This window comes from Rhizobium sp. BK619 (assembly GCF_014195245.1).
GTDB classification, from domain to species: domain Bacteria; phylum Pseudomonadota; class Alphaproteobacteria; order Rhizobiales; family Rhizobiaceae; genus Rhizobium; species Rhizobium acidisoli.
This window is the reverse complement of the sequence record NZ_JACIBH010000001.1, coordinates 56,879-169,978: the sequence shown is the minus strand read 5'-3', so window position 1 is coordinate 169,978 and position 113,100 is coordinate 56,879. Positions and strand designations below refer to the sequence as shown.

Here is a 113,100-nt window from a genome sequence, read left to right as displayed (position 1 = left end):
TTGAAGACGAAAACAGAAAAAACAGACGCCAATGACGGCCAGAACGGTCGGCACATACATAATTCAAACGCAAACCCCATATCTGAACTTGAACCAAGCTTCGAACCGAAGCAGGGGGAAAAGCCGGAGCAAGAAGCGCGTCCGTGGCGGGAGCCGCCAAAATCCTTCCCGCTTGCCATGGTGCTGCAGGCCTGCCCGGAGATCGTCGCTTATGGGCCGGGCGGCGGGATCGGCAGCTGGCGGGATCTGATGGCCGCGGCCGTCATAGTCCGTTCGACGCTGGGCGTCAGCCCGAGCGCCTATCAGCTAGCCTGCGATGTGATGGGGCCGGAAAACGCCGCGACGGTGATCGCCTGCATCCTGGAAAGGGGCGGCCATATCAACTCGGCCGGCGGCTATCTGCGCGACCTCACACGGCGGGCCGAGCGTGGCGAGTTCTCGCTTGGGCCCATGCTGATGGCGCTGATGCGGGCAAATGGTCCGGCAGCAAGGAAAACCGGATGAACGGCGATAAAAAAGTTTCGCGCCAGCTGCGCCAGCTAGAAGATATGCGGAGCGTCGCTCAGCCGTCTCGACCGCTTCCTTCCCCGACCATTTTGTTGAAATGCGCCGTTAACCATGTCATAGATGGCGGAAGGAAACGTCTCCTTTGCTTCCATTTGTGAAAAACCGTAAAGCTTAACAATGCGCTACGAAATCGATGCTGCGATGCTTCAAACCCTGCTTCCATCCTTTGCGGCAGCAGAGGATGCGCTGGCACGGCTGGATGAGCGGGTGGTGCGTTCGCCGGTCGGCGAGGGGTTCGCCGAACGCAGTCATTTCTTCGATGCCGCCGGTGCGCTGTGGGTGGCCGGCGAACTCGTGCATGTCGAGGATCTGGTTTTGCACGATGCGCATATGGACAGCCGGGCGCCGAGCCACGAGCTGACGATCGCCCATTCCGTGCTGCGGGCCCGCCGGCGCATCTGGACCGGCGAACCCGCCTGGGCGCTCGGAGCTTCGGGGCTTGCGACGCTGACGGCGACGCTCGGGGAAGGGGAGGGGACGGCGACTGAAGTAAAGAGCCCCGCGGTTCCGGCCGAGACCGACGAAGAGGGCGGGGATGAGGGCGGGCCGCTGGCTGCCGAGATGGCCGAGATCGATGCATTGCTTGCCCGCTCGCAGAAGCTGCTCGACATCCATACAGGCAAGGTGCCGGCAAGCGAGACGGCGGCCGCTGCCCCGGCAAGACGCAGTGACGATCCTCTCGGCCTGCTGCGGGATGACGAATGGGACGAGGAACAGCGGCTTGCCGAGTGGCGCGGCCTATTGCCATTGGCCGACAGCCTGCCGCCGGTTCTCGGCGCGATCATTCTTTTCGAAGCCTGGGAAAGGATCGAGCCATTGCGGCGTCAGCACTGGCTCGGCGGTCTTCTGGTTGCAGGGCATCTGCGCGCCCGCGGCAAGGTCGCCTCGCATCTCTTTTCTTTTTACGGCGGGCTGAAGCTGGTGCGCCACGAACGTCGCCGGGCGCGCGACCGGGCGACGCGGCTGCAGGCCTTCCTTGAGGCGATGCACCTGGGGGCTGCCGCCGGACTGAAGGAACTCGACCGGTTGTCGCTCGCACGCACGCAGATGGAGCTGCGCTTTCGCGGCCGCCGCTCGAATAGCAGCCTGCCAGACCTTGCCGATTTCATCCTGTCGCGGCCGATGGTCTCGGCGGCGATGATTGCCCGCCATCTGCGCATTACGCCGCGCGGGGCGCTGAACCTTGTCAACGAGATCGGCATTCGTGAAATCACCGGGCGCGGTCGCTACCGCGCCTGGGGCATCATCTGAAACGAAAATGGCCGGGTTGTCGACCCGGCCATCTCCTTTTAAGTGAGCACCCGATCCGCCATCCTGTCATAGACTGCAGACCAGGCGCTCTTGCGCTTCCATTGCCCCCAGAAGCGCAGTCCCTATTCCCGCTCGCCGGTGAAGTTGAGCAGAAGCTGGAAGATGTTGACGAAGTTCAGGTAGAGCGAGAGCGCACCGAAGACGGCAAGCTTCTGGTTCGATTCCTGATCGTAGTTTTCCGAGTACTGTTCCTTGATGTTCTGCGTGTCGTAGGCGGTGAGGCCGACGAAGACGACGATACCGATCACCGAGACGGCGAACTGCAGCGCCGACGAACCGAGAAAGATGTTGACGATGCTGGCGATGATAACGCCGATGAGACCCATCATCAGGAACGAGCCCATGCGCGACAGGTCACGCTTCGTCACATAGCCGTAAAGGCTGGTCGCGCCGAACATCGTGGCGGTGATGAAGAAGGTCCGCGCGATGCTCATCCCGGTGAAGACCAGGAAGACGGAGGCAAGTGACAGACCCATCACGGCGCAGAAGGCCCAGAAGGTGATTTGCGCGGTGCCGGCCGACATCGTCTGGATGCGGAACGAGAAGAAGAAGACGAAGGCGAGCGGCGCCAGCATCACCACCCACTTCAGCGGTGAGCCGAAGATCGGCACGTAGAGGGCGGGCGTCGAGCCGACGACGAAGGCGACGAGGCCGGTGATGACGAGGCCGAGAGCCATGTAATTGTAGACGCGCAGCATGTGCTGGCGCAGGCCTTCGTCGAAGACGGCCTGGGTGCCGGCGACGGCGCCGTAGCGGGAATTGATCGGGTTCATGCTGATCTCCTCGGTTTGAACTAATAGAGCGAACGGGCGAGCCGTTCGGCCGCCTGATCGAGATTGAGGCCGCTTTCGTCGGCGATCAGCGCATAGGCGACCTCGCCGATCTGCCAATAGGCGGCTTCGGCCTTCTCAAGTGCGAGATGGCTGACCGGCTTGACCTCGAAGGCGCCCGGGCGGACGGCGAAAAGCGATAGCCGCTTTCCATCCGATTGCTCGATCGCCATCTCGACGCTCGGGCCGAATTCGGATGGGAAGATCTGCACGTCGGCGACCTTCCAGGCCTTCGGCAGTTCCGGCATCACGATGGCGGTAGCGGCGCGAATATCGTCAGCGCTGTAGGTGGCCGGCGTCTGCGGAGGCATCGATTGGCGCAGGGCCGCGGTCTGATAGGCGCGGACAGCGTCCTCGACATAGGCGGGTGCCGGCACCGATGCCGATACCTCGGTTGCCGAGAAAGCGCCGAAGGAATTATGCGCCACCCAGCCGGCGGTCACCAGAATGCCGACGGCGGCAATGCGCTGCATGGAATGGAAGATGCGGCCGTAGGAAAGGCCACGTTCCAGCCGGCGGGCCGCATCGCGGGTCTCCGGGCGGCCGAAGGCGCTTTCGCCGGCCAGCGCCAGGCGCAGCTCGCCCTTGACGCTGAGGTCGGCCATGACCTTTGCGGCAATCGCCGGGTGGTCGGAGAGATAGGATTCCACCTGGATGCGGCGGGCGACATCGAGTTCGCCATCGACATAGGCGTCGAGATCGGCATCGAGGATCGGATCAATTGCTTTCATTGCCGTCTCCTCCGATCAGTCTCAGATGCGACTTGCGCGGTGTCTTCTCCTCGAATGCGCGCAATTGCGCGCGGGCGCGGGAGATGCGCGACATCAGCGTGCCTATCGGAATGCCGAGCGCATTGGCGGCTTCCTGGTAGGAAAGGTCTTCGATCGCAACGAGATGCAGCGCCTCGCGCTGTTCCTCCGGCAGGTCGAAAAAGGCGTCGCGCACCTGCTGCAGGCGCACGGCATGTTCCTGGCCGGCCGGTAGCGACTGCTCGGCCTCGACAGCCGCCTCGTCGTGACGGCGCGTCAGCGACCGGTTCTGGCGCAGACGGTCGATATGAGCATTGTGCAGGATGGAGAGCAGCCAGGTGCGCAGATTGCCGCCGCTGCGGAAGCTCTTTTTCTTCTCGAGCGCGCGCACCAGCGCGTCGTGCACCAGATCCTCCGCCTCGTCCGAATTGCGCACCAGCGAGCGAGCATAGCGCCTCAACGCTGCAAGCTGTCCGATGACGTCGAAGGGGCGTTCTTTGCGTTCCATGATTGAGTATACGCAAGCGCGGCCGATTTTATTCCCGGCGCACCTAAAAAAATCATGCGGGCCGAAGATGCCGTCGCCGCGCCTCAAATCCGCGATTGTTTATGACAACTACATGACAGATCATGACGCCGCTGATTTGAGGGGAAAATAAAGAATGAAAGATAAGAAGCGGGTCTACGAAGCTCTCGTAGACGGCGCCATGGAAGGGCTGACGGATCAGGCGCTCTATGATTTTGTCAAGGCGCGTTGTCCAAACGCCACCAGCAAGAAAATCGTCCGGGCCTCGCTTCTCGCCCTGATTGATCCTCATCTGCGAGACCGCAATATCCTCGACGTGATCTACGCGCTTGCGATCAAACATCGGCTGGATGACGGCGAGGGAGAGCGAACTCCATCCGCGCTGGCAGCCAATCAGAATATGCCGCAGCTTTCCTGAGCGCGCGTCTGCGTCTCCCGACCTACTCAGCCGCCGTCCGAAAGTCCTTCGAGGATTGGACAGTCCGGCCTGTCATTGCCGTGACAGGCATGCACGAGATGTTCGAGCGTGCGCCGCAGTTCCGAGAGCTCGCGGATCTTGCGGTCGATCTCGGCAAGTTTGGTCTCGGCGATATCCTTGACGTCGGCGCTTGCCCGGCTTTTGTCCTCGTAGAGCGCCAGCAACTGGCGGCATTCCTCGACGGAAAAGCCGAGACCGCGCGAGCGCTGCAGGAAGCGCAGCTTGTGAACGTCGGTCGCGGCATAGTCGCGGTAGCCGTTTCCGCCCCTTTCGGGGCGGATCAGGCCGATATCCTCGTAATAGCGGATGGTCTTTGAAGGCAGGCCTGAGCGTTCCGATGCTTCGCCGATATTCATCATCACCTCCTATAATCTTGCAAAGCGCAGTCTCAGCGCATTTGAAATCACCGAGACGGATGAGAGGCTCATCGCCGCCGCCGCGATCATCGGCGACAGCAGCAGCCCGAAGATCGGATAGAGCACGCCGGCTGCGACCGGCACGCCGAGTGCGTTGTAGCCGAAGGCGAAGCCGAGATTCTGGCGGATGTTGCGCATCGTCGCCTCCGCCAGCCGCCGCGCCCTGACGATGCCGGTGAGATCGCCCTTCACCAGGGTAATCCCGGCGCTTTCCATCGCCACATCGGCGCCGGTGCCCATGGCGATGCCGACATCGGCAGCAGCGAGCGCCGGCGCGTCGTTGACGCCGTCTCCGGCCATGGCGATGACGGCGCCCTTGGCGCGCAGTTCGTCGATCAGCGCGCTCTTGCCCTCCGGCAGCATGTCGGCGCGGACCTCGTCGATCCCCAGGCTTTTTGCCACGGCCCGCGCCGTGCGCTCGTTATCGCCGGTTGCCATGATGATCTTCAGGCCGCTGGCGTGCAGCGCCTTGATGGCGGCTTCAGTGGTCGGCTTGATCCGGTCGGCAACGGCGACGAGACCGGCAAGGGCGCTGTCGACCACCACGAACATCACCGTCTTGCCATCGCCGCGCAGGGCTTCGGTCTTCTCGGCAAGCGCCGAGGGATCGATGCCGAGATCGGCGAGCATCGCCGCATTGCCGAGCGCCACCATCGTGTCGCCGGCAAGGCCCTGAACACCCTTGCCGGTCCTTGCCTCGAAGCCGGTGACCTCGACGAAGGCGATGCCGCGCGCCTCGGCGCCGGAGACGATCGCTTCAGCCAGCGGATGTTCGGAGCCGCGCTCCAGGCTGGCCGCCAGCGACAGCAACCGGTTTTCGTCGGTTCCACCGAAGGCGACGATGTCGGTAAGCTTCGGCTTTCCCTCGGTCAGCGTGCCGGTTTTGTCGACGATCAGCGTATCGACCTTGGAGAAAAGCTCCAGTGCTTCGGCGTCCTTGATCAGCACGCCTTCTCCAGCGCCGCGCCCCGTCGCGATCATGATCGACATCGGTGTGGCAAGACCGAGTGCGCAGGGGCAGGCGATGATCAGAACGGCGACGGCGGCCAGCAGCGCATTGGCAAGGCTCGGCTCCGGGCCGACCGCTGCCCAGACGATGAAGGCAAGGATGGCCGCGGCGACGACCGCCGGCACGAAGAAGGCCGACGCCCGGTCGACTGCGCCCTGGATCGGCGCCCGCGAGCGCTGCGCCTTGGCGACCATGTCGACGATGCGCGACAGCACCGTGTCGGCGCCGACCTTCTCGGCCGACATCACGAGCGAACCGTTCTTGTTGATCGTGCCGCCGGTCAGTCCGTCGCCTTTCGATTTCTCCAGAGGCAGAGGCTCGCCTGTAATCATCGATTCATCGACGGTCGACTGGCCCTCGAGGACGGAACCATCCACCGGCACACGCTCGCCCGGGCGCACCCGCAGCCGGTCGCCGGTCTCAATCTCGTCCACCGGCACGTCACTCTCGCTGCCATCTGCACCAATGCGGCGCGCCGTCTTCGGCGCGAGATCGAGCAGAGCGCGGATCGCCGAACCGGTGCGCTCGCGTGCCTTCAATTCCAGCACCTGGCCGACGAAAACGAGAGCGACGATGACGGCGGCCGCCTCGAAATAGACGGGAACGGCCGCGCCGTGACCGCGGAAACTCATCGGGAAGATGCCCGGCGCAAGCGTTGCGACGAGGCTGTAGACATAGGCGGTGCCGACGCCAAGACCGATCAGCGTCCACATATTCGGGCTGCGGTTGACGACAGATGCCCAGGCGCGGCGGAAGAAGGGCAGGGCCGCCCACAGCACAACCGGCGTTGCCAACAGCAGTTCGATATAGGTTGCCTGCGGCTCGCCGATCATCTCCCGCAGAGGCAGGCCGAGCATCGGTCCCATGCCAAGCGCCAGCAGCGGCAGAGCCAGGATGGCGCTGACCCAAAGCCGTCTGGTGAAGTCGACAAGTTCCGGGTTCGGGCCTTCGTCATCAGGCGGAACGCCCATCGGCTCCAGCGCCATGCCGCATTTCGGGCAGTCGCCAGGCCGGTCGCTGACGACTTCCGGATGCATCGGGCAGGTATAGAGCGTGCCCTTCGGCGCCGGCTTTGCCGCCGGGCGGTTGCCGTCGCGATAGGCCGAGGGATCGGCTTCGAATTTTGTCTGGCAGCCGGCCGAACAGAAATAGAATTTCTCGCCATCGACTTTCAGAAAATGTTTCGCCGTCGAGCGATCGACAGTCATGCCGCAGACCGGATCCTTTGCCGTCAGGTAATCCTGCGGCGCAGCCGCAAACTTCGTCCGGCAGCCTTCCGAGCAGAAATGATAGAGGCGGCCGTCATGATCGAGCGAAGGCTTGCCGGCCTCCGGATCCACGGTCATGCCGCAGACCGGATCACGGGTTATGACGCCTGCAGCCTTTTCCCGGCCATGCCCACAACAGCTGTGACCGTCGCTATTGATGTGGCCGTGATGGTGATCGTGGTCGTGTTTGGTATTCATGACTATCTCCTATGCCCTGGGGGCAGTTGGAGATGCTTATCCACCTTCCAGCAACTGGAAGGTCAAGCGCTAATTTTGACAAGGCCGATTTTTCGAACCCGTCGCTCTCTCGCCCGATCCCTAGATCGGGCTGATCAACCCGACTGGCTGGCTGCCGAGCAGGGTGGCGACCGCAATGCTGCCGCCGGGTTCGATCGTCTTGCCGGTCACCAGATCCGCCTTCAGCCCGTGAAGAGGGGAGGGGACGGCGATCGCCGTATCCTCCCAGAATTCCGGGCCGGCAAAGAGCACGCCGGGGTCGAGCCAGCCGAACATCAGCCGGGGTGCGGCGACGATCGCAAAATTGTCCTTGTGCACCCGGGCAAAGGCCAGCACGTGCTCGCGCCGGCTGCCCGTGACCTTTAGCGGCAGATAGTCGCCTTTGGCAAAGAGCGCCGGGTTCCGCTGGCGCAGCTGCAGACCGATCGCGACGATGCGCTGCTTCAACGCGGCCGCCTGAAGCTTGGCGATCGGTCCGGCTTCAGCGAGCCACGCGGCGAGCCGTTCATGATCGGCCGGCCGGCGGTTGTCCGGATCAACGAGACTGAAATCGAAACCCTCTGAGCCTTGGTAGATGTCGGGAATGCCGGGCGCCGTCAGCTTGAGGATCGTCTGCGACAGGCTGTTGAGGTAACCGGCGGCGATGAAGGGCTGCAGCGCCCTTTCGAAATCCTCGAGGAAGGCATCGTTCTCGGGTGAAACCAGCGCCGCCGCATAGGCCTTCACCGCGTCTTCATAAGCGGCATCTTGTTCGACCCAGCCGGTGTGAAGTTTCGCCTCGCGCACCGCCTTGACCGCGTAATCGGTGAAGCGCTCGTGAAGTTCTTCCGTTCGCCCTCGGCCGAAATCTTCCGTCCAGATGCCGGCCAGCGCCTGATAGAGCATCCATTCGACATTCGGCTCCGGCGCTGCTCCATCCGGCAGCTCCGTCAGCCATGGCCGGTTCATCTCACGCCAGCGCGCTACCGCCTGCGCGAAAACATCCGCTCCCTCGCTCAGCGCATAGAGCCTGGCGCGCGCATCCTCGCCGCGTTTGGTGTCATGGGTGGCGCTTGCCGACAGCCCGTCCGGCTGCAGCCGTGCCCGCTCGGCCATGCGGCGATGAAAACCCTCCGGGCCATCGGGCGCCTTGCCTGGTTCACCGCCGACTTCGTTTGCGGCAAGCAGCCTGTTGTAGCGATAGAACAGCGTATCCTCAGTTGCTTTCGCCATCACCGGCCCGCTCAATTGCTGAAAGCGGATGCGGAACTCGTGGGCGGCATCCCCTTCGATCTTGCCTTCGAGAAGCCTCAGCACGTGATCGAGCGCACGCCGATCATCGAGCCGGGCCGTGGCTTGCGATGCCGTTGTGGCAAGGACGGCTGAATCCTGCCAGGCGAGCGGACCGCCGTCGCCATAAGTTCGGTAGACGGGGAAGGCGATCAGCAATTCGCTAAGCGCCGTGGCGATCTCGTCTGTATTGATCTCGGGAAAGATCCCTGCGGCGATCGCTGCCAGTCTGCCGGTCTCGCCGGCGAAGTTGCGCTCGACCATCAGCCGCTTGGCAAGCCGCCGGCCTTCCTCGAGATCGCCGGTCTCGCCGGCGAGGCTACGATAGGCATCGTCCAAGCGGCGCAGGCCGCTGCCATCGACGAAGAGTTCGCTGAGTGCAGCGATGAATTCATATCCCGTGGTGCCCGAGACCGGCCAGCTCTCCGGCAGCGCTTCGCCGGCCCCGAGGATCTTTTCCACGACGATATAGGTGTCCGGCCCAACCGCGTCCCTCAGCCGGTCGAGATAGGCCTTGGGTTCGGCGAGCCCGTCGACATGGTCGATGCGCAGGCCCTGGACCTTGCCATGGCGCACTAGCTCGATCGTCAGCCGGTGCAGGTCCTCGAATACGAAGGGATTTTCGACGCAGGTTCCCACAAGCCCGGTGACCTCGAAAAATCGACGATAACTCAGATGCTGCGCCGCTTCCTTCCAATGGGTCAGCCGCCAGTGCTGTGCCTCATGCAGGCTTTTGACGAAGTCGCGATCGGCCGAGATGTCCTCGAGCTTTTGCATGAGCACGGCGCGATCACCGCGCTCGAAGAGGATGTCGCGCATGGTGCGGGCAAAGTCCTCGCCGGAGGTTGCGGCCGCAGCCTCCGCCATTCTCGTTGTCACTGGATCGTTGAGCCGGTTTGCGATCGCGCCGTAACTGCTGGGGTTGAGCGGCAGCAGCGTGTCGAAATAGGCGAGGGCGAAATTGCCATGCGTTTCGTCGAGCACAATGCGCAGCTCGCCGGCAGCAAGTGCCGCCTCGAAATCCTGGCCGAGCTGCGGCAGGGTCAGCGGTTCGCTCCAGTCGATGTCGAAGTGGCCGGCAAAGGGGCTTTGTTGGCCGAATGCCAGCACGTCGCGCCACCAGCCGTTTTCCGGCGAGGCGGCCATGTGGTTCGGAACAATATCGAGGATGAGGCCCATGCCCGCCGCGGCGAGGCTTTCCGTCAGCCGCTCGAACCCCGCCCGGCCGCCGAGCGCCGGATCGATGTCGTTGGCGTCGGTGACGTCATAGCCGTGGGTCGAGCCGCTGACGGCGGTGAAGATCGGCGACGCGTAGAGGTGGCTGATGCCGAGCGTCTTGAGGTAGGGAATAAGGCCGCACGCACGATCGAAGGTCATGCCGTTGCGGAATTGTATCCGGTAGGTCGCGGTCGGAAGTGTCATGAGGCCGTCTGACGTTGGAGGGAGACCCTTTCCAACGGTTGTACCGGGGTTTGGTTCCCTTACAGCGCCGCGCGTCTTTTGAGACGCGCAAAGCACGATGCGCTAGTCGATGAAAACGCCCACGCTTGCGGCGCGTCCGGCCGAGTCGATAACGGTCAGTTTCGAGTAACCGCCGCCATCCGGCAGCCACTGCTGCGTGCGCCGGCGCGAGAGATCGGGCAGCGGCTTGCCGTTGGCAAGCCAGCGGAAGGGAGCGCGGCCGCCCTGCAGCTTCAGCATCAGCGGCGACAGGTCGCCTGCGCCGGCGCCGAGATCGATATGGGCACCCTCGGGCGGATAGACGATTTGGGGCGCGGGCTCGCGGCCGGAGGCGACGAGCAGGCCGCTGGCATTCAGCGCAAACCGCCGCTGGCTGATCGGCAGCTCGGACTGGGCGATGCGCACGGCGCCGGCCGGCGGGCGGGGCAACGGCGTCGTGGCGATGCCGGATTTGGCGAAACCTTCAAACAGGATGGGGGCGGCGGTACCATAGCCGGTCAAACCAGGCACGGCGCTGTTATCCGGCCGTCCGACCCAGACGCCGAGCACATAACGCCCGTCATAGCCGACCGACCAGGCGTCGCGATAGCCGTAGCTCGTGCCGGTCTTGTAGGCGATGCCGCGCTGCGGCGCGCCGGCGGGGGGAATGACGCCGGAGAGAATATCGGCGACGTTCCAGACCGCCACCGGCTCCAAAAGCGGTTCGCCGTCGAGTTTGCCCGGTTCACCGGTGATGCCGTCGCCGAGCCTTGCCGGCTGGCCGCGATTGGCGAGCGCCGTATAGAGCTGCACCAGGTCCTTCAGAGTGATGCCGACGCCGCCAAGACCGATCGCCAGCCCCGGCGTTTCGTTCGGCGGCAAAGCCGGGCGCACTTCGGCGCGGCGGAAGCGCACCAGTAGCCGCGACGGCCCGACGGCGTCGAGCAGTTTGACCGCCGGCACGTTCAGCGACAGCTGCAATGCCTCGCGCACGGTGACATCGCCCTGATAGCTCATGTCGAAATTGCGCGGCCGGTAACCGAAGAAATCGGCCGGCCGATCCTCGATGATCGTCTCCTGGGAGACGAGACCCTGCTCGAAGGCGAGCCCGTAGATGAAGGGCTTCAGCGTCGAGCCGGGCGAGCGGTTGACGCGCGTCATGTCGATCCAGCCGGAGCGGCTGGCGTCGAAATAATCGGCCGAGCCGACCTCGCCGACGATCGCGCCCGTCTGGGCATCCGCCATCACCATGGCGAGCGAAAGCTTCGGCCCGAGTTTCATCGCCGCCGCCCGGGCGACCGCCTCCAACCCCTGCTGCACCTGCTTCTTCAAGGTCGTCTGGTGTTTGAGGACCGAAGGCTCCTTGCGCAGAGCCGCTTCGCCGACATGGGCGGCCAGTGCCGGCAATTGCATGCGCCGCGGCGGGATGGCGACAACCTCAGCCCGCGCTGCCTCGCCGTCGCCGACGGCCTCCGCCACGGCGACGCGCTCGAGCACGCGCTTGCGCGCCTCCTGCGCCGCCTGGAGATTGCGGTCCGGCCGGCGCCGTTCCGGCAATTGCGGCAGAGCGACGAGCAGGGCGGCCTCGGCGACCGTCAGGCGCCGCGGCTCCTTGCCGAAATAGGCAAGGCTTGCGGCGCGCACGCCTTCGAGATTGCCGCCATAGGGCGCATGAGTGAGATAGAGGTCGAGGATCTGCTCCTTCGACAGCCGCCGCTCGATCTGCACGGCACGCGCCAGCTGCAGCAGTTTTGCCGAAAGCGAACGTCCGGCGCGCGGCTCGATCAGCCGCGCCACCTGCATCGACAGCGTCGAGGCGCCGGAAACGATGCGGCCGTTGCGGATGAATTGCAGGCTCGCGCGCCCGAGCGCCCAGGCGTCGACGCCGCCGTGATCGTAGAAGCGCTGGTCTTCATAGGCGATCAGCATGCGCAGGAATTGCGGATCGACGTCGGCAACCGTGGTCTTCAGCCGCCAGCGGCCTTCCGAGGTCGCGAAGGCGCGCAGCAATTGGCCGTCGGCATCGAGCACCTCGGCGGAGACCAAATCCGCTTTATCGAGTGGTGGCGGAAAGGCCTTGTCGGCGGCGTCGAGCGCGAAAAGGGCCGCGCCGGCAAGAAGGATGCCGGCGGCGGACCCGATCGCGATCTTGCGCCACAGTCTCATTGTTGCGCTGCCACGACCTCCATCTTGCCGGTCGCGGTACGGGCCGAAAGCTCCGGCCGGTACATGTCCTCGACGCTGGCGGCCGGATGGTCGTAGGTGCCGGGGGTGACGGCGCGCACGACATAGGCGACGTTGAATTCGCGCTCGTCGCCCTGGGCGCGGTTGAAGGCGGCGACGAAGCGGTCGTAGCGGAATTCGGTATGGGCGGCCGCTATCTCGCCGATCCAGTCGAAATTCGTCATCTGGGCGCTGTCGACCAGGTTCGGATTGTCGATCTCGAAACCGGCCGGCAGAAGGTCGGTGACGACGATACGCGACGGCCAGTCGTTGGTCTCGCGCACATGGATGACGACGACGTAGCGTTCGTTCTGCTTGGCTTCGCTGACATTCGCTTCTTCGCCGTCGAGCGTGTAATAGCTGCGCTCGACAGTGAAGCCGTCGCCGCCGGCCGGCAGGGGCACGGTCGGGGCGGCAACGGTGGTGACGACAGCCGAGACGGCGTCGCTCGTCTGGTTGGTCAGCGTCAGCGGATGATCGGCGAGCGCATCGCCGCTCATACGGGCCATATAGGCGCCGGTATGGGCCGCGCCGTTGACATCGACCTTCAACCCGTCATCGCCGCCCTGAATGGCGCGAGCGGCAAGCAGCATCCAGGTCTCTTCCTGAGTGCTCTTGTATTTGCTGCGACCCCATTCCTTGGCGACGGCCTTGGCAAGATCCGGGATGACGGGCGGCACCGGCCGGCTTTCCGCAGCGAGCGCCAGGATCGCCGCGCCATCGCGCAGGATCGTGCCGTAGTCGGTGCGCGACAGATTCACCCGCGACACCATCGATTGCTGCGACATCTGCAGCGCGTCGACGAAGATGTTCTTCGAACGCTGGGCATCGCCATAGAGCGCCAGTGCGGCGGCGATATGCGCCTTGGCAAGCGGCGTCGGGAAGTCGTTGATCATCGTATCGGCATAATAACGCAGATCGCTGATCGCCGCCTTCTTGTTGCGGGCGAGCACATAGATGGCATAGGCGATCTGATCGCCCTGGCCCTTGATGTCGGTGGTGTAGGAGAGGGTATTCTGCAGGTTTTCGAGCGCCTGCACGAAGGCCTTTTCCGGCACGTCATATTTCATTTCGCGGGCCCGCGTCAGGAAATCGGTGACGTAGCTATCGAGCCAGACGTCGCCTGAATCCGGTCCCCAGAGGCCAAAGCTGCCAGCCGAGGCCTGGTAGGAGAGCACGCGGTAGATCGCGTCCTGCACGCGCTTGTGCACGTCGTCGTCATTTTCGATGCCCGCCTGCTTCGCCACTTCGGCGAGATAGAGCAGCGGCAGCGCCCGGCTGGTGGTCTGCTCGGCGCAGCCGAGGGGATAGCGATCGAGCGTCATCAGCAGGGCAGGAATGTCGAAGGCGGCCGAACGGGTGACGTTGACGCTGATCGAGGCGCCAGGCAGCACGCTGTCGGCAAGCAGGTTCTTGTCGACGGTGAGCTTGGCCCCGGGCTTCAGCGCCAGCACCCTGCGTTCGGTGATCGGCAGGGATGACGGGCGCACCGGCACGTCGACGGTCTGGTCGAGCGAAAGGCCGGAGGCGTCGGAAAGGTTGATCGAGACGCTGCCGGCGCCCGGCTGTTTGCCGATGAGCGACAGCGTCAGCTCGGATTTCGCCCCGGCTTCGAGACGGATCGTCTGGGCGGCGGAGGCTTGGTCGATGCCGACCGCATCATTGCCGGTCAGCCGCAGCTTGTAGTCGCCGGCCGGCGCATCGGTGTTGGCGATGTCGAGGCGCAGATTGGCCTTGTCGCCGGGGGCGAGGAATTTCGGCAGGCTTGCGGTGACAACGACGGGATCGCGGATGATGACATCCTTGACGCCGTGGCCGACACCGGTCTTCGACCATGCCACCGCCATGACACGCGCCGTGCCGTTGAATTGCGGGATGTCGAAGGAGACATTGGCCTTGCCTTCGGCGTCGAGCTTCACCGGCCCGGAGAAGAAGGCGACGAGCTTCTGCGTCGGCGGGCTTGCCTGCAGCGCAATGGCGCCGCCGTCGCCGCCGGTCCGAAGCTTGCCGGTTGTACCCAGCGAGCCGTCGATCAGCCGGCCATAGAGGTCGCGGATTTCAAGGCCGAGCTGGCGTTGGCCGAAATACCAGTCCTCCGGGTTCGGCGGTTCGTAGCGCGTCAGGTTGAGAATGCCGACATCGACGGCGGCAACCGTCACATAGGCATCCTCATTGGCGCCGGCGCCGGCAACCTGCAGGCCGATGTTGAGCGGTCCGCGCGGCAGCATCTTTTCGGGCGTGTCGAGCTTGACCTGCAGCGCCCGCTGCTCGGGATCGACCTTCAGCCATTTGATGCCGATCGAACGCATGGGCATGTGACTGTCCTGGGCATCGCCGGGGCGGAAGAGCGTCGCGGTCACATAAGCGCCGGCACCCCAGTCCGCGGTGACGGGGATGTCGACTTCGCCGCCGGTTTCTCCCATCGTCGCATTTTGCACGGCAACCAGTTTTTCGGTTCCGGCCATGACCATCAGCTCGCCGCCATAGCGCGAGGTGACTTTCAGCTTGGCGGTGTCGCCGACCTTGTAGCTGTCCTTGTCGAGGGCGATTTCCAGCCCGTCCGGTGTTTCGGTCGAGGTGGAGGCCACGAACCAGCCGGCGTCGAATTCGACGCTGGAGGTCGGGCCGTCGGCATCCGGGCTTTCCACTTCGAGGCGATAGCGGCCCCATTTCACCGGCACGGAGATCTTGCCGCCGTCCGCCGTCGCGTCGACGCTGCCATTGGCGATTTGCTCGGCGGTATAGACTGGCTCGTATTTCCACGCCGTTCCCTCGCGATACCATTGGTATTCGCGGTTGAGGCTGTAGAATTTCCAGCGCAGGCCTTTGGCCTCCTGCTTCTCGCCCTCGGCATTGACGCCGATCACCGTGAAGTTGGCGATCGAATTCTCGGGTAGATCGCCGGAAAATTCCGGCTTGATTCCGATCGAAGCGCGATCATTCTTCACCGGCAGGGTGAGCGAGCGTTCGATGGCGCGGCCGCCGGCCTCCTGCATGCTGATGTAGACGGTGGCGTTGAGCAGCTGGGTCGTTGCCGGCAGGTCGCCGACGGTGAGATCGGTCGAGGCTTCGCCGTTCTCGTCGAGTTCCGGCAGGCCGTCGATCGGCAGGCGCGAATCCTCGCTCGCCTCCTCGTCGGCAAGCCCGAAGAGGAAGCCCTTATAGGCGGCGCTCTCGCGCGTGGGCTTGACGACGACATTGCCCTCGAGCGTCAGGCCGGCGGCCGGGGCGCCATAGAGATATTTGCCGGAAACATTGATCGTGGCCGGCGTATCCGGGCCGATTTCCTTGGCCTCGGTCGTGATTTCCATGTCGGTGCGATCCGGCACGAAATCGTCGACCAGGAAGCTCTTGGTGGCGATCGCGCTGCCCTTGGGATCGGTATAGATGTTCATCGTCCAGGTGCCGCGCATGGCGTTTTCCTGGGTCGGGAAATCGATGCTGTAACCGCCGAGATTGCTGGTCTGGCTGACAATCCGCCGATCTTCGACCCCGTCGGGACGGCTGAAGATGAAGGTGAGCGGCAGGTTCTCGATGGCGTTGCCGTCGGTGTCGCGGGCGAGCGCCTGGGCATGCACCGTTTCGCCGGCGCGGTAGATGCCGCGTTCGGTGAAGGTGAGCACATCGATCGCGCCGGGTGCGGCGCGGCCGGTGACGCCGCGGTCGGAGAGGTCGAAGCCGGCCCGCGTCATGTCGAGGAAGACGTAGTCCGACGCGCCGTTCTTGGCGGTAATGACGGCGGGCGTCAGCGCCGCCGTGCCGCGGATCAGGCCGGCGGTGAAGGTGGCGCGGCCGTTTTCGTCTGTGGTCGCGGTGCCGAGCACCTCATTGTTCTTGGCAAGCAGCTGCAGCTCGACGCCCGATATCGGCTTTGCCGAGGCGAGCGAACGGGTAAAGACATTGAGGCCATCGGTGCCGGCATAGGTGGTGACGCCGATATCGGAGACGAGGAACCATTGCGTCGCCTGCGAATCCCATTCCTGCGTCGGGCCGTTCGGGCCGGTTGCAGTCATGACATAGATGCCCGGCTTGCGCTCGGGCAGCGCCTCGTCGACCGGAAAACTGGTGACGATGTCCTTGTTGAGCTCGTTGGCGATGTCGATCGAACCCTGCCAGACGAGTTCGCCGTTCTGATCCTCGATGTTCTGGGCGCTGTAGCCGTCGAGCTGGCTCAGGAACTGCGAATTGGTCAGGAGCGGGGCGATGGCGCGATCGCCGATGCGGTAGAGCTTGAGGTTGGCCGAGGCCAGGTTGACCGAGACGATCGGAATGCCGCGGCGCGCCGTCGAGGGCAGCACGAAGCTGTCGCCGGTGAAGCGCACCATCTGGCTGCGGTCCTTGATATAGACATCGATGCTGACGGGGGCATCGAGCGCCTCGTCGACGGATGACGGCAGGCCAGTGCGGAATGCGATCTTGTAGGTCTCGCCATGGGTCAGCCCCTCGACGCAGATCTGCTTGTCCTTGGTTTCGAGCGCCTTGGGGGCGGCGCCGTTCAGCGTCACGAAGGGCGTGTAGTCGGTGGTCTTGACGAGCGCCTCGGAGAAGGTGACGCAGGCGCGCGGCGTGGCGCTGTCGGCATCGACCGTGTGTTCGGTGATGCGGAAGCCTTGCGTCGATTTCAGCTGCAGATAGGCTGTCTGCACATCGTCGGAGGCAACCAGCGCCAGGCTCGCCTTGTAGGCGTCGAGCGCCGGGCGGTAATTGGCGTTGCGGTCCAGGGCGTCGGCGAGGACGGCGAGCGCCTCGGCGCGCTTGGGCTTGGTGCGCGTCAGCTCGTAGCCGTTCAGGGCGTCGAGCACGGCCTGGCCGCTCGTACCGCTCTCGGCGGTGCCGAGCGAAGCTGCGGCGCGGGCGGTTTCGAGCCAGAGATCGGCGTCGTCAGGGGTGATCGACAGCGCGCCATGGAAGGACTTGAGCGCGTCGGCCAGATTGTTGGCGGTGAGGTCGATGCGGGCGTTGGCCGTCAGGCTGTCGGCGCCCTGGCCCTGCTGGTCGTCGGTCAGCTCGAGATTGTCCTTGAAGTCGCGGGCCTGCTGGATCAGGTCGTTGGTCAGGAAGGTCAGGCGCGGCGCGGCGCCGAGATCCGGCTCCTGCTTGCCTGATGTCTCGACGATCTTGCCGGCGATGGCGCCGGGGAAGGCGTTCATCGTCTTGAAGTCCGACTTCAGGAAACACCATTTCACCTTGGGATTGTAGGTGAAGGCCTTGCAGCTCTTGTCGCCGATGCAGGAAGTCTTGCACTGATCGAGCGATACGTTCTGCTCGGTGCGAAGATCGAAGCCGAAGAAATCGGCGTCCTTGATCGTCTGGATGTCGCGCTTGGTATCCGCAGCGGCTGCGGGAAAGCTGATGGCGATCGTGGAAAAAAATGCGATTGTCGCGGAAGCGAAAAACGAGCGCGCGGACATAGGTTCCCCCCAAGGATACAGGCGATGCAGGCTCTGACCGGCCGGCACTCTCCTCACTCTACGGGAAATTGTCAATCTCACTCGCGCGCTGTTTCAACTTCGCACAGGCGCTTTCGTCCGGCTGTCACATCGACGTGAGTGATCGCCTTGTGATTTGCGGATTCGAAAGGAATAGGCAAGGATTTGGACGATCGCAGGGAGTAGCGCAATGTCCATGTCTCACCGCCGCCGGAGCCTTGCCGGGCTCCTGGCCGCTATGATTTTCTCAATCGCTGCGGGTGCCGCAAGCGCGGCTGAAGATGCTGTCGTCATCCCCCCGCCTGATGTCGACGAGGCTGCCGGACCGGGCACCGAGACCGCCATTTTCGCCGGCGGCTGTTTCTGGGGTGTCCAAGGCGTTTTCCAGCACGTCAAGGGCGTCAAGAGCGCCGTCTCCGGTTATGCCGGCGGTAAGGCCGGAACAGCGCAGTATGAAACCGTCAGCACCGGTTCGACAGGTCACGCCGAATCCGTCCAGGTGACGTTCGATCCGAGCAAGGTCAGCTACGGCAAGCTGCTGCAGATCTTCTTCTCGGTGGCGCACAACCCGACGCAGCTGAATTTCCAGGGGCCGGACCAGGGAACGCAGTACCGCTCTGCGCTGTTCGTCGCCGGTCCCGAGCAGCGCAAGGTCGCCGAGCACTTTATCGGCCAGCTGGACAAGGCCCATGTCTTCGCCCAGCCGATCGTCACCAAAGTGTCCGACACCAGCGGCTTTTATCCGGCCGAAGCCTATCATCAGGATTTCCTGACGCTCAATCCGACCTATCCCTATATCGTCTACAACGACCTGCCGAAGATCGAGAATCTCAAGTCGCTGTTCCCCGCCGATTACCGCAGCGAGCCGGTCCTCGTCAGGAAAGGCTCTAAGGGCTGATAACCGTCAGGGCATGATGTCGATGGGCGTATGATCGGGGACGCGGGCCCAGATATCGCGCATTTCCGCATTGGTGACGGCAATACAGCCATCGGTCCAATCCCATAGCCGATGGGCTTGCCGGAACAGGCCCCAGCCATTGGGAAGCCCGTGGATCATGATGTTGCCGCCGGGCGAAAAGCCCCCAGCTGCGGCATTGCGCTGGTCGTCGGGGCTCGGATAGGAAATGTGCAGGCTGAGATGCGCCATCGACTTCGGATTGCGCCAGTCGATTTCATAGTGCCCTTCCGGTGTTTTTTCGTCGCCTTCCCGTTGCTTGGGGCCGCCGTCGGCAGCCTGCCCAAGGGAAATCCGATAGGTCGAGATCGGAACATCCCCTTTGAGAAGGACCATGCGGCGTTCGGATTTATAAACGCGGATGAGATCGGCCTGTTGCGCGAGCGGCGCATCCGGGGGCGGAGAGCCCGAGCCGATCCTGGCCATCAATTTCGTATAGGCAAACAGGCTGACGATCACGATGGCCAGCGCGACAAGCTTTTTTCTCAACGTGATCCTCGATTTCGGGCCAATGGAATAATCATATCGTGTCATCGCGCCATCATCCAGACGTGCGCTGAGATTGAGAAGAATCCGCCGCAGTTTTTCTTCGTCGGCTTTTTTGTTAAGAATTTATCAATGTTAACAACATCTTAAATCTGAAAAACAGCGTTCCACCGCGGAACATATCGTCAAGTTGCCCGTTACGACAAGGAGTTCCGAGCAGGGACAGCTGCCGGAGCGCATGCCTCTTTCGAAGTATCTGCGTAACAAGGGGACGTATCATGGCCACAAATGTCGTGCGGCGCTGGCAACGAGATGATCTCATGAAACAGAGAGTATTGATCGTCGAAGATGAATTCCTGATCGCCCTGGATCTCGGGGCGACCGTCGAAGGCATGGGGATGCAAGTGGCAGGCCTTGCAAGCGATCGCAACGAGGCGTTACGGCTGGCGCCGCTTGCCGATATCGCCTTCGTCGACGTCAATCTCGCCGACGGCCCGACCGGGCCGGAGATCGGCCGGCGGCTGGCGCAAGAGCACGGCATTGCGGTGGTCTTCATGACCGGGAATCCGGAGGTTGTCGCCGATGGCGTCAAGGGCGCGGTCGGCGTGGTGCAGAAGCCGGTCATGCCTTCTGTCGTTAAGCAGCTGGTGAATTATCTTGCCGCACGCCGTGTCGGCATGTTCGCGGTCGTGCCGTCGCAGATGACGGTCTTTGCCTGATCAGCCGGCTATGGCTGCAAGCTCCGGCGGTCGGCCGGCAATATCCGCTGCCGGTCTGCCATAGGCCTTGAGAAACGTGCGGACGGCATTGCGTGCCGCCTTATCAAGCTCTTCATCGCTGGGTGTTTCGCCGAAAAGCGTCATCATCTCCAGGTCGGCATTGGCAAGCGCCACGAACTGCCGGGCGGCGACGTCGAAATCGTCGATGACGAGCGCGCCCTTATGAGCGAGCCGCGCGAGAAGCGCGGAAAGGGCATTGGTCAGCTTGCCGGGGCCCTGCTGACGCCAGCTTTCGAACAGGTGCGGATAGCGCTCACCTTCCGTCTGCACCAGCTTGCGCAGGAATTTTCCGTCGTGATTGCAGATGCAGTTCTTGTTGAGACGCACGGCAAAGGCCGTCAGCCCGTCCTCCAGATCGTCTGACTTCTCAGGGAAGCTCGACAGCACGGAGAACAGCATGGCATTGGCGCGGGTCATGACGTCCTCGACGACGGCGACGAACAGCGTCTCTTTTTCGCGGTAGTGATTGTAGATTGTCTGGCGGGAGACGCAGGCGACGGCGGCGATCTCGTCGATGCTGGCGCCGGCAAAACCCTGGCGGCAGAAGACGTCGGCGGCGGCATCGAGGATCGACATGCGCTTGGCGCACTGTCCGCGCTGCGTATGCCCTCCCATCCGGACTGCCGGTGTCATGCGATCTTTCATGATAGCGAAGATAAGGCGTCTTGACGTTTTAGACAATGGCGTCTAGTTTACATCAGTGTCCAAATTTATTGACACGTCTGCTTCCCGCTGAAGATATGAGCTCCCAACTTCGTCTTCCGCGCGAACGATCATTATTACCTCCCTTAAGAGCCATGCGGCGGAGCGACCGTCCGATGCTTCCGCTGCGCTTTTATGAAAGATCACCCTTATGACGGCTTCCTTCTTTCGCATGGCCCTCATTCTCGGCCTTCTCTCGGCCATCGGGCCTTTCGCCATCGACATGTATCTTCCCGCGCTGCCCTCGATCGGCCAGGACCTGCATGCCGATAACAACGTCACCCAGCTGACACTTCTCGCTTTCTTCATCTCCTTTGCGCTTGCTCAGCTCGTCTACGGGCCGCTATCGGATATGTGGGGCCGCAAGCTGCCGCTCTATCTCGGCATCGGCGTCTTCGCCGTCGCCTCGATCGGCTGCGCGCTCTCGACCAATATCGAAACGCTGATCGCCTTCCGTTTCGTCCAGGGCATCGGCGGTGCCGCCGGGATGGTCATCCCGCGCGCCATCGTCCGCGACATGCATACCGGCGTGCAGGCGGCGCGGCTGATGTCGCTGCTGATGCTGGTGTTCTCGATCTCACCGATCCTGGCGCCGCTGACCGGCAGCGCTGTCATCGAATTCTATGGCTGGCGCGGGGTGTTCTGGGCCGTGACGATTGCCGCCTTCATCGGTCTTGTCCTGCTCGCCACCCAGCTTGAGGAAACCCGGCCGGCCAAGGAGCGCAGCGGCAGCGGCCTCCAGAGCGCCATGGCGGCCTACCGGCTGCTGCTTTCCGACCGCAATTTCCTGACGCTGACCTTCATCGGCGGCCTCGGCATTTCGAGCTTCCTCGTCTATCTCGCCAACTCGCCCTTCGTGCTGATCCAGCATTATGGGCTGACGCCGACCGAATACAGCTTCGCCTTCTCGATCAACGCCGTCTCCTTCTTCGCGGTGTCGCAGGCGACCGGCTGGCTCGGCGAGCGTTTCGGCCTGGTGCGCGTGATGCGGATTGCGGTCAGCGCCTTTGCGCTTGCCATGGTCGTCATGGCCGTGGTGATGGCCTCCGGCTTCAACCAGCTGCCCGTCATGGCGAGCTTCCTGTTCATCGGCTACGGCTTCCTCGGCCTCGTCATTCCGACGAGCGCGGTGCTGGCGCTCGAGGATCACGGCGCCATCGCCGGCACCGCCTCGTCGCTGATGGGCACGCTGCATTTCGTCATCGCCGCCGTCGCCATGGTAATATCGAGCCTGTTCTTCGACGGCACCGCGGTTCCGATGGCCGCCGGCATCGCGCTCTGCGCCTTCCTAGCCTTCGTGCTGACCCAGGCCACGATCGGCCGCCGCGCCCTCGCTGCTGCCGAATAGTCAATGACAGGCCGCACCCATCCCTTGGGTGCGGCCACTAATCAGGGTTGCGATACCGCAGAAAATACCTCGCGCGATTGAATATTGGCGGCCAGCGCTATTTAAGCCATGACGCAACATGATCATTCCGGAGAATACGCATGGTCAATGAGAAGCGGCTGATCTCGAAAATCACCTGGAAGCTGATGCCGTTTCTCGGCATCCTTTATCTGATCGCCTATATCGACCGGCAGAATGTCAGTTTCGCCAAGCTGCAGATGGTCGATGCGCTGGGCATGAGCGAATATGCCTACGGCCTGGGCGCTTCACTGTTCTTCATCGGTTATTTCCTTTTCGAGGTGCCGAGCAATCTATTCCTCGACAGGCTCGGCGCCCGCATCTGGTTCGCCCGCATCCTGATCTCCTGGGGCATCGTCACCGTCGCGCTCGCTTTCACGCAGAATGCGACGATGTTCTATATCCTGCGCTTCCTGCTCGGCGTCTGCGAAGCCGGCTTCTTTCCGGGCGTGCTTTATTTGCTGACGCTGTGGTTTCCCTCGGTCTATCGCGGCAGGATGGTCGGGCTGTTCATGATCTTCAGCGCCATCGCCAATGCCGTCGGCGCACCGCTCGGCGGCGTGCTGCTCGATCTCGACGGCCTCTACGGCTTTGCCGGCTGGGAATGGGTTTTCCTGGCGACCGGCATTCCCGCCATCATCGCCGGCATTGTCACCTTCTTCTATCTTCCCGGCCGGCCGGAAAATGCGAGCTTCCTGACCGGTGAGGAAAAGGGCTGGCTCGAACGCCGGCTCGCCGCGGAAAATGCCGGCATGGGCGAACATGCCGGAAACGGCTTCAAGGCGCTGATCGACCCGCGCGTCCTGCTGATGGCGCTCTGCTATGTCGCCTTTCCGCTGTCGGCCTACGGGCTGAGTTATTGGCTGCCGACCATCGTCAAGGCCTTCGGCGTCAGCAACACGGTCAACGGCTTCCTCAACATCATTCCCTGGCTGCTGGTGGCGGTGGCGCTCTATGCCGTTCCGGCCATGGCCGACAAGGCGCAATCGAAGACGCCCTATATCGTCATTCCCGCCTTCATCGGCGCCGCCTGCCTGCTGCTCTCGGCGCTGATCGCGAACCACGCGCTGCAATTCGCTTTCCTCTGCGTCGCCGCAGCCGGGATCTTCGCGCCGCAGCCGGTGTTCTGGAGCTTGCCTTCGCGTTTCCTGAAAGGTGCAGGGGCCGCGGCCGGTCTTGCCGCCATCAATTCGGTCGGCAATCTCGGCGGTTTCGTCGCCCAGAACGTGGTGCCCTGGATCAAGGATCAGAGCGGCAGCACGATCGCGCCGATGTTCTTCCTCGCCGCCTGCCTTGCCGCCGGCGCCCTCTTGGTCTTCTTCGTCACGCGTCAGCTGTCGAGCCGGGAGCCGCCCGCGGCGCCGAGCCGGGTATGAGCGAGCCGCTTCAATCGGTCAGGGTGAAAGCATCGCTTTCGCCGGGAACGAGTTCCAGCGGCCAGATCCGGTTGCGGGCGCCCTGCGGATAGTGCTCGGCATAGGCCGGCATGCTGGCCAGCAGGGTTTCGCCGAGCTGGGCGCCGAGATCGCGCAGCGACATGCGGAAAGAGGTCAGCGACGGCTGCAGGAAATGCGTGCGCGGCTCCTCGCGGAAACCGACGACGGCGAGGTCGCGGCCGGGCACGATGCTGGCTTCGGCCAGCCGGCGGTAAAGCCCGATCGCCATCAGCTCGTGGATCAGGATGATCGCGGTCGGCCGATCCTCGATCATCAGCAGTTCGTGGCCGGCCTGATAGCCGCCCTGTTCGCTCGACTTGACGCGGATGACGAGGGCGGGATCGAAGGCAATGTCATGGCGTTTCAGCGCCTGACGGTAACTGTCGAGGAAGATGTAGCCGAGGTTTATGTCGGAGGAGGGAGCGGCGACCGCGATCCGCCGATGGCCCTTTGCCACCAGCCGGTCGACGCCGCGGGCCGCCACGCCCTCGAAATCGAGATCCATCCAGGTATAACTGCCGCCCGACGCGCTACGCCCGAGTGCCACGAAGGGAATGCGGGCCTTTTCCAAAAGCTCGATGCGCCGGTCGGTGCGCCGGGTCGCCGAGATGATCAGCGCGTCGACAAGCCGGCGCGCCACCATGCGCTTCAGATATTCGTGCGGATCCTCGTCATCGGGGCAGGGCAGCATGACCAGATCGAGCTTGTGGCGGGAAAAGACGCTCTGCAGCCCGTCAGTAACGCCGAGGAAGAAGTCGTCGCTGTTTTCGACCGTCTCGCGGCTGACCTCGAGCATCAGCCCGATGACGTTGGTCATGCCCTGGCGAAGGCTGCGACCCGACTGGTTGGCGACATAACCGAGCTCTTCGGCAGCAGCGAGCACGCGCCGGCGCGTTTCGTCATTGACGTCGGGCTTGCCGTTCAGCGCCCGGGACACGGTCCCGATCGAAATGTCGAGATGCTCGGCGAGCTGGCGAATTCCCTTCATCTCCGACGATTTTCCTCCCGATCGGATCGCATTTTCCTTTCTTGCCACAGGATGGCGCCTGCGAAAAGTCAAGGGAGGGATTATGGCCTGAAGCTCTGGCGGATGACCAGTTCCGGAATGACGCGTTCGGAAGCCGGCGGAGCGTCCGAGTTTACAAGCCGCCGCTCCATCAGCGCGACGGCGCGTTGCGCCATAACTAGCGGGTCCTGGCGGAAGGTGGTGAGCTGGTAGCTCAGCCAGGCGGATTCCGGAACGTCGTCGAAGCCGATGATGGCGAGATCTTCCGGAATGCGCAGCCGCGCTTCCTGGCGCGCGACATCCTTCAATCCGAAGGCGATCAAGTCGTTGGCGCAGAAGACGGCGTCGGGCTTTATTTTTTCTGAGAACAGCGCGCGGCCGGCGGTGACGCCGCCCTGATAATCGGAATCGTCGCCGCGTGCGACAACGACGGATGCGCCGAGCGATTCGGCCGCCGACAGGAAGGCGCTTTCGCGTTCGAGGATCGCAGGCGTTCCCGAGTTGGAGCCGATCACCGCCAGCCGCCGCCTGCCGCCTTCGTAAAAGGCCTTCGCCGCCCTGCGCGAGGCTTCGGAATTGCCGGCGTGCACATGGTCGGCGTCGGGCTCCGAACGGCCGATGACGACGAGCGGCTGACCGTTTCGCTGTGCGAGTTCGAGGAAACTTGCCGGCGGCGAGCCGGAGAGGATGATGATCGCCTCGGCGCGGTGGCCGATCAGGATCTTCTGGGCGGCAAGAAGCTCCTCTTCCGTCTGGCCTGTGTTGACGAGGATCGGAATGCTGCCGCGGCGGATCAGCGATTTGGCAAGGGCTGCGGCAAGATGCGCGCGAAAACCCACTTCCGGTCGCGTCGCGACAATGCCGACGAGGCGGCTCTGATTGGCAAGCACGCCGCGCGCCAGATCATTGACGTGATAGCCGAGTTCTTCGGCCGCCCGCAGCACCTTTTCCCGCGTGGCCGGGGCAACGCTTGCGCCCGGCGTGAAGGTGCGCGACACGGCGGAGCGCGAAACGCCCGCCCGTTGCGCCACCTGCTCGGCGCTGACAAAACGCATGCGCTCTTTTTTCCGCATTTTGCCGTCGTTCACGGGACCATCATTCATTGGTTCTCAGCTATTGCTCGTCTCTGACAGTGGCATGACAGGCGGTGGGGCGGGCGGAGTATTTTTGCAGAGAAAAGCCGAGGCTGCGGAAGGCAGCCTCGGCCGATGGATAAAAGCAGCGGCGATGAGATCACGCTGCCAAAGCTTCAGTGTTTACTCGCAGACCCGCACGGTTTCGGCGTGGTAGCCGCCGTCATAGCGGTTGCGGACGTCGCGGTCCTCGTACCAGCATCTAGGCTGCGGTTCGACATAGCGCGGGCTCTCCACATAACGCGGGCCTTCATCGACGTAGCGAGGGCTGCCATTGGCAAGCGCGCCGCCAATCAGGCCGCCGACAACACCTGCGGCGACGCCGCCGGCGATGATGCGGCCGGTATTGTTGTGGTGGTGATGGTCACGCGCGGCAGCGGGCTGAATAGCCGATCCCACAAGGGCCGTCGCGATCAACAGGCTGCTGATAATGCTCTTCATAATGTTCTCCTCAGTGGTACCGGCCCCCGATTAAGAGGAAAATGCGGCAGCAAGGCGTTGGTTCGTTCAATCTTTGCAACATGCGTTAATGCATGTCATCCGCCTTTGGTCATAGAGTCTTTGCTGGTTAGATTGAAGCATTCTGCCGGGGCAGGTTTTCATCAGGGCAGAGGCGATTGGCGAAAATACCCCTTGGTAAGTCCGAGCCGATCGCCTCTGATCCTGGCTAGAGATGCCCGGCTCTTCGAGTTGGCTGAAACGGGCCGGCTAATCGACCGGCCGGCTTAGCCGTAGAACTGGGCTACGACGCTCCGGCCGGTCGACCATCCAGCTCCGTTTGAGCCAACAGAATCTTCAGCCTAACCAGGAAGGCTCTAGGTCGCCGATTGCGTTGCCGTCGTTTCTTCCAGCACGTCTTCGGGAATATCGTCGAAGGAGGCGTAGTTGAGGTTATAGAGCCTGGAATAGAGCTTGCCGTTCTTCATCAATTGCCGGTGGTCGCCGCTTTCGATGATCTCGCCGTTCTGCAGCACGATGATGCGGTCGGCTTCGCGGATGGTCGCCAGGCGATGGGCGATGACGAGGCCGGTGCGGTTTTCGAGCAGCTTCACCAGCGCCTTCTGGATCAGCATCTCGGTATAGCTGTCGATATTGGCGGTCGCCTCGTCGAGCACCAGGATCTTGGCATCCGCTACCAGCGCGCGGGCAAAACTCAAAAGCTGGCGCTGGCCGAGCGAGAGATTGCCGCCGCGTTCGCCGAGAACGCTGTCGTAACCATCGGGCAGGCGCATCACGAATTCATGGGCGCCGACCGCCTTGGCCGCCTCGATCACCTGTTCACGCGTCGCCTCCGCCTTGTGGTAGCGGATGTTTTCGAAGACGGTGCCGGTGAAGAGGAAGGGCTCCTGCAGCACCATGGCGATCTGCGCGCCGAGCGAATCCTGCGTCAGCTCGCGCACATCGTGGCCGCCGACCAGCACCTGGCCCTGCTGCACGTCGTAGAAGCGGTGGATCAGCGACATGCAGCTCGATTTGCCGGAGCCTGTCGGACCCACAAGCGCCACCGTCTCGCCAGGATTGACCTTGAAGCTCACATGTTTCAGCACCGGATGTTTCGGATTGTAGCCGAAGACGACGTCCTTGAATTCGACCGAGCCGTCCATGTCGCGAGACAGGGCTTTGGCGTCGGGCGCGTCCTTGATGTCGACGGGCACGTCGAGCACCTCGGTCAGCCGCTGGCCGGAAGCCATGGCGCGCTGCATCACCGAATATTGCAAGGTGAGCGAACGGATCGGGTCGAAGAAGCGCTGGATGTAGAACAGGAAGGCGACAAGCACGCCGACATCGAGGGCCTGGTTCAGAACGCGGGCGCCGCCGACGACGATGACGAGCGCCATCGCCACACCGGTCAGGCTGTCGACGATCGGCACCATCACCTGGGCATAACGGGCCGCCGTCAGATGCGTCCTGAGGTTCGCATGCGCCTTGTCGTCGTAAAGCGTGAAGTTGACGCCCTGCCGATCCATGCTCTGGACGGCGCGGACCCCGTGGATAGCTTCGGCAAGCGCACCGTTGGCCACCGAATTGGTCTCGTGCGCGGCCATGAAGGATTTGCGGGCGAGCGGCAGCCAGAACAGCCGGACGATGAACAGCACCGGCAGCACCGAGAGCGTCAGCAGCCCCAGCTTGAAATCGAGATAGAGCATGACGAAGACGATGCCGAAGAGCAGCACGATGTCGCCGACCGAGAGAACCGAGGTTTCGAGGAATTCCTGCATCGAGTTGACGTCGCCCTGCAGGCGCGACATTAGCCGTCCGACCTCGGTTTTGTCCATGAACGAGAGCGAGACGCGCTGGAGATGCGAAAACATCGCCCTGCGGATATCGAAGAGCACGTCTTCCGCCACACCGCCGACCAGCGTCTCCTGCGCGTAGCTTGCCGCATAGTTGATAAGGATGGCGATGGCGAAGGCGGCGATCGACCAGATCAGCGCCGAAGGGCTGCCGCCCGGCGACATGCCGTGATCGATGGCGTAACGGATGATCAGCGGGATCAGCAACTGCATCATCGTGAAGGTCAGGACGGCGACGACCGACCAGGCGACCTGGCGGCGATAGGGGTGAACGAAAGCCCAGATGCGCTTGACGATATTGCCGTCGAAGGCCTTGCCGAACATCTCCTCCTCGACGCGATGCGAACCGACGACTGCCCGCGGCGGGCGGCGTCCATCCTCGCGAACGTCGGGACGCTCGGTTTCCAGTTCCTCGGCCATCGTCGTTCCTCCTGCGGCCATCGCATCGGGTGGCTCGCACATCAATTGCCTGTCCTCTTCTCCCCAGCGGGGAGAAGGTGCCCGAAGGGCGGATGAGGGGGCCACACGGCACGCCCTCATTTGTCCTTCGCTATCGCGCCTCGCCCCTCATCGCCTCGCTTTGCTCGGCACTTCTCCCCGATGGGGAGAAGAGGAAGTCACGCGCTCAACACTTCGTCGCCAGGCCGCACCTGCAGGTCGTAGAGCGCCTTGTAGCGCCCGCCGAGCGCCAGCAGCGCCGCATGCGTTCCGCGCTCGACGATCCGGCCGTCTTCGACGAACAGGATCTGATCGGCATGCATCAGTGAACTCAGGCGGTGGGCGACGATGATCGTGACGCGGTCGGCGGCATAGCGGCGCATGGCGCTGCGGATGCGCTGCTCGGTGGCTGCGTCGATCGCCGCCGTCGAATCGTCGAACACCATCACCGCCGGCTTCAGCATCAGCGCGCGGGCGATCGAAAGACGCTGGCGCTGGCCGCCGGATAGCGAAACGCCGCGCTCGCCGACGACGGTGTCGTAGCCGGTGGGCAGGCCGAGCACGTAATTGTGCAGCTGGGCGCTCTCGCTGGCGCGCTCGATGCGGCCTTCCTTCGCCCAGGGGTCGCCATAGGCGATGTTGTTTTCGATCGTCGTGGTGAACAGGAAGGAATCCTGCTGGACGACGGCAACCGCCCGGCGCAGCGATTGCAGCGTCGCCTTGCGGATGTCCTGGCCGTCGATGGTGATCTTGCCGCCGCTAACGTCATAGAAGCGCGGGATCAGATGGGCGATGGTCGACTTGCCGCTGCCCGGAGGCCCGACGATGCCGATCGTCTGGCCGCGCCTGGCTTCGAAGGAGACATCATGGAGCACCGTGCGCTTTTCCGAGCCGGGATAGGCGAAGCTGACATTCTCGAAGCGCAGCACTCCGCCGGTCACCGCCAATTCCCTGGCATCCGGCTCATCCTTGATCGCGATGTCGAGGTCGAGCAGGTTGAAGAGGCGTGAGCCGCAGGTGGAAGCGCGGGCGAAAGCATTGACCATCAGGCCGAGCTGGCGCACCGGCATCTGCAAGATGGTCATGAAGGTCAGGAAGGAGGCGAGCGTGCCGACGGTGATCTCGCCCGACATTACCTTGCCGCCGCCGACGAAGAGCACCAGGCCCATCGCCGCGAAGAAGGAAAAGGTCATGGCGCTGGTATTGGTCACACGGATGCCGACGCGCTGATGGGCGAGCGCCAGTGCGTTTTTCGATGCCGCCTCGAATTTCGACATTTCGTGGTCCTGCGCGGCAAAGGCGCGCACGACGCGGATGCCGCCGAGATTTTCCTCCATGATGCGGGTCAGCACCGACAGCCGCTCCTGCAGGTCGAGCCAGGTGGCGCGCAGCCTGAGCTGCGTCACCGAGGAGCGCCAGCCGACGAAGGGCACGAAGGAGAGCGCCAGCAGGCCGAGCACCATGTCGGTCGACAGCAGCATATAGGCGCCGATGCCGATCAGGATCGACAGCAGGATCATCCGGACGAGCGCCGTGGAAAAATACATGCGCACGCCTTCGAGATCAAGCAGGCCGATGGTGATCAGATCGCCGGAATGCACGGTGTCATGGAAGCTGAAGGAGAGGCGTTGGATCTTCTCGTAGCAGGCCAGCCGCAATTCGTAGCCGATGTGATGGCCGACGGCTTCGCTGTAATAGTTCTGGACCATGGTGAAGAGGCCGCGCAGCACGCTGGCGCCGAGCAGGAGCAGCGCCGTGGTCAGCAGCGCGTCCTGTGCCGCCTGGCCGGCCGCGCCGCCGCTCATCGCCATCTGCGTGTGGTCGACCGCCTGGCCGAGAAGCCGGGGGATCATCAGCTGGAAGGTGGAAGCAACCAGCGTGGCGCCGATCGCAAAGCCCGATTGCCAGGGGTGACGGAAGGCCATCATGGTGATGCGCACCAATGTGAAGAGGCCTCGGCCCCAGCCTGCCGCAGTTGCAAGCGCCATCGAAGCCGAAGGCTTCGTCGCGCGTATTAACGCATCGCTGCTCACGGTATTTTTTCCAATAGATGTGTGATCGGACGCTGGCCCGAAAAGACGGCAAATCCATGAAAGGATTGATAGCACCGTTACTTTTGCCGATTCCATTTGAGCGTTCAAGTAAAGAATTCACCAACTGGTTATTTTTACGTGAGGTCCCCTCGTATCCCCATGGGAACAATCGGCGCGCGGGTGGGTTGCGGCAGACAACCCCCGTCAGGCAATCATTTCCGGAGAGAGACCATGCCGCTGAAAGCCCTCGCTCTCAATGCAACTTTGAAATCAAGTGATGCCAAGGAGCCGTCTTCGACCGACCGGATGATCGGTCTCATCGACAAGGCGCTGTCGGCCCATGACGTCAAGACGGAGGTGCTCCGGCTTGCCGATTTCAACGTCAAGCCGGGCGTCACATCGGACGAGGGCAAAGGCGATGACTGGCCGAATATTCGCGCCAAAGTGCTCGCCGCCGATATCCTGATCATGGCGACACCGATCTGGCTCGGCCAGCCCTCCAGCGTCTGCAAGCGGGCGCTGGAGCGCATGGATGCTTTCCTTGACGAGACCGACGATCAAGGCCGCATGGTCTCTTATGGCAGGGTCGCGGCGGTCGCCGTCGTCGGCAACGAGGATGGCGCCCATCATGTGTCGGCCGAGATCTACCAGGCGCTGAACGACGTCGGCTTCACGATCCCGGCCAATGCCGTCGCCTACTGGGTCGGCGAAGCGATGGGCTCCACCAATTTCGTCGATCTCGACAAGGTCCCGAAAGTGGTGACCAAAGCCGTCGACATGCTGGCCCGCAACACTGTGCATCTGGCCGCCCTTCTGAAGGCGAAGCAATATCCGGGCGAGGACGGCTGAAGCCGAACAGACGTCTCGCTACTTCTAAAACCTATTATCATTCAACAGCTTGAATTGCCTTTGCAAGAAAGCTCTTGCCATACGGGCGATTTGGCGCTTTGATACACGACTAGTTTAATAGACTATAGAGCGAGCGTTATTGCTCCGCTCGGGCACTTTCGAGGCCTCCGGCCCGAACCTCGATCCTGCGGCAGATGTTCATGAACGGCCGCTTGAACCTCATCAACGCGTACCCGCTTTTATGCGTTGAAACCTTGATCGACACACGTGCGGATGAAGCCGCAAAGGAGTTGCGATGACGGTTCAGGGACTTTTTTCCGCCAGAGCCAGTGCGGCGGCGCAAATATCAGCCGTGCCGCGTATTGCAATCGTCGGCCGGGGCTTTTCCGGCATGATGGCGGCCATAGCCTTGATGAAGACGCTGCGCGCGCCTTTCCATTTGCAGCTGTTCGATCCGAATTCGTCGGTCAGCGGCGGGCAGGCGCTGGCCTCGGCTCGGGCCTCGACGATCCTCAACACCCGCGTACGCGATCTCTCGGTCTCGGCCGGCGATAATGACGATTTCAACGACTGGCTCTGCAGCAATGCCGACTTCCGCGCCGCCGTGCCGGCCGCTATCCCCGGTTTCCGGCAGATCTTCGTGCCAAAGGAAATCTTCAGCGATTATGTCTACCAGCGCTTCTCGGAAGCGCTTGCCGCGCGCCGCGACATTACCGTCCAGGTCTGCAACGATCCGGTCGTGGCAATCCGCAGGAGCCATGGCAACCGCTTCCTGCTCGAAAGCGCCAATCCTGCCAATCCGCTGTTCGATACGGTGATCCTTGCCACCGGCTACGGGTTGAGCGATCCCGATGCCGGCGAGCGGCAGGCTTCGCCGGTCAGGGCCCAGCGCCTTGTGGCAAGGCCGCATGCGGTGCTGCTCGGCAGCGGCATCCGCGTCGTCGACCAGTTGCTGCAGCTGCGCGATTCCGGTTATGCCGGCCAGGTGACGATCATTTCCCGCCGCGGCTTCCTGCCCCAGAGCCATACGCCGAATTCTGCCGATCCGGTATTTCCGGCCGAAGCGCTGCCCGACAGCCTTCCCGACATCGTCCGCTTCATTCGCCAGGCCTGTCGCGAGGCTGAGGAAGAGGGCCGAAGCTGGCAATCGGTGATGAACGGCCTGAGAAAACATGCCCGTTCGCTCTGGCGCTCGCTGCCGGCCCCCGACAAACATCAGTTCAACCGCCATTTGCGGGCAATCTACGACAGCCATCGCAACCGCCTGCCGGAGGCGATGCATCTACGCCTGACACGCGAGCTTGCCGAAGGCCGCACGGTGCTGCGCCGTGGGCGTGCCGGCCGCCGGGGCCTGAGCGGCCTGTTTTTCACGCCGGCCGGTTCCTCCGCCGAGGAGATCATCCAAGCCGAGCGCATCATCGATTGCCGCTGTCAGGCGCCGGATCTTTCGGCGCCCCTGATCCAGAGCCTGTTTTCCGCGGGCCTTGCCATGCCGGACGAGCTCTCGCTCGGGCTGGCGGTGAATGCGCGCGGCGAGCCCTTCCTCGAGGACGGCTCGGCGGTCGCTGGACTTTTTGCAATCGGTCCGCTTGGGCTTGGCAGCCTGCCTGATATTGATCTCGTGCCCGAAATCGTCTCGCAGGCCTATGCCGCTGCCGAGCGGGTCGGCGAGCGGTTCTATCCGCAGGTCAAGGCCGTCTGAAAGTTGAGGCCGCTTCGGAACCATCCGGCCGCCGCCGCGTTATCATGCGCTGGTGACTAAGAGGGGCTGATGGAATCGCTGAATCGACAAGACCCGTCTCTTAACGACGAGGGACGTTTTCGCCTTTTGGTCGATGCCATCACCGACTACGCCATCTACATGCTCAGCCCCGAAGGCATCATCACCAGCTGGAATACCGGCGCTCAACGTTTCAAAGGTTACAAGCCTTCCGAAATTCTCGGCCAGCATTTTTCCCGTTTCTATCTCGAGGAGGACCGCGCCGCGAGAACTCCGGAGCGCGCGCTCGCGACCGCGAAGGAGCAAGGCCGGTTCGAGGGGGAGGGCTGGCGCCAGCGCAAGGATGGCAGCCGCTTCTGGGCCCATGTGATCATCGATCCCATCCGCCATCCCTCCGGCGAACTCATCGGTTTTGCCAAGATCACCCGTGATCTGACCGAACGCCGGGCTGCTGAAAACGCGATCCGCCAGAGCGAGGAACAGTTCCGCCGGCTTGTCCAGGGCGTCTCCGACTATGCGATTTACATGCTCGATCCCAGCGGCAATGTCAGCAGCTGGAATTTCGGCGCCGAACGGATCAAGGGTTACCGGCCCGATGAAATCATCGGCCGGCATTTCTCGACCTTCTATACCCTAGAGGACCGTGCCGCCGGCATGCCGCAGACTGCACTCGGCATCGCCCGCGCCGAAGGCCGGTTCGAGAGGGAAGGCTGGCGCGTGCGCAAGGACGGCACCCGTTTCTGGGCCAGCGTCGTCATCGACGCCATACGCGGCGATGACGGCCAGGTTATCGGTTTTGCAAAGATCACCCGCGATATCACCGAGAAGATGGAGACCCAGCGGGCGTTGGAGCAGGCACGCGAAGAGCTGTTCCAGTCGCAGAAGATGGAGGCGATTGGTCAGTTGACCGGCGGTATCGCCCATGATTTCAACAATCTGCTGATGGCCGTGCTCGGCAGTCTCGAAATCCTGAAGAAACGCATGCCGCATGATCGGTCGCTGACATCGCTTGTCGACAATGCCATGCAGGGTGCCCAGCGCGGCGCGGCGTTGACGCAGCGCATGCTGGCTTTTTCCCGCCGGCAGGAACTGCATATGGAGCCGATCGACGTCTCCGGCCTGGTGCGCGGGATGATGGATATGCTGAGCCGTTCGCTCGGCCCCCTTACCAGGATCGAGACCTCTTTCCCCATCCGGCTGCCGACGATCCTGACCGATCCGAACCAGCTGGAGATGGCGATCCTCAATCTCGTCGTCAACGCCCGCGACGCCATGCCGTCCGGCGGCCGGATCCTGCTTCGCGCTGCCGAGGAATCAGTGCCATCGGGCAAGGGTCCGCTGCCGTCCGGCCGTTATGTCCGCATTGCGGTTATCGATGAAGGCGAGGGCATGGATGCAAAGACGATGGAGCAGGCAATTACGCCGTTCTTCACCACCAAGGGTGTCGGCAAGGGCACCGGTCTCGGCCTTTCCATGGTGCAGGGTCTTGCCTCCCAGTCCGGAGGCCGCCTCATGCTGAAGAGCCGCCTCGGCGAAGGCACGACGGCTGAATTGTGGTTCCCGGTCGTCACGCTCGAGCAGGTGGCCGAGGTCACCGCCGACCCGCCGCAACGCGCGGAAAATACGCCGCGCGGGCTGCGCATCGTCGCCGTCGACGACGATGGTTTGGTCCTGATGAATACGACGCTGATGTTGGAGGATCTCGGTCACACTGTGTTCGAGGCGATGGCAGGTCCGGAGGCGCTCGAGATCATGCGCAGGCAGCCGGTCGATCTGGTCATTTGCGACCATGCCATGCCGCGCATGACCGGTGCCGAGCTTGCCGAAGTGATCCGCGAGGAATGGCCGGAGATGCCGATCATTCTCGCAACCGGTTACGCCGAGCTGCCCGAAGGCACCCAGATCGCCAATCTGCCCCGCCTCGGCAAGCCGTTCTCGCAGGCGCAGCTCGCTGACGCGATCAGCCGGGTCGCCTCTTAAAGAGCACGATCGCCCGCCTATGCGCGACGCTTCTCATCGCCATTATCCCCGTCGCGATCGGTTCCCTCCCGGATTTCTGGCGGCGTCAGAACTTGCCGTTCGACCGGGGTGACTGACGGCGCGCCGCTCAGCAGGCGCTTTTCGGTCTCTTGCAGGTCAAGGATCGCCTGTTCGATCCGCCCAGCCGGAATTTTGCGTGCGGTGACACGCCACCGGTGATGCTGCCACAGCCCGACAAGCAGACGTCGGCTCGGGACTTCTATCGTCTCATGCAGGAACCATGCGCCCCCCACCGCGACGACAAGCGCGACCACGATCAACGCCGGTTCCGGCATCAGAGTTTCGAAACTCCGATGCACCAGGAACATGATCGGCACGTGGAACAGATAGAGCGAGAAGCTGATCGTCCCTAGAAACCGCATAGGTGCGGCTGCCAGGACATGGGCTGCGAGGGGAGGTTGTCGTGCAACGAGCGCGACGATGATCGCTGCGGCTAACGCGCTTTGCAGGCTCCAGAATTCGGGGGAAAAACCAGGCACGAGATGCCTGTATGTGAAGAACGCCGCCAGAAGAAAGAGCGTTAAAATTCCGGTGAGGGCGGATGGCGTCCATTTATCCCCGTAGGAATGCATCTTCCCGGCCAGTGCGCCGAAAAGAAAATAGGGGAGCTTGGAAAGGAGCATGATTCCAGGGCCCGGCAATTCGAGCAGACCATCGACGACGACCACCACCGCAAAGCCGCCGATCATCCCGCTGTAGCGGTGCGGGCGGGCCAGGCAAAGCCACAGGATCGGGAAGAGCAGATAGAATTGAATTTCGGGTGGAATTGACCAGAAAACGCCACTCGAGCCCAGAAGAAAGACATGGCGTACAAAGTCGGTAGCGCCGGTGATCGGCTGAACGAAGTCTAGATTCTGCATGCCGGACAGCATCGCCACAAGCAGAACGGCAGCCAGATAAACCGGATAGATGCGGGCAAAGCGGCTGACCAGAAAGTCCAGGACGTTTTCCTTGGTCACCGGCCGCGAACCGTAGAGATGGGCCATCAGAAAGCCGCTGAGGGCAAAAAACAAGCCGACGGCTTCGCTGCCCATAGTCGTCAAATGCGCGGATGCTGATGGAAAGATAAGTCCGACATGCGCCAGAACGACCAGCAGCGCGGCGATACCGCGCAGGCCATCGAGACTGGGAATGTAATCCGGCCGGGTCATGGGCAGCTTTTATATGTTCTGTTCCGGTAAGCAGTATCGGACATCGCTTTACACGGTGTTAATCCGGGTTGCGCTCAAGCCTTGGCGCAACCGCTTGCCGAACCGGCCTATACCCGGCGGCCTCTTCCGATCTCGCCGCGAAAAATGAAGACCAGCAAGGCCAGCGCCATCGCCGCCAGCCCGTACCAGGTGATCGCATAGACGAGATGGTTGTTGGGGAAATGGATGATCGTCAGGCCGCCCACAGGCAGGCCGCTCGGATTGGCAGCAGCGTCGGCATCGATGAAATAGGGGGCGACCGCACCGACGCTGCGCTTTTGCGCGATCGCCGCGACATCGCGCGAATACCATCGGTCGGCAGCGGCGTCGTTGGATTGCAGCAGCGATCCCTTCGGCTCGGTCATCCGCATGAGGCCGGTAATCTCGACCGGGCCTGACAATTCGCCCGCGCGGCGCGTGGCCGGATCGCGTTTGTCGATCGGCACGAAGCCGCGATTGACGAGAATCGCCGTGCCGTCGGCAAGGGTCAGCGGCGTCATCACCCAATAACCCGGGCCGAGCGTCGTGGAGGCATAGACCAGCGTCTCCTTGTCGTTTGCCAACGTCCCGGTAACACGCACCCGCCGATATTCGTCATCGGCGGCATTGACCTTATCCCAATCGGCCTGCCTCGGCGCCGGAATCGGTGCCGCATGCACACGCTGGTCGACGCGGGCGATGAGGTCTCGCTTCCAGGCGAGCCGCTGTACCTGCCAGGTACCGAGCGCTGCGAGGGCTGCGGCAAGCAGCACCAGGCAGACGCAGAAGAACGCCCGTTTTGCCTGGGAAGGCCGTCTTTCCGATGTGTCCGAAGGAGCCGCGCTCATGGGCTGAACCGATGCAGGCGGCACTGCCGCCGGCGCTTCGTGATCATCACGGCATGTTCTTCATCATCTCGGGGCTCATCGGCATCATGTTGGTGTTGAGATGATGCATGACCCAGAGGGAACCGGAGAGCGCGATGGCCACGATGATGATGGTGAAGATCAGCGCCATCATCGTCCAGCCGCCCTCGCTGCGCGGGTTCATATGCAGGAAGAAGACCATATGGACGACGATCTGGATGGCGCCGATGCCCATCACCAGCACCGCTGTCACCAGCGGGCTCGCGAACACGCCAGCCATGACGAGCCAGAAGGGAATGGCAGTCAGGACGACGGAGAGCGCGAAGCCCGTCATATAGCTGCGGAAGGTGCCGTGGCCGGCCTGATGGCCGTGGCTGTGGCCGTGATGGGCCTCGTGGGCATCCTCATGTGCGGGTGCTTGCGAACTCATCCGAGAACTCCCAGGAGATAGACGAAGGAAAAGACGCCGATCCAGACGACGTCGAGGAAGTGCCAGAACATCGACAGGCACATCAGGCGGCGGCGGTTGGCTTCGACCAGCCCGTGCATCGACACCTGCACCATCAGCGTGATCAGCCAGATGATGCCGAAGGTGACGTGCAGCCCGTGCGTGCCGACCAGGGTGAAGAAGGAGGACAGGAAGGCGCTGCGCGTCGGCCCGGCGCCTTCGTGGATCAGGTGGATGAACTCGTAGAGCTCGAGCCCGATGAAGGCCGCGCCGAAGAGGCCGGTGACGGCAAGCCAGAACAGCGTTTCCGCCTTGGCGTTCCGCTCCATCTGCAGCATCGCAAAGCCGTAGGTTATCGAGGAGAGCAGAAGCATCGAGGTGTTGAGGGCGACGATCGGCAGATCGAAGAGATCGGCCGGCGAGGGGCCTGCGGCATAATTGCGGCCGAGCACGCCGTGGGTGGCAAACAGCACCGCAAAAATCAGGCAGTCGCTCATCAGGTAGAGCCAGAAGCCGAGATTGGTGCTGTTCTCCGGATGATGGTCTTCCGTCAGGTAGAATTCAGGCTTTTCGGCCGTGTCGATGGTTTGATCGCTCATGGTCATTACACCTGCTCGGCAAGCAGCGCGGTGCGCTTGCCTTCCGTTTCGGTCACCTCTTCGGCGGGGATGTGGAAATCGCGTCGGTAGTTGAAGGTATGGCCAATCGCCACGACCAGCAGACCGACGAAGGAGACGACGACAAGCCACCACATGTACCAGATCAGGCCGAAGGCGAGCGCGACGCTGATGGCCGAGAGGATGGCGCCGGTGCCGGTATTCTTCGGCATATGGATCGGCTTGAAGCCTCCGAGCGGGCGCTCGTAGCCGCGGTTCTTCATGTCGTACCAGCTGTCATGGTCGTGCACGACAGGCGTGAAGGCGAAGTTGTAGTCCGGCGGCGGCGAGGCGGTCGACCATTCGAGCGTCCGGCCGTCCCAGGGATCGCCGCTGTCGTCGCGCAGTTCCTCGCGCTTCATGAAGCTGACGACGATCTGGATCAGGAAGGCGGCGATACCCAGCGCGATCAGGCCGACGCCGAAGGCGGCGATGATGAACCAAATCTGCAGCGACGGGTCCTCAAACTGGCTCATGCGGCGGGTGACGCCCATCAGGCCGAGCACATAGAGCGGCATGAAGGCGAACCAGAAGCCGATTTGCCAGAACCAGAAACTCAGCTTGCCCCAGAAGGGATCGAGCTTGAAGCCGAAGGCCTTCGGGAACCAGTAGTTCACGCCGGCAAACATGCCGAACAGAACGCCGCCGATGATGACGTTATGGAAGTGGGCGATGAGGAACAGCGAATTGTGCAGCACGAAGTCGGCCGGCGGCACGGCGAGCATGACACCGGTCATGCCGCCGATGACGAAGGTCACCATGAAGCCGACCGTCCACAGCATCGGCACCTCAAAGCGGATGCGGCCGCGATACATGGTGAAGAGCCAGTTGAAGATCTTCGCGCCCGTAGGGATCGAGATGATCATCGTGGTGATGCCGAAGAAGGAGTTGACGGAGGCACCCGAGCCCATCGTGAAGAAGTGGTGCAGCCAGACGATATAGGACAGGATCATGATCACGCAGGTCGCGTAGACCATGGACGCGTAGCCGAAGAGGCGTTTGCCGGAGAAGGTGGCGACGACTTCCGAGAAGATGCCGAAGGCCGGCAGCACCAGGATGTAGACCTCCGGATGGCCCCAGATCCAGATGAGGTTGATGTACATCATCGGGTTGCCGCCAAGGTCATTGGTGAAGAAGTTCGTTCCGGCATAGCGGTCGAGCGACAACAGGGCGAGCGTGGCGGTCAGGATCGGGAAGGAGGCGACGATCAGCACGTTGGTGCAAAGCGCCGTCCAGGTGAAGACCGGCATCTTCATGAAGGTCATGCCCGGTGCCCGCATCTTGACGATGGTGGCGATCAGGTTGATGCCCGAAAGCGTCGTTCCGACACCGGCCACCTGCAGGCCCCAGATATAATAATCCACCCCGACGCCAGGGCTGTAGGCGGCACCCGACAGCGGCGGGTAGGCGAGCCAGCCGGTCTGGGCGAATTCGCCGATGAACAGCGACAGCATGATGATAATCGCGCCCGCGGTGGTCATCCAGAAGGAGAAATTGTTGAGGAAGGGGAAGGAGACGTCGCGCGCGCCGATCTGCAGCGGCACGACGAAGTTCATCAGGCCGGTGACGAAGGGCATCGCCACGAAGAAGATCATGATGACGCCGTGGGCGGTGAACACCTGGTCGTAATGGTGCGGCGGCAGGTAGCCCTCCGACCCGTTGAAGGCGATCGCCTGCTGGATGCGCATCAGGATGGCGTCGGAGAAGCCGCGCAACAGCATGATGACGGCGAGGATCACATACATGATGCCGATCTTCTTGTGATCGACGCTGCAGATCCAGTCGTTCCAGAGCGGCCCCCAGAACTTGAAATAGGTGATGAGGCCGAGCACCGCGATGGCGCCGATGACGACGCCGATGAAGGTCACGACCAGGATCGGCTCGTGATAAGGGATGGCATCGAGGGTCAACCGGCCGAAGACGAACTTCAGGAGGTCAGGATTGGAAAACATGGAACAACCCGTTCATTATGTCTTGCGACGCAAAGCGCCAGGTTAATTGTTGTTGTTGAGCTGCGCCGGCGCAGGATCGGCGCCGTTGTTCATGCCGGGCATGGAATGGCCGTCATGCTGCATGTCCGTGCCGGGCGTGCTGTCCATGCCGGGCATGTCGTGCTGCATGCTGCTGCCATCGCTTGACTTGGCCGGTTCGCTGCGCGCCGGAGCACCCGTTGCCGGCACGGTGGCGGCAGGCGCCACGATGCCTTCGTCGGCATGGCGGTTGTCATATTGCAGCTTGTCGCGATTCTCAGCACTTTCCTTGCCACCGCCGCCCGTCATGTCGATGTGCATCATCTCGTTCATGCACATCTTGCCTGGTGTGGCGCACATGTTGAGGATGGCGTCGTAGAGATCGGCATCGGCGCCGGCATAATAGCGCACCGGCTCCTTCTCGCTCGGCTTTTCGAGCTTCAGATAGGCGTCGCGGTTGAGCATGGTGCCCTGCTGTTTGACCTTGGCCACCCAGGCGTCGAAGCCTTCGCGGGTGAGGCCGTGGAACTTGAAGCGCATATGCGAGAAGCCCGAGCCGCTGTAATTGGCGGAGAAGCCCTCATACTCGCCCTCTTTGTTGATGACGGCGTGCAGCTTGGTCTCCATGCCCGGCATGGCGTAGATCTGGCCGGCAAGGGCGGGGATATAGAAGGAGTTCATCACCGAGGAGGAGGTGATCTTGAAATTGATCGGCATGTCCACGGGCGCGGCGAGCTCGTTGACGGTGGCGATGCCGAGTTCGGGATAGAAGAACAGCCACTTCCAGTCGAGCGCCACGACCTCAACGGTCAGCGGCTTGGTATCGGCGGGGATGGCGCGCGCCGCATCGAGGCGGTCGAGCGGGCGGTAGGGATCGAGCTTATGGGTGGAAATCCAGGTGACGGCCCCGAGCGCGATGATGATCGCCAGCGGTGCCGCCCAGATGACGATTTCGAGGCGGGTCGAATGGTGCCATTCCGGCGCATAGGTTGCGGCCGTGTTGGAGTGGCGGTAGCGCCAGGCAAAGAGCAGCGTCAGGAAGATCACCGGGATGATGATCAGCAGCATCAGCACCGTCGAGATGACGATGAGATCGCGCTGTTGCACGGCGATGTCGCCGGACGGCGCCATGACCACCATGTTGCATCCTGCCAGGAAAAGCAGCGGCAAGACGGATAGAAGGCGGGAAAACCTCATGAGTTTTGGCACGTCTCTAAGCTCTTGTTGTTTCGTTTGTTCCGCGACTAAAGCACTGAACCAGATCGCGACATGAGGTGTTTGGTCGCAGTGCAGCAAGCATGCCGCACTGCGGCGTAAATGCTGTTGTCCTATAGCGTTGAAATCCTGAGGGAATCCAGAAGGATTTTTTCGCCAGCGCATGTTTTAGTCCAATATATCCGCAAGAGCCGGCCAGGCCAGCATTTGCAGGGGAAATCCCCGTCCGGATCACGCAAATTTTTCCCATCCACGCTTCATTTGCGCCGCGATGATAAACTATTTCAGTCTTACGGACTTGATAAGCCTGCGGGTTTGATCAAGATCACGCTTGGGGCGCCTTGCCGGAGGTGCCTTAACGAGGAGGCGTTTATGGCAACAACATCGCATTACGGACCGTCGTCGTCGTCGCTGGAACGCGACGCGCGGCGTATTCACGACGACAAACCGGTTTCGCCAGGCAGCATCGCCATCGGCGTGGTCATCGGCCGCATGTCGGAATTCTTCGATTTCTTCGTCTACGGCCTCGCCTCCGTCCTGGTCTTTCCACAGCTGGTCTTCCCCTTTGCGCCCGACCGGCTGACCGGCACGCTCTATTCCTTCGCCATCTTCTCGCTCGCCTTCCTCGCTCGCCCGGTCGGCTCCGTCGTCTTCATGACGATCGACCGCATGTATGGACGCGGCACCAAGCTGACCATCGCGCTTTTCCTGCTCGGCGGCTCGACGGCCTCGATCGCCTTCCTGCCGGGTTACGAGGAGATCGGCGTCTGGTCGATCGCGCTCTTGGCGCTCTTCCGTCTCGGCCAGGGTTTTGCGCTCGGCGGCGCCTGGGACGGGCTAGCCTCGCTGCTGGCGCTCAATGCGCCGGCCAATCACCGCGGCTGGTATGCGATGATCCCGCAGCTCGGCGCGCCGATCGGCTTTGCCCTGGCAAGCACGCTGTTTGGTTATTTCGTCGCCAATCTTTCCAGCGAGGATTTCCTCTCCTGGGGCTGGCGTTATCCGTTCTTCGTCGCCTTCGCGATCAACGTCGTGGCGCTGTTTGCGCGTCTGCGGCTGGTCATGACCAAGGAATTCGGCACGCTGCTCGAACAGCACGAGCTGGAAGCCGCACCGATCCTCGACGTTCTGCGCGTTCACGGCCGCGACATCCTGATCGGCGCCTTCGTGCCGCTCGCCAGTTTCGCCATGTTCCACCTCGTCACCATCTTCCCGCTCGGCTGGATGAGCCTTTACGGCAACCAGCCGATCGGCGCCTTCATGGTGGTGCAGGTTGTCGGCGCCATGGTCGGCATCGTCGCTATCGTCGCGTCGGGCCTGATCGCCGACCGCATCGGCCGGCGCGCCCAGCTTGCCATCTGCGCCGTCATCATCGCCGTCTTCAGCTTCGTCGGCCCGATCCTGATCGCGTCGGGCAATAGCGGTCATGACGCCTTCGTCATCGTCGGCTTCGGCGTGCTCGGCCTGTCCTTCGGCCAAGCGACCGGCTCGATCTCGTCGCGCTTCGGGCGCGGCTATCGCTACACGGGTGCCGCCTTCACCTCGGACCTCGCCTGGCTGATCGGCGCCGGCTTCGCGCCGCTGGTAGCGCTTAGCCTCTCCAGCCGCTTCGGCCTGACCTTCGTCGGCTACTACCTGCTCTCCGGCGCCATCTGCACGCTGGCCGCGCTCGCCTTCAGCAGGGCGCTGGAACAGCGCGAATAGGCGGGCTGGAGACGCCCCAGCCCTCATCCGCCTGCCGGCACCTTCTTCCCGCTTGCAGGGGCGAAGGGACTACGCCGCGACCCCTCCGTCCCTCGCGGAAGTCTCGTGTAGCACGTCCCTCACCCCGTTTACGGGGAGAGGGTTAGGGTGAGGGGCAGCCATCGATGTCGATCAGATTGCCGTGACCAATTATTGAATGCATTGCAATCTATAATTAATTGCATAGGATATCCGCCATTAGCGAGGATATGCCATGACCGCGGAAACCATCGATCATTCGACCCTTGCCCGTCTTGTCGATGCAGGAGCGGTCGAGGCCGCGCATGTCGTCGGCAAAACCGGCGGCTGGTCGGTCGTCATTCGTTACGGCAAATCAGAGCGTCCGCTCGCCGCCCAACGCAGCCGGCAGGTGAGGGTGTTCAAACGCATGGATACCCTGGTTTCCTATCTCAAGGATGTCGGCATCTCACAGTTCGATGTCGATGCAGCCGATTACGTTTCCGAGACGGTATCGCGGCCGGATCGGGCCGCCGCTCTGCGCCGGACCCATGAGGCGGCGGAATACGACAAGTGGTTCCGCGAACAGGTCAAGGAAGCAATCCGCGAAGCCGATGATCCGAATGCGGTCTGGATCCCGCACGAAGTCGTCGAGGAAGAGATGGCGCGGGAACGGGCGGAACTGCTGGCGCGGCTTAAGGGCGGGGCCAAGTGAAGCTTCTCTGGAGCGCGAAAGCTGCATCCGATCGCAAAAGAGCAATTCAGTTTATCGCCGACAAGAATGTCGGCGCTGCGATAGGCCAGCTTGATGAAATCGAGCGTCAGACTGATTTGCTCATCGATCAGCCGGAGATCGGCCGGCCAGGACGAATCGATGGAACGCGCGAGCTGGTCATTTCACGCACATCTTTGATCGTGATCTATCGTGTCCGCCAAAAACCCAAACAGGTGGAAATTTTGCGCCTGGTCCACGGTGCGCAAAAATGGCCACCGAAATCTTGATCTAAAATCTTACTGCGCCATCTGCGGCTGCTTTGCCGCGCGGGCCGCGGTCAGTTCCGCGGTGGTGTGGTTCAGGCGGTCGGCCAGCACCCGCATGATTTCCACAGCCATCTCCGGAAAGTCGCTGAGCAGCTTCAGGAAGTGTTCCTTGCTGATGCGCAGCACCTCGAGCGGCGAGGTGGCGCGAACGGTTGCCGTGCGCGAGACATCGCAGAGGATGGCGATTTCGCCGACGATGGAGTTGAGTTCGACATCGGCGACCTTGATCTCGCCGGCGGGCGAGGAGACGATGATATCGGCGGTGCCGGAGAGAATGACATAGGCGGCGTCGCCGACATCGCCCTGATGGAAGAGGTTCTGTCCGGCCTTATAGGTCATGCGGTCGGAGGTGAAGGCCAAAAGCTTGAGCTTGGCTGGCGCGATCCTCGAAAAGATCGGCACCCGGCGCAGCATTTCCACTTCGTCTCTCAACAGCATGAGCGTTTCAATCCCCTGACGCAGGGTTCTTGGAACCTGGCGCCTTCAATTCCTGGCGTCCCCCCGGGAACGCCGACCATCGCCGCCCCTATAGAATATTACGATAACAGTTCCTTGAACATCCCGTTTTTCTCGGAAAGTTCGGGATAGTTTCCTGCCTCGGCCAAGCCGCCGCGGTCGAAGAGCAGGATCCGGTCGAACATCTCGGCAAGGCGCGCATTGGAGAGCACCCAGATGATTGACGGCCGCTGGCCTTCTTCGTGCAGGTCCTGGACGATGTTGCGGGTGATCTGGTCCTGAACGCGCTGGTCGAGCGCCGATAGCGGCCGGTTGAAGATGAAATAGTCCGAGCGTTTCAGCAGCGCACGCGCCAGGTTCAGCTTCTGCCGCTGCACCATGGTCAGCCGCTTGCCGCCGGAGCCGACGTCGAATTCCAGCCCGATCGCCAGGACATCGTCATAAAGATCGAGCGCGTCGAAAAGTTCGCCCATGATGGCGCGGATGCGGTCGGAGGCGTCGGCCTGCTGGTAGGCGATGCGACCGAAGAGCACATTGTCCATCAGGCTTGCCGACGGGGTAAAACGCTCGGCGTCGTAGCGCTCGATCAGTTCGCCGAGATCGGCCGGGATATGCTCGTGGAACTGCTTGCGGGCGCTGACGATCTTGTCCATCAACTCGTCGGTCAGCAGGCCGAAGCGGTGCCGCGGCTCGATATAGGCAAAACTTAAGCGGATGATGGCCGAACGCTCCTCGGGCGTCGCATCCTCGAAGCGGCGGCTTTGCAGCTTCTGCAGCAGCGCCTGATAGGTCGGGATGTCGTCGGCCGTCATGAAGGTCAGCTGCTGGAAGAACGGATGGTCCGGCGGCAGGTCGTGGAAGAGTTCGACGGCATTCTCGGCGATCTCAAGGCCCATGGCGTAGAGGTCGGTGCTCAAGCCCGTCTCGCGGAACAGCTGCTGGAAATAGGGATGGGCGGCAAGCCGGCGATTGGTCATCAGCGGCCGCTTCATCGTGCCGAAGAGCAGATTTTCGCCGACCGTTGCCTGGGCGTTATAGGCGTCGAAATCGAATGGCACGACGATGCCGTCGAGCCCTTCGTCGCGCAGCCGGTCTCTGAGCGAGGCGCGCAGTGCAACGACATGGTCGCTGACGGCGACATGCACGTCAGTGTTGACGGTCGAGCGCAGCGCCAGATCGAGGATATCCTGCGAGATCAGCACGGCATCGAGCACCGGCCGGATGGCTTTCAGCAAATCCTCCGGCCCGCTGGCGCCGGCTGCCTGGTAATCCACCCAGTCGCTGTTGAGATCGAGCGTCGGATTGCCGGCCTTCACCGCCTCGACGGAGTGCCATTTATATTCGAGCGCTTCCTTCTCGTCGTAGACAGGATCGGTCATCGGCGCGTGCTTGAGGCCGTAGAGCAGATTGCTGGCGAGCGTGCCATGAAAGAAAAAGGTATCGGCCGAGGCATAGGAAATGCGCCGGCCGGTGATCGATTCCGGCAGGTCCAGCAGGTCGCGTCCGTCGATGGTGATGCGGCCGGAATCGGGCCAGACCATGCGGCCGAGCGCTTCGGCGAAGGCTTCCGCACCGCTGCCGTTCGGGCCGACGATCGCCACCGTCTCGTTCGGCTTGATCTCGACGGAGACGTGGTCGACGAGACGAGCGCCGCTGTCGTCGGAAAGCGAGAGATTGGTGATGACGAGCGCGCTGGTCAGCGCGCCGACAGGGGCGGTGGCGAGTTCCTGGATGCGGCTATCGATCAGCGGCTCGACGTTGAACTGCTCGTAGACCTGCTGGTATTTCACCTGCACGTCCTGGCGCATCTGGTCCCAGTCGATCAGTTCCTTCAGCGGCCCGGGCAGATCTTTATAGGCTGATATGACGGCGACAAGCTGGCCGATATCGAGCCGGCCCTGCAGCGCCAGATAGCCGCCGATCGCGTAGAACAGGAAGGGCGTCACCTGGGCGAGGAAGTTGTTGATGAACTTCACCAGGAACTTCCACTGGTAAAGGTCGTAGCGGATCGAAAAGATCCGGCCGAGCCGCGAGGCGATGTCGGCGCGCTCGAGGTTGGACGTGTCGTTGCCGTGGATCGTGCCGATGCCGTCGACGATTTCGCCGACACGGCCGGAAAGTTCGCGTGCCGTCAGCTGCCGCTGGCGGCCAAGATCCAGCAGCCGCTTGCGCATGCGGGGAATGACGATGGCCTGGACGCCGACGATGCCGGCGGCAATCATGCCGAGCCAGAAATTCTGGACGATGATGAAGGCGAGCGCGGTGATCGCCTGGCCGCCGAGAAGGGCAGGCGAGACGAAGGCGTCGCCGGTGAAGCCGCCCATCGGCTCCACCTCGTCCTTGATCATCGTGGCGATCTCGGCCGATTTCACCCGCTTGAAGTGGATGGGCGGAAAACGCAGCACCCGGTCGATCAGTTCGAAGCGGATACGGCGCAGCATGCGCTCGCCGAGCCGGCCCTTATAGGTGTTGATATAGAACTTGAAGAGACCGTTCAGCACCACCAGCGCCAGAAACACCAGGCTGAGGGCCATCAGCATCTGGAAGCGGTTGAGCTGCAAGCCTTGAAAGAATTCGACATGGCCGATCAGCGGAATGTCGTAGGCGATGTGCATGAAGGTCTGCCTTGCGCCGGGACCTTCGAAACCATCGCCCTGGATCGGTCCGTTGACGATCTGCTTCGGCAGGTCGAAGGACAGGAAATAGGGCACCATCGAGGCGGCGACGACAGCCAGAATCCACAGCTGCTGCAGCCGCGTGTTCTTCCAGATGTAGCGGGCGAGGCTTTTTTCCATGGCTAACCGTCAGCGTGCTGGGAAATTCCGGGGGCCGGGATGGGGAGCAATTCTGAGAACAGGACCATGCAGCCGGACCGCCGATATCGCAATGAAAACAAGGCGAAGAGACCGGCTGCAGAAAGGCCGATTCTCGCCGGAACTTTGCTTATATCACAGGAATTTTGGATTGCAGCGCCATGCGTCTGAAAAGACGCGAAAAGGGCATCGCAACACTTGGAATTGCTGGATAATTTTATCCTTGAATCGATTTCGATTGACGGGATATGCAGCGGCAGGCGGCTCGGCCATCATCCGGAGATCGGCGCTGCGGGCAAAAGAAACCCCCGGAAAAATCCGGGGGCTCGTCGTTGAAGATCTCGAGAGGGGTCGCGCTCAAGCGGCGACCGCTCGCGGCGCGGCGTTCGGATAGGAGCAGCTCATCGCTTCCGCGATCATATCGGCGTCCTCATCGCTGATGCCGAACAGGCCGAAGCGAAGCTGGTAGCCCCAATTGGGGCCGACCCGTGTGAAGGAAAGCCGGTCGAGCAGAGGCCGGATCGGCGTTTCCTCTGCCGACTGCCAATCGACATCGCGCCGCCAGGGCCTGAAACCGCTTTCCATCTCCACCTGGTAAGGCGCGCCGTCGCGTGCCGCGCCGATCGCGGTGAAGGCCTGCAGGCGGTCTTTGCCGCCAAAGACGACGGTGGGCGAGTAGTAGATCACGCGATCCTCGGGCGTGATCCGCCTGAGGGGTGATGCCTTGCCGTGACAGACCTGCATGAAGCCGGCTTGACGGCCGATGCGGACATGCTCTGCGGAAGCGACGGCGATCCAGGCTTTCGCCATGGCTCAAGCCTCCTCGGTCACGGTGTAGACGCGCAGGCGATGCCCATCGGGATCGGCGGCGACGAAGCTTCGGCCGAAATCTAGATCGGTTGGCGCCATGAGGATGTTTGCGCCTTTGGCCTGCCAATCGGCATGGGTCGCATCGACCATGTCTGATGTCGCGACCTTAAAGCCGATGTCGCAGCCGCCGCCCGCTGCTGCCGGCGCCGGCTCCACGCCCGCTCTGCCCCAGAGACCGAGCCCCAGGCCGGAAGGCAGGATGAACATGGCGAAGGTCGCGCTCGCCTCCACCGGCTCCTTGCCGAGCAGGCTGGTGTAGAAGCGGGCGCTCGTCGGGGCGTCGGTCACGTAGAGAAGAATGCTGTTGCTGGCGGTCATAAGGATCTCCTGTTGTTCGTTGGACAGCAGAAGCTTATGACCAGACACTGCCAAATTCTGGCAGTATCATACGTCGCGATGCGATATTCCCTGCATCTCCCGCCATTGTTTCAGCAGCGCCTGCCGGCGCTTCGGATACCGAGCGTCGAGCACCTGCGCATGCACGATTCGATCCGTGCGAAACGAGCGGAAATCCTGGCGGAGTTCGCACCAGCCAAGGAGGAGGCGCACCTGGTCGAAAAAAGCAAGCGCGAACGGCCACACCACACGCTCCGACGCCACGCCGGCTCCGTCGCTATAGGAGATCAAAAGCTTGCGTTCGGTGCGGATCGCCTTGCGCAGGAGCGCCGGATCGACCTGGTCGACAGGGAGTTTGACGCCAGGCCCCACCAGGAGGGCGGATGCATCCAGCGCGTCGCGCAATTCGGGCGGCAGCACGGCGGCAATCCGCGCCAGCGCATTTCGCGCCGCATCGCGCAAGTGATCGTCCCCTCTGTCCGCCACCCACCGGGAGCCGAGGACAAGCGCTTCGATCTCCTCCGGCGGAAACATCAGCGGCGGCAGGAGAAATCCGGGTTTCAAGATATAACCGACACCCGGTTCGCCCTCGATCGCCGCGCCCTGGGCCTGAAGGCTGGCGATATCCCGATAGAGGGTGCGGATACTGACGCCTATCTCGTCGGCCAGCACCCCGCCACTTACCGGCCGACGGTGGCGGCGCAATACCTGGAGGAGGTCGAGGAGGCGTTCGGAGCGGGACATGCGGCAACTTATACAGGCTTGCTGCTGCCAGATAGTGGCAGCATGGGCGGCTTTGCCGAAGCCGTTGGTTACCCACCTGTGCTCATCGATATCCTCAAAGCTTCGAATCGCCGGCAATGATGGAGCGAATGATGCCGGCGGTTTTCTCAGCCCCGTCGAGATCGAGCGAGACTGGCCCGGTGCGCGGCGTGGCGAGTGCCTTTTCGACGGCTTCCTTCACATGGCCCGGCGTCAGTCCCGTTTCCGGCAGAATGTCGGCGAGACCAAGCGCCTGCAGCCGCTCGGCGCGCACCGTCTGTTCGGTTTCGCCGCCGGCGACGAAGGGGATGAGGACTGCCCGGCATTCGGTGCGCAGCAGGTCGCCGACCGTGTTGTAGCCTGCCTGGGAGATCGAAACCTTGGCGCCGCGCAGCAGCGAGGGGAAATCCCTGCGGAAGCGGACCAGCGTCACGTTTGGCGCCGCATCCTCAGACAGTGCAGCGAAATCGGCTTCCGGCAGGTTCGGGCCTGCTATCAGCAGCCAGCGAAGATTGCCGGGCAGGAGGGCCGCCGCCTCTTTTGCGGCGCCGACCAGCGCCGCCCCGACCGCGCCGCCGCCTGCCGATGCGATAATGTCGAAGGTTTCGGTCGGTTCCGGTGCCGGCGGCGCTGCGACGAGGCCGGTATAACGCAGCCTGTCGGCGATCTCTGCCGTCAGCGGAAAAGTGTCCTCAAGCCTGGTGAAACCGGGGTCGCCATGGACGAGCACCGCATCGAAATGATCCTTGACCAGGGCCGCAGTCTCCGCGTCGCGGCCGGCCTTGCGGTTTTCCTGCAGGATGTCGCGCACGGAGCTGAGGAGCTTCGGCCGCGGCTCGGCCTTGTCGATCGCCGCAAGCAGCGGCAGCAGTTCGAAGCGCATTTGCCGCCGGCCGAAGGGGAAGGCTTCGATGATGACGACATCGGGCCTGGCGGCGTGGAAGGCCTCAAGCAGCAGATCGCGGCGAGCATTGAGGAAATCCTCGCCGGCGGGGCGGCCATCGGCATCGGCGAGGCCGGAAAAACCGGCATTGCTGGCTACGACCGGCTGCAGGGCCACGGTCTTGACGCCGTCGCCGGGAAAGCCCGGCACCGGCAGGCCGCCGGTGACGACCGTCACGTCGAAACCGTCCTTGACGAGCGCGTTGGCGATGCGGCTGGCGCGGGCGATGTGACCGATGCCGAGCAGGTGCTGGACGTAGAAGAAGATGCGCGATGCCGTCATGACGCCTTCTGCCATTCGGCCTCGAACAGGCCGGTGAGCTGCCGGATGCTGGAGTGATAATCGAAATCGTCGCGCACCCGTCTTTCGGCGGCGTCGCCGAGGCGCTTGCGGAGCGCCGGGTTGCGGATCGCCGTCTCCAGCGCCTTGGCAAGCCGGGCCGGATCCTCCGGCGGCACGACCAGGCCGTTTTCGCCGTCCTCCAGAAGTTCCGGAACGCCGGATACCGCCGTCGAGAGGCAGACGAGCCGCTGGCTCGAAGCCTCCACCAGCACGTTCGGCAGGCCGTCGCGGTCGCCATTGGCGGCGATCCGGCAGGCGAGCGCGAAAAGGTCGGCGCGGCGGTAGTGATCGAGCACGTCTTCCTGCGCCATGGCCCCCTTCCAGACGATGCGGTGGGAGAGGCCGAGCTCGCCGGCGAGCGCCTTCAGCTTGGCAAGCTCCTCGCCGCCGCCGATATGGTCCATGCGCCAATGCAGGTCAGCGGGCAGCAGCGCCAGTGCGCGCAGCAGCACGTCATAACCCTTCTTCTCGACGGCGCGGCCGACGCTGAGGATGAAGGCGGGATCGTCGGGGTCACTGCCGGTTCTCTGGGAACGCTCGCCGGCAAAATGGCCGAAACGGGCAAGATCGAGACCGTGGTAACTCAGGTGCACGGCATCCTTGCGGGAGGTCAGCTGGCGCATGTGCTCATAGCCCGTCTTGGTGCAGGTGACGGCCCAGCGGGCGCTGCCGAGTTTTTCCTGCAGCTCCCAGTCGGGCGACGTCCAGATGTCCTTGGCATGGGCCGAACAGGTCCAGGGTATGCCGGTGAGGATGCTTGCATATTCCGCCACCGAGGCCGGCGTGTGGATGAAATGGGCATGCAGCCATTGCCCGCTATCTGGCCATTCGCGTCCGAGCACCAGCGCCTGGCCGAGACGGCGGAAGCGGTTGCGTGAGATGTCGCGCTTGAGGTCAGCGAGGAAACGTTTGATCAGAACCTTGAAGCCGGGTTTCGAGAACCCGGCGACCAGCCCTTTCAGCACGCGGATCGGCTCCTCATGCAGATATTCCGGCAGGTAGACCACCCGCGCCCTGATCTCGTCATGCACGGGATGGCGCTTCTTGTCGGTCGGCCGGCGCATCGAAATCAGCGTCAGGTCGAAGCCGGCCTTTTCCAAGCCGAGCAGCTCCTGGGCGATGAAGGTTTCCGAAAGGCGGGGATAGCCTTTCAGCACGACAAGGATCTTGCGGCGTGGCGGCAAGGCTGTGCCCTATTCCGCGACGAGGGAAAGGTGGCTGGCGCGGCCGTCGATCCATCGCCCGACCGTCTGCGAGATGTGGTCCAGCCCCTCGAGATGCATGTTGCTGCCGCTCTTTGACGGCGGCAGACGGGAAGGCAGACGTTTTAGAGCCTCGGACATGATGGTGGGATCGGCCGATTGTTCCGGCAGCAGCATATCGACGAGGCCGAGCGCGCTTGCCCGCTGGGCACGCAACAGCTGTTCCTCGCGCGGCTTGACGCGCGGCACGATGAGGGCCGGCTTGTCGAAGGAAAGGATCTCGCAATAGGTGTTGTAGCCGCCCATGGCGACGACGCCGGTGGCGCCGTCGATCAGCTCTTCCATGTGGTTGTCGAACTCGATCACCTCGATATAGGGAATGGCTTCGCCCTTCTGCACCAGTTTGGCGCGCTCGGCCGCCGGCATATAGGGACCGAGCACGACCAGCGCCTTCTGCGTCAGCGTCGGATCGGCCTCGTAGGCGTTCATCACGTCGTGCACGAGATCGGAGCCGTCGCCGCCGCCGCCTGTGGTGACGAGCAGGTAATTATCCTTGCGGGCGTTGATCGAGCTCTTGCCCTTGGAGACGCTGCGCTGCAGGAAGCCGACGAAATCCATCTTCCGGCGCAGGCTCGCCGGCACGTCGAGACCAACAAGCGGATCGTAGAAGTCAGGCGGGCCATAGACCCAGACGCTGTCGTAATATTGGTCGATCTTCTGCATGATGCCGTTCCGCTTCCACTCGGCGTCGAGCAGATGCGGCGCGTCCATCACCTCGCGCAGGCCGAGCACCAGCACGGTGCCGCGGGCCTTGAGATAGGCAAGCGTATCCTCGACCTCGCCCTTCAGTCCCATCGGCTCCTTGTCGACGATGAAAATATCGGGCTGGAAGGTCTCGGCCGTGTGGCGAATACTCGATTCGCGCATCTTCAGCGTCTCGTGCAGGTCGATATGGCTGGCAAGCGAGGTATATTCGCCGTTGCGCAGCTTGATGACACTCGGGATCTTCACGAAGTCGACGCGGGCACGATAGTCGAAGGCGCCGGCGATCGTCGCACCCGAAATGATCAGAATGTTGAGGCCGCGATAATCCTCGACCAGCGCATGGGCGATCGCGCGACAGCGCCTGAGATGGCCGAGGCCGAAGGTGTCGTGACTGTACATGAGGATGCGCGCATCTTCGAGACGTCTGGCCATGGGTGTTCCCTCCGGGGTGAACAGCATGCGTTAGTACCCCCACCGTCCGGAGGCCACGTGGCGGGAGCGGTGCCATAAGGCGCCGCCGGGTTTTCTGCTATTTGTAGGGATCTGCCGCATCACGCAAGCCGTCTCCCAGAAAGTTGAACGCCAAAATGACAAGAACAACAGGAATGATCGGATAGAGCAGCCAAGGATAAAAGGCGATGACGCTGACGCTTTTTGCCTCGGTCAGCAGAATGCCCCAGCTGGTGATCGGCGGGCGAAGTCCGAGGCCGAGGAAGGAAAGTGCGGTCTCGCCGAGAATCATGCCGGGGATTGAAATCGTCGCCGAGGCAATCAGATGCGACATGAAGCCCGGCACCAGATGCCGGCCGATGATGCGCGGCGTGCTGGCGCCCATCAGCTGTGCCGCCTGGACGTAATCTTCTTCGCGCAGCGCCAGAAGTTTGGAGCGCACAGCGCGGGCAAGCCCGGTCCAGTCGATGATGCCGAGAATGACGGTGATGCCGAAATAGATAACAATCGGGCTCCAGGTCACCGGCATGATGGCGGCCAGCGCCATCCATAGCGGCAGGCTCGGCAGCGATTGCAGCACTTCGATCAGGCGTTGGACGACGAGATCGAAAATGCCGCCGCGATAACCGGCAAGGCCGCCGATGACGATGCCGAGCACGAAGCTGATCGAAATGCCGATCAGGCCGATCGTCAGCGAGATCCGGGCGCCGTAAAGGATGCGCGAGAGCACGTCGCGGCCGAGCCGGTCGGTGCCGAGCAGGAACATCTGCCCGCCGATCGCCGGGCAGACCAGATGATAGTTCGAGGCGGCGAAACCCCAGAATTTATAGGCATCGCCGCGGCAGAAGAAGCGGATCGGCTGCACGTCGTTCGGCCTGTCGGTATAGACGCGGTGCAGCGTATCGAGATCGAGCGTCATGCTACGGCCGTAGACGAAGGGACCGACGAAACTGCCCTTGTCGAAGAAATGCACACGCTGCGGCGGCGTATGGATGAAATCGACGTTGCGCGTGTGCAGTCCGTAGGGCGCCAGGAACTCGACGATCAGGATCATCAGGTAGACGGCGGCGAGAAAGATGCCGGAGATCAAGGCCAGCTTGTGCTGCTTGAACTTCCACCACATCAGCTGTTTCTGCGAGGCGAGATGGATGCGCGATTGCGCCGCCGTCATAGTTTCGGTTGCTAGCGGATCGAAAGGCGCGGTCGAGACGTAATGGGGAAGCGGCGCGCCGGGTGCGGGAAGGGGCGACATTATTTGGTGCTCCTGCCTTGCAGACGGATGCGGGGATCGAGGAAGCCGAGCGCGATGTCGGAGATCAAAACGCCGATGACATTGAGGAAGGCGAGGAACATCAGGAAGGAGCCGGCGAGATACATGTCCTGGCTTTGCAGCGCCTTGATCAGCATCGGTCCTGTCGTCTCCAGCGACAGCACGATCGCGACGATCTCGGCACCGGAGATGATCGACGGCAGGATCGAGCCGATATCGGCGACGAAGAAGTTGAGCGCCATGCGCAGGGGGTATTTGAGCAGCGCCCGCATCGGATGCAGGCCCTTGGCGCGTGCCGTCGTCACATATTGCTTCTGCATCTCGTCAAGCAGGTTGGCGCGCAGCCGCCGGATCATGCCGGCAGTCCCCGCCGTGCCGACGATGATGACGGGAATCCACAGGTGGGAGAGGATCGAGCGCGCCTTCTCCCAGCTCATCGGCGCCGAGATATATTGCTGATCCATCAGATGGCCGATCGAGATGCCGAACCAGATATTGGCGAAATACATCAGGATCAGCGCCAGCATGAAGTTCGGAATGGCGATGCCGAGCAGGCCGAGGAAGGTCAGACCGTAGTCGCTCCAGCTATACTGGTGCGTGGCCGAATAGATGCCGATCGGAAAGGCGATCAGCCAGGTGAGCAGGATGGTCGTGAAGGAGACGAGGATTGTCAGCCACAGGCGCTCGCCGACCACATCGGAAACCGGCATCTGGTATTCGAAGGAATAGCCGAAATCGCCGTGCAGCATGCCGCCGACCCAGTAGAAATAGCGCACGATCTCCGGCTTGTCGAAGCCGTATTGCTGGCGCATCTCCTCGATTTCCTGGAGATTGGCGGTCTCGCCGGAGGCGCGTAACTCGGCGATCTGGCTCTCGAAGAAATCGCCCGGCGGCAGCTCGATGATGGTGAAAACCAGCGCCGAAATGACGAAGAGCGTCGGCACCATGGCGGCGATGCGCCAGAGAATGTATCTGAGCACGCCTCAGGCCTCCTTGTACCAGAATGCATCCGGCATGTAGATGCCGAGATAGGAGGTGGGATCGAAGCCGTAGAGGGCTTTTTCCGGCAGGTTCTGCAGCTTGGCGGCGCAAAGGACCGGCTGCAGCGTGCTGTTGATCAGCCCGATCGAGAACACCTGCTGCGTATAGAGCGACAGCATCTTGTGCCAGATCACCTGGCGCTCCTCGAATTTCGCCGTCGAGCCCCACTGGCCGAGCAGGTCGACCAGTTCGGCCGCCTCCGGCAGGTCGGGAGCTGCGCCCTCCTGGCCGGCGGAGAGGTAATGCATGCCCCAGAGCGGCCATTGCAGCTGATCGTCGAGGGTCGGCGCCAGCCCCGAGGGCGACATGTCGGCGGTGGGAACACCATTGTCGAGGCCGTACCAGATCGACATCATGATCGAGCCGCTCATGGCGCGGTTGCGGAAGACGTCGCGCTGCGAGGTGCGGGTATAGAGCGCAAGGCCGATATTGGCCCAGTGATCGTGCACCAGTTCCAGCACGTCGGTATCGAGATTGCTCTCGCCGGCGGTTTCGACGGTGATCTCGGCGCGCCGCCCGTCAGGCAGCAGCCTTATGCCGTCATCGCCGCGCTTGGTCAGGCCGATCTCGTCGAGCAGCCGGTTGGCCTCGTCGGCATCGAACTTCACGAAGGCATCGGCATATTCCTGCTTGAACAGCGGGCTATCGGGCAGGACGGTGTCGGCGCTCGGCGTGCCCAAGCCGTAGAAGGCGACCATGTTGATCTCGTGCCGGTCGATCGCCAGCGACAAGGCGCGGCGCAGGCGCACGTCGCGGAAAAGGCCGCGCCAGACCTCGTCGGCGCAATTGAGGTTCGGCAGCAGCGTGATGCGCGAGCCGCGCGCCACCTTCCAGAGATTGACCTTCACCGGGAAGCGCTTCTCAGCTTCTTTCAGGAAGGTGTAGTCGTTGAAGTCGATGCCGGTCGCCTGCAGGTCGGCCTCGCCGGCACCCGCTTTGGCGGCGATGATCGACGATGAGGAGACGTTGAGGATGAACCGGTCGAGATAGGGAAGCTGCCTGCCGGTCTCGTCGACGCGGTGGAAGAACGGGTTGCGCTCGAAGACGAATTGCTCGGCCGGCAGCGCCGTCGTGTTGCGCCAGGGATCGAGCGTCGGCAGGTTGGGATTTTCGGGCCGGTAGGAGCGGGCCATCTTGATGTGCAGGTCCTGCCATTTCTTGACGCGATTGGCCTGCATCATCTGTTCCATCTTCGCCTGGTCGGGCTGGAATTTCTTGTGGAACTGCTTGAGATAATGCGCCGGCCCGACGATGACGAGCGGGATAGGCCCTGCCAGCGTCGGCAGGAACATCGGGTTGGGTTTTTCCCAGGTGTAGCGCACCGTCAGCGGATCGAGCACCTCGAAGCGCGGCAGGTTGCCGTGCGGGCGAAGCTCGAGCGCGCCGCCGCCCGGCGTCAGCTTGTCGTTCAGGATGACGTCTTCCCACCAGTAGCGGAAATCGTCGGCCGTGAACGGCTCTCCGTCGGACCATTTATGGCCCTCGCGCAGCGTGAAGGTGAAGATCGTATCGTCTTCAGATTGGAAATCGGCAAGGATATCCGGCTGGAACTGCAGGTGCTTGTTGTAGCCGATCAGCCGAGCATAGCCGTAGATCGTCATGAAGCGGATGTCGCGCTGGCTGCCGATGATGGTGCGCACCGTGCCGCCGTAGCTGCCGGGGGCAAGCCCCATCTCCTTCAGGTTGACGATGCGCGGGCGGGCGGGAATGCGCTCGGCCATACCAGGCAGGCTGCCCGATGCCAGCCGCTCCTTGAGAAACTCAGGCTCGACGGCCGGTTCCGCCCGAAGCACTGCGGGGGCGATTGCCGCGCCGACAAGGCCGCCCAGAAAAGTGCGACGCGTCACCATCCTCGCAACTCCTTGGCCTCGGCGCCTTTGCGGGCGCGCACCAGATGGCCGTCGCCGAGATCGGCATAGGCAAGCTCGGCGGCCTCGTCATGCTCGGCGGTGAAGGTCACCCCCCAGTTCTGCTTGTCGGCGGCGCCGTTTTCCCGGAGCGCCTTGAAATCGAGCGGCCGGTCGAGATCGGGGAAAGGGACGGCGGCGAGCAGCGATTTCGTATAGGGGTGTACCGGATCACGCAGGATGATTTCACGCGGCGCGATCTCGACGATGCGGCCCTTACACATCACGGCGATGCGGTCGGCCATGTAATCGACGACGGCGAGATTGTGTGAGATGAACAGATAGGTCAGCCCCAGCTCCTTCTGCAGGTCCTTCAACAGGTTGAGGATCTGCGCCTGGACGGAGACGTCGAGCGCCGAGACCGGCTCGTCGAGGATGATGAGCTTCGGGCCGAGCGCAAGCGCACGGGCAATGCCGATGCGCTGGCGCTGGCCGCCGGAAAAACTGTGCGGGTAACGGCTGAGGTAACGTTTGTCGAGGCCGATCGCCGCCATCAGGCCTTCGACCTTGCGCTTGCGCTCGTCACTGTCGCCGCGGTCGTGGATCTCAAGCGGTTCGCTGAGGATGTTGCGCACCGTCATGCGCGGCGAGAGCGAGGAGACCGGATCCTGGAACACCATCTGGATCTTGGTGCGCATATCCTGAAGTGCCTCGCCGCGCACCGAAAGCACGTCGATCACGTCCTTGCCGTCGTTGAACACCACCGCGCCGCTGTCGGGCGTGATGGCGCGCATCAGGATTTTACTGAGCGTCGTCTTGCCGCAACCGGATTCGCCGACAAGGCCAAGGCATTCACCGCGGCGGATGTCGAAGCTGACGTCGTCGACGGCGTGCACGACGGCGGCTTCGTGCTTGCCGAGCAGACTGCGCCTGCGTGTCTTATAGGTTTTCGAGAGGTTGGCGACCGAAAGCAGCGTGCCCGGCGCCTCCGCCTGCAACGGCTTCTTCTTGCCGACGAGGGTTTCGAGATTGACCGGCACGTCGCGCAATGCCTTCAGCCGCTCTCCGGGTTTCATGTCGAAATGCGGAACGGCGGCCATCAGCGCCTTGAGATAGGGATGCTGCGGATTGCGGAAGATCGCCTCGACCGGCCCGGCTTCCATGATCTCGCCGTGATAGATGACGACCACCTCGTCTGCCATGTTGGCGACGATGCCGAGATCGTGGGTGATGAGCAGCATCGCCATGCCGAGCTTGGCCTGCAGTTCGCGCAGCAATTCGAGGATCTGCGCCTGGATCGTCACGTCGAGCGCCGTCGTCGGCTCGTCGGCAATCAATAGCGCCGGCTTGCAGATCAGCGCCATGGCGATCATCGCGCGCTGGCGCATGCCGCCCGACAGCTCGAACGGATACATGTCGTAGGTACGGTGCGGATTGGTAAAGCCGACGAGGCCGAGCATTTCCTCGGTCTTCTCACGCGCTTCCTGCTTGTCGATCTCGGTATGGATCAAAAGCACTTCGCTGATCTGGTTGCCGACCGTGTGCAGCGGCGAAAGCGAGGTCATCGGCTCCTGGAAGATCGTCGCCATGCGCCGGCCGCGCAGATCGCGCATTTCCTCGCTGTCGCGCGAAAGCGACAGGATATCCGTCGTGCTGCCGTCGAGCGGATCGGTGAAAAGGATGCTGCCGGAAGCACTGGCCGGGTTGGGCAGGATGCCCATGACCGACTGGCTGATTACCGATTTGCCGGAGCCGGATTCGCCGACGAGAGCGGTAACCTTGCCTGGAAGAATGCGAAGATTGGCTTCCTTTACGACACGCAGCCGGTCGCCGAAAACCGAGAAGGAGACGTCGAGATTTTCAATACGCAACAAATCGGCTGCAGACGCCATACCAATGAAATTCCCCAGTCTTCTATGTTCCCGTTAAGGCACACTATCGTACCGCAAACGGGGTGTCTAGCAGATGACAGTCAAGGGAAAACCACTGCATCTCGCCGAAGTTCCCCAGGCGAGACGCGCAGATTCATTGCAGGCATTCGAGTATCTACTGGATGAACTTCTCCATGGTTGTACGCTCCACGTGTTTCTTCGCGTCCCGGTGCAGGAGAATGACTTGCTCGGCCTCGGAAAGCCCGTTCTGCACCGACTCGCGGAAGCCCTCGTCGACGTTGATCTCGGGGGCCGGCGCCCGCGGCTGAAGTACGGTCACCTTCTGGCGGATGCCGCGCAGCTTTTCTTCGCCGAGCGTCGTCCATTCGCCGCCGCAATAACCGGCGAAAGCCTGGCTGGCGACGACCTCGCGGCCGTATTTCTTAGTCAGGATCTGCAGCCGCTGGACCTCGTTGACGGCCGAGCCGAAGGCGGAAAAGGTCAGCCGGTCTTTCAGGCCGACATTGCCAAACATGACGTTGCCGACATGCAGGCCGATGCCGTAGCCGACTTTGCTGAGGCCTTTCGCCTCGCGGTCCTTGTTGAGTTCGGCGACCCGCGCCTGCGCCTGATGGACGGCGGAAAGTGCTGCCTCGCAGGCTATTTTCGACGGGTCCTTGTGGCGCCCGCAGGGATAGACGGCGAGGAAGCCGTCGCCGAGGAAGCTCAGGATCTCCCCGCCGTTGCGGTTGAAGGGCGCGGCGATCGCGTCGAAGAACTGGTTCAGCGTGTCGATGTAGGCCTGGCGGCCTTCCTTTTCGGCATACATGGTGGATTCGCGCATGTCGCCCATGACGAGTGCCGCACGGATCGTCTCGCCGTCGCCGCGGCGGATCTGGCCATTCAGCACCCGCTTGCCGGCATCGCCGCCGAGATAGGTGGTCAGCATGTTGTTGGCGAGCTTGCCGAGCACGGCCATCTTGGCGGCGACCGCCAGATGGTTCTGCATCCGAAGAAGCGCCTCGATCATGCCGTCGGAAAAGCCGTTGTGGTGGTCGGTCGACCAGGAGCCCATCATGCCCTGCACCGAGCCGTCGCCGAAGGGCTGCACGAAGGCGAGGTAATCGGTGATGGCGTCCTTGCGCAGGTCCTCGAAGATCGGAAATTCGGCCGGCCCTTCCTGCATCAGGCGGCGGCGGATGTGCTGCAGGTTGTTGTCGAGCAGGTAATAATAGGGGCTCTGCAGAAAACGGTCCGGCTTCTGCCCGGCCGGCATGCGGAAGCCCTCGATGGTGACGCCGCTCGCGCGCCGCCAGGTAAAGCTCAAGGCGTCGTAAAGCGGATGCAGCATCGAAAAGGTCAGATGCACCCGTGCGATCGGCAGGCCGGCCGACGCAATCCTCTCGCAGAAACCGCGCACGATGTTTTCAAGCTCGTCTCCGGCCAGCGAAGAATTCGTCAGCCATTCAGCGACCCGGTCCAACAGGATGGAGGACACGCTGGATTCGATCGTGCTCATTCTCGGTATGATCCTCATAAGGCACGCCATCCCCAAGAGCCAAAAATCCCCCTGCCGGCACATTTTCATGCGCAGGTCACAAGGAAATCAGGATGTACGAGCGGTATTATTTGTCAACGATCTGCCGAAAGCCCGACAGCGGCACCCATCTGCTCCCCCTATCGGGGACCGGACGGGCAGTCCTTTCGCGGCGGTTTATTATTCGAAAGTCAAAATAGGGATGCTGCAAATGCGAAACAATGGGAGCGGAATTTTTTTGTGCCTTCAAGTTGTAGCAAAGGGCGGCGGCGGGGCATTTTCGCCACACCCGGTTAAGGGTTCTATCAGCCCAGGAGATCGGTGAGGCCGACACCCCCGGCTGCCTAAACCCCTCCCCACAAGGGGGAGGGGCTTAACTTGCCGCATCGCCTCCACTAAAAATCATCGCCGAGAACGCTGAGGTCGAAAGAGGGCACACCGGCGCGCCGCGAGTTAGCCCCGCCCCCTTGTTGGGAGGGGTCTTGTTCGCCAACCGAACGCTAGTACCACTCGGGGAGAATAGAACCCCGGGTTTAATTCACCGCGATCATGCATTAGATCAGCTTCCTCTTCCCCGTTCCGAAAGATCCCGCCTTGGCCATCTCCACCTTCGACACGCTTTTGCAGAAAATCGAAACCCGCAACGCCCGTGCCGGCGTCATCGGGCTCGGTTATGTCGGCCTGCCGCTGGCGATGGCGGTGGCGCGCAGCGGTTTTGCGGTCACCGGCTTCGACATCGATCCCTCCAAGATGGTGGCGCTCGATGCCCGCCGTTCCTATATCGACGCCGTCAGCAATGAGGCGCTTGCCGCGGAGATCGAGGCTCGCCGCTTCCAGGCGACCACCGATTTCGCCGGGCTCGCCGAGTGCGACGTCATCATCATCTGCGTGCCGACGCCGCTGACCAAACATCGCGATCCCGATCTCTCCTTCATCGAGGCGACGTCGCGCTCGATTGCTGGGCATCTGCGCCCTGGCCAGCTCGTCGTGCTGGAATCGACCACCTATCCCGGCACGACCGACGATATCGTCAAGGTCATCCTCGAAGGCACCGGGCTGAAATCCGCTTCGGATTTCTTCGTCGGCTTCTCCCCGGAGCGAGAGGATCCGGGCAATCAGCATTATCATACCGCCACCATCCCGAAGGTCGTCGCCGGCGACGGGCCCGAGGCGCTGTCCTTGATGAAGGCCTTTTACGGCGCGGCGGTATCGACCGTCGTTCCGGTCTCCTCGAATGCGACGGCCGAGGCAGTCAAGCTCACGGAGAACATCTTCCGTTCCGTCAACATCGCCCTCGTCAACGAGCTGAAGACCGTCTATGCGGCGATGGGCATCGACGTCTGGGAAGTGATCGACGCAGCCAAGACCAAGCCCTTCGGGTATATGCCCTTCTATCCCGGCCCCGGCCTCGGCGGCCACTGCATCCCGATCGATCCCTTCTACCTCACCTGGAAATCGCGCGAATACGAGCTCCCAACCCGCTTTATCGAGCTCGCCGGCGAGATCAATTCGGCGATGCCGCGTTATGTCGTCGGCAAGCTTGCCGAAGCGCTCGATATCCGCGCCGGCAAGGCGCTGAGCCGCAGCAAGGTGCTGGTGATCGGGCTCGCCTACAAGAAGAACGTCGCTGATATTAGAGAGAGCCCGTCGCTGCGGCTGATCGAGATCATCGAGGAACGCGGCGGACGGGCGGATTATCACGATCCCTTCGTCGCCGAGATCCCGCCGACACGCGAATACCAGGCGCTGAAGGGCCGCCGATCGGCGGCGCTGACGCGGGAAGCTGTGAGCGGTTACGATGCGGTGCTGATTGCGACCGACCATGACAGCGTGGATTATGCGGTGCTCGCAAAAAGCGCTACGCTGATCATCGACACCCGGAACGTCTTCAACCGGCTAGGCCTTTCGGCCGATCACGTCATCAAGGCATAAAAGCAGCGCGACGGCATAAGCCGAGTCGATCCGCTATGATGACGGCCACAAAAAAACCACCCCGACCGGTCGTTGCCATTTCAAATAAGTCCTTCCCTAAATCAGGATAAGATCAGCCCGTCGCCTCAAAGCGGCGGGTTTTGCTTTTTCGGTGCGCCTCTCAAATGACGCTCGGCGCTGCAGAAAGTGATTTGCCGGTCATCCGGCTGGCGGCCACCGCATAACCGCCCGAAGCGCCGTCGATGAAATGCATATGGTCGCGCGAAATCGGCGTCGGCACGAAGCAGGTCATCAGCGCCGAGGCCTGCCGATGCAGGCCGTAGCGGGCAATGCCCTTGGCGCGCGCCGCTTCCAGCAGCGTCTCGATCCGTTTCAGATGTTCGGCGTCAACGTCGACCGTCATCTTCAGCCCGTCGTCGAATTTGCGGAAATCGGAATTGCCGGCGACGTCGCGCTTGTAGCGGCGCGCGTCAAAGCGGCCGAGCGGAATACCGAGCCGATAGCAGATCACCGTGATGGCGAGCTGCAAGAAGATGATGAGCTTCTGGCGCAAGCGCCGGCCGGCGGGGGCTGTGGCCTTGGCCTCGCGATTGATGCCGTGCAGCGAGAAGGCAAGCTCCGGGCCGTCGGCCGGCACCGGATGGCTGCCGCGGTTCTGCTCGCTGGTGATGGCGACGATACCGTTCACGAGGTTGCGGAATTCCTCGCCCGGCCTGCCTTCGCCGGGCACCGCGATGATCGAGACGATCTCGCCGTTCTGCGCATCGATCGGGCTCCAGCGGCAGGAAAGGCCGGTGAGATCGGGGCGTGTTCCGGCCGCTGCGCGCTCGACGGCGTAATGGCCGAGCTTCATCTGTCGTTCCGCCCAGCTGGTGCCGCCGCCCCAGAACATCGCATAGGTGACGTGCGGGCTTGCCGAATAACGCGCGACGCGCACGTCAAGCCCCTCGGCGCGGGTGTCGGCGACCGGAACGATGGCGACGCGCAGCATCAGGCCTAGATCCTCCTCGACCCAGATCTGCACGGCGGAGAGGGCGTCGCGCGCCGCCTGCTCCAGCGAGCCCGGAAGCGCAATCAGCGCGCCGTCGCCGCCGAAAACGAAGGGATAATCGCCCTTGCCGACGGCATTCAAGACAGCCGAAATGACGCTGGCGCCCGCCATGTTGACGTCCTTGTAGCGTCCGCCGGCGATTGCCTGCGTCGAGCCGACGATATCGGCAAGCGCCAGCACCCAGCCATCCGGCAGCGGCCGATAATTGGCGGCATCGGTCACGCCCTCGAAGGCGCTGAACAGCGGCACGGCGGCAAAGAATTCTTCGTCGGTCACGGTTTTCATGTCATCCAGCTTAGCACAGACCCATGTTGCCACTGCAACGCCATTTCCCATTTACGGCAATCGACTTGGCAAGGTTTCATGTGTTAGCACCCGCGGACGATTTTTCATCACGGATACGGATTAGATGAGCCGCCTCGACAGCTTCATTCGCCGGTTGACGGCCCAACGCGACATTTTGAACGCGATCATCGATCTGGTCGGCGAAATGGAAGGCCCGGTGTTGGAATTCGGCCTCGGCAACGGCCGCACCTATGATCACCTGCGCGAAAATTTCCCCGGCCGCCGCATCGTCGCCTTCGACTGGGAGGTCCGCTCCTATTCGGCCTCGACGCCAGCGGCGGAAGATATGGTGACCGGCAATATCCGCGAGTCCGGCCAGGCCTTCCTCGGCATCGGCGCGGCGCTCGCCCATGCCGATATCGGCACCGGCCATGACGAGATCGACGCGGTAACGCTCACCTGGCTGCCGCAGCTGATGGCCGGCGTGCTCGCCCCAAACGGCATCGCCGTCAGCGGCCTGCCGCTGGAGCATGCCGAGCTGGTGGCGCTGCCGCTGCCGGAGGGGATCAAGGAAGGGCGGTATTTTCTGTATCGGAGAGGATAAGCGGTTGTAGGCGGCGCTCACGAGGCGCAGGGATACGACGTCGCCCAGCGCGCGGTCAGTTTCGCCTCGAAGTCGGCGGCGATTTCCTCCAGTGTTACGCCGCCCAGCCGCCGCAGGAGTAGGGCCTCCGCTTCCTTCATCGCGTCTTGAAGGACCCTATTCACTGCCTGCTCCACAAGGCACTTCGGCTGATCGTCGGCTGGGCCGATGGCGAAGAGATGTGGTTCGCCGAGAGCGTTGTAGACATCGAGCAGGGTGATTTCCGACAACGGACGCACCAGTGTCCAGCCGCCACCATGACCCTTTTCGGAGCGCACATAACCCCGTTCCCGCAAGCCGGCCATGGTGCGACGGACGACGACGGGATTGGTATTCAGCATCTTGGCGATCATTTCGGAGGTCGCCGAATGCTGATGCCTGTCCATGTGGATCAGCACGTGCAGCATTCGGGAGAGGCGGCTATCATTGCGCATGGTTTTCGTCCTGTCGATCGAGCGGGCCACTATCGCAAGTCAATCGTAACAAGACAAGTAACGTAACCCTTGACCGGATTGTATCATGTAACTTATGTTGATCCATGACTGCGGCAACGTCAAAGGAGAGGCTCATGTCGTTCGAAGCCATTGTCATCGGCGGAAATTTTGCCGGTCTGTCGGCAGCCATGCAGCTTACCCGGGCGCGGCGGCGGGTTTTGCTCGTCGACGCAGGCGCGCCGCGAAATCGGTTTTCGCAGGCCTCGCATGGCTTCCTCGGCCAGGACGGCCAGACGCCGGCGGCGATCATGCGGGAGGGAAAGCGACAACTCTCGCTTTATCCGAACATCACCATTCGCACAGGCAAAGTCGTCCAGGCGCAGTGCGATGGTGACGAATTCGTCATCAACGTAGAAGGCGCGGGCGAAGAGAAAGCCGCGCGCCTTGTTCTGGCGACCGGGGTGAGCGATACGCTGCCAGAGATATCAGGCCTGCGGGAAAGATGGGGCCGCTCCGCACTGCATTGCCCCTATTGCCACGGTTACGAGGTGAGCGGCGGCAAGCTCGGCGTTCTGGCAAACCATCCGCATTCGGCGCATTCGGCCATGCTGATTCCCGACTGGGGAGCGACGACCTTTTTCACCCAGGCACAGTTCGAGCCCGATGAAGAGCAGCTCGTGCGGCTGAGCGCCCGTGGCGTCCGGATCGAGCGCAGTCCTATCGTCGAATTATTGGGCGATAATCCCGGGCTTGACGCCGTTCGCCTCGCCGATGGGCGCGTCCTTCCACTCGACGCCGTCTTCGTCGCTCCGAAAACGGCGATGGCGAGCTCGCTTGCCGAACAGCTCGGCTGCGTCTTCGATGACGGCCCGTTCGGGCCGGTCATTCGCAACGGCGACAATAAAGAAACCACCGTCAGGGGCGTCTTTGCGGCCGGCGATGCGGCAAGCGCCATGCACAATGCCACACTCGCTTCCGCTTCGGGCGTGCTTGCCGGCGTTCATTGCCATCAATCGCTGGTGATGTAGTTTGCGCAGGTGCATGGAAATCCGTGGCGCGCCGGATGAAACCGACCGGCTGGATGTGATCGCCTATCTCAGAACGCTCGCCGACACTCCGGTTCCGCTCCCCTCTGATGGCATGGCGCGCAACGCCCACGCCGCAGGGGGATGCGGTGGGATCGCTGCCCGTTCCCGTCAATGCCAAAGGTCGATCTTCCGCTTCTGGCTGATATTGTCGATTTACTCTGACAAATTGGGCCGGCCGGCACGAGGCTTCGCTTTGAACGCGCTCTTGAGCGCATCGAGGACGACACGAATGGACGGAAGGTCCTTGATCTCCGAGTGCACGACCAACCACAGTTCCCTTAGCAGAGCATGTTCGCCCTCGATGCGCTGGAGATCTCCAGGGACTGCGAAATCGGGTAGCATCACGACACCCCCGTCGAGCCTTGCGGCCGCGACCTGAAACTCCAGAACGGACGATCTCAACGCAATTGGGCGGCCGGCGGCCACCTCCTTGAGACGCAGCTGCTGCGGCGAGGCATTCATCGCTTCATCGTAGCCGATAAAGGTCCATTCGGACGGCGCAACGGTTTCGAGATAACGCTTCGAAGCGAAGAGATTGAAAGTCATCTCCTGGAGCTTGGTGATCGAATAGTCGCCATCTTCCGGTCTCGACAGCCGAACCGCAATGTCCGCTTCGCGCCTGTTTAAGGAGGTGAACCGCTTTTCGCCAACAAGCGTAATCTGAACACCCGGATGATCGCGCCGGATGGCGACGATCGGTTTTGCCAGAAGCACGCTCGAAAGAGCGGGTGGGGCGCTGATCCTCACATGGCCACCCACTTCCGTCGCACTGCTGCGCCCAATCTGCTCGACCGCGGCAGTTTGCAGGGCGATGACAGCGGCATGCTTGGCAACCTTCTCCCCTTCCAGAGTGAGAATGACGCGCCGCCCGCGACGGTCGATGAGCTTGCGTTCCAGCTTAGCCTCAAGCGATGAGACGCGCCGGCTGATGGTCGCGTGTTCGACCCCCAGCTGCTTTGCCGCGCCGAGAAACGTTCCCGACTGCGCCAGCGCCAGAAAATGCCGCAAGTCGTCCCAATCGAGTTGTGTGAATTTGTTCCCACTCATTGTGCAGCAATAGGGAATTTTCACAGGTTTGGCCAGGCGGTAGCTTGTGTGCATCAAGGAGATCTCACGATGACAGATCAGATCGTAATGTTGAACGCCCCCGGCGACGTCACGCGGTTTCAGGTACAGGATCACCGTCCGGCCGCTCCCGGTCGAGGCGAGATAAAAATTCGTCATGAAGCGATGGGGACCAACTTCCTGGACATCTATCATCGGAAGGGCATCTATCCGATGCCCTTCTATCCGGCGGTGATCGGTGCTGAGGCTGCGGGTGTCGTGGCAGCGGTCGGTCCTGACGTGACGGGCTTGCAAGAGGGCGACCGGGTGGCGTATGCGGGGCCGCCGGTCGGAGCCTATTGCTCGACAAGGACCATTGCCGCTGAAAGAGTGATCAGGCTTCCCGAAGCGGTTTCGGCGAAAACGGCTGCAAGCTCGCTGCTCAAGGGCATGACGGCCTACATGCTGCTGAAGAAGACGTGCGATGTTCGCGACGGAAGTCGTATTCTGATCCACGCGGCCGCTGGTGGGCTTGGAAGCATCCTCGTTCGCTGGGCCAAGTCGCTCAATGCCACGGTGATCGGCACCGTCAGCACGCCCGAAAAGGCGGTGCTCGCCAAGTCCTTCGGCGCGGATCATCTCATCATCGGGCGCGAGGCCGATATTGTCGCGGAAGTCCAACTGCTTACGAATGGCAACGGCGTTGACGTCGCCATTGACGGATTTGGCGGCGATATGCTGGTCAAAAGCCTTCGTTCGGTCCGAGCCTTCGGGATGGCTGTGACCATCGGGCAAGCCGCCGGACCGGTTCCTCCGGTTCCGGTCGAGGAGCTTCGGCCCGGCAAGTCGCTCTCTCACCCGAGCATCATGGCCTGGTGCGCCGATGTCGACAGATACCGCGAGGCGGCGCAGGCGGCAGTCCAGGCCATGGAAGCAGGGATCGTCTGCCAGATCGCGGCCGAGTTCAGCCTGGCAGATGTTGCACATGCGCATATCGAAATGGAGTCAGGGCGGGCCGCAGGCAGTATTTTGCTGATCCCTTAAGGCGTGGTGTGCAAAGGGATTTCCGTAGCCGCCCCTACGGCAGAAACAGCACGTTATACTGATCGAATTCCCCCGGCAGATCCCGCACCTTCATCTCCTCCTCGCGGTCCTCGAAGAGGACGAGGCAGTCCTCATAGTAGCCGGATAGCGTGGTGATGAAGGCTCTCGTTCCCTCGGCTCCGTAGAAGAGCGGGGTGAATTCCATATGGAGCGGTACGCGGCGGGCAAGCAGGGGCTGCATCGAGCGGCAGGCGATCGGTTCATAGCCTTCGATATCCATCCAGACGAGGCCGATTGCTCCAGGATCGATCGAAAGGCCGGCGAGGATTTCGGAGACCGGCTTCACCGGCACGCTGATCTTCCTGTCGGTCGGGCTCTGGCGGATGGCGCTGCTCTTGCCGTGATTGTTGCGGTTGAGGAAGAAGTCGATCTCGCCTTCGCGCTCGCCGGCGGCGCAATTGACGAGGTGGACCTTTTCTTCCAGCCGGTTCTGGCGGATGTTAAGTTCAAGCAGCGGGAAATTGCGCGGGTCGGGCTCGATGCTGACGATCCGGGCGTAAGTGCCACTCAAGGCGAAATAGACAGTCTGGGTGCCGATATTGCCGCCGATCTCCAGCAGCGTCGCATCCTTTCTGAGGAGGCCGCGCTCGCGCAGGATGACGATCAGCCGGTCGACCGCGTCGCGCTCGAAATGGCCCTTCCGGAAGACCTTGCGGCCGATATAGTCGCCGGGCGAGAAGGTCATCAGATGGTCGCCGGCGTCGACCGTCATCGAGATGACGCGCGGGCCGATATTTTCGACCAGCAGGCGGCGGCCGAAGCGGGTGTCGAAGAATCGCGATGCTGCGGTGTTGCGCGCCTTGCGCAGGCGGCGGCTCCAATATTTGGCGGTGAGCCAGGGCTTGCCGGACATCAGTCTTTTCCTTCGAGCGGTTCTGCCGCTTTCTCTCTCGGAATGACGTAGACTTTCAAGGGCAGGGCGCGGCCGCGCACGCTGATTTCACGGCTTTCGATGCCGGAAAGATCGGCGCCGGAGAGGCTCGCCACCGGCTCGGAGATGACAATCGCCGCTTCGAATTCCTTAGCGGCACTTTCCAGCCGGCTCGCGACATTCACGGTATCGCCGATCGCAGTCATGCTGCGCACCCGGCCATAGCCCATTGTGCCGACGACGGCCGGGCCGGTGTGGATGCCGATCGCAATGCGCAGCGGCAGCGCCAGTTCCTCGGACAGCTCCGCGGCGAGTTTCTCGATCTCGGCGACGATCGCCGCGGCCGCCTTCAGCGCCTGGCGGCAGGCTTCCTCAGGCGCGGTGTTGAGGCCGAAAAGCGCCATGGCGCCGTCGCCGATGAACTTGTCGAGCCGCCCGCCCGCCTGCTCCACCGCCTTGCCGATGATGGCAAAATAGCGGTTCAGCAGGAAGACGACGTCGAAGGGGAGGCGCGTTTCCGTCAGCGTGGTAAAATGGCGGATGTCGACGAAGAGCACGGCGATCTCACGTTCGCGCCCCGGGCTGGTCTCCTGGCTGTTGGCGGGAAGGGCGGCTTCGAGCGCCGGCACCAGCAGCGGCGCCACCGCGACATCGCGGTTCGGTCGAAGCTGGCAGGCAAGCCGCACATCCGGGCCGGCATTGATGCGCCTCAGCGTCGTCTGTTCCATCTTGTCGGGGACCGGCAGGTGTTCGTAGTCGCCGAGGATCTGCACCCGGCAGGTGGAGCACTGGCCCTTGCCGCCGCAGACGGAATAATGCGGCAGGCCGCCGAGCCGGCTTGCCTCCAGCACCGAGAAGCCGCGCGGCACACGGATCACCTCGCCGCCCGGATAATGCACGGCCACCTGGTCGAGGGCCTCCTTCAGCCTGCGCCGGGCGCGGGCGGCGACGACGATCAGCAGCGCGGCCGAGAAAGCGCCGTAAAGCCCGGCGCGGATCGTCGAAACCTGGCGGAGAACCTCCGGGTTCGAGGCATAACGGGAGTTGACCGTCGCCTTATAGGGGCTGTTGGCGATCGCCTGCTGATAGGAGGGGTCGGCCAGCGTGCGGCCCATTTCGACGAAGCCGAGCAGCGAGAGCACCGGCACGAGGATTGCCAGCGCCAGCAACAGCGGCGCCAGGCCTGGATACCAAGGGCGGTAGCGCAGCCAGAAATGCAGGCCGATGCAGCCATGGATCCAGACGGCGAGGAGACCGAATGCCTGCCGCAGGCCGTTTGCCGGAGCCCGGATCCACAGCGAGCCGACGACCGTCTCGTAATCATCGATATAGCCATAGAGCTCGTGGGCGATGCGCGTGCCGATGACATGATCCATGAGAAGCATCGGGATCAGCAGACCGAGCACGATCTGCGCCATTTCGCCCTTTGGCATGACGAGGCTGCGGCGCATATAAATGGCCCGCAGCACCAGCGCTATATGGATCAGAACCGACGAATAGAAGATGGTCGTGCCGACAGGATTGCGCCAGATCGCCATGAACAGGCGGGCGGCTTTATCGGCGGCGGAGACGGAGATCAGGCCGATCGCGTGGTTCGACAAATGCATGAGGACGAAGATGAAAATGACTAGGCCGGAACCGAGCCTCGCCCTTCTGATCGTACGCTCCGAAAAAATCCCTGTGGCCGAGACCGTCGTCATTCATTCCCGTTCTTGTGGATGCAACCGCAGGCTCATAGAGATTGAGAAAGAGGCGGAATTGCTTCCATCGCGATCACATTCCATATGCTTATGCGCAAGTTTTAGGGAAATGGACAATAGCGGAGTTTCGCCACCGGGCATGCCGGCCGGAAACACTGTGTCTTCATATGAGGGTTGTGCATGCGGGTGGCTTTTTACGCGCCGATGAAATCGCCGAACCATCCGGTGCCGTCGGGCGACCGGCTGATGGCGCGGCTGTTGATCCGGGCGCTGGAGATGGCCGGGCACGAAGTTGAGGTCGTCTCCGAATTCCGCGCCCATTCCGCGACTCCGGAAGCGGCAGCCGACCTCGAACCGGCGATCGGTGCCGAACGGCAGCGGCTGCGGGAAAAATGGGCATCCACGCTGCGACCCGAACTCTGGTTCTGCTACCACCCCTATTACAAATCGCCCGACCCTTTCGGGCCGGTGATCTCCGCCGAATTCGCCATCCCCTATGTCACCGCTGAAGCGTCCTATGCGGCAAAACGCGATAACACCGGCTGGGCAGACGTGCAGAAACGCGTCGGCGAGGCGATCCTGCAGGCGGCAGTCAATATCAGCTTCACCGAACGTGACCAGGCGGGCCTTTCAGCCGCCTTTCCGCAGGCGCGGCTTGCCCGCCTGAAACCCTTCATCGACACGGCGCTGTTCGAGAGGGTGTTGCCGACGCCACATCCGCTGCGGCTGATGACAGTGGCGATGATGCGGGCCGGCGACAAGATGGCAAGTTATACCATGCTGGCAAAAGCGCTGCGGCTGATCGAAGACCGGCCCTGGACACTTACCGTTATCGGCGATGGTCCGATGCGGCAAGAGGTGCAGGCGCTGTTTGCCGGTTTCCCTTCCGGCCGCATCGAATGGCTCGGCGAGCAGGATGCGGCCGAGATCGCCGGCTTGCTCGGACGCGGCGGCCTCTATGTGTGGCCGGGCTGCGGCGAGGCGTACGGTCTTGCCTATCTGGAAGCCCAGGCCGCCGGGCTGCCTGTCGTCGCGCAGGAAACGGCAGGCGTGCCCGCCGTGGTCGAGGCGGGGCTGACCGGCCTGCTGACGCCCGACGGTGATGTCGCCGCCTATGCCGCGGCCGTGGCTGCCCTGCTCGACGAGGGGGGAAGACGCGACGCCATGGGGCAGGCGGCGCGGCGCTTCGTGCTCGAGGAGCGCTCGCTGGCGACGGCGGCCGAGCGGCTGGATCGAATTCTGCGGGATTACACAGCAACAGGAGTGATGGGATGACCGACAGGATGAGCTGGGAGCCACTGCGCCGCGAGCTCGACCGCTGGCAGGCCGCCGGCCGCGTCGCCCGCTTCTGGCTGCGGGACGACGACGCGATCGAACCGACGCCTGATCTGGAGACGCTGCTGGCATCGACCGGCGACAACGCGGTCCCGCTGACGCTTGCTGTCATTCCCGGCCTGACCGGAGAGGCATTGGCGGCGCGGCTGGTGGAGGAAGCAGGTGTCAGCGTCGCGGTGCACGGTTGGGCGCATACGAACCATGCCGGGCCGGAGCGGAAAAAGCAGGAACTCGGTGGCGACCGGCCGGCCGACACCGTGCTCGGCGAACTCAGTGACGGGTTCCGGCTGCTGCAGCGGCTGCATCCGGGCCGCTTCGTGCCGGTGCTGGTGCCGCCGTGGAACCGGATCGACGCCGCCCTCATCCCGGCACTGCCGGACCTCGGCTTTGCAGCGCTTTCGGTTTATGGCCGGGCAAAGCAGAGCGGGGCGATGCCGCTGCTCAACACCCATGTCGACATCATCGATTGGCACGGCACGCGTGGCGGCCGAGCCGAAGTGGACTTGGTGGCCGAGCTGGTGGCGGAGTTGGAAGACCGGTTTGCCGGCAGCGACGAGCCGATCGGCGTGCTGACCCACCATCTGGTGCATGATGCCGCGGCCTGGGATTTCCTGTCGGCCTTGTTTGCGACGACCGGCCGGCATCCTGCCGTTGACTGGACGGCGGCGGCCAAGCTTCTCAAGCGGTAGAGCAGCGGCGGTCAGGCGGCATGAACGCGCCCGAGAAAATCTCGCATCAGCGCTGCGACCTCATCGAGATGCGTCTCGAGCAGCCAGTGTCCGCCGCCGAGCAGATGCAGTTCGGCATCCGGCAGATCGTTCATATAGGCTCGCGCCGATTTTTCCGGCATGTAATGGTCGTTGGGACCCCAGACGATCAAGGTCGGAGGCTGGTATTCGCGCAAGTATTTCCGGTGTTGCGGAAACCAGGCCCGGTTCTTCTTCAATCCGGCGATCAGATCGATGGCGATTTGCTTGCGCCGCGGCGTTACCAGCGACCAATGCAGCTTCCACAGATCGGGCGGGATGGTGGCGGCGAGAAGCGGCGGCAGGTCGTTAAGAAATTCCTCTTTGAAGATCTCCTCGCTGATCGCCTCGGCCAGAACCTTCCTCATTTCCACTCGCGGAAGCGTCCACGTCGCCTCGATATCCGCATATTTCGGCCCCAGCGCATCCTCATACGGAATATCGCCGTTCTGAATGATCAGCGCCACGATGCGCTTCGGATCCTTGATCGCCAGCCGGGCGCCGATCGGCGAGCCGAAATCGTGGAGGTAGAGGGCGAAGCGGTCGACATCAACCGCGCCGATAAAAGCCTCCAGCCAGGCGGCGTAGCCATCGAAGCTGTAGTCGAAATCGTCAGGCGTGCTGCTATAACCGGCACCCGGGAAATCCGGCGCAATCAGCCGCCAGCGGTCGGCAAGGCGCGGCATGAGATTGCGGAATTCATAGGAGGAGCAGGGATAGCCGTGCGGCAGCAACAAGACTGGAGCATCGTGCCGCCCGGCTTCGCGATAAAAGGTCTCGACGCCGGCGACGGTGATCCGGCGATGCCGGACGAGGGCGGCCACGCTTTCGACGTCGCCGCTCATTTTCGGTCTTCTTCAAACTGCTCGGCGCCCTTGACCGGCCGCAGCCACGGCTCGCGGCGCTTGATCCAGAGTTCGTAGCGCGGAACAAGCGGCGTCGGCGCCTCGGACAGGATGCCGAGCTTGATTTCCGCCTCCTTGTCATCGACGGAGAACAGCCGCGAACCACAACCGGTGCAGAAATGCCGGCCTTGGAACGCGCCGGTTTGCCCCGAATGTTCGAATTGGCCGGCGGGCCAGATTCCATAGAAGGTGAAGGCCGAACCGCTTTCCTTCCGGCAGTCCATGCAATGGCAGATCCCGACGCGGATGGGTTCGCCGCGAACAGAGATGCGCACCTGCCCGCAAAGGCATTGTCCGGAAAATTCGGTCATGGCTGTCCCCATTTCGAGCTTGCGATGCCGGGAAAACGGTCCGGCTCGGGATCGGTTCCCCGGCGAGCTCAAGCGCGGCCGACTGCAGCTCGCGACAGCGGCCCGCAGACTGTCAGATCACCACGGTCTGATTGTCGCGGGCGGCGAAGGATTCGGGGAAGGCGGCCTGGGCCTGGGCTTCCATCTGCGCCAGCTGTTCGTCGGTGCGCGAGGGGGCATGGTGGAAGAGGGCGAAGCGTTTGGCGCCGGCGATCTTTGCCAGCTCGGTGCCGTGCTGCCAGGTCGAGTGACCGAAACCCTTGAAACGCTGCATCTCGTCTTCATTGTAGGTGCAGTCGTAGACGACGAGATCGGCGTCCCGCATCATCTCCAGCGAGACGGGGTCGTAACTGCCAGGAATATGCTCGATATCGTAGATCAGAGCGACCGAACGGCCCTGCCATTCGATGCGGTAGCCGATGGCGCCGCCTGGATGGTTGAGCATGAAGGTCTTGATCTCTATCCCCTCGTGGGGCGTCAGCGCTTGGCCGGGATGGAAGTCGCGGAAGTTCATCGTCGCCTGACAGATGTCGGTCTTAACCGGAAACCACGGCGGGCTGATGAACTGCTCGACCATCTCACGCGTGCTCATCTTGCCATCGAGATGGCCGGACCAGATGTTGACGTTGATCGAGGGATAATAGATCGCCTTGAAGAAGGGCAGGCCGATGATATGGTCGTAGTGGCAGTGGCTGAAGAACAGGTCCACGTCGCTGACGCTGTCGGCGAGCAGCGACAGGCCCGCCTCGCGCAGGCCGGAGCCGGCGTCGAAGATCATCCTATGTACTCCGCAGCGAATTTCGATGCACGAAGTGTTACCGCCGTAGCGGTCGAACTCGGGGCCCGAGACGGGAATACTGCCGCGGACGCCCCAAAATTTTACCTGAATCAGTTCTGTCGTCATCGTTCTTCAAACCGGCCTTCCCGCACCGCCATCGTAAACATAGTTTATCCCGATGCGAAGCAGCAGAATTCCACGGGTTTGCCTGTGTCCCCTTTCATTCTCCTAACCGCTACCGGAAGAAGAAGTAGATTTTCCTAAGCAAGCGGCTTTCGCCTCGGAAAGCAACCCAGTATGGTTGGTTTTCGGTAAACGTGCTGTTGAGGCGGGGACATTTTCCCGTAATCATGCCTATTAGATGGTTGCGCGCGATCGAAAAAACAATTGCCGCCCATCCGACCCCCATCCACTGTCAACTGTCGCGCTAAAACTCTCTGGGACGACCGAAAGGTAGACGCATGCGCAGCCGCGGCGTCAGTGGATACTCATGCATGGTCAATCTCGGCAGAAAACAGCATCCTCTGAGAAAATTGTGCACGTTGAGGCACGAATGTTTCCTTGATCGGTATTGCCGAAAAGCGATATATCCGATGATGTGAAAAATATAAGAGACTCGGTGATGCTGCAGCCTGTCGTAAACGAGACCATTGCCGAGAGCAGCTACCGGCGTATTCGGGCCGACATCATTTTCGGGCGGCTGGCGCCCGCACAAAAGCTGAAACTGGAAAGCCTGAAGGAATCCTACGAGACCAGCATCAGCACGCTGCGGGAGGTGCTGAACCGGCTCTCCTCCGAGGGGCTTGTCGTAGCCGAGGGACAGAAGGGGTTCGAAGTTTGTCCGGTATCGGTTTCCGACCTCAGGGAGACGGCGGCAATGCGGCTGCTCCTCGAGAGCCATGCCCTGGAGCAGTCGTTCGCGCGTGGAGATGTGGAATGGGAGGCGCCGCTGGTCGCGGCCCATTACAAACTGGCGCGGATGGAGAAGGTCATGGCAACCGGCGATACCAGCAGGGCCGAGGACTGGAAGCGTTACGACTGGGAGTTCCACCAGGCGCTGATTTCGGCCTGCGGGTCGAAACTGCTGATGCAGACCCACTCGGTGATCTTCGACAAATATCTGCGATATCAGATGGTCGCCCTGTCCTACCGGGGCGACGTCGCCGCCGAAGAACACCAGCAGCTTTTGGATGCGGCCTTGCGGCGGGATGCGGAGACGGCGAAGCGGGTGCTTGCGTTTCATATCGAAGGCGGGGTGGAACATGCGCTGGCCAAAGGGACGCTGAAATAGCAACAGACGCCCCTTCGAGGTTCAGGGCCATCACACATCTCGGCAAACCAGGAAAAGTCATGCTCAAGCAAGTCCACGACCCGGCCGAAACCGTAAGCGATGTCGTTTTCCGGCAGATCCGCGAGGATATCATATCGGGGGTATTGCCGCCGGGGGCGAAGATCAAGCTGGAGCAGGCCAAGGAGCGCTACTCCATCGGAATTTCGTCGCTGCGCGAAACTCTGAGCCGCCTGACCACGGAGAACCTCGTCGTTGCTGAAGGGCAGCGTGGTTTCGAAGTCAGCCCGGCTTCGCGCCGGGAGCTGCTGGAGCTTGCCGATCTGAGGATCGTTCTTGAAACGCATGCGATTGGCCTTGCATTCGCTGCGGGAAATCTCGAATGGGAAGGGCGCATCGTCGCGGCCCATCACCGCCTGGCTGCCGCCGAGCGCAAGCTGCTGGCGGGCGACACCTCGCGCACGGTCGACTGGGTTCGATACGATTGGGAGTTCCATCAGGCGATCGTCTCGGCCTGCAACTCGGAGACGCTGATGGCGACACTGTCGTCCGTCTTCGACCGCTTTCTCCGTTACCATATGCTGGCCGAAAGCTTTCGCGGAAAACCTGTGGTCGACGACCACCGGCTGTTGTTCGAACTGTCCATTCAGCGTGACGTCGCCGGCGCGACCGAGGTCGTCCGACGGCACGTCCATAGCGGCGTCGAACACGTGCTGAAGAGTGGCCGTATTCCCTAAAGCGTGTCGCGACGCGCTTTAGATCAGGAAATTAATCGACGTCTTTCGGAATTCCTTCCGGGCGCATCTGTCTTTTCAGCGCGGCGATCCGGAAAATTGCGTTCGGCGCGCCATAGCCGCGATAGCCGCGGCGCTCGACGATCTCGAAAAAGAAACCCTCTCCATAGGTGCCGCTGTAGAGTTGGAAATACTCGCCGTGCTCGTCCCGGTCATAGAGGATGTTCTCCACTTTCAGCCGCTCGGTCATGACGGGATCGAGCCCGAAGCGGGCTTCGACGTCGTCGTAATAGTTCGGCGAAATATGCAGGGACCGGAAACCGCAGCTGCGAAGCTTTTCGGCGGTTGCAAAGATGTCGTTGGTCGAAAACGCCAGGTGCTGGATGCCGGACCCGAACTTCTCGGCGATGAAATGGCCTGCCAGGGTGCGGCGGTTTTCTGCCCCGTTCATGGTGATGCGCAGCGCGCCCGACTGGTTCTCAAGGACCTGGCTGCGCACCACCCCGGCTGGATCGATGATGTCGACCATCGGGGTCTTATGGGTCTCGAAGATCGACGTGTAGAACAAAAGCCAGGTGAGCATTTCATCGTAGCCGACCGTCTGAGCGACGTGATCGACGCGAATAAGGCCGGCGGACGCCGTATCAGTGTCGTCGGTGACCGGGCGAAAATCGATTTCGGAGAAGCGACCGAGGGCGCTCTTGTCGTCGATCAGATAGACGATGCCGCCGCCGACGCCCCGAATGGCGGGCAGCTCGAGTTCACCTGCCACGACCGGCTGGGCGAAGGGCTCGGCATCGAGAGCAAGCGCACGCGCATATGCCTTTGCGGCATCATCGACGACCAGCGCCATGGCATAGGCAAACGTCCCATGCACGGCATAGGCCGCATTGGCAAATCCCGCCTGATCGACATTGACGAGGATCCGGATCTCGCCCTGCTCGAACAGGGAGACTTTCTTGGTGCGGTGGACGGCGGTCTGTCTGAAGCCGAGCGTGCGCAGCAAGGCCACCAGCTCGACTTCATCCTGTTCGTCCGTGGCAAACTCCACGAAGCCGACGCCTTCGACGGCAGCCCTTTCCGGCATCGCCGCCCCGGTCATGCTGCCGGTGCCGAGATGGCGGCGCACCTGATCGCCGAGATAGATTAGCGAGCGGTGGCCATCGGCGGCGATCGGCCGCGACAGGCCGCCTCGAAACTGGTCGTTGAAAATCTCCAGCGAGAAATAGCCGTCATAACCCGTGGCAGCGACGGCTTCGGTAAACGCCGTGACGGGAAGGTCGCCCTCGCCAGGCATGTTGCGGAAGTGGCGGCTCCAGTAGAGCAGGTCCATGTCGATCAGCGGCGCGTCGGCAAGCTGGACGATGAAGATCTTCTCTTTCGGGATCGAGCGGATCGAGTTGACGTCGATCTTGCGCGACAGAGTGTGGAAACTGTCGAGGATGAGGCCGACATTCGGATGATCGGCGCGCCTGACGATTTCCCAGGCGTCGCGGTGGTCACGGATATGGCGCCCCCACGCAAGCGCCTCGTAGCCCACCCTCAGTCCGCGCCGGGCGGCACGCTCGCCGAGTTCCCGGAAATCCTCAGCCGCCCGGTCGATGCCGCCGATGGCGGCCGGCGAAACGTTCGAGCAGACCAGCACCAGATCCGTTCCAAGCTGCTGCATCACGTCGAACTTTCGTTCGGCGCGGTCGAAGGTGCGGCTGCGCAGCGGCTCGGGCATGCCCTCGAAATCCCGAAACGGCTGAAACAGCGTGATCTCGAGGCCGTGGTTGCGCACCAGTTTTCCGACATCGGCGGGGCTGCCGTCGAAGGCCAGGAAGTCGTTTTCGAAGATCTCGACGCCGTCGAACCCCGCCTGGGCAATCGCCTCGAGCTTCTCCGGCAGTTCGCCGCTGATCGTCACAGTCGCAATCGAGGTCTTCATATCAAAACCCTTTCGGCACCCACGGCCAGCGAAAAATCGCTCTCACCTATTATTGCAAATCTCGTGAGGAATTCAAATAGGGTGAGGCATTATAAAATCTCATATGATTTTGAAAAACTCGGTTGATTTACGCGTTGCTCTCTGGCAATCATTCTTCCACAGTCAAAAGGTGAGGTGGCTGTCCGGTCGAAAGGCCGCCAAAAGAGGAGGAAACAGAATGTTCAAATCTATGCTGACACGCCGAAACGCCTTGCTCGGAGCGGCTGCCCTGGTGGCTGCCATAACCTTGGCGCAACCCGCCGCCGCCATCACGCCTGACGAAATCAAGGCTCGCGGCAAGATCATCGTCGGAATTCAGGGCGACAACCCGCCTTGGGGCTTTGTGACCAGCGGCGGCAAGCAGGACGGCCTCGACGCCGACATTGCGACGCTGTTCGCCAAGGAACTGGGTGTTTCCGTCGAGTTCGTGCCGCTCGAAGTCAACAACCGCATTCCGGCCCTGACGGCAGGGCGCGTCGACGTTCTGTTTGCAACCATGGCAATGCTGCCGGATCGCGCCAAGGCGGTGCAGTTCAGCAAGCCCTATGTGGCCAACGCCATCGTGCTGATCGGCCCCAAATCGGCGGAGATCAAGACGAATGCCGACATGGCCAAGTTCACGGTCGGCGTCGCCAAGGGCGCTGCGCAGGACACGCAGGTGACAAAGAACGCGCCTGAGGGAACGACGATCCGCCGCTATGACGGAGACGCTGCGAGCGTCCAGGCCCTTGTTTCCGGCCAGGTCGATACGCTCGGCGGCAACATTTTCTATATGGACCGGGTGAACAAGGCGCGCCCGGGCGAATTCGAAAACAAGCTTGAATTCCAGAAGCTTTACAACGGTGCTTGCACGCGTCTCGGCGAGAAGGAAATCAACGCGGCGCTGAACAGCTTCATCGACAAGATCAAGACGAACGGCGATCTCAAGGCCATCTACGACAAGTGGATGAAGGTCCCGGTGCCGGAATTCCCGGAAAAGCTGGAAGGCATTCCGTTTGTGGCCAACTGAGCCAACGGCAAGGGTCGGCTGCCCTCACCCTGACCCTCTCCCCGCTCGCGGGGAGAGGGGACGTGCCAAACGCAGCGTCGAGATTTAAAGGAGCCGGTGCGGCATATTCCCTTCTCCCGGCGAGCGGGGAGAGGTGGCGGCAGCCGGATGAGGGGCGGGCGGCGATCTCCAGACGAGCCTATAGAGGCGAGCAGCTTATGACCGTCAACGCAACCGCCATGCCCAAGGCCCAAAGGTGCGACATGACCAGAACCATTTTTGTGCTCAACGGACCGAACCTCAACCTGCTGGGGGAGCGGGAGCCCGCAATTTACGGCTCGACGACACTAGCCGATATCAGGGACAGGTGCGTGGCAAAGGCTGGGAGCCTCGGCTTTGCCGTCGACTTCCGGCAGACCAATTTCGAGGGCGAGCTTGTGGAAAGCGTGCATCAGGCCCGCAAAGAGGCCTGCGGCATCATTATCAATCCGGCCGGCTATACCTTCACCTCGATCGCCCTTCTCGATGCGCTGAAGATGTTCGATCCGCCGAAGATCGAGCTGCACATCTCGAATGTTCATGCGCGCGAAAGCATCTACCACAATTCGCTGATCTCGCGCGTCGCCACCGCCATCATGATCGGCTTCGGTGCCCGCGGTTATGAACTCGCCGTAGAAGCAATGGCCGATATGGCGGGAGCAGCGAAGACATGAACTATAAGCTGGATTTCACCCCTGTTATCGACGGGCTGCCGAGCCTGCTGCTCGGTTGTCTCGGGACGTTCCTGCTGGCCATTTGCGGGATGCTGCTGGCGATCATCATCGGGATTGGCGGGGTTGCCCTGCGCGACTCCGCGCTCAAGCCTTTGCGGTGGCTGGTCATCGCCTTCGTCGAGCTGATCCGCAACACGCCGTTCCTGGTGCAGATCTTCTTCATCTATTTCGCGCTTCCGCTCACCGGCATCCGGCTGGATCCGACGCCGACGGCGATCATCGCGCTCGGCATCAACGGCGGCGCCTACGCGATCGAGATCATTCGCGGCGGCGTCCAGTCGATCCCGAAGGGGCAGATGGAAGCCGGCCTGGCGCTTGGCCTGCACAAGGCGCAGGTCTTCCGGCTGATCATCCTCAAGCCGGCACTGCGGGCGATCTATCCGTCGCTCACCAGCCAGTTCGTGCTGCTGACGCTGACCACCAGCATTGCATCGGCGATCTCGGCCTATGAGCTGACCTCCGTTTCCCAGCGCATCGAATCGGAAAGCTTTCGCAGCTTCGAGGTCTACTTCACGGTCACGCTTTTCTATTTCGTGATCTCCTGGGTGATGATGCGCCTGTTTGCGGCGTTTTCGGCCCGATACTTCAAATATCCCATCAAGTAGGAGGAATCTCATGGGTCACGACGAGTTCGTCTTCCTCCTGATCGGCCTGAAATGGACCGTAGTCCTGTCCGCGGTCGGCTTTGTCTGCGGCTGCATTGCCGGGCTCGGCGTCGCTCTCGCCCGCGTCTCGGGCAATCCGCTCTTGGAAGGCCTGACTGCCGGCTACATCGCCGTCTTCCAGGGAACGCCGCTTCTGATGCAGCTTTTCGTGGTCTATTATGGCCTGGCTCTGATCGGTCTGATGCTCGATGCCTGGGTCGCTGTCGCGATCGGGCTGACGCTGCATGCCAGCGCCTACCTTGGCGAGATCTGGCGCGGATCGATCGAAGCGGTTCCGCGCGGCCAGACGGAAGCGGCAAAGGCGCTTAGCCTCAGATACGTCTCCCGCATGAGGGATGTCATCCTGCCGCAGGCGCTGCGCATCTCGCTGCCTGCAACGATCGGCTTCCTGGTGCAGCTGATCAAAGGCACCTCGCTTGCCTCGATCGTCGGCTTCACCGAGCTGACGCGGGCCGGCAACATCATCTCCAACCAGATCTTCCAACCGCTCACGGTCTTCGGCGTCGTCGGCATCCTTTACTTCCTGATGTGCTGCCCGCTGACGATCCTCGGCGCACGCCTCGAGCGAAAGTTTGCCGCTTCCGCGCGCTGATCCGCATCCCCTTGTTCTTGGATGCGCTTTCCCGCCAATTGTGGAGTTCTTGATGATCAGTCCCACGCCCGCCGAGGCCGCAGAAACCATGATCGCCATGGCGCAGGTGGAAAAGTGGTACGGCTCGTTTCAGGCCCTTCACGACATCAACATGACGGTTCGCAGCGGCGAGAGGATCGTCCTGTGCGGGCCTTCCGGCAGCGGAAAGTCGACGCTCATCCGCTGTATCAACCATCTCGAGACCTATCAGAAGGGTGAAATCCGGGTTGGCGGCATCGTTCTCAGCGACCAGGCCAAAACAATCGATGCGATCCGCCGTGAGGTCGGCATGGTCTTCCAGCAGTTCAACCTGTTTCCGCATCTGACCGTGCTGCAGAATTGCATGCTGGCGCCGATGAAGGCGATCGGTGTCGGCAGGGGGGAGGCCGAGGAACGGGCGCGCGGGCTGCTCGAGCGGGTCAAGATCCTGGAACAGGCGGACAAATATCCGGTCCAGCTTTCGGGCGGCCAGCAGCAGCGCGTCGCCATTGCCCGCGCACTCTGCATGCGGCCGAAAGTGATGCTGTTCGACGAGCCGACGTCAGCACTCGACCCGGAGATGGTCAAGGAAGTGCTGGATACGATGATCGCGCTGGCCGACGAGGGCATGACGATGATCTGCGTCACCCACGAGATGGGCTTTGCCCGCCAGGTCGCCGATCGGGTGATCTTCATGGCGAGCGGCGCGATCGTCGAGGAAGCCCCGCCCGCCGAATTCTTCACCAACCCGCGGCACGAGCGAACCAGAAAGTTTCTCGGAGAAATCCTGCGGAAATAAGCGGTTTCAAGGCCGAACCCTCGTCAAATTCTGGAGCCGATGATGAAGCCATTGAAGATTGCAGTCATGGGAGCCGGCCTGATCGGCAGACGCCATGCCGAGCGCGTGATGTCCGAGCCCGGAACGCTTCTTTCCGCCGTGATCGATCCGTCTCCAGTCGGTCGGGATTTCGCCGGCAATGCCGGCATCCAATGGTACACGTCGTTCCAGGACATCCGCGCCGAGGACATGCCCGACGGCGTCATCGTGGCAACGCCGAACCAGCTTCACGTCGAGAATGCGATGGAAGTTATCGCCGCCGGCATTCCCGTTCTGATCGAGAAGCCGATCGCCGACGACGTCGATGCTGCCGCAGCGCTCGTTGCCGCCGGGGAGAAAGCAGGCATACCGCTGCTCGTCGGCCATCACCGCCGCCACAACCCGATGATCCAGGTGGCCAAACAGATCGTCGACGGCGGCAGGCTTGGCCGGATACTCGCGGTTCACGGCACCTTCTGGGTCGCCAAGCCCGACGACTATTTCGACATCCGCTGGCGGCGGGAAGCCGGCGCGGGCCCGATCTTCGTCAACCTGATCCATGATGTCGACCTCTTCCGATTTCTGTTCGGCGAGGTCGAGGCCGTGCATGCGATGGAATCGCACGCCGTGCGCCATCACGCCGTCGAGGACACGGCTGTCGTCTCATTGCGGTTTGCAAACGGTGTTCTTGCGACGCTGACCGGCAGCGATGCGGTGGCCGCGCCCTGGAGCTGGGAGGCGACCACCGGCGAGAACCCTGCATTTCCCCGCTATGCCGGACATTGCTACCAGATCGGCGGCACGAACGGTTCGCTCGGCATTCCCAATCTGACGCTGTGGACAGCGACGGCGAAGCCGGATTGGCTGGAGCCACTTGCCGAGGAACGCGTGGCTTACGAAGCCGCCGATCCGCTTTGCCGTCAGCTCAGTCATTTTTGCGATGTCATTTGCGGCGAAGCAGCACCCCGCGTCAGCGGGCGGGAGGGCCTTGCCACCCTCAGGGTCGTCGAAGCGATCAAGAGATCGGCGCGCTCGGGGCAGATGATCCACCTCTCTGACGCCGACGCCTCTGCCGATCCCCAGAAAGTCTAGCCACATGATTACCGGCACGACCAAACTCATCGCCCACCTCGGCTACCCTACCGAGTCCTTCAAGGCGCCTCTGATCTACAATCCCTATTTCGAGAAGAACGGCATCGATGCGGTCGTCGTGCCGATGGGCTGCCGGCCGGAAGACTATCCGGCGTTCTTGAAGCTTGTCTTCCGGCTCTCCAATATTCACGGCGCGCTCATCACCATGCCGCACAAGATTGCGACGATGGCGCTGCTCGACGAAGCTTCGACCAACGCCAAAGTCGCAGGCTCGTGCAATGCGGTGCGTCTCGATCCGAACGGCAGGCTGATCGGCGACATGTTCGATGGCGAAGGTTTTGTCCGCGGCGTTCTGCGCAAGGGCAAAAAGGTCGAGGGCGCAAATGCGCTGGTCGTCGGCGCCGGCGGCGTCGGCTCGGCGATCGCGGCATCCCTCGCCAGGGCGGGCGTCGCTCATCTGGCGATCGTCGACGCCAACGAGACGACCGCGGCGGCGCTGCTCGACCGGCTGAAGACATATTATCCCCACCTTCACGTCACGATCGGCTCTCTCGACCCGACAGGCTTCGACATCGTCGTCAACGCAACACCGCTTGGAATGCGCCGGGGTGACCCTCTGCCGGTCGATGTCGACCGCATCGCCGCATCGACCTTCGTCGGCGAGGTGGTGTTGAGCAAGGAGATCACCCCCTTCCTGGAGGCGGCCCGGGCGCGCGGCTGCACCTTTCAGGTCGGCACGGATATGCTGTTCGAACAAATCCCCGCCTATCTCGAATTCTTCGAATTCCCGACAACGACAGCCGACAATCTACGGGCAATCGCCAAGCTCGGTTGATGCGCGTTTCGCGTGACTTTAGGCCGTTCCAAGCCGCTTGATATTCCCTGTCAATTCCCCCGCCAGCCGCAGGCTGGCGGCGGTTGCCATCGTCATTTGCGGCAGCAGCAGCCATTCGAGCGTCCAGGCCGCACCCGAGCGTTCCTGTTCATGGACGAGGGAGTGGTGGATGCCGGACAGCGCCGTGGCGTTGAAGCGGGCGAGCGAGACCAGGGTTTCGGCAGCGACGGGGTTCTGTTTGTGCGCCATCGCCGAGGAGCTGCCGCCGCCTGCGATTTCGATCTCGCCGCCTGCCTGGGCAAGCAGAGCGATATCCTGGCCGATCTTGCCGAGGCTGCCCGAGATCGAGGTGAACATGCCGGCGATATCGGCGATCGGCAGACGGCCGCTTTGCCATTGCCTGGTGTCGGTCAGGCCAAGTTCCTGGGCGAGCGAGGCGCGGATGGCCGGGCCTTGCGGCCCGAGCTTGTCGAGAGTGCCGGCGGCGCCGCCGAACTGGACGGGGAAACTCTGCTCGGTCAGCCGGTCGCGATAGATCTCCAACGGCGCACGCCATGCAGCGAGGCGGTCGCTGACGGAAATCGGGATGGCTGCCTGCATGCGGGTATGACCCATCAGCCGGTTGCGGCCGAACTGGCGATCGAGCCCATCGAGCCCGGCGACGATGGCGGAAAGCCGGCCGGCAAACAGGAAGACTATCGCCTTCAGGCGGATCATCAGGCCGGTGTCGATCACATCCTGGCTGGTGGCGCCCAGATGCAGGCTTTTGGCCGCTTCCTCGCCGACTTCGGTGCGCAGCTGCGTGATGAGCTCTGGAACGACGACGCCGTCCTTTGCCGCTGCTGCTCGCAGATGAAGCAGATCGGCTGAGAAGCCGGCGCAGATTTCAGCGATCCGTCTTGCGGCTTCGGCGGCGATCAGGCCATGGGCGGCTTCGGCCTTCGCCAAAGCAGCCTCGAAGGAGAGCATGGCGCGGATATCGGCTTCGGCGGAGAAATAGGGCGCGATTTCATCGTCGCCGAGCAGGCCGGAGAGGAAGGGGTGGTCGAAGGGTGATGCGGTCATGGTCTGCTCGCTCGCGGTGGTGGCCCCCTCATCCGGCTGCCGCCACCTTCTTCCCGAGGGAGAAGAGATTTGGGGCGGTGTCGGCGCTTATAGGCAGCCGCTTTCGTATGGCGCTGTTCCCCTCTCCCCTCGGGGAGAGGGCAGGTGAGGGGTCTCCTTGCACTGAACCCCAAGGACAAGCCGCTGGCCAGCCCCTCAGATATCCAGAAACACCGTCTCCTTAGCACCCTGCAGATGGATGTCGAAATGGCATGTGGCGCCGTCGCGGGTGGCGATCATGGTGGCGACGCGTTCGCGATGTTCGATGCGCAGAAGCAGCGGGTCGGCGGCGTTGGCCTCGGTCTCCTCAGGGAAGTACATGCGCGTATGCAGACCGATATTGATGCCGCGGGCGACGATCCAGAAAGTGATGTGCGGGGCTTGTCTGCGGCCGTCCTTGAAGGGGACGCGGCCGGGCTTGATGGTTTCGAAGCTGTAGACGCCGTCTTCGGCGCGGGTCGGGCAGCGGCCCCAGCCGGTGAAATTGGGATCGGCGACGCCGCGCATTTCCGAGGGGCTGTTGTAGAGGCCGGCGCTGTCGGCCTGCCAGATCTCGATGACGGCATCGCGCACCAGGGCCCCGGCGCCGTCGAGGATGCGGCCGGTGACGGTGATGCGTTCGCCAAGCGTCTTGTCGTTGACCATCGCCATGCCGAGATCGCTGTCGTAGACACCCTTTATGTCGCAGAAATTCGGCGTCAGGCCGATATGGACATAGGGGCCTGCCGTCTGCGACGGGGTTTCCTTGAGATAACCGAGCTGCTGCATGGTCAGTTGCCCTCCAGCCTGTTTTCGAACATCGTCGAGCGGCGGCCGCGCAGCACGATATCGAATTTATAGGCGCGTGAATCCATCGGGATGGTATTGCCCCAGTCGAGCGGCGCGATCAGCTGTTCGATCGCCGCCTTGTCGGGGATCGTGCCGACGATCGGACATTTCCAGATCATCGGATCGCCCTCGAAATACATCTGGGTGATCAGGCGCTGGGCAAAGCCGTGGCCGAACACCGAGAAATGGATATGGGCCGGGCGCCAGTCGTTGATCCCGTTCGGCCAGGGATAGGCGCCGGGCCGCACGGTGCGGAAATGATAGCGGCCTTCCTCATCGGTGACGGCGCGGCCGCAGCCGCCGAAATTCGGGTCGATCGCCGCCAGATAGCTTTCCTTCTTGTGGCGGTAGCGCCCGCCGGCATTGGCCTGCCAGAATTCGACCAGGGCGCCGGCAACCGGCTTTGCCCGCTCGTCGAGCACGCGGCCATGGACGATGATGCGCTCGCCGATGGCGCTTTCGCCGGGCCGCGCATAATTCAGGATCAGGTCGTTGTCGAGCTCGCCAATCATCGAATGGCCGAAGACCGGGCCGGTGGTTTCGGAGATCGTGCCGTCGAGCGAGAGCAGCGCCCGCTGCGGCGCGCGCAGCACGGATGTTTTGTAGCCGGGGGTCAGCGCCGGCGCATGCCAGGCGCGGTCGCGGGCGAAGAAGGCGCCGGTTTCGGGCTTGCGGTTCGGTAGTTCGGACATTTCTCCCCCTCAGGCCGCCTTTTCGGCGTCCATTTGTGCAAAGGTCTGCTTGGCGATCTTGATCGCGTGATTGGCGGCGGGAACGCCGGCATAGATCGCCACATGTAAAAGCGCCTCGCAGACATCCTCGCGGGTCGCACCCGTGTTGGCGGTGGCGCGCACATGCATGGCGACCTCGTCGTCCTGGCCGAGAGCGGCGAGCAGGGCGATGGTGACGATCGAGCGCTCGCGCTTGCTCAGCGCCGGCCGCGACCAGACATGGCCCCAGGCGGCTTCGGTGATCAGCTCTTGGAAGGGTCGGTCGAACTCGGTCGCTGCAGCGGCGGCGCGGTCGACATGGGCGTCGCCGAGCACGGCGCGGCGGGTCGCCATGCCCTGCAGGTAGCGCTCGGAGGAGGCGGTCTCGTTCATCGGTTGGTTTCTCCGGCCGGAAGAGTTGTCAGGAAGGCGCGGATGATCGCCGTCAGCGCTTCCGGCTGCTCGACGCAGGGAATGTGGGCGCAATCGGGGATGACCTCGTAGCGGGCGCCGGGGATCAGCTTTGCTGTGGAAAGCACGAGATCGGGCGGCGTCGAGCCGTCCTGGTCGCCGACGATGCAGATTGTGGGAACAGCGATCCTCTTCGCCGCTTCGGTGAAATCGGCATCGCGGATCGCTTCGCAGGCGGCGATATAGCCTTCGACCGGCTGGCGTGTCAGCATGTTGCAATAGCCTGAATAGGCGGTACTTTCCGGCCTGCGGAAGGCAGGGGTGAACCAGCGCTCCATGATGGCGTCGACGATGCTGCCGATGCCGTTCCTCTCGACTGCGGCGATGCGGGCATTCCAGCTTTCAGCCGTGCCGATCTTATGGGCGGTGTCGCTGAGGATCAGGGCGCCGACGAGATCCGGCCGGCGTTGATAGAGCGACTGGGCGATGAGGCCGCCGACGGAGAGGCCCAAGATGATGGCGCCCTTCACCGTAAGCAGATCGAGCAGGCCGGCGAGATCGGTGGCGTGATCCTCGATCGACGAGGGGAGCTGGCCAACGTCGGAAAGCCCGTGGCCGCGCTTGTCGTAAAGCACGATGGCGTAATCGCCGGCAAGCCGCACCACGACATCGCGCCAGATGCGGAAGTCCGTGCCGAGTGAATTGACAAAAACGATCACCGGCCGGTCAGCGGGCGCGCCGATGACCTGATAATGGATCGTCACGTCGTTTATGCGGGCGAATTGCACGTCACGTCCTCGTCAAGTTAGCTCGGCCGAGTGGCCGGCATTGTTTGGTTCAGCAGGCGAAGCGCGGCAACGCCGCGAATGGCTCTATCCGTCCCCCATTCTCCGTCATCCTCGGGCTTGACCCGAGCATCCATGCGGCACCCTCAGAAGCCGGGGCATAGATCCTCGGGTCAAACCCGATGATGACGGAGAGTAGGTTGGCGCCCCTTAGCCTCGCATGCCGGGGTCGAGTCGCCCCGTCCTTCGGTCTCCTGTAGACACAGTCGTCAACGTCGCGATTGGCTCTGTCCGTCCACCCACACTCCGTCATGGCGCACACACTCCTAATTACAAAACTGACCGGTTGATCCGGTTAAGTAAAATGATATTTGTCAGCCTTTCGATAACCCTGGAGTTATGTGAGCGATGATCGACAGTCGCGTCAAGTTTCGTCATCTGCAGACCTTCGTCGAGGTGGCGCGGCAGAAGAGCGTCATGAAGGCAGCCGAATTGCTGCATGTCAGCCAGCCGGCGGTGACGAAGACGATCCGCGAGCTGGAGCAGGTGCTGGGTGTCGACGTCTTCGAGCGCGATGGCCGCGGCATCAAGATCACCCGCTACGGCGAGGTCTTCCTGCGGCATGCCGGGGCGGCGCTGACGGCGTTGCGCCAGGGTCTCGATTCCGTCTCGCAGGAGCAGTTCGCCGATGCACCGCCAATCCGGATCGGCGCCCTGCCGACGGTGTCGTCGCGCATCATGCCGCGGGCGATGGAGCTTTTCCTCAAAGAGCGGACCTGGAGCCGGGTGAAGATCGTCACCGGCGAGAATGCCGTGCTGCTGGAGCAGCTTCGCGTCGGCGATCTCGACATCGTCGTCGGACGCCTGGCCGGGGCGGAGAAGATGGCGGGCTTTTCTTTCGAACACCTCTATTCCGAGCAGGTGGTGTTTGCTGTGCGCGCCGGCCATCCGCTGCTCGACGGCAGGCAATCGCCCTTCTCGGGTTTCGGCGATTACACGGTGCTGATGCCGACGCGGGGTTCGATCATACGGCCGGTGGTTGAAAATTTCCTCATCGCCAACGGCGTCTCCAGCCTGCCGAACCAGATCGAGACGGTCTCGGATGCCTTTGGCCGCGCTTTCCTGCGCTCAAGCGATGCGATCTGGATCATTTCCAACGGCGTGGTGGCCGACGATGTTGCCGACGGGCGGCTGGCGCTGCTACCGGTCGACACCGGCGAGACCAGGGGTCCGGTCGGCCTGACGATGCGCGCCGATGCCGTGCCGTCGGTGCCGCAATCGATCCTGATGCAGACGATCCGCGAGGCGGCAGGAGAGGTTTCCTGACATAATGGAGGTGGGCCGATGGAGGATCAAAAAAAAAGGAATCTCGGCAGGCGGGCGACGGAAGCGACGGTCAAATTCGTCGCTGTGCTCGCGGTGATGATCTTCGTCGCTGCAGGTTCGCTGTCCTATTGGCAGGGCTGGCTATTTTTTCTCAATTTTTCCGCCTGGATCGTTGCGACGACAGCCTATTTCCTGAAATATGACCGCGCCTTGCTGGAACAGCGGCTGCGTGTCGGGCCGGCTGCGGAGCGGGAGCCGGCACAGAAGCGTATTCAGCTTTTCAACGGCATTGTGCTGATTGCGCTCTTCATCGGCTCGGCGCTTGATTATCGGTTCGGCGGGGCGGCCGTTCCGGCTTCGGTTGTGATTTTCGGCAACATCCTGGTCGCAGCCGGCTTTTACGGCTGCTTCCTGGTCCTGCGGCAGAACAACTTCGCCTCGGCGACGGTCGAGATCCGCAGGGGTCAGCGGGTCATTTCGAGCGGGCTCTACAGCATCGTGCGTCATCCGATGTATGCGGCGGCGCTTGTTCTCTTCGTTGGCATACCGCTGTCGCTCGGCTCGTATTGGGGCTTGCTTGCCATCCCTCCTGCCTTAGGCGGACTCGTCGCGCGGCTGCTGGACGAGGAGAAGCATCTGGTAAGACACCTGCCGGGTTATGCCGAATACCGCCGCAAGATCCGCTACCGACTACTGCCTGGATTATGGTGACGCCCGAACCGGCAGTCGGAAAAACAAGCTCTTGAAATCCGGTTGATGCATGCCCAGATTTGGACTATATCTAATTCAGGACAGGAGGCTGTTATGCAGCATGCACGACGTAGGGAGCAACGCGAAACCCCGGAGCCACAGCGGCTGGAAACCGGCCGATTTGCGCCGGCGAACCGCAAAAGGCTGAGCGCACCGGCTTTGCGAACCTTCCTGGCGATCGCCGATCTCTGGGGGTTGAGTGAAGAGCAGCGCCTGCTTGTGCTCGGTTATCCCTCCCGCTCGACCTATCACAATTGGGCCAAGCAGGCGCGCGAGCATGGGGCCTTCACGCTCGATGTCGATACGCTGACCCGGATCTCCGCCGTGCTCGGCATCCATCAGGCGCTCGGCGTGCTGTTTGCCGAGGAACGCGCCGGCGTCGCCTGGCTGCGCATGCCGCATCAGGCGCCGGTTTTCGGCGGGCATCCGCCGCTCGATATCGTGACCAACGGAACCCAGGACGGGTTGATGACCGTGCGCCGGTTCCTCGATGCCGCAAGAGGCGGTGTCTATATGCAGCCGAACAGTCTCGACCAGGCCTTCACGCCTTACGAAGATGCGGACATCATCTTCCGATGAGTGCGGGTTTTGCCGAGGCGCCGCGTCCCTCCTACCGGCTGATCCCGTCGCAATTTCCGCCGATCGGGCTTTTCGATACGGTGACGCGGGCCTCCGATCTCGAAGCGGTGATGGAGCTCGTCGGCTGGACCAACGATCGCCTCGTCGCCGACCGCATACGGCGGCTTCCCGAGGATGAGTGGGTTTACGGAAGTCCGAATGCCAGCATCGTGATGGCGGCGTTCCTGCACGTGGCGCCCGGCGGAATGCGTTTCAACGGTCCCGATCTCGGCGCCTGGTATGCCGCCGATGCTCTGAAGACAGCCGCCGCCGAGGTCGGCCATCACCTCAGGCGCGAGGCGGTCGCCCGCAGCGTGGCGACGATGGCGCGCACCTATAGAAGCTATGCGGCCACTCTGATCGGCGACTATCTCGATATTCGCGGGCAGCAGATATTGCGGCCCGATGTCTATGACGGCGTGAGCTATGCGGCGTCGCAGCTGCTTGGTGAAGAGGTGCGTTCGAGCGGCGGCGCCGGCATCCTCTATGACAGCGTCCGGCTGAGAGGCGGGGTCAACATCGCCGCGCATCGGCCGCGCAACATTCGCGATGTGCTGCAGGCCGAGCACTTCGAAATCACCGTTTTCGCCGCCGACCGGCGCATCGATGTCAGGAGGCTTGCGGCCTAGAGACGCTCCGCCCAAGCCTTTGCCGTCTTGGCCATCGCAGCGAGATGATCGGCAGCGGAGAAGCCGGAGATTTTCTTGCGCGGCTTGAGGTCGTGGTCGCCATCCTCGAGCCAGAGGATTTCGATTCTGCCTGAGAGATCGTAGCCCGGCACCTCGTCCCGCGTGCCGAATTCATCGCGCGTTCCCTGGCAGATGAGAGCGGGCGTCGTCAGCCCCTTGAGGTGAGCGGTGCGCAGTTTCGTCGGCTGGCCGGGCGGATGGAAGGGATAGCCGAGGCAGAGCAGGCCGGCGATCTTGCCCCTGCCATAGAGATCGTCGGCGATCATGCTGGCGACCCGGCCGCCCATCGACTTGCCGCCGATGATCAGCGGGCCGCCGACGCCGAGTTCGGCAATCGCTGCTTCATATTCGGGATTGAGCGTTTCGGCCCGCGGCGGCGGCTTGCGGTCCCCGGTGCGGCGGGCAGCCATATAGGCGAATTCGAAGCGCGCGACCCTGAAGCCGCTGCCGGCAAGCGCTTCCGCCGCTGCTGTCATCGACGCCGAATCCATCGGCGCGCCGGCGCCATGGGCCAGCAGGATGGTGAAGCGCGCATCCTGCGGCCCCTGGAGCAGAAATCTGTCGAGCATCGGCAATCCTCCATAGTCATCGGAACCATCTCGACGGCCGTGACTTCTTGCCTGAAAGGAGACAGACAATGTCGACGAATGACGAAAACGTAAAGCCCGAGCAGCGGCGCCCCAAAGATGTCGGCGCTGTTCCCGACAAGCCGGAGCCTGCCGATGCAGAATCGCTGGCGCCACCGACGGTGCAGCCGGCTGGGGCGGGCGACAAAAGCGAACGACCGGTCGTCAATCCCATCACCGGCGTCGCTTTTTAGGGATTGTAAAATTATGATGCCGATCGGCCCTTGAAACCGTGGCGGAGAGGGCGCATATACCAGCCCTGCCTGAAAAATGGATGCATGGGGTATCGACGTCGTCGAACTCTTTGCCGTCCGACAGGATAAGGGCGCTCCCCGCAAGGGTCGAGCGCCCTTTTTGATTTTCAGACATTGCATTCGCCGAGGCGTTTGCTTCGATCCGGGCGATCGTGACGAACTCCCACCATACTCTATATAGCACTTCGGAATCCCGAAATTGGTTGGGGCATTGAAGTCATTGCCTGTTTTTCCGCGATGACACTGCCGAAAAAGCCGGCGGATTTCGGAATTCCGAAGCGGCGGTCCTTCGGGGTTCCGAAGTGGGATTTTTTCTTGCCGCCGTTTTTTCGCCGGCGCTGTCGATTTTCGCATCCGCCGATCGTCATCCTAACGATGTGCTGCAATCGTGCGGCAACAGAAGGAGGAAATGTCATGGATCATCAGCGTCTCGTCCCCGCCCCTGTGCTTGCGGCAAAGAACGGCGTCCGCTTCCCCAATGAGAGCGAGGCGTATCGCAGCGCCCGCGACGCGCTGCTCGCCGAAGAGATCGAATTGCGCCGCCATATCGAACGCGTGGCCGTCCAGCGCCGGGCGCTGCCGCCGGGCGGCGAGGTGAAGAAAGATTACCGCTTCGAAGGTGTCGACGGGCCGATCAGCTTCAGCGAGCTCTTCGCCGACAAGGAAACGCTGGTCGTCTACAGCTACATGTTCGGGCCGCAACGGGAGCGCCCATGCCCGATGTGCACCTCGCTGCTGTCGGCCTGGGACGGCGAGGTGCCCGATATGCAGCAGCGCGTGGCGCTTGCCGTCGTCGCCCGCTCGCCGCTCGCACGGCTGCTCGCCTTCAAGAAGGAGCGCGGCTGGCATCACCTGCCGCTTTATTCCGACACGACCGATGAATACAGCCGCGACTATCATGCTATCGGCAAAGACGGCAGCGATGACGCCGCTTTCAACGTCTTCACCCGGCGCGACGGCACCATCCGTCATTTCTGGGGCGGAGAGATGGGCCAAGTGACGGCCGATCCCGGCGAGGATCCGCGCGGCGCTCCAGATTTGATGCCGCTCTGGACCGTGCTCGATTCAACGCCAGAAGGCCGGGCGCCGGATTGGTATCCGAAGCTGTCCTATTAAGGCTAAGACCAGCCGCGTCGCGCGTCAGCCGGTGGAGCGGTTTCTGGAGGGCTCGGTCCATTCGATGCTGGTGACCGAGGCCTCCGGCAGCGGCGTCGGGTCGATGTCGTAGATATAGCCGGCGAGCATGTCGGCGGCGCGTTCGGCTGCCTTGATCTTCGCCTCGGTTTCCACGACCGCCTTTCCAATCGCCTCGATGCGGGCGCGGAACATGTGAGCGAGCACATCGCGGCCAGACTGCTTTTCGAGCCGCTCCAGATGCAGGCCGATCCGCGAGGCGTGGCGTTCCAACTCGCTCTTGCTGAACCGCGCTTTGCGCAGTTCCTCGGAAAGGCTTTCCTGCATGACGGCGACGGGATCGAAACTTCCGGGCGCCCGCTCGTCGAGCACCGCGTCGGTGACGAGCTTCTCGATCATGACAAGCGCCTGCAGCTCGGCCGCATCGGCGAATTCGACGTCGTAGCCGGTATCGTCGTAGACTTTGCGGCGGACCGGATCGAGAAGCAGCACATAAGCCTTCTGCAGATTGTCGAAGGCTTGCGAATCGCCGCCCGAATCCGGGTGGGCGACTTTTGCATGCCTGCGATAGGCGGCCTTCAGCTGCGCCTCATCCGCATCGCGTTCAACGCCGAGAATATCGTAGGGATCCGTCACGCCCGCTCCATTGCTACCCCGCACGTCGGGCAGTCTAGGTCTTGTTCTGCATCAGAAAGGCAAAGTTTAGACCGAAAGCGGGAATGACGTCCATGGCCGGAAATCGCAACGGTCCGCGCCAATGCCCGGACCGTTTTTCGATTATCCAATCTTTGCAAGAGGTTGGGCCGAAATCAGCCGGCGTCGATCGATGCAAGATAACAGGTTGCCTCGCCATCGATTTTGAGTTCGATTTCGCCCGCATCCGTGATCAGCAGCGCATCGCCTGATGCAAGCGCGCCGGTTTCGCCTCCCTGTGCGAACGACAGGGCGCCGCGGTGGCAGAGCAACAGGCATGTCGACGACGTCAGCGGCAGGGTCCTGCCGCCATCGATTTCGAGCCGCATCAGCGTGTGAACAAGGACCGCGCGGCGGGTCATGACGTTGAGATCGGTAATCGCACCGTCCTCGAGCCTGGCGGCGACCGGGATATCCGCTGGGAAGGCGAGGGGATCGCTCGCCGTCGTCAGCGCCGGCGCCCAGCCTTCGATGTCGAGCGTCATGCCGTTGCCGTTCAGGATCGCCAGCGTGCGGTCGATCCCGGGAAAGATCGAAAAGGGCCCATCCGTCGCGACGGTCGCCATGCTGACGCGCCAGTCGAAGCCCGCAAGGCCGGCATCTTCGGGCGAAACGGCGATCTCCACCGTTTCGCCGCCGCCATTTTTCCACGGCATGCGCTTGTGATCGCCGGCGCGCAGGATCCTCACCGGTCTTAGTTCCCGAGAATGCCGGGCAGGCGCAGGCCCTTTTCCCGGGCGCAGTCGAGTGCGATCTCGTAGCCGGCATCGGCGTGGCGCATGACGCCGGTCGCCGGGTCGTTCCAGAGCACCCGCTCGAGACGCTTGGCCGCATCGTCGCTGCCATCGGCGCAGATGACGACGCCGGAGTGCTGGGAGAAGCCCATGCCGACGCCGCCGCCATGATGCAGCGATACCCAGGTGGCGCCCGACGCCGTGTTGAGCAGGGCGTTCAGCAGCGGCCAGTCGGAGACGGCATCCGAGCCGTCCTTCATCGCCTCGGTTTCGCGGTTCGGCGAGGCGACAGAGCCGGAATCGAGGTGGTCGCGGCCAATGACGATCGGCGCAGAAAGCTCGCCGTTCCTGACCATTTCATTAAACGCCAGAGCCAGGCGGTGGCGGTCGCCGAGGCCGACCCAGCAAATGCGTGCTGGCAGGCCCTGGAAGGCGATGCGCTCCCTGGCCATGTCGAGCCAGTTGTGCAGATGGGTATTGCCGGGGGTCAGTTCCCGCACCTTGGCATCGGTCTTGTAGATATCCTCCGGATCGCCGGACAGGGCGGCCCAGCGGAATGGGCCGATGCCGCGGCAGAACAGCGGTCTTATATAGGCCGGCACGAAGCCCGGGAAAGCGAAGGCGTTTTCCAAACCTTCTTCCTTGGCAACCTGGCGGATATTGTTGCCGTAGTCGAGTGTCGGAATACTGGCGTTCCAGAAGGCGATCATCGCTTCGACATGTTCGCGCATCGAGGCGCGTGCGGCCTTTTCCACGGCCTTCGGATCGCTTTCGCGCTTGGCCTTCCACTCGGCCATCGTCCAGCCCTTCGGCAGGTAGCCGTTGATCGGGTCGTGCGCCGAGGTCTGGTCGGTGACCATGTCGGGGCGGATGCCGCGACGGACCATTTCCGGCAGGATTTCGGCGGCATTGCCGAGCAGGCCGACGGATTTGGCTTCGCCGGCTTTGGTCCAGCGGTCGATCATTTCGAGCGCTTCGTCGAGTGTCTCGGCCTTGGCGTCGAGATAGCGGGTGCGCAGGCGGAAATCGATCGAGTCTGGATTGCATTCGACGGCGAGGCAGCAGGCGCCGGCCATGACCGCGGCGAGCGGCTGGGCGCCGCCCATGCCGCCGAGGCCGCCGGTCAGGATCCATTTGCCCTTGAGATTGCCGCCGTAATGCTGGCGGCCGGCCTCGACGAAGGTTTCGTAGGTGCCCTGCACGATGCCCTGCGTGCCGATATAGATCCACGAGCCGGCCGTCATCTGGCCGTACATGGCAAGGCCCTTCTTATCCAGCTCGTTGAAATGATCCCAGGTCGCCCAATGCGGTACGAGGTTGGAATTGGCGATCAGCACCCGCGGCGCATCCTTGTGGGTGCGGAAGACGCCGACCGGCTTGCCGGACTGCACCAGCAGCGTTTCTTCTTCTGTCAGCGTCTTCAGCGTCGCGACGATGCGGTCGAAATCCTCCCAGGTGCGGGCGGCGCGGCCGATGCCGCCGTAGACGACGAGCTCGTTCGGATTTTCGGCGACGTCGGGATCGAGATTGTTCATCAGCATGCGCAGCGGCGCTTCGGTCATCCAGCTCTTGGCATTGAGCTCGTTGCCGCGGGGCGCGCGGATTTCACGGATATTATGACGTGGATTGTTCATGGCGGTTCCCCTGTTCTCAGGTTTCAATCTTCAGCGTTTCAGGCCCGGTGCGATCTGTTCGATGCGCACCAGAATGTCTTTGAGATGGATGCGAAGCCGGTCCGCTTTAGCGCTGTCATAGGCGAAAGGCGGAGTTTCGGTCTGGAGATGCGTCGATTGCGCGAGCTCCATCTGGATCGCATGGACGCCGGTCTCGGGCCGTCCATAATGGCGGGTCGTCCAGCCGCCTTTGAAGCGGCCATTAAGCACACTGTCGTAGCCTTGCGCCGCTTCGACGACGGTCAGCGTCGCCTGCTCGATGGCGCCGTCGCAGGTCTTGCCCATATCGGTGCCGATGTTGAAATCCGGCAATTTGCCTTCGAAGAGGAAGGGAATATGGGAGCGGATCGAGTGGCAATCATAGAGGATTGCGACGCCGTGGTTTGCTCTGACACGCTCGATCTCGGCGGCAAGTGCGGCGTGATAGGGCGCGTGAAAATCCCGCAGCCGGGCGGCAATATCGGCTTCGTCAGGCGCCTGCCCATCCTTCCAGATCGGCTTGCCGTCGAAATCCGTTTCCGGGACGAGGCCGGTAGTGTTCTGGCCGGGATAGAGGCTGACGCCCTCTGGATCGCGATTGGCGTCTATAACATAGCGGTGGAAGGTGGCGCGCACGGTCGTGACATCATCGAGCAGCCCGTCATAGAGCCGGTGGATGTGCCAGTCGGTATCGACGAGGATCCTGCCATTGTCGTTCAGCCCGTCGGCGATCCCGGGCGGCACATCGGTGCCGGTATGGGGGAAGGCGAGGATGACGGGTGAGGTGCCCCGATGAATTTCGTAGGGTGCGGTCATGGCAGAAACCCCTCCCCAACCCCTCCCCACAAGGGGGAGGGGCCAGAGCCAGCCGCATGCTCTGCGTTCAAGACTGAATGCAGGCGGGGCCTGAGGTTAAGCCGCTCCCCCTTGTGGGGAAGAGTTGGGTTGGTGACTTTTTCCATCATCATCTCAACCTTCCAAAACCGGCAGGATGCCATTCGAAACGGCGGCGTTCAGCGCGCCCGTCGCCACCAGTTCGGCGGAGGCGGCGAGGTCATTGGCCATATAACGGTCGCTGTCGAGGCTCGGCACCTTGCTGCGGATTGTGGCGATCGCCTTCAAAAGTTCCGGGCTGGTCGACAGCGGCGCGCGCAGTTCGACGCCTTGGGCGGCGGTCAGCGCTTCGATGCCGATGATGCCGAACAGGTTCTCGGTCATGCCGAGCAGGCGGCGGGCGCCGTGGCAGGCCATCGAGACATGGTCTTCCTGGTTGGCCGAGGTGGGCGTCGAATCGACCGAGGCCGGGTGCGACATCTGCTTATTCTCCGACATCAGCGCCGCCGAGGTGACCTCGGCGATCATCAGGCCGGAATTCAGGCCCGGCTTCTTGGCGAGGAAGGCCGGCAGGCCGTAGGAAAGCACCGGGTCGACCAGCAGCGCGATGCGGCGCTGCGAGATCGCGCCGATTTCGCAGACGGCAAGGGCGATCTGGTCGGCGGCGAAGGCGACGGGTTCGGCGTGGAAATTGCCGCCCGAGACGACGGAATTGTCCGACAGCACCAGCGGATTGTCGGTGACCGCATTGGCCTCGATTTCGAGCGTGCGGGCGACCGAGCGCAAGAGATCGAGGCAGGCGCCGTCGACCTGCGGCTGGCAGCGGATGCAATAGGGATCCTGCACGCGCTCATCGCCCTCGATATGGCTCTGGCGGATGACCGATTGTTCGAGCAAGGCGCGAAGGGCGGATGCCGTGTCAATCTGGCCCTTGTGGCCGCGCAGCGTATGAATATCCGGATGGAAAGGCGCCGACGAGCCCATGGCGGCATCGGTGGACATGGCGCCGGTGATGAGAGCCGCCTGCGCGGCGCGATGAGCGCGGAAGAGACTGGCAAGCGCCAGGGCCGTGGAGGTCTGGGTGCCGTTGATCAGCGCCAGGCCTTCCTTGGCAGCAAGCACGACCGGTTTCAGTCCGGCCCTTTCCAGGGCTTCGGCACCAGTCAGACGTTCGCCGGCGAAGAAGGCTTCGGCCTCGCCCATCATTACCGCCGCCATATGTGCAAGCGGGGCAAGATCGCCGGAGGCGCCGACCGAGCCCTTTTCCGGGATCAGCGGAATGACGCCCTTATCCAGCATGCCTTCGATCAGCCGCACCAGCTCCAGCCGCACGCCGGAGGCGCCGCGGCCGAGCGAAACCAGCTTCAGCGCCATGATCAGCCGAACGATATTCTCCGGCAGCGGCGCGCCGATACCGCAGCAATGCGACAGGATGAGATTGCGTTGCAGCGTGGCGACGTCGGCGCTGTCGATCTTGATCGAGGCGAGTTTGCCGAAGCCGGTATTGATACCGTAAACCGGCGCATTGCCGGCGGCGATCTCGGCGATGCGGGCGGCGGCCTTGGCGATGCCGCCATCGAAGGCGGGATCGAGCCTGGCCGGCGCGCCGGTCCAATAGATGGTCTCGAGATCCTTGAGCGAGACGGAGCCCGGGTGGAGCGTAATGGTCATTGACCGTTCCTTTCGCCTTTGAAGACGCGTGCATGAAGCGGGTTGAAGCCGATGCGGTAGACGAGCTCGGCGAGGCTCTCGATATTCCAGACGGCGAGATCGGCGGATTTGCCGGCTTCGAGCGTGCCGGTCTCGCTGATAAGGCCGAGCGCGCGGGCGCCTTCGCGGGTGGCGCCGGCGATGCATTCCTCGACGGTGAGGCCGAAAAGCGTCGCCGACATGTTCATGGTCAGCAGCATCGAGGTGAGCGGCGAGGTGCCGGGATTGCAATCGGTGGCGATGGCGATCGGCACGCCGGCCCGGCGTAGCGCTTCCACCGGCGGCTTCTGTTTTTCATGGATGGCGTAGAAGGCGCCGGGCAGGAGCACGGCGACGGTGCCGGCCGCGGCCATTGCGGCAACGCCTTCTTCGTCGAGATATTCCAGATGATCGGCGGACAGCGCGCCATAGGCGGCCGCCAGCTTGGCGCCACCGAGATTGGAGAGCTGCTCGGCATGCAGCTTGACCGGCAGGCCGAGTGCCTTGGCCTTGTCGAAGACGCGGGCGATCTCGGCAGTCGAAAATGCGATGCCTTCGCAGAAGCCGTCGACCGCGTCGGCAAGGCCAAGATTATACATGTCGTCGAGACCGGGCAGCACGACATCGTCGAGATAGTCGCCGTTGCGGCCCTTATATTCGACCGGCGTCGCATGGGCGCCGAGATAGCTGGTGGCGACGCGGACCGGCCTGACATGGCCGAGCAGGCGGGCGCTCTGCAGCATCTTCACTTCGCCGCTCCGGTTGAGGCCATAGCCGGATTTGATCTCGAGCGTGGTCACGCCTTCGGCAAGCAGCGTATCGAGGCGCGGCAGCGCCGTGGCGACGAGTTCCTCGACCGACAGCGCGTTGGTCGCCTGAACCGAGGAGACGATGCCGCCGCCGGCCCGCGCGATCTCTTCATAGGTCGCGCCTTCGAGGCGCATCTCGAATTCGCGGGCGCGATTGCCGCCGTGAACGATATGGGTGTGGCAGTCGACGAGGCCGGGCGTTACCCAGCGGCCTTCGAGGTCGACGATCTCGGAATGTTCGATGGCCGATGCCGGCAGCTCGCTTTCGGCACCTGAAAAGGCGATGCGGCCGTTTTCGATCAAAACGGCGCCCTTTTCGACGATGCCGAGCCCCGCTTTGTCAGGCGCAAGCGTCGCCAGGCGCGCATTGCGCCATAGCGCCGGCCTGACGTCGGCGGATGCGGTTTCCTCTGAAAAATTGTTCCCGGTCATCAGCTTTGCGCCTTTCCTTATGCCAAAACATGTATATACATAATCAACAGGTGACAAGAGAAATTTTGCGCGCTCTTCTGGAAAAGAAAGATCGGCAGCGCCGCAGGAGGAGAAGAAGGCCATGACCATACTTCACGCAAGCGCAGCTCTGACGCCGCAAGGCTGGCAGAAGGACGTGCGGCTGACGCTCGAAGCCGGGCGCATCGCCCGGATCGAAGCGGGCGTTTCCGCCGCGCCCAGTGATGAACGCCATGTTCTGATCGTTCCGGCCATCGGCAACCTGCACAGCCATGCCTTCCAGCGGGCGATGGCCGGTCTTGCCGAGGTGCGCGGCCCGGCAAACGACAGCTTCTGGAGCTGGCGCACGGTCATGTACAAATTCGCTTTGGCGATGACGCCTGAACATGTCGAGGCGGTCGCGGCCAAGCTTTATGCGGAAATGCTGGAGGCAGGCTTTTCCCGCGTCGGCGAATTCCACTATCTCCATCACGACAGGGATGGCGGCGCTTATGCCAACATCGTCGAGCTTGCCGAACGTATTGGTGCTGCAAGTCAGCAGACCGGCATCGGCCTGACCCTGCTGCCGGTCTTTTATGCCCATTCCGGCTTCGGCGGCGCTCAGCCGATCGACGGCCAGCGGCGCTTCATCAATTCGCTCGACAGCTTCGAAAGGCTGATGGAGGGATGCAGGGGGGTGACCGGCCGGCTCGACGGCGCCGAACTCGGGCTTGCACCACACAGCCTGCGCGCCGCAACGCCCGAGGAATTGGCGAAGCTGGTGCCGCTGGCGGGCGACGGCCCGATCCATATTCATGTCGCCGAACAGGTGAAGGAGGTCGAGGACTGCGTCGCCTGGTCGGGCGCGCGGCCGGTGGAATGGCTGCTCGATCATATGCCTGTGGATGAGAGCTGGTGCCTGATCCATGCGACGCATATGACCGAGGACGAGACGCGGCGGATGGCAAAGAGCGGCGCGATTGCCGGCCTCTGCCCGATCACCGAAGCCAATCTCGGCGACGGCGCCTTTGCCGCGCCGCTTTTCCTTCAAGAGGGCGGACGATATGGCATCGGTTCGGATTCCAACGTGCTGATCTCCGTAACGGAGGAGCTGCGCCAGCTCGAATATTCGCAGCGCCTGGCGCTGCGTGCCCGCAATGTCGTCGCAGCCCCCGGCGGTTCGACGGCGCTTTGCCTGTTCAACCATGCGCTTGCCGGCGGGGGTGCCGCGCTGAAGGCGCCGGCCGGTCTCGTAGAAGGCCATCACGCCGATCTCGTTTCGCTCGATGCTTCAGCCGTTCCCTATCTCTCCGGCGACCAGATCCTCGATCATTGGCTGTTTGCCGGCGGCGTTTCGGTCGATTGCGTCTGGGCGCGTGGCCGCAAGCAGGTGGCGGGCGGGCGTCATGTCGGGCGCGAGGCCATCGACCGGCGTTTCCTCGCCGCGATGGGCGAATTGCTGGCTGGCTGAAAAAGCGCTTTTCATGAGCGGGCATTCGCTCTAGAGCGGGAGATCAATGGGAACGTGGCGATGAACCAAAGCAGGGATCCCACCTTGCACCAGCGCATCCTCGGCGAGATCGAGGGCCGTATCGTCTCGGGCGAATGGCCGCCGGGGCATCGTATTCCCTTCGAAGTCGATCTCGCCACCCAATATGACGTCTCGCGCATGACGGTGAACAAGGTACTGACCCAGCTCGCCAAGGCCGGTCTCATTGAGCGCCGCAAGAAATCCGGCAGCTTCGTCACCCAGCCGCAGGCGCAATCGGCCGTTCTCGAAATCCACGATATCAAGGCCGAGGTGCAGTCGCTGAACCTGCCTTATTCCTACGCGGTTTCGAAGACGGCGAGCCGTAAGGCCAAGGCCGAAGACAGCCGCCGGCTGGAGCTGCCTGTGGCGTCCTCGGTCATCGAGGTCGTCTGCATCCACAATGCCGGCACACGGCCCTTCTGCCTGGAGGAGCGGCTGATCAGCCTTGCGACAGTGCCTGAGGCCGCCGATGCCGATTTTCAGACGGTGGCGCCGGGTCCCTGGCTACTCAACCAGGTGCCGTGGAGTACGGCCGAACACCGGATCCACGCCGTCTCCGCCAACGCGGAGGTGGCAGCCGCCCTCGATATCGCCCGCAACACCGCTTGTCTCGTCGTCGAACGCCGCACCTGGAGCGGCGCCGGCCCGGTGACGCATGTGCGCTTCACCTATCCCGGCGATCGCCACGCCCTGGTGGCGCGTTTCACGCCGGCCTCACAGTAACCCAAGTTCCATATACAACACGAGCGCTGTTTTCATTCCTCGAACATCTTGCCGCTGCGCGCTTCAAGCCGGTAGCGATAGCCGGGATAGACGAGGCGGGCAGTCGAGACCACCTGTTTTGCCGACCATGTGCGCCGGCGGATCGTCAGGCAGGGTTCGGTCTTGAGGATGGTCAGGAGTTTGCATTCCCAGGCCTGCGGCATTGCGGCCTCGACCACGTGTTCGGAGCCGCTGAGTGGGGCCGCCGCCGTCAGGTAGGCGTTCGGCGTCAAGGTCGAAAAATCCTGGTCGAGATATTCGGGAGCGGCCTCCGGATGGACGAAACGGTCCTCGATTTGCACCGGGACGCCGTTTTCGCTGTGGACGATCAGCGAGTGGAAGACCGCTGCACCGATCGCAAGTTCGAGCGCGTCGGCGATCTCCGGAGAGGCGGTTTCCTGGGCGAGCACGATGACGGAAGCCTCATGGACATGACCGCGTTCGGCGATTTCCTCGGCGATGTTGCGCACTTCGAACAGCGCCGAATAGCCCTTGCGCTCGGCGACGAAGGAGCCGACGCCCTGGATGCGGACGAGCTCGCCTTCGTTGGCCAGCTCGCGCAGCGCTCGGTTGGCGGTCATCTTGCTGACGCCGAGCTCGACGACCAGCTCGTTTTCCGACGGCACGCGGTATTTCGGCGGCCATTCGCCGCTGTGGATACGGTCGAGGATCACCTGCTTGACGCCGGCATAAAGCGGCGTGCTATCATTTTCCGCCAGTTCGCGCTTCATCTCGCCGGAACGCTTCATTGCCTATTCCTTTTGCACGAATGGAATTCGCCACCTAAATCGACTTTCCTCTTGCATATCACAAAATATCTCATATGGTACCATATACAACCTCCCAATCGGTCCTGGACACAGAAATAGGACGGAAAGGGCAAGCCGGCGGAGATCGGCGTGGTGCCGCAAGGTCTGTTTCAACTCCAGAGGAGAATTCATCAATGAAATTCAGCACAATCCTGTTTTGCGGCGTCGCCGCTCTTTCCGCCTTCGCAGCACCCGCTTTCGCCAAGGACTGGACGAAGGCGACCATCACACTTGAGGGCGCCTATGCGCCCTGGAACCTCACCAATGCCGACGGCACGCTCGGCGGCTTCGAGCCGGAGCTTGCAAATGTGCTCTGCGAACGTGCCAAGATCGAATGCACGCTCGTTGCTTCTGATTGGGACGGCATGATCCCGGCGCTGAACGCCGGCAAGTTCGACGTCATCATGGACGCGCTGTCGATCACCGAAGAGCGCAGGCAGGTGATCGATTTCACAGTTCCCTATGCCGCCACGCCCGCTGCCTTCGCCACCGCCAAGGACAGCCCGCTGGCGAAAGCCGCCGGCACCGGTGCCACGATCAAGATGACGCCCGGCCAGACCGGCGTGAAGGAGATCGATGCGCTGAAGGAGGCCTTCAAGGGCAAGACGATCGGCATCCAGGCGGCCACCGTCTACGCCAAGTTCGTTTATGACAATTTCGGCGATATTGCCGAGATCCGCGAGTACAAGACCGGCGCCGACCGCGACCTCGACCTGCAGAACGGCCGCATCGATCTCGGCTTCGACGACGCCGTCTATTTCGCCAATGCTTTCAAGAGCGCCAACGGCGCGCTGGACTTCACTGGCCCGGAGATCGTCGGCTCGATCTGGGGCGAGGGTGAAGGCCTCGGCGTTCGCAAGGCCGATACCGATCTGCGCGACAAGTTCAGCGAGGCAATCAAATCCGCACTCGCCGACGGCACCGTCAAGAACCTCTCGATGAAGTGGTTCCAGGTCGACGTCAGCCCGCAGCAGTAAGCGCTTCGGCCTTTTGGCCGCAGGCGCCGGTCCCCGGCTTTGTCGCCGGGGACCGCGTGTTATTCTCGATCCAGAAAATACTGCCACGGACGGGGAACGGACGATATGGCAAGCTTGGAACTGCTTGGCTTCGGCTCGACGGGATGGGGCGCGCTGCTCATTCTCGCCACCTTGATGACGCTCGCCGTCACCGCGACGGCGCTGGCGATCGGCGCGGTGCTCGGCGCGATCGTCGCGGGGGCGAAGCTCTCCGGCAATCCCTTTCTCGTCGCGCTCGGCAATGTCTATACGACCGTGTTTCGCGGCGTGCCGGAACTGCTGATCATCTATCTCATCTATTTCGGCGGCTCCTCGGCCATCACCTCGATCGGCAAGGCGATGGGTTACGAGGGCTTCCTCGGCCTGCCCTCCTTTGCCGCCGGCGCGCTTGCCGTCGGCATCATCTCCGGCTCCTATCAGGCGGAGGTGTTCCGCGGCGCCTTCCTCGCCATCTCCAAGGGTGAGCTTGAAGCGGCCTCGGCGATCGGCATGCATCGCGCCTTGCGCTTTCGCCGCATCATCATGCCGCAGGTGCTGCGGCTGGCCATTCCCGGCCTCGGCAATGTCTGGCAGCTCAGCCTCAAGGATTCGGCGCTGATCTCGGTCACCGGCCTTGCCGAACTGATGCGCACCAGCCAGGTGGCGGCGGGTTCGACCCGGCAATATTTCCTGTTCTTCATCGCCGGCGGCTGCCTCTATCTGATCCTGACCAGCCTTTCCGACCGCATCTTCAACGGTGCCGAACGCCGCGCCAACCGCAGCATGCCGGCATCCGCCATGGGCCAGGCGTAAGGAGGCGACGATGGATTTTACCTTTCTTGCGTCAACCATGGTCACTCTGCTCAAGGCCGTGCCGACGACGCTGATCCTGTTTTCGCTGTCGATCTTCTTCGGCGGTCTGCTGGCGCTCGTCATCGTCTCGATGCGGGTCAGCGGCAACCGCGTGCTGTCCGGCTTTGCGAAGGGCTACATCTTCGTCTTCCGCGGCTCGCCGCTGCTGATCCAGATGTTCCTGGTGTTTTACGGCCTCGGCCAGTTCGGCGTCATCCGCTATTCCTTCCTCTGGCCGTTCCTGCGCGAGCCGATGGTCTGCGCTGTGCTGTCGCTGGCGCTCTGCACCGCCGGCTACACGGCGGAGATCTTTCGCGGTGGCATTCGGGCCGTTTCGCCGAAGGAGATCGAAGCGGCGCGCTCGATCGGCATGTCCGGCTTCCTGCTGGTGCGCCGCATCCTGGCGCCGATCGCCTTTCGCCATGCGCTGCCGGCCTATTCCACCGAGATCGTGCTGATGATGAAGTCGACGGCGCTCGCAAGCCTCGTCACTGTCTGGGAGGTCACCGGTGTCGCCCAGCGGCTGATCTCGCAGACCTACCGCACGATGGAAGTCTTCCTCTGCGCGGCGATCATCTATCTCCTTTTGAACTTCATCATCCTGCAGGGCATGGCCCTGCTCGAATATTCGCTGTCCCGACACCGCCGCGCGGCCCCGCAGCCGCTGAAGGCCTAGGTAGTTCTTGAACCGATTGGAGCAATCATGCCAGGCGTTACCCGACTTTCGGTCCGCAATATCCGCAAGAGCTTCGGCACGCACGAGGTCCTGCGCGGCATTTCCCTCGATGCGGAAGACGGCGATGTAATTTCGCTGCTCGGCGCCTCCGGTTCCGGCAAATCCACCTTTCTGCGCTGCATCAACATGCTCGAAACCGCAAGCGACGGCGAGATCTGGGTCGATGGCGAGCACATCGAGATGGTGCACAAGAACGGGCGCAGCAAACCGGCGAGCCAGAAGCAGGTGGACCATATCCGCTCCGAACTCGGCATGGTGTTCCAGTCCTTCAATCTCTGGTCCCATATGACGATCCTGCAGAACGTCATCGAGGGCCCGATCCATGTGCTGAAGCGGCCGCGCGCCGACTGCATCGCCGAGGCCGAAGCGCTGCTCGAAAAGGTCGGGATCGCCGATAAACGCCATGCCTATCCCGCCCATCTCTCTGGTGGCCAGCAGCAGCGCGCCGCAATCGCCCGTGCTTTGGCGATGAAGCCGAAGGTCATGCTGTTCGACGAGCCGACCTCGGCACTCGATCCGGAACTCGTCGGCGAGGTGCTGCGCGTCATGCGCGCGCTTGCCGAAGAAGGCATGACCATGCTCGTCGTCACCCATGAGATGAGCTTTGCCCGCAACGTCTCCAATCGCGTCGTCTTCATGCGCGAAGGGCTGGTCGAAAGCAGTGGCAAGCCCGACGACATGTTCACCGGCGGCGCCACGCCCGCCTTCCGCCAGTTCATCGGCCATTTCGGAAGCGGTCAATGACGATCACCATCGAGACCGTGCTGACCTGGCGCGATGTCGCACGTGTCGGGGCAGGGGAGGCGCTGTCGCTGTCGCCGGCCGCCTGGGCGCGGGTCGAGCAGGCAAGCGGCATCGTCGCGCGCATCGTCGAAACCGGCGTGCGCGCCTATGGCGTCAACACCGGCGTCGGGGCGCTTGCCGATACGGTCGTCGACCGGGCCTCGCAGAGCCTGTTGTCGCGCAGCATCGTGCTCAGCCATGCCTGCGGCGTCGGGCCGCTGCTGGGCGCCGGCGAGGTACGCGCCATCATCGCCGCCCAGATCGCCAATTTCGCCCATGGCCATTCCGGTGTACGGCGTGAGATCGTCGAGCATCTCACCGCGATGCTGGAGCATGACTGTATTCCCGATGTGCCGTCCAAGGGCTCGGCCGGTTATCTCACCCACAATGCCCATACCGCGCTGGTTCTGATCGGCGAAGGCAGCGCGACACTTGCCGGTCGGCGCTTGAGCGGCCGCGAGGCGCTGGCCGCGATCGGCCTCGAACCGCTGGTGCTCGGCGCCAAGGAGGGCCTGAGCCTCGTCAACGGCACCGCCTGCGCCACCGGCCTGACGGCTATCGCGCTGTTGCGCGCCGAAAAACTGCTCGACTGGGCCGATGTGATCGCGGCGCTGACGCTTGAGGCGGCAGGCTGCCAGATCGCCGCCTTCGACGAAGCCGTGCTGGCGCTGCGCCCTTCTGCCGGGATCGAAAAGGTCGGCGCCACTTTGCGCGCTAGGCTTCGGGACAGCGGCCTTGTCGCCGCCGCCTTCGGCCGGCGCACCCAGGATGCGCTGAGTCTTCGCTCGGTGCCGCATGCCCACGGCGCCGCCCGCGATGTCTTCGACAATTCCGCCCGCATCGCCGATCAGGAACTTGCCTCGGTCACCGACAATCCGGCCGTCTCCGGGACGCCGGAGCACCCCATCGTTTCCTCAGAGGCCCATGCCGTGGCGCCGGCGCTCGGGCAGGCGGCCGATAGCCTCGCCATTGCTCTGGCGCAGATCGGCGCGATCAGCGAAAGGCGCATGGACCGGCTGGTCAACCCGCTGGTGAGCGGCATGCCGCCCTTTCTGGCGAGTGACGCCGGCAGCCATTCCGGCTTCATGATCGCCCAATATACCGCGGCAGCCCTCAGCAACGAAAACCGCCGGCTCGCCGTACCCGCGGCCATGGACGGGGGCCTCACCTCCGGCCTGCAGGAGGATTTCCTCGCACATCCGACAGCCGCCGCCGGCAAGCTGCTCGCCGTCATCGACAATGCCGAATATATCCTGGCGATCGAGCTGATGGCGGGGGCCCAGGCGCATGATTTCCTGGCGGCGACCGCGCCGCGGGCGCCAGGTACGGATCTCGTCTATCGGGCGGTGCGGGGGCGTATCTCCCATTATGGCGACGAGCGGCCGCTCAACGGCGATATCGAGGCCGTGCGCAGCCTGATCCGCGAGACGGTGCCGCCGGCAATCGTCTGAACCAGAAAATCGTGTGAGCGAGAAAAAATTCTTAGAACGGCTTGCTGGTGGCCGAACCCTGCTTGGTTTTTTCGCCGGCTTCAAGCCGTTTGAGGCAATCACGATACGTCGGGTAGAGCTGATCCACCCGCGACAGCGGCAGCGTCCAGTCGCCTTCGTTGCCGGCAAAGGTCACCTGTACGTCAGGGGTTCCGGCAAAGGAATTCTTGATGATCTTCTTCACGCCGCCGCTTCCTTTGCTGGCCGGCGGCCAGAGACGGAGCGTGGTCTTGTCGAAATATTCGGCGGCGACCACTTTCGTCATAGAACGATCGGTCAGCGTCACCTCGGTGGTGGTGCCGGCCGGAATGTCCCAGCTGTCCTTGGTGACCAGCCAGAAAGTTTCGGTGGCGCTCTGGCGGAATTCCATTGTCTTGCCGAGCTCGCTGTTCCAGACCAGCCGGCAATAGGCAGGGCGCTCGCTCGAGAAGCCGACCGACCATTGTCTTGCGCCGCCCATCCATTCGGTCTCGCCCAAAGCAGCGACCGGCTGCAGGGCCGCAATCAGAACCACCGCTGTCAGAATTTTCATCGCCGAAACCATCTCCAGGACAAATCGGCTCCATCCATAACAAAAGAAGGTTGAGCTTTTGCTACCGGCTGGGAGCGTCCGACGCCTGCGGCCTGAAGCATGGTGCTAAAAAATGTGAGCGATTTTCAGACGGAACATGATTTACTCCTTTATCCCCTTACTCCTCGCATGAGGTGGGCAGAGCCTTCTCCCAGGCCTGATAGGCATCCGCTTTAATGATACGCAGCTCGAATTCCATCCTCTTATATCTGTGACCCGACATTCTCGTCGCTCCCCCTTGAAACGATCCGGCCACTTTCGTGTCCACCGCGACGAAGCTCAACAGACCGGGAGCGGCATCCGTTTTCAGATTTAGGGCCGGCACCGCCCACTCGTGAACAACATCGTCCGATGTGATTTTGAGCTGCACGATCTTTCCTTGCGGCAGGACAAGCACTTTGCCGGCGAAACAGCGACTGATATCTTTCTGCTCGATGCGGTAGCGCCAGCCATGCCGATAGCCGATGATCGTGATCGAAAGGTCGGGATCTGCAAGAGACGAATCCGAGACAGGCAGAACTAGGCCCGGGACGAGGTCGATAGGCGAGCGAGAGTTCGGATTGCTTCCGATCGCCTGCCCTGAACACGGGGCGAGACCGGCGAGAATGCAAAAGCCAATAAAAGCAGTTTTTTTCCGATTGAGCCCCAGCAAGGAAACCTCCCACCTGAACCAAAAACGTCGCCATGAATGTTCTTCATCCTCTATCACCGCCGACATCCCGATTGGCAACCCGCGACGCGCAGAATGACTTGGTCGTTCGCCGCGAGATAGCGGGTTGGGGGGGGTGGTAGTGCTCCTCTGCGCCGCAAGGGCTTGAATTTGCGGCTCCCCTTGCCGATCTGCCGTAGATCAACATGAAGTGGAGGAGCGTGACGGCAGGCATGAGTGAGGTTCAACGACGCGGATTTTTGGCAAGGCTCACTGCATATGAGCCGCTGACGCTGATCATGCTGGCAGCGGTCGCTGGCGGCCTGTTCGTGCTGCAGCGGCTAACGAGCGAGGTCCTCGAAGGCGAGACGTTCCATTTCGACGAAACGATCCTGCTGGCGTTGCGACGGCCGGGTGAGCTTGGCGTGCCGATCGGGCCTGACTGGCTGACGCATGCCGTCGGCGATATCACCAGCCTCGGCGGTGTCACTGTCCTCTCGTTGATGACGGTGCTCGTCACCGTCTATCTGTTGCTCGACCGGCGCTGGCCGATCGCGATCTTCGTCCTTTCTTCGGTGCTGACCGGCTGGCTGGCGAGCACGATCTTGAAGATCCTGGTCGCCAGGCCGCGCCCAGACATCGTCCCGCATCTGGTCGAGGTCAGCGATCTCAGCTTTCCCTCTGGCCACGCCATGGTCTCGGCCGTGACCTATCTGACGCTCGGGGCGCTGCTGGCGCGCACGCAGCGTTATCGGTCGACGCGAATCTTCGTCATGTTCGCCGGCGTTTTCCTGGCCGTCATCATCGGTCTGAGCCGGATCTATCTCGGCGTTCATTACCCAACGGACGTCTTTGCCGGATGGTGCGCCGGTGCGCTCTGGGCGCTCGGCTGCTGGCTGATCTCTAAGCGGTTCATTCCGAGCCGCGCGCCTGACGCTGCCGCCGAAGCCGGAAATAGCGTCGGCGGCACAAGCGCTTGAGTCATCAGGTGCGGGGTTTCAGGTTTTCCGGGTCGTAGATCGGCTTGTAGCCGACGCCGACAACCTCCACCGGATAGGTCTCGGCAAAGTACTCGATATTCAGCTTGCGCCCGACCTGGCAATGCGACCAGGGCAGATAGGCCAGAGCAATGTTCTTTCCGACCGTCGGGCCGTAGGCGATCGAGGTCGTGTAGGACCGGCGGCCGAGCTCGTCGACCAGGACCTCTCCCGTTGCAGGGTCGACGACCGGCAGGTTGCCGAGCGGATAACGCTGCACCCCCGATTTGTCGGTATTCTCGGTCATCACAAGCGTGCAGAGCATGGCCGGCTGGTGGTCACGCGCCTTGTATTCCAGATGTTTTGCCTTGCCGCGGAAATCGGCTTCCTTGACCTTCGGACGGGCGAGATCGGCTTCGATCAGGTTGTACTGGGTGAGCAGGTCGGCGTTCTGCAGGCGCAGGCTCTTTTCCATGCGGCGCGAGTTTGCATAGGTTTCGACGCCGAAGGCCATCACGCCGGTCGCGCGCAGCGCATCCCAGACGGCGAGGCCGTCTTCGTACTTCATGTGCAGTTCCCAGCCCTGCTCGCCGACATAGGAGATGCGGAAAGCGGTGACGGGCTTGCCGGCGATTTCGATCGGCTTGATCGCCGCAAAGGCGAAGTTTTCCTGGTCAAGCCCGGCCGGATCGGCGACAGCCTTTTTCAGCGTATCGCGTGCGTTCGGGCCCCAGATGCCGATCGTCACGAATTTTTCCGAGACGTCGGTGATGGTGACGTCAAGGCCGCGGTCCTGGGCGACGCGCTTCATATAGTGCAGGTCGCGCGGGCCGGCATCGGCGCCGTTGACGAGACGGCAGCGGTCGGCCATGCGGAAGACCGTGAAGTCGGCGCGGACCATGCCTTCGTCGTCGAGGAAGTGGGTGTAAACGCCCTTGCCGATGTTGGCATCGCCGCCGATCTTGGCGGCGCACAACCATTCCATGAGCTCGACATGGTCAGGTCCCTCGATGTCGACCATGTGGAAGTGGCTGAGATTGACGATGCCGCAATCCTCGCTCATCGCCAGATGCTCGGCATTCGATACGCGCCAGAAATGGCGGCTGTCCCATTCGTTCTCGCGAACGGGCACGCAGTCGGCATATTTTTCCAGAAGGTGCTCGTTGGCGGCGTAGCCATGCGCACGCTCCCAGCCGCCGAGTTCCATGAAATAGCCGCCCAGTTCCTTTTCGCGCTCGTAGAAGGGCGAGCGCTTGGCGTTGCGGCCGGACACATAGGGTTCGCGAGTGTGAACAGCCGGGAAATAGATCTTCTGGGCGGCTTCGAAGCAGCGACCCTCGATGAATTCTTCGGTCAACTGATGCGGATAGAAGCGGGCGTAATCGATGCTGTTGTGATCGATTTCAGTGCGGCCGTCGGTCATCCAGTCGGCGATCAGCTTGCCGTAGCCCGGGCCGTCCTTGACCCAGATGGCGACGCAATACCAGAGCCCGCGAACCTTCTGGCTTTCGCCGCAGGATGCGCCGCCGCCGGCGGACACTTGCAGCAGGCCGTTGAAGGAGTGACCTTCGTTATAGCCGAGTTCGCCGAGGATCGGCGTCAGCTCCATGGCGCGCTCGAGCGGCTCGATGATCTGTTCCATCTCGAGGTCACGCTGCGAGGGCGAAAGGCGGGCTTCGTGTTTTTCGAGAAGATCGCGCGGATGGCACATGCGCGGATTGTTGGCTTCGTAATAGCCCCACTCGATCTGGCCGCCCTCGGTCGTCGCCGGGTCGCCGGTATCGCGCATATAGGCGGAGTTGCCCTGGTCGCGCAGCAGCGGGAAGCCGATCTCCTTGCCGGTGCCTTCGAACTCGTTATAGGGACCGAAGAATGTGAGCGGGTGATCAACGGGCATGACCGGCAGGTCTTCGCCGACCATCTCGGCGATCAGGCGGCCCCAGAGGCCGGCGCAGACGATGACGTGGTCGGCCATGATCGTGCCGCGATGAGTGACGACGCCCTTGATGCGGCCACCTTCGACGATCAGCGACTTTGCCGGCGTGTTGCCGAACACCTGCAGCTTGCCGGCCTTTTCAGCGGCATCCACCAGCTTGCCGGCGACTGTCTGCGAGCGCGGAATGACGAGGCCGGCGTCCGGATCGTAAAGGCCGCCCATCACCTGATCTTCCTCGATCAGCGGGAACTTCGCCTTGATCTCGGAAGGGCTGACATAATCGGCGCGCGTGCCGAAA

Annotated in this window: 101 protein-coding genes (2 of these 101 only partly in view); 42 read left to right on the top strand and 59 right to left on the bottom strand. The window is 62.7% G+C overall.

The window, feature by feature from the left end; translation table 11 throughout:
• Together repC and FHX14_RS00770 are read left to right on the top strand one after the other, a co-directional pair.
• Window positions 1–504, top strand: partial view of a plasmid replication protein RepC gene (gene repC / locus FHX14_RS00775; protein ID WP_184375446.1) — the final stretch only. 711 nt of this gene lie to the left of the window's left edge; only the last 504 of its 1,215 coding nucleotides appear in the window; the start codon falls outside the window, past its left edge; the stop codon is at window positions 502–504.
• Window positions 505–684: 180 nt separating this feature from the next.
• Complete coding sequence (locus FHX14_RS00770) at window positions 685–1,818, top strand: RHE_PE00001 family protein (protein ID WP_003595002.1); 1,134 nt, start codon at window positions 685–687, stop codon at window positions 1,816–1,818.
• Window positions 1,819–1,940: 122 nt separating this feature from the next.
• Here FHX14_RS00770 and FHX14_RS00765 read toward each other — a convergent pair whose 3' ends face one another.
• The 3 genes from FHX14_RS00765 to FHX14_RS00755 are packed head-to-tail and all read right to left on the bottom strand — an operon-like array spanning window position 1,941 to window position 3,965.
• Window positions 1,941–2,651 carry a Bax inhibitor-1/YccA family protein gene (locus FHX14_RS00765; RefSeq protein ID WP_003595003.1) on the bottom strand — a complete coding sequence of 237 codons (711 nt, stop codon included), beginning with the start codon at window positions 2,649–2,651 and terminating at the stop codon, window positions 1,941–1,943.
• 20 nt (window positions 2,652–2,671) lie between these two features.
• Complete coding sequence (locus FHX14_RS00760; protein ID WP_003595005.1) at window positions 2,672–3,439, bottom strand: anti-sigma factor; 768 nt, start codon at window positions 3,437–3,439, stop codon at window positions 2,672–2,674.
• Window positions 3,426–3,965 (bottom strand): sigma-70 family RNA polymerase sigma factor, encoded by a 540-nt coding sequence (locus tag FHX14_RS00755; protein WP_003595007.1) that lies wholly within the window; start codon window positions 3,963–3,965, stop codon window positions 3,426–3,428. The genes FHX14_RS00760 and FHX14_RS00755 overlap by 14 nt, the downstream gene beginning before the upstream one ends.
• A gap of 154 nt (window positions 3,966–4,119) precedes the next feature.
• Between FHX14_RS00755 and FHX14_RS00750 the strand changes: the two genes are divergently transcribed.
• The gene (locus tag FHX14_RS00750; RefSeq protein ID WP_054184022.1) at window positions 4,120–4,401 is read left to right on the top strand and encodes a hypothetical protein; all 282 of its coding nucleotides are present in this window, start codon (window positions 4,120–4,122) and stop codon (window positions 4,399–4,401) included.
• A 26-nt stretch (window positions 4,402–4,427) separates the two neighbouring features.
• Here FHX14_RS00750 and cueR read toward each other — a convergent pair whose 3' ends face one another.
• The 5 genes from cueR to FHX14_RS00725 all read right to left on the bottom strand — a co-directional run bounded on the left by cueR (window position 4,428) and on the right by FHX14_RS00725 (window position 17,734).
• Window positions 4,428–4,817: a Cu(I)-responsive transcriptional regulator gene (gene cueR, locus FHX14_RS00745; protein ID WP_003595010.1), complete on the bottom strand. Its 390-nt coding sequence runs from the start codon at window positions 4,815–4,817 to the stop codon at window positions 4,428–4,430.
• A 9-nt stretch (window positions 4,818–4,826) separates the two neighbouring features.
• Window positions 4,827–7,352, bottom strand: coding sequence for a heavy metal translocating P-type ATPase (locus FHX14_RS00740; protein ID WP_184375444.1), 2,526 nt, complete (start codon window positions 7,350–7,352; stop codon window positions 4,827–4,829).
• A 120-nt stretch (window positions 7,353–7,472) separates the two neighbouring features.
• The gene (gene treY, locus FHX14_RS00735; protein WP_184375442.1) at window positions 7,473–10,082 is read right to left on the bottom strand and encodes a malto-oligosyltrehalose synthase; all 2,610 of its coding nucleotides are present in this window, start codon (window positions 10,080–10,082) and stop codon (window positions 7,473–7,475) included.
• Window positions 10,083–10,184: 102 nt separating this feature from the next.
• Window positions 10,185–12,266: a penicillin-binding protein 1C gene (pbpC, locus tag FHX14_RS00730; protein ID WP_184375431.1), complete on the bottom strand. Its 2,082-nt coding sequence runs from the start codon at window positions 12,264–12,266 to the stop codon at window positions 10,185–10,187.
• Complete coding sequence (locus tag FHX14_RS00725; RefSeq protein WP_184375429.1) at window positions 12,263–17,734, bottom strand: alpha-2-macroglobulin family protein; 5,472 nt, start codon at window positions 17,732–17,734, stop codon at window positions 12,263–12,265. Before FHX14_RS00725 ends, pbpC begins: the two co-directional genes overlap by 4 nt.
• A 208-nt stretch (window positions 17,735–17,942) precedes the next feature.
• On the opposite strand from FHX14_RS00725, the gene msrA reads away from it, so the two are divergent.
• Window positions 17,943–18,650 (top strand): peptide-methionine (S)-S-oxide reductase MsrA, encoded by a 708-nt coding sequence (gene msrA / locus FHX14_RS00720; protein ID WP_184375426.1) that lies wholly within the window; start codon window positions 17,943–17,945, stop codon window positions 18,648–18,650.
• A 6-nt stretch (window positions 18,651–18,656) separates the two neighbouring features.
• Here the strand turns inward: msrA and FHX14_RS00715 are convergent, their stop codons facing one another.
• On the bottom strand, window positions 18,657–19,196 hold the full coding sequence (locus FHX14_RS00715; RefSeq protein ID WP_184375424.1) for a L,D-transpeptidase family protein: 540 nt from the start codon (window positions 19,194–19,196) through the stop codon (window positions 18,657–18,659).
• 275 nt (window positions 19,197–19,471) lie between these two features.
• Here FHX14_RS00715 and FHX14_RS00710 point away from each other — a divergent pair, with 275 nt between their 5' ends.
• Window positions 19,472–19,912, top strand: a complete 441-nt coding sequence (locus FHX14_RS00710) for a response regulator (RefSeq protein WP_184375421.1) — start codon at window positions 19,472–19,474, stop codon at window positions 19,910–19,912.
• Here FHX14_RS00710 and FHX14_RS00705 read toward each other — a convergent pair whose 3' ends face one another.
• Entirely contained in the window at window positions 19,913–20,653 is a 741-nt protein-coding gene (locus FHX14_RS00705) for a TetR/AcrR family transcriptional regulator (protein WP_184375419.1), read from the bottom strand.
• Between the two features lie 172 nt (window positions 20,654–20,825).
• On the opposite strand from FHX14_RS00705, the gene FHX14_RS00700 reads away from it, so the two are divergent.
• Window positions 20,826–22,022, top strand: coding sequence for a multidrug effflux MFS transporter (locus FHX14_RS00700; protein WP_184375417.1), 1,197 nt, complete (start codon window positions 20,826–20,828; stop codon window positions 22,020–22,022).
• 140 nt (window positions 22,023–22,162) lie between these two features.
• Window positions 22,163–23,455, top strand: a complete 1,293-nt coding sequence (locus tag FHX14_RS00695) for an MFS transporter (RefSeq protein ID WP_184375415.1) — start codon at window positions 22,163–22,165, stop codon at window positions 23,453–23,455.
• A gap of 10 nt (window positions 23,456–23,465) precedes the next feature.
• Here FHX14_RS00695 and FHX14_RS00690 read toward each other — a convergent pair whose 3' ends face one another.
• The 5 genes from FHX14_RS00690 to FHX14_RS00670 all read right to left on the bottom strand — a co-directional run bounded on the left by FHX14_RS00690 (window position 23,466) and on the right by FHX14_RS00670 (window position 30,527).
• Complete coding sequence (locus FHX14_RS00690) at window positions 23,466–24,503, bottom strand: LacI family DNA-binding transcriptional regulator (RefSeq protein ID WP_184375412.1); 1,038 nt, start codon at window positions 24,501–24,503, stop codon at window positions 23,466–23,468.
• Between the two features lie 80 nt (window positions 24,504–24,583).
• A complete protein-coding gene (locus FHX14_RS00685; RefSeq protein WP_184375409.1) occupies window positions 24,584–25,624 on the bottom strand; it encodes a LacI family DNA-binding transcriptional regulator in 1,041 nt (346 codons plus the stop codon).
• Window positions 25,625–25,777: 153 nt separating this feature from the next.
• Window positions 25,778–26,095, bottom strand: coding sequence for a hypothetical protein (locus tag FHX14_RS00680; protein WP_184375406.1), 318 nt, complete (start codon window positions 26,093–26,095; stop codon window positions 25,778–25,780).
• 374 nt (window positions 26,096–26,469) lie between these two features.
• A complete protein-coding gene (locus FHX14_RS00675) occupies window positions 26,470–28,368 on the bottom strand; it encodes an ABC transporter ATP-binding protein (RefSeq protein ID WP_184376222.1) in 1,899 nt (632 codons plus the stop codon).
• Window positions 28,369–28,565: 197 nt separating this feature from the next.
• Window positions 28,566–30,527, bottom strand: coding sequence for an ABC transporter ATP-binding protein (locus tag FHX14_RS00670; protein WP_184375402.1), 1,962 nt, complete (start codon window positions 30,525–30,527; stop codon window positions 28,566–28,568).
• Window positions 30,528–30,650: 123 nt separating this feature from the next.
• Between FHX14_RS00670 and FHX14_RS00665 the strand changes: the two genes are divergently transcribed.
• The 3 genes from FHX14_RS00665 to FHX14_RS00655 all read left to right on the top strand — a co-directional run bounded on the left by FHX14_RS00665 (window position 30,651) and on the right by FHX14_RS00655 (window position 34,968).
• Window positions 30,651–31,268, top strand: coding sequence for an NAD(P)H-dependent oxidoreductase (locus tag FHX14_RS00665; protein ID WP_184375401.1), 618 nt, complete (start codon window positions 30,651–30,653; stop codon window positions 31,266–31,268).
• 295 nt (window positions 31,269–31,563) lie between these two features.
• Window positions 31,564–32,970 carry an FAD/NAD(P)-binding protein gene (locus FHX14_RS00660; RefSeq protein ID WP_184375399.1) on the top strand — a complete coding sequence of 469 codons (1,407 nt, stop codon included), beginning with the start codon at window positions 31,564–31,566 and terminating at the stop codon, window positions 32,968–32,970.
• A gap of 69 nt (window positions 32,971–33,039) precedes the next feature.
• Window positions 33,040–34,968 (top strand): PAS domain-containing sensor histidine kinase, encoded by a 1,929-nt coding sequence (locus FHX14_RS00655; RefSeq protein WP_003595040.1) that lies wholly within the window; start codon window positions 33,040–33,042, stop codon window positions 34,966–34,968.
• Window positions 34,969–34,985: 17 nt separating this feature from the next.
• Here FHX14_RS00655 and FHX14_RS00650 read toward each other — a convergent pair whose 3' ends face one another.
• From FHX14_RS00650 to cyoA, 6 genes are all read right to left on the bottom strand, one after another.
• Complete coding sequence (locus tag FHX14_RS00650; protein ID WP_184375397.1) at window positions 34,986–36,179, bottom strand: acyltransferase; 1,194 nt, start codon at window positions 36,177–36,179, stop codon at window positions 34,986–34,988.
• A 107-nt stretch (window positions 36,180–36,286) separates the two neighbouring features.
• Window positions 36,287–37,045 carry an SURF1 family protein gene (locus FHX14_RS00645; RefSeq protein WP_184375395.1) on the bottom strand — a complete coding sequence of 253 codons (759 nt, stop codon included), beginning with the start codon at window positions 37,043–37,045 and terminating at the stop codon, window positions 36,287–36,289.
• A gap of 46 nt (window positions 37,046–37,091) precedes the next feature.
• Complete coding sequence (gene cyoD, locus FHX14_RS00640) at window positions 37,092–37,493, bottom strand: cytochrome o ubiquinol oxidase subunit IV (protein ID WP_003595044.1); 402 nt, start codon at window positions 37,491–37,493, stop codon at window positions 37,092–37,094.
• Complete coding sequence (gene cyoC / locus FHX14_RS00635) at window positions 37,490–38,110, bottom strand: cytochrome o ubiquinol oxidase subunit III (RefSeq protein ID WP_007628222.1); 621 nt, start codon at window positions 38,108–38,110, stop codon at window positions 37,490–37,492. The genes cyoD and cyoC overlap by 4 nt, the downstream gene beginning before the upstream one ends.
• Window positions 38,111–38,115: 5 nt before the next feature.
• A complete protein-coding gene (gene cyoB / locus FHX14_RS00630; protein WP_003595047.1) occupies window positions 38,116–40,119 on the bottom strand; it encodes a cytochrome o ubiquinol oxidase subunit I in 2,004 nt (667 codons plus the stop codon).
• A gap of 42 nt (window positions 40,120–40,161) precedes the next feature.
• Window positions 40,162–41,346: a ubiquinol oxidase subunit II gene (cyoA, locus tag FHX14_RS00625; protein WP_184375393.1), complete on the bottom strand. Its 1,185-nt coding sequence runs from the start codon at window positions 41,344–41,346 to the stop codon at window positions 40,162–40,164.
• Between the two features lie 378 nt (window positions 41,347–41,724).
• On the opposite strand from cyoA, the gene FHX14_RS00620 reads away from it, so the two are divergent.
• From FHX14_RS00620 to FHX14_RS00610, 3 genes are all read left to right on the top strand, one after another.
• Window positions 41,725–43,056, top strand: a complete 1,332-nt coding sequence (locus FHX14_RS00620; protein ID WP_003595049.1) for an MFS transporter — start codon at window positions 41,725–41,727, stop codon at window positions 43,054–43,056.
• Between the two features lie 253 nt (window positions 43,057–43,309).
• Entirely contained in the window at window positions 43,310–43,768 is a 459-nt protein-coding gene (locus FHX14_RS00615; RefSeq protein WP_184375391.1) for a hypothetical protein, read from the top strand.
• On the top strand, window positions 43,765–44,055 hold the full coding sequence (locus FHX14_RS00610; RefSeq protein WP_184375389.1) for a type II toxin-antitoxin system RelE/ParE family toxin: 291 nt from the start codon (window positions 43,765–43,767) through the stop codon (window positions 44,053–44,055). Before FHX14_RS00615 ends, FHX14_RS00610 begins: the two co-directional genes overlap by 4 nt.
• Window positions 44,056–44,064: 9 nt before the next feature.
• Here the strand turns inward: FHX14_RS00610 and FHX14_RS00605 are convergent, their stop codons facing one another.
• The 13 genes from FHX14_RS00605 to FHX14_RS00545 form a co-directional block, all read right to left on the bottom strand.
• Window positions 44,065–44,532: a cyclic nucleotide-binding domain-containing protein gene (locus FHX14_RS00605; RefSeq protein ID WP_003563501.1), complete on the bottom strand. Its 468-nt coding sequence runs from the start codon at window positions 44,530–44,532 to the stop codon at window positions 44,065–44,067.
• A 98-nt stretch (window positions 44,533–44,630) separates the two neighbouring features.
• Window positions 44,631–47,345, bottom strand: coding sequence for an ABC transporter ATP-binding protein (locus FHX14_RS00600; RefSeq protein ID WP_003595054.1), 2,715 nt, complete (start codon window positions 47,343–47,345; stop codon window positions 44,631–44,633).
• Between the two features lie 375 nt (window positions 47,346–47,720).
• Window positions 47,721–48,173: an EVE domain-containing protein gene (locus FHX14_RS00595; RefSeq protein ID WP_184375387.1), complete on the bottom strand. Its 453-nt coding sequence runs from the start codon at window positions 48,171–48,173 to the stop codon at window positions 47,721–47,723.
• 3 nt (window positions 48,174–48,176) lie between these two features.
• Entirely contained in the window at window positions 48,177–48,551 is a 375-nt protein-coding gene (locus FHX14_RS00590) for a VOC family protein (RefSeq protein ID WP_184375385.1), read from the bottom strand.
• Window positions 48,552–48,617: 66 nt separating this feature from the next.
• Entirely contained in the window at window positions 48,618–49,313 is a 696-nt protein-coding gene (locus FHX14_RS00585; protein ID WP_184375383.1) for a YafY family protein, read from the bottom strand.
• Between the two features lie 94 nt (window positions 49,314–49,407).
• Entirely contained in the window at window positions 49,408–50,556 is a 1,149-nt protein-coding gene (locus FHX14_RS00580; protein WP_184376221.1) for a glycosyltransferase, read from the bottom strand.
• Window positions 50,553–51,800, bottom strand: a complete 1,248-nt coding sequence (locus tag FHX14_RS00575) for a glycosyltransferase (protein ID WP_184375381.1) — start codon at window positions 51,798–51,800, stop codon at window positions 50,553–50,555. The genes FHX14_RS00580 and FHX14_RS00575 overlap by 4 nt, the downstream gene beginning before the upstream one ends.
• Before the next feature lie 9 nt (window positions 51,801–51,809).
• Window positions 51,810–53,015: a glycosyltransferase family protein gene (locus FHX14_RS00570; protein ID WP_054184050.1), complete on the bottom strand. Its 1,206-nt coding sequence runs from the start codon at window positions 53,013–53,015 to the stop codon at window positions 51,810–51,812.
• Between the two features lie 97 nt (window positions 53,016–53,112).
• Window positions 53,113–54,285: an ABC transporter permease gene (locus tag FHX14_RS00565; protein ID WP_184375379.1), complete on the bottom strand. Its 1,173-nt coding sequence runs from the start codon at window positions 54,283–54,285 to the stop codon at window positions 53,113–53,115.
• Window positions 54,285–55,283, bottom strand: a complete 999-nt coding sequence (locus tag FHX14_RS00560; protein WP_003595069.1) for an ABC transporter permease — start codon at window positions 55,281–55,283, stop codon at window positions 54,285–54,287. The genes FHX14_RS00565 and FHX14_RS00560 overlap by 1 nt, the downstream gene beginning before the upstream one ends.
• Window positions 55,284–55,286: 3 nt before the next feature.
• Complete coding sequence (locus tag FHX14_RS00555) at window positions 55,287–57,194, bottom strand: ABC transporter substrate-binding protein (protein WP_003595072.1); 1,908 nt, start codon at window positions 57,192–57,194, stop codon at window positions 55,287–55,289.
• Complete coding sequence (locus FHX14_RS00550) at window positions 57,188–59,083, bottom strand: ABC transporter ATP-binding protein (RefSeq protein ID WP_003595073.1); 1,896 nt, start codon at window positions 59,081–59,083, stop codon at window positions 57,188–57,190. Before FHX14_RS00550 ends, FHX14_RS00555 begins: the two co-directional genes overlap by 7 nt.
• A 154-nt stretch (window positions 59,084–59,237) precedes the next feature.
• Complete coding sequence (locus FHX14_RS00545) at window positions 59,238–60,581, bottom strand: adenylate/guanylate cyclase domain-containing protein (protein WP_184375377.1); 1,344 nt, start codon at window positions 60,579–60,581, stop codon at window positions 59,238–59,240.
• A 612-nt stretch (window positions 60,582–61,193) separates the two neighbouring features.
• Here FHX14_RS00545 and FHX14_RS00540 point away from each other — a divergent pair.
• On the top strand, window positions 61,194–62,531 hold the full coding sequence (locus FHX14_RS00540; protein WP_184375375.1) for a nucleotide sugar dehydrogenase: 1,338 nt from the start codon (window positions 61,194–61,196) through the stop codon (window positions 62,529–62,531).
• A 160-nt stretch (window positions 62,532–62,691) separates the two neighbouring features.
• Here FHX14_RS00540 and FHX14_RS00535 read toward each other — a convergent pair whose 3' ends face one another.
• Entirely contained in the window at window positions 62,692–63,867 is a 1,176-nt protein-coding gene (locus FHX14_RS00535) for a DUF3095 domain-containing protein (RefSeq protein WP_054184057.1), read from the bottom strand.
• Between the two features lie 124 nt (window positions 63,868–63,991).
• On the opposite strand from FHX14_RS00535, the gene FHX14_RS00530 reads away from it, so the two are divergent.
• Complete coding sequence (locus FHX14_RS00530) at window positions 63,992–64,471, top strand: class I SAM-dependent methyltransferase (protein ID WP_184375373.1); 480 nt, start codon at window positions 63,992–63,994, stop codon at window positions 64,469–64,471.
• 17 nt (window positions 64,472–64,488) lie between these two features.
• On the opposite strand, the gene FHX14_RS00525 is transcribed toward FHX14_RS00530, so the two are convergent.
• Window positions 64,489–64,944, bottom strand: coding sequence for an Rrf2 family transcriptional regulator (locus tag FHX14_RS00525; RefSeq protein WP_184375372.1), 456 nt, complete (start codon window positions 64,942–64,944; stop codon window positions 64,489–64,491).
• Window positions 64,945–65,078: 134 nt separating this feature from the next.
• On the opposite strand from FHX14_RS00525, the gene FHX14_RS00520 reads away from it, so the two are divergent.
• Window positions 65,079–65,972, top strand: coding sequence for an NAD(P)/FAD-dependent oxidoreductase (locus tag FHX14_RS00520; protein ID WP_184375371.1), 894 nt, complete (start codon window positions 65,079–65,081; stop codon window positions 65,970–65,972).
• 213 nt (window positions 65,973–66,185) lie between these two features.
• On the opposite strand, the gene FHX14_RS00515 is transcribed toward FHX14_RS00520, so the two are convergent.
• Entirely contained in the window at window positions 66,186–67,079 is an 894-nt protein-coding gene (locus FHX14_RS00515; protein WP_184376220.1) for a LysR family transcriptional regulator, read from the bottom strand.
• A gap of 69 nt (window positions 67,080–67,148) precedes the next feature.
• Between FHX14_RS00515 and FHX14_RS00510 the strand changes: the two genes are divergently transcribed.
• The gene (locus tag FHX14_RS00510; RefSeq protein ID WP_184375370.1) at window positions 67,149–68,120 is read left to right on the top strand and encodes a quinone oxidoreductase; all 972 of its coding nucleotides are present in this window, start codon (window positions 67,149–67,151) and stop codon (window positions 68,118–68,120) included.
• Between the two features lie 34 nt (window positions 68,121–68,154).
• Here the strand turns inward: FHX14_RS00510 and FHX14_RS00505 are convergent, their stop codons facing one another.
• Together FHX14_RS00505 and FHX14_RS00500 are read right to left on the bottom strand one after the other, a co-directional pair.
• On the bottom strand, window positions 68,155–69,033 hold the full coding sequence (locus tag FHX14_RS00505; protein WP_184375369.1) for an FkbM family methyltransferase: 879 nt from the start codon (window positions 69,031–69,033) through the stop codon (window positions 68,155–68,157).
• The gene (locus FHX14_RS00500) at window positions 69,033–70,751 is read right to left on the bottom strand and encodes an adenylate/guanylate cyclase domain-containing protein (RefSeq protein WP_184375368.1); all 1,719 of its coding nucleotides are present in this window, start codon (window positions 70,749–70,751) and stop codon (window positions 69,033–69,035) included. The genes FHX14_RS00505 and FHX14_RS00500 overlap by 1 nt, the downstream gene beginning before the upstream one ends.
• A gap of 180 nt (window positions 70,752–70,931) precedes the next feature.
• On the opposite strand from FHX14_RS00500, the gene FHX14_RS00495 reads away from it, so the two are divergent.
• Together FHX14_RS00495 and FHX14_RS00490 are read left to right on the top strand one after the other, a co-directional pair.
• A complete protein-coding gene (locus FHX14_RS00495) occupies window positions 70,932–72,026 on the top strand; it encodes a glycosyltransferase family 4 protein (RefSeq protein ID WP_184375367.1) in 1,095 nt (364 codons plus the stop codon).
• Window positions 72,023–72,775, top strand: coding sequence for a polysaccharide deacetylase family protein (locus FHX14_RS00490; RefSeq protein WP_184375366.1), 753 nt, complete (start codon window positions 72,023–72,025; stop codon window positions 72,773–72,775). The genes FHX14_RS00495 and FHX14_RS00490 overlap by 4 nt, the downstream gene beginning before the upstream one ends.
• An 11-nt stretch (window positions 72,776–72,786) precedes the next feature.
• On the opposite strand, the gene FHX14_RS00485 is transcribed toward FHX14_RS00490, so the two are convergent.
• The 3 genes from FHX14_RS00485 to FHX14_RS00475 form a co-directional block, all read right to left on the bottom strand.
• Window positions 72,787–73,677, bottom strand: coding sequence for an alpha/beta hydrolase (locus tag FHX14_RS00485; protein ID WP_184375364.1), 891 nt, complete (start codon window positions 73,675–73,677; stop codon window positions 72,787–72,789).
• The gene (locus FHX14_RS00480) at window positions 73,674–74,048 is read right to left on the bottom strand and encodes a GFA family protein (RefSeq protein WP_003595094.1); all 375 of its coding nucleotides are present in this window, start codon (window positions 74,046–74,048) and stop codon (window positions 73,674–73,676) included. The genes FHX14_RS00485 and FHX14_RS00480 overlap by 4 nt, the downstream gene beginning before the upstream one ends.
• Window positions 74,049–74,160: 112 nt before the next feature.
• Window positions 74,161–74,991 carry an MBL fold metallo-hydrolase gene (locus FHX14_RS00475; protein ID WP_184375362.1) on the bottom strand — a complete coding sequence of 277 codons (831 nt, stop codon included), beginning with the start codon at window positions 74,989–74,991 and terminating at the stop codon, window positions 74,161–74,163.
• A 496-nt stretch (window positions 74,992–75,487) separates the two neighbouring features.
• On the opposite strand from FHX14_RS00475, the gene FHX14_RS00470 reads away from it, so the two are divergent.
• Together FHX14_RS00470 and FHX14_RS00465 are read left to right on the top strand one after the other, a co-directional pair.
• On the top strand, window positions 75,488–76,156 hold the full coding sequence (locus FHX14_RS00470) for a GntR family transcriptional regulator (RefSeq protein WP_184375360.1): 669 nt from the start codon (window positions 75,488–75,490) through the stop codon (window positions 76,154–76,156).
• 59 nt (window positions 76,157–76,215) lie between these two features.
• Window positions 76,216–76,890, top strand: a complete 675-nt coding sequence (locus FHX14_RS00465) for a GntR family transcriptional regulator (RefSeq protein ID WP_184375358.1) — start codon at window positions 76,216–76,218, stop codon at window positions 76,888–76,890.
• 31 nt (window positions 76,891–76,921) lie between these two features.
• Here the strand turns inward: FHX14_RS00465 and FHX14_RS00460 are convergent, their stop codons facing one another.
• Entirely contained in the window at window positions 76,922–78,817 is a 1,896-nt protein-coding gene (locus FHX14_RS00460; RefSeq protein WP_184375356.1) for a sugar phosphate isomerase/epimerase and 4-hydroxyphenylpyruvate domain-containing protein, read from the bottom strand.
• A 217-nt stretch (window positions 78,818–79,034) separates the two neighbouring features.
• On the opposite strand from FHX14_RS00460, the gene FHX14_RS00455 reads away from it, so the two are divergent.
• From FHX14_RS00455 to FHX14_RS00425, 7 genes are all read left to right on the top strand, one after another.
• A complete protein-coding gene (locus tag FHX14_RS00455) occupies window positions 79,035–79,865 on the top strand; it encodes a transporter substrate-binding domain-containing protein (RefSeq protein WP_184375354.1) in 831 nt (276 codons plus the stop codon).
• A gap of 242 nt (window positions 79,866–80,107) precedes the next feature.
• A complete protein-coding gene (locus FHX14_RS00450) occupies window positions 80,108–80,557 on the top strand; it encodes a type II 3-dehydroquinate dehydratase (protein WP_184375352.1) in 450 nt (149 codons plus the stop codon).
• Window positions 80,554–81,222 carry an amino acid ABC transporter permease gene (locus FHX14_RS00445; RefSeq protein ID WP_184375350.1) on the top strand — a complete coding sequence of 223 codons (669 nt, stop codon included), beginning with the start codon at window positions 80,554–80,556 and terminating at the stop codon, window positions 81,220–81,222. Before FHX14_RS00450 ends, FHX14_RS00445 begins: the two co-directional genes overlap by 4 nt.
• 10 nt (window positions 81,223–81,232) lie before the next feature.
• Complete coding sequence (locus FHX14_RS00440; RefSeq protein ID WP_184375348.1) at window positions 81,233–81,874, top strand: amino acid ABC transporter permease; 642 nt, start codon at window positions 81,233–81,235, stop codon at window positions 81,872–81,874.
• Window positions 81,875–81,926: 52 nt separating this feature from the next.
• On the top strand, window positions 81,927–82,691 hold the full coding sequence (locus FHX14_RS00435) for an amino acid ABC transporter ATP-binding protein (protein ID WP_281414156.1): 765 nt from the start codon (window positions 81,927–81,929) through the stop codon (window positions 82,689–82,691).
• A 42-nt stretch (window positions 82,692–82,733) separates the two neighbouring features.
• Window positions 82,734–83,801 (top strand): Gfo/Idh/MocA family oxidoreductase, encoded by a 1,068-nt coding sequence (locus tag FHX14_RS00430; protein ID WP_184375346.1) that lies wholly within the window; start codon window positions 82,734–82,736, stop codon window positions 83,799–83,801.
• A gap of 4 nt (window positions 83,802–83,805) precedes the next feature.
• Window positions 83,806–84,636: a shikimate dehydrogenase gene (locus tag FHX14_RS00425; RefSeq protein WP_003595113.1), complete on the top strand. Its 831-nt coding sequence runs from the start codon at window positions 83,806–83,808 to the stop codon at window positions 84,634–84,636.
• Window positions 84,637–84,654: 18 nt separating this feature from the next.
• Here the strand turns inward: FHX14_RS00425 and FHX14_RS00420 are convergent, their stop codons facing one another.
• The 5 genes from FHX14_RS00420 to pcaD all read right to left on the bottom strand — a co-directional run bounded on the left by FHX14_RS00420 (window position 84,655) and on the right by pcaD (window position 88,477).
• Window positions 84,655–85,701 carry a 3-carboxy-cis,cis-muconate cycloisomerase gene (locus FHX14_RS00420; protein WP_184375344.1) on the bottom strand — a complete coding sequence of 349 codons (1,047 nt, stop codon included), beginning with the start codon at window positions 85,699–85,701 and terminating at the stop codon, window positions 84,655–84,657.
• A gap of 195 nt (window positions 85,702–85,896) precedes the next feature.
• On the bottom strand, window positions 85,897–86,508 hold the full coding sequence (pcaG, locus tag FHX14_RS00415; protein ID WP_184375342.1) for a protocatechuate 3,4-dioxygenase subunit alpha: 612 nt from the start codon (window positions 86,506–86,508) through the stop codon (window positions 85,897–85,899).
• Window positions 86,509–86,510: 2 nt separating this feature from the next.
• On the bottom strand, window positions 86,511–87,260 hold the full coding sequence (gene pcaH, locus FHX14_RS00410) for a protocatechuate 3,4-dioxygenase subunit beta (RefSeq protein WP_003595120.1): 750 nt from the start codon (window positions 87,258–87,260) through the stop codon (window positions 86,511–86,513).
• Window positions 87,261–87,269: 9 nt separating this feature from the next.
• Window positions 87,270–87,671: a 4-carboxymuconolactone decarboxylase gene (gene pcaC, locus FHX14_RS00405; RefSeq protein ID WP_184375341.1), complete on the bottom strand. Its 402-nt coding sequence runs from the start codon at window positions 87,669–87,671 to the stop codon at window positions 87,270–87,272.
• A complete protein-coding gene (gene pcaD, locus FHX14_RS00400) occupies window positions 87,668–88,477 on the bottom strand; it encodes a 3-oxoadipate enol-lactonase (RefSeq protein ID WP_184375340.1) in 810 nt (269 codons plus the stop codon). The genes pcaC and pcaD overlap by 4 nt, the downstream gene beginning before the upstream one ends.
• Before the next feature lie 405 nt (window positions 88,478–88,882).
• Here pcaD and pcaQ point away from each other — a divergent pair, with 405 nt between their 5' ends.
• From pcaQ to FHX14_RS00380, 4 genes are all read left to right on the top strand, one after another.
• Window positions 88,883–89,800 (top strand): pca operon transcription factor PcaQ, encoded by a 918-nt coding sequence (gene pcaQ / locus FHX14_RS00395; protein WP_184375339.1) that lies wholly within the window; start codon window positions 88,883–88,885, stop codon window positions 89,798–89,800.
• 18 nt (window positions 89,801–89,818) lie between these two features.
• A complete protein-coding gene (locus FHX14_RS00390; protein WP_184375338.1) occupies window positions 89,819–90,511 on the top strand; it encodes an isoprenylcysteine carboxylmethyltransferase family protein in 693 nt (230 codons plus the stop codon).
• A gap of 93 nt (window positions 90,512–90,604) precedes the next feature.
• On the top strand, window positions 90,605–91,129 hold the full coding sequence (locus FHX14_RS00385; RefSeq protein WP_184375337.1) for an MbcA/ParS/Xre antitoxin family protein: 525 nt from the start codon (window positions 90,605–90,607) through the stop codon (window positions 91,127–91,129).
• Window positions 91,126–91,797, top strand: a complete 672-nt coding sequence (locus tag FHX14_RS00380) for an RES family NAD+ phosphorylase (RefSeq protein WP_184375336.1) — start codon at window positions 91,126–91,128, stop codon at window positions 91,795–91,797. The genes FHX14_RS00385 and FHX14_RS00380 overlap by 4 nt, the downstream gene beginning before the upstream one ends.
• Here the strand turns inward: FHX14_RS00380 and FHX14_RS00375 are convergent.
• The gene (locus FHX14_RS00375) at window positions 91,794–92,426 is read right to left on the bottom strand and encodes an alpha/beta family hydrolase (RefSeq protein ID WP_184375335.1); all 633 of its coding nucleotides are present in this window, start codon (window positions 92,424–92,426) and stop codon (window positions 91,794–91,796) included. The two genes, FHX14_RS00380 and FHX14_RS00375, sit on opposite strands and share 4 nt — an antisense overlap.
• A gap of 68 nt (window positions 92,427–92,494) precedes the next feature.
• Between FHX14_RS00375 and FHX14_RS00370 the strand changes: the two genes are divergently transcribed.
• Together FHX14_RS00370 and FHX14_RS00365 are read left to right on the top strand one after the other, a co-directional pair.
• Window positions 92,495–92,677 carry a hypothetical protein gene (locus FHX14_RS00370; RefSeq protein ID WP_184375333.1) on the top strand — a complete coding sequence of 61 codons (183 nt, stop codon included), beginning with the start codon at window positions 92,495–92,497 and terminating at the stop codon, window positions 92,675–92,677.
• Between the two features lie 474 nt (window positions 92,678–93,151).
• The gene (locus FHX14_RS00365) at window positions 93,152–93,853 is read left to right on the top strand and encodes a DUF899 family protein (protein WP_184375330.1); all 702 of its coding nucleotides are present in this window, start codon (window positions 93,152–93,154) and stop codon (window positions 93,851–93,853) included.
• 24 nt (window positions 93,854–93,877) lie between these two features.
• On the opposite strand, the gene FHX14_RS00360 is transcribed toward FHX14_RS00365, so the two are convergent.
• From FHX14_RS00360 to hutI, 6 genes are all read right to left on the bottom strand, one after another.
• A complete protein-coding gene (locus tag FHX14_RS00360; RefSeq protein ID WP_003595139.1) occupies window positions 93,878–94,507 on the bottom strand; it encodes a J domain-containing protein in 630 nt (209 codons plus the stop codon).
• A gap of 173 nt (window positions 94,508–94,680) precedes the next feature.
• Entirely contained in the window at window positions 94,681–95,253 is a 573-nt protein-coding gene (locus FHX14_RS00355) for a HutD family protein (protein WP_184375328.1), read from the bottom strand.
• 5 nt (window positions 95,254–95,258) lie between these two features.
• On the bottom strand, window positions 95,259–96,932 hold the full coding sequence (gene hutU, locus FHX14_RS00350; RefSeq protein WP_184375326.1) for a urocanate hydratase: 1,674 nt from the start codon (window positions 96,930–96,932) through the stop codon (window positions 95,259–95,261).
• Window positions 96,933–96,962: 30 nt separating this feature from the next.
• The gene (gene hutG / locus FHX14_RS00345; protein ID WP_184375324.1) at window positions 96,963–97,766 is read right to left on the bottom strand and encodes an N-formylglutamate deformylase; all 804 of its coding nucleotides are present in this window, start codon (window positions 97,764–97,766) and stop codon (window positions 96,963–96,965) included.
• A 153-nt stretch (window positions 97,767–97,919) separates the two neighbouring features.
• Window positions 97,920–99,455 (bottom strand): histidine ammonia-lyase, encoded by a 1,536-nt coding sequence (gene hutH / locus FHX14_RS00340; RefSeq protein WP_184375322.1) that lies wholly within the window; start codon window positions 99,453–99,455, stop codon window positions 97,920–97,922.
• Entirely contained in the window at window positions 99,452–100,714 is a 1,263-nt protein-coding gene (gene hutI / locus FHX14_RS00335) for an imidazolonepropionase (RefSeq protein WP_184375320.1), read from the bottom strand. Before hutI ends, hutH (FHX14_RS00340) begins: the two co-directional genes overlap by 4 nt.
• 121 nt (window positions 100,715–100,835) lie before the next feature.
• On the opposite strand from hutI, the gene FHX14_RS00330 reads away from it, so the two are divergent.
• A complete protein-coding gene (locus FHX14_RS00330; protein ID WP_184375318.1) occupies window positions 100,836–102,182 on the top strand; it encodes a formimidoylglutamate deiminase in 1,347 nt (448 codons plus the stop codon).
• A gap of 60 nt (window positions 102,183–102,242) precedes the next feature.
• Window positions 102,243–102,965 carry a histidine utilization repressor gene (gene hutC / locus FHX14_RS00325; protein WP_003595147.1) on the top strand — a complete coding sequence of 241 codons (723 nt, stop codon included), beginning with the start codon at window positions 102,243–102,245 and terminating at the stop codon, window positions 102,963–102,965.
• 32 nt (window positions 102,966–102,997) lie between these two features.
• Here hutC (FHX14_RS00325) and hutC (FHX14_RS00320) read toward each other — a convergent pair whose 3' ends face one another.
• Window positions 102,998–103,753 carry a histidine utilization repressor gene (hutC, locus tag FHX14_RS00320; protein ID WP_054184092.1) on the bottom strand — a complete coding sequence of 252 codons (756 nt, stop codon included), beginning with the start codon at window positions 103,751–103,753 and terminating at the stop codon, window positions 102,998–103,000.
• 194 nt (window positions 103,754–103,947) lie between these two features.
• Between hutC (FHX14_RS00320) and FHX14_RS00315 the strand changes: the two genes are divergently transcribed.
• From FHX14_RS00315 to hutH (FHX14_RS00295), 5 genes are all read left to right on the top strand, one after another.
• Window positions 103,948–104,790 (top strand): transporter substrate-binding domain-containing protein, encoded by an 843-nt coding sequence (locus tag FHX14_RS00315; protein ID WP_184375316.1) that lies wholly within the window; start codon window positions 103,948–103,950, stop codon window positions 104,788–104,790.
• A gap of 105 nt (window positions 104,791–104,895) precedes the next feature.
• Window positions 104,896–105,621, top strand: coding sequence for an ABC transporter permease subunit (locus tag FHX14_RS00310; protein WP_054184094.1), 726 nt, complete (start codon window positions 104,896–104,898; stop codon window positions 105,619–105,621).
• 10 nt (window positions 105,622–105,631) lie between these two features.
• Entirely contained in the window at window positions 105,632–106,336 is a 705-nt protein-coding gene (locus tag FHX14_RS00305; RefSeq protein WP_184375314.1) for an ABC transporter permease subunit, read from the top strand.
• Window positions 106,337–106,363: 27 nt separating this feature from the next.
• Window positions 106,364–107,140 (top strand): ATP-binding cassette domain-containing protein, encoded by a 777-nt coding sequence (locus tag FHX14_RS00300; protein WP_003595156.1) that lies wholly within the window; start codon window positions 106,364–106,366, stop codon window positions 107,138–107,140.
• On the top strand, window positions 107,137–108,630 hold the full coding sequence (hutH, locus tag FHX14_RS00295; RefSeq protein WP_184375312.1) for a histidine ammonia-lyase: 1,494 nt from the start codon (window positions 107,137–107,139) through the stop codon (window positions 108,628–108,630). Before FHX14_RS00300 ends, hutH (FHX14_RS00295) begins: the two co-directional genes overlap by 4 nt.
• Before the next feature lie 31 nt (window positions 108,631–108,661).
• Here hutH (FHX14_RS00295) and FHX14_RS00290 read toward each other — a convergent pair whose 3' ends face one another.
• Together FHX14_RS00290 and FHX14_RS00285 are read right to left on the bottom strand one after the other, a co-directional pair.
• Window positions 108,662–109,201, bottom strand: coding sequence for a hypothetical protein (locus FHX14_RS00290; protein ID WP_184375310.1), 540 nt, complete (start codon window positions 109,199–109,201; stop codon window positions 108,662–108,664).
• 157 nt (window positions 109,202–109,358) lie between these two features.
• Window positions 109,359–109,892: a cytochrome c oxidase subunit II gene (locus FHX14_RS00285; RefSeq protein WP_003595163.1), complete on the bottom strand. Its 534-nt coding sequence runs from the start codon at window positions 109,890–109,892 to the stop codon at window positions 109,359–109,361.
• A gap of 230 nt (window positions 109,893–110,122) precedes the next feature.
• On the opposite strand from FHX14_RS00285, the gene FHX14_RS00280 reads away from it, so the two are divergent.
• Window positions 110,123–110,869: a phosphatase PAP2 family protein gene (locus FHX14_RS00280; RefSeq protein ID WP_184375308.1), complete on the top strand. Its 747-nt coding sequence runs from the start codon at window positions 110,123–110,125 to the stop codon at window positions 110,867–110,869.
• Between the two features lie 4 nt (window positions 110,870–110,873).
• Here the strand turns inward: FHX14_RS00280 and FHX14_RS00275 are convergent, their stop codons facing one another.
• Window positions 110,874–113,100: the 3' portion of an FAD-dependent oxidoreductase gene (locus FHX14_RS00275; protein WP_184375306.1), read on the bottom strand. It continues 335 nt past the right edge of the window; 2,227 of the gene's 2,562 nt are visible here — the last part of the coding sequence; its start codon lies beyond the right edge, outside the window; it ends in the stop codon at window positions 110,874–110,876.

What these genes read in the sequence shown, in the direction of transcription:
- FHX14_RS00330 (WP_184375318.1), top strand. Translation starts at nt 100,836, where the DNA reads ATGACCATACTTCACGCAAGCGCAGCTCTGACGCCGCAAGGCTGGCAG.
- FHX14_RS00770 (WP_003595002.1), top strand. Translation starts at nt 685, where the DNA reads ATGCGCTACGAAATCGATGCTGCGATGCTTCAAACCCTGCTTCCATCC.
- FHX14_RS00545 (WP_184375377.1), bottom strand. Translation starts at nt 60,581, where the DNA reads ATGAGCACGATCGAATCCAGCGTGTCCTCCATCCTGTTGGACCGGGTC.
- FHX14_RS00480 (WP_003595094.1), bottom strand. Translation starts at nt 74,048, where the DNA reads ATGACCGAATTTTCCGGACAATGCCTTTGCGGGCAGGTGCGCATCTCT.
- FHX14_RS00305 (WP_184375314.1), top strand. Translation starts at nt 105,632, where the DNA reads ATGGATTTTACCTTTCTTGCGTCAACCATGGTCACTCTGCTCAAGGCC.
- hutC (WP_003595147.1), top strand. Translation starts at nt 102,243, where the DNA reads ATGAACCAAAGCAGGGATCCCACCTTGCACCAGCGCATCCTCGGCGAG.
- FHX14_RS00455 (WP_184375354.1), top strand. Translation starts at nt 79,035, where the DNA reads ATGTTCAAATCTATGCTGACACGCCGAAACGCCTTGCTCGGAGCGGCT.
- FHX14_RS00700 (WP_184375417.1), top strand. Translation starts at nt 20,826, where the DNA reads ATGACGGCTTCCTTCTTTCGCATGGCCCTCATTCTCGGCCTTCTCTCG.
- FHX14_RS00550 (WP_003595073.1), bottom strand. Translation starts at nt 59,083, where the DNA reads ATGGCGTCTGCAGCCGATTTGTTGCGTATTGAAAATCTCGACGTCTCC.
- pbpC (WP_184375431.1), bottom strand. Translation starts at nt 12,266, where the DNA reads ATGAGACTGTGGCGCAAGATCGCGATCGGGTCCGCCGCCGGCATCCTT.
- FHX14_RS00420 (WP_184375344.1), bottom strand. Translation starts at nt 85,701, where the DNA reads ATGACCGCATCACCCTTCGACCACCCCTTCCTCTCCGGCCTGCTCGGC.
- cueR (WP_003595010.1), bottom strand. Translation starts at nt 4,817, where the DNA reads ATGAATATCGGCGAAGCATCGGAACGCTCAGGCCTGCCTTCAAAGACC.
- FHX14_RS00580 (WP_184376221.1), bottom strand. Translation starts at nt 50,556, where the DNA reads ATGACGGCATCGCGCATCTTCTTCTACGTCCAGCACCTGCTCGGCATC.
- FHX14_RS00740 (WP_184375444.1), bottom strand. Translation starts at nt 7,352, where the DNA reads ATGAATACCAAACACGACCACGATCACCATCACGGCCACATCAATAGC.
- FHX14_RS00620 (WP_003595049.1), top strand. Translation starts at nt 41,725, where the DNA reads ATGGCAACAACATCGCATTACGGACCGTCGTCGTCGTCGCTGGAACGC.
- FHX14_RS00760 (WP_003595005.1), bottom strand. Translation starts at nt 3,439, where the DNA reads ATGAAAGCAATTGATCCGATCCTCGATGCCGATCTCGACGCCTATGTC.
- FHX14_RS00495 (WP_184375367.1), top strand. Translation starts at nt 70,932, where the DNA reads ATGCGGGTGGCTTTTTACGCGCCGATGAAATCGCCGAACCATCCGGTG.
- FHX14_RS00585 (WP_184375383.1), bottom strand. Translation starts at nt 49,313, where the DNA reads ATGTCCCGCTCCGAACGCCTCCTCGACCTCCTCCAGGTATTGCGCCGC.
- FHX14_RS00485 (WP_184375364.1), bottom strand. Translation starts at nt 73,677, where the DNA reads ATGAGCGGCGACGTCGAAAGCGTGGCCGCCCTCGTCCGGCATCGCCGG.
- FHX14_RS00365 (WP_184375330.1), top strand. Translation starts at nt 93,152, where the DNA reads ATGGATCATCAGCGTCTCGTCCCCGCCCCTGTGCTTGCGGCAAAGAAC.
- pcaG (WP_184375342.1), bottom strand. Translation starts at nt 86,508, where the DNA reads ATGCAGCAGCTCGGTTATCTCAAGGAAACCCCGTCGCAGACGGCAGGC.
- FHX14_RS00290 (WP_184375310.1), bottom strand. Translation starts at nt 109,201, where the DNA reads ATGAAAATTCTGACAGCGGTGGTTCTGATTGCGGCCCTGCAGCCGGTC.
- FHX14_RS00765 (WP_003595003.1), bottom strand. Translation starts at nt 2,651, where the DNA reads ATGAACCCGATCAATTCCCGCTACGGCGCCGTCGCCGGCACCCAGGCC.
- FHX14_RS00590 (WP_184375385.1), bottom strand. Translation starts at nt 48,551, where the DNA reads ATGACCGCCAGCAACAGCATTCTTCTCTACGTGACCGACGCCCCGACG.
- FHX14_RS00675 (WP_184376222.1), bottom strand. Translation starts at nt 28,368, where the DNA reads ATGGCCGAGGAACTGGAAACCGAGCGTCCCGACGTTCGCGAGGATGGA.
- FHX14_RS00475 (WP_184375362.1), bottom strand. Translation starts at nt 74,991, where the DNA reads ATGACGACAGAACTGATTCAGGTAAAATTTTGGGGCGTCCGCGGCAGT.
- FHX14_RS00665 (WP_184375401.1), top strand. Translation starts at nt 30,651, where the DNA reads ATGCCGCTGAAAGCCCTCGCTCTCAATGCAACTTTGAAATCAAGTGAT.
- pcaH (WP_003595120.1), bottom strand. Translation starts at nt 87,260, where the DNA reads ATGTCCGAACTACCGAACCGCAAGCCCGAAACCGGCGCCTTCTTCGCC.
- FHX14_RS00470 (WP_184375360.1), top strand. Translation starts at nt 75,488, where the DNA reads ATGCTGCAGCCTGTCGTAAACGAGACCATTGCCGAGAGCAGCTACCGG.
- FHX14_RS00600 (WP_003595054.1), bottom strand. Translation starts at nt 47,345, where the DNA reads ATGGAAAAAAGCCTCGCCCGCTACATCTGGAAGAACACGCGGCTGCAG.
- FHX14_RS00500 (WP_184375368.1), bottom strand. Translation starts at nt 70,751, where the DNA reads ATGACGACGGTCTCGGCCACAGGGATTTTTTCGGAGCGTACGATCAGA.
- FHX14_RS00515 (WP_184376220.1), bottom strand. Translation starts at nt 67,079, where the DNA reads ATGAGTGGGAACAAATTCACACAACTCGATTGGGACGACTTGCGGCAT.
- FHX14_RS00300 (WP_003595156.1), top strand. Translation starts at nt 106,364, where the DNA reads ATGCCAGGCGTTACCCGACTTTCGGTCCGCAATATCCGCAAGAGCTTC.
- FHX14_RS00615 (WP_184375391.1), top strand. Translation starts at nt 43,310, where the DNA reads ATGACCGCGGAAACCATCGATCATTCGACCCTTGCCCGTCTTGTCGAT.
- FHX14_RS00605 (WP_003563501.1), bottom strand. Translation starts at nt 44,532, where the DNA reads ATGCTGTTGAGAGACGAAGTGGAAATGCTGCGCCGGGTGCCGATCTTT.
- FHX14_RS00725 (WP_184375429.1), bottom strand. Translation starts at nt 17,734, where the DNA reads ATGTCCGCGCGCTCGTTTTTCGCTTCCGCGACAATCGCATTTTTTTCC.
- FHX14_RS00750 (WP_054184022.1), top strand. Translation starts at nt 4,120, where the DNA reads ATGAAAGATAAGAAGCGGGTCTACGAAGCTCTCGTAGACGGCGCCATG.
- FHX14_RS00695 (WP_184375415.1), top strand. Translation starts at nt 22,163, where the DNA reads ATGGTCAATGAGAAGCGGCTGATCTCGAAAATCACCTGGAAGCTGATG.
- FHX14_RS00680 (WP_184375406.1), bottom strand. Translation starts at nt 26,095, where the DNA reads ATGAAGAGCATTATCAGCAGCCTGTTGATCGCGACGGCCCTTGTGGGA.
- FHX14_RS00315 (WP_184375316.1), top strand. Translation starts at nt 103,948, where the DNA reads ATGAAATTCAGCACAATCCTGTTTTGCGGCGTCGCCGCTCTTTCCGCC.
- FHX14_RS00465 (WP_184375358.1), top strand. Translation starts at nt 76,216, where the DNA reads ATGCTCAAGCAAGTCCACGACCCGGCCGAAACCGTAAGCGATGTCGTT.
- FHX14_RS00490 (WP_184375366.1), top strand. Translation starts at nt 72,023, where the DNA reads ATGACCGACAGGATGAGCTGGGAGCCACTGCGCCGCGAGCTCGACCGC.
- FHX14_RS00655 (WP_003595040.1), top strand. Translation starts at nt 33,040, where the DNA reads ATGGAATCGCTGAATCGACAAGACCCGTCTCTTAACGACGAGGGACGT.
- hutU (WP_184375326.1), bottom strand. Translation starts at nt 96,932, where the DNA reads ATGAACAATCCACGTCATAATATCCGTGAAATCCGCGCGCCCCGCGGC.
- FHX14_RS00660 (WP_184375399.1), top strand. Translation starts at nt 31,564, where the DNA reads ATGACGGTTCAGGGACTTTTTTCCGCCAGAGCCAGTGCGGCGGCGCAA.
- FHX14_RS00530 (WP_184375373.1), top strand. Translation starts at nt 63,992, where the DNA reads ATGAGCCGCCTCGACAGCTTCATTCGCCGGTTGACGGCCCAACGCGAC.
- FHX14_RS00425 (WP_003595113.1), top strand. Translation starts at nt 83,806, where the DNA reads ATGATTACCGGCACGACCAAACTCATCGCCCACCTCGGCTACCCTACC.
- FHX14_RS00510 (WP_184375370.1), top strand. Translation starts at nt 67,149, where the DNA reads ATGACAGATCAGATCGTAATGTTGAACGCCCCCGGCGACGTCACGCGG.
- FHX14_RS00710 (WP_184375421.1), top strand. Translation starts at nt 19,472, where the DNA reads ATGGCCACAAATGTCGTGCGGCGCTGGCAACGAGATGATCTCATGAAA.
- hutC (WP_054184092.1), bottom strand. Translation starts at nt 103,753, where the DNA reads ATGAAGCGTTCCGGCGAGATGAAGCGCGAACTGGCGGAAAATGATAGC.
- FHX14_RS00280 (WP_184375308.1), top strand. Translation starts at nt 110,123, where the DNA reads ATGAGTGAGGTTCAACGACGCGGATTTTTGGCAAGGCTCACTGCATAT.
- FHX14_RS00385 (WP_184375337.1), top strand. Translation starts at nt 90,605, where the DNA reads ATGCAGCATGCACGACGTAGGGAGCAACGCGAAACCCCGGAGCCACAG.
- treY (WP_184375442.1), bottom strand. Translation starts at nt 10,082, where the DNA reads ATGACACTTCCGACCGCGACCTACCGGATACAATTCCGCAACGGCATG.
- FHX14_RS00460 (WP_184375356.1), bottom strand. Translation starts at nt 78,817, where the DNA reads ATGAAGACCTCGATTGCGACTGTGACGATCAGCGGCGAACTGCCGGAG.
- FHX14_RS00570 (WP_054184050.1), bottom strand. Translation starts at nt 53,015, where the DNA reads ATGGCCAGACGTCTCGAAGATGCGCGCATCCTCATGTACAGTCACGAC.
- FHX14_RS00505 (WP_184375369.1), bottom strand. Translation starts at nt 69,033, where the DNA reads ATGTCCGGCAAGCCCTGGCTCACCGCCAAATATTGGAGCCGCCGCCTG.
- FHX14_RS00430 (WP_184375346.1), top strand. Translation starts at nt 82,734, where the DNA reads ATGAAGCCATTGAAGATTGCAGTCATGGGAGCCGGCCTGATCGGCAGA.
- FHX14_RS00595 (WP_184375387.1), bottom strand. Translation starts at nt 48,173, where the DNA reads ATGGCGAAAGCCTGGATCGCCGTCGCTTCCGCAGAGCATGTCCGCATC.
- FHX14_RS00685 (WP_184375409.1), bottom strand. Translation starts at nt 25,624, where the DNA reads ATGAATGATGGTCCCGTGAACGACGGCAAAATGCGGAAAAAAGAGCGC.
- FHX14_RS00755 (WP_003595007.1), bottom strand. Translation starts at nt 3,965, where the DNA reads ATGGAACGCAAAGAACGCCCCTTCGACGTCATCGGACAGCTTGCAGCG.
- FHX14_RS00310 (WP_054184094.1), top strand. Translation starts at nt 104,896, where the DNA reads ATGGCAAGCTTGGAACTGCTTGGCTTCGGCTCGACGGGATGGGGCGCG.
- FHX14_RS00690 (WP_184375412.1), bottom strand. Translation starts at nt 24,503, where the DNA reads ATGAAGGGAATTCGCCAGCTCGCCGAGCATCTCGACATTTCGATCGGG.
- FHX14_RS00520 (WP_184375371.1), top strand. Translation starts at nt 65,079, where the DNA reads ATGTCGTTCGAAGCCATTGTCATCGGCGGAAATTTTGCCGGTCTGTCG.
- pcaC (WP_184375341.1), bottom strand. Translation starts at nt 87,671, where the DNA reads ATGAACGAGACCGCCTCCTCCGAGCGCTACCTGCAGGGCATGGCGACC.
- FHX14_RS00645 (WP_184375395.1), bottom strand. Translation starts at nt 37,045, where the DNA reads ATGAGCGCGGCTCCTTCGGACACATCGGAAAGACGGCCTTCCCAGGCA.
- hutH (WP_184375312.1), top strand. Translation starts at nt 107,137, where the DNA reads ATGACGATCACCATCGAGACCGTGCTGACCTGGCGCGATGTCGCACGT.
- FHX14_RS00555 (WP_003595072.1), bottom strand. Translation starts at nt 57,194, where the DNA reads ATGGTGACGCGTCGCACTTTTCTGGGCGGCCTTGTCGGCGCGGCAATC.
- cyoC (WP_007628222.1), bottom strand. Translation starts at nt 38,110, where the DNA reads ATGAGCGATCAAACCATCGACACGGCCGAAAAGCCTGAATTCTACCTG.
- cyoD (WP_003595044.1), bottom strand. Translation starts at nt 37,493, where the DNA reads ATGAGTTCGCAAGCACCCGCACATGAGGATGCCCACGAGGCCCATCAC.
- msrA (WP_184375426.1), top strand. Translation starts at nt 17,943, where the DNA reads ATGTCCATGTCTCACCGCCGCCGGAGCCTTGCCGGGCTCCTGGCCGCT.
- pcaQ (WP_184375339.1), top strand. Translation starts at nt 88,883, where the DNA reads ATGATCGACAGTCGCGTCAAGTTTCGTCATCTGCAGACCTTCGTCGAG.
- FHX14_RS00450 (WP_184375352.1), top strand. Translation starts at nt 80,108, where the DNA reads ATGACCAGAACCATTTTTGTGCTCAACGGACCGAACCTCAACCTGCTG.
- FHX14_RS00535 (WP_054184057.1), bottom strand. Translation starts at nt 63,867, where the DNA reads ATGAAAACCGTGACCGACGAAGAATTCTTTGCCGCCGTGCCGCTGTTC.
- FHX14_RS00375 (WP_184375335.1), bottom strand. Translation starts at nt 92,426, where the DNA reads ATGCTCGACAGATTTCTGCTCCAGGGGCCGCAGGATGCGCGCTTCACC.
- hutI (WP_184375320.1), bottom strand. Translation starts at nt 100,714, where the DNA reads ATGACCGGGAACAATTTTTCAGAGGAAACCGCATCCGCCGACGTCAGG.
- FHX14_RS00370 (WP_184375333.1), top strand. Translation starts at nt 92,495, where the DNA reads ATGTCGACGAATGACGAAAACGTAAAGCCCGAGCAGCGGCGCCCCAAA.
- FHX14_RS00380 (WP_184375336.1), top strand. Translation starts at nt 91,126, where the DNA reads ATGAGTGCGGGTTTTGCCGAGGCGCCGCGTCCCTCCTACCGGCTGATC.
- FHX14_RS00565 (WP_184375379.1), bottom strand. Translation starts at nt 54,285, where the DNA reads ATGTCGCCCCTTCCCGCACCCGGCGCGCCGCTTCCCCATTACGTCTCG.
- FHX14_RS00445 (WP_184375350.1), top strand. Translation starts at nt 80,554, where the DNA reads ATGAACTATAAGCTGGATTTCACCCCTGTTATCGACGGGCTGCCGAGC.
- cyoB (WP_003595047.1), bottom strand. Translation starts at nt 40,119, where the DNA reads ATGTTTTCCAATCCTGACCTCCTGAAGTTCGTCTTCGGCCGGTTGACC.
- FHX14_RS00525 (WP_184375372.1), bottom strand. Translation starts at nt 64,944, where the DNA reads ATGCGCAATGATAGCCGCCTCTCCCGAATGCTGCACGTGCTGATCCAC.
- hutG (WP_184375324.1), bottom strand. Translation starts at nt 97,766, where the DNA reads ATGACCGCACCCTACGAAATTCATCGGGGCACCTCACCCGTCATCCTC.
- FHX14_RS00435 (WP_281414156.1), top strand. Translation starts at nt 81,927, where the DNA reads ATGATCAGTCCCACGCCCGCCGAGGCCGCAGAAACCATGATCGCCATG.
- FHX14_RS00390 (WP_184375338.1), top strand. Translation starts at nt 89,819, where the DNA reads ATGGAGGATCAAAAAAAAAGGAATCTCGGCAGGCGGGCGACGGAAGCG.
- hutH (WP_184375322.1), bottom strand. Translation starts at nt 99,455, where the DNA reads ATGACCATTACGCTCCACCCGGGCTCCGTCTCGCTCAAGGATCTCGAG.
- FHX14_RS00650 (WP_184375397.1), bottom strand. Translation starts at nt 36,179, where the DNA reads ATGACCCGGCCGGATTACATTCCCAGTCTCGATGGCCTGCGCGGTATC.
- FHX14_RS00440 (WP_184375348.1), top strand. Translation starts at nt 81,233, where the DNA reads ATGGGTCACGACGAGTTCGTCTTCCTCCTGATCGGCCTGAAATGGACC.